Source organism: Pseudoxanthomonas fibrivorans (assembly GCF_041464125.1).
Taxonomy (GTDB): Bacteria; Pseudomonadota; Gammaproteobacteria; order Xanthomonadales; family Xanthomonadaceae; genus Pseudoxanthomonas.
Genome location: NZ_JBGNUG010000002.1, coordinates 168272 through 280248, shown reverse-complemented (window position 1 = coordinate 280248; position 111977 = coordinate 168272). Strand labels below are relative to the sequence as shown.

The window sequence follows — 111977 nt, the reverse complement described above, 5'->3', positions numbered from 1 at the left end:
CACGCGATGGGCATCCGCACCGTCGCCGTGCACTCGACCGTGGACCGCAACCTCAAGCACGTGGCCATGGCCGACGAGTCGGTCTGCATCGGCCCGGCCGCCTCGGCCGACAGCTACCTCAACATGGCCTCGATCATCGCGGCCGCCGAGGTCACCGACGCGCAGGCCATCCACCCCGGCTACGGCTTCCTGTCGGAAAACGCCGATTTCGCCGAGCGCGTGGAGCAGTCCGGCTTCATCTTCATCGGGCCCAAGGCCGATACGATCCGCCTGATGGGCGACAAGGTCGAGGCGATCCGCGCGATGAAGTCGGCCGGCGTGCCCTGCGTGCCCGGCTCCGGTGGCCCGCTCGGCGAGGACATCGTCGCCAACACCAAGATCGCCCGCGAGATCGGCTACCCGGTGATCATCAAGGCGGCCGGCGGCGGCGGCGGGCGCGGCATGCGCGTGGTCCACGCCGAGGGCGCGCTGAAGGCGGCGATCGAGACCACCAAGACCGAGGCCAAGGCCGCGTTCGGCAATGGCGAGGTCTACATGGAGAAGTTCCTGGAGAACCCGCGCCACGTGGAGATCCAGGTGCTGGCCGACGGCCAGGGCAACGCCATCCACCTCGGCGAGCGCGATTGCTCGATGCAGCGCCGCCACCAGAAGGTGGTCGAGGAGGCGCCGGCGCCGGGGATCACGCCCGAGCAGCGCGCGCAGATCGGCAAGGTCTGCGTCGAGGCCTGCATCCGCATCGGCTACCGCGGCGCCGGCACGTTCGAGTTCCTGTACGAGGACGGGCGCTTCTACTTCATCGAGATGAACACCCGCATCCAGGTCGAACACCCGGTCACCGAGATGGTCACCGGCATCGACCTGGTCGCCGAGCAGCTGAAGATCGCCTCCGGCCAGAAACTGTCGATCCGGCAGGAGGACGTGGTCCTCGAAGGCCACGCGATCGAGTGCCGGATCAACGCCGAGGACCCGGAGAGCTTCATCCCCAGCCCCGGCCTGATCCAGCACTTCCATGCCCCGGGCGGCCCGGGCGTGCGCGTGGACACCCACATCTACGAGGGCTATCGCGTGCCGCCGAACTACGACTCGATGGTCGGCAAGCTGATCGTGCACGCGCCGGACCGCGCCACCGCGATCGCGCGCATGCGCGTGGCGCTGAGCGAGATGGTGGTGGACGGGATCAAGACCAACATCCCGCTGCAGCAGCGGATCATGCGCGACCAGGGGTTCCAGGCCGGCGGCCAGAACATCCACTACCTGGAGAAGCGCCTGGCCGAGCGCAAGAACAAGTCCATCGCGCTGGGCTGACGCGCCGCCCCCCCCCGCTCCGCCGCCGTGCGCGGAGCGGGAGCGGCCACGTGAGACAATCGGCGCCCGCCACACTGCACCGCCGCCGACATGCCCTACCTGGAACTGAGCCTGCGCAGCACCGAGGCCGACCAGCCGCGCTACGAGCGTGCGCTGGAAGACGTGGGCGCGCTCGCGGTCACCCTGCTCGACGCCGATGCCGACACGCCCAACGAGCGGGCGATCCTGGAACCGGGCGTGGGCGAAACCCCGATCTGGAAGTCGCTGGTGCTGACCGCGCTGTTCGACGCCGACACCGACGCGCTGGCGCTGCTGGCCGCGCTCGAGGCGTTCGACCCGGGGCTGGAATGGAGCGGTGCGTCCTTCCGCAAGGTCGAGGACGAGGACTGGGAACGTGCCTGGCTGGACATGTTCCAGCCGATGCGGTTCGGCGCCAGCACCTGGATCGTGCCCTGGGACCACGAACTGCCCGAAGACGCCGCGACGGCAGGCGCGGCGGTCGTGCGCCTGGACCCGGGCCTGGCCTTCGGCTCGGGCACCCACCCGACCACCGCGCTGTGCCTGCGCTGGCTGGACGCGCTGGCCGCCGACGGCCGCCTGCGCGGCGCGCACGTGCTGGATTTCGGTTGCGGCTCGGGCATCCTCGCCCTGGCCGCGCTCAAGCTCGGCGCCGCGCAGGCGGTCGGCGTGGACAACGACCCGCAGGCGATCCAGGCGACCCTGGACAACGCGCAACGCAATGCCGTCGATGCGCGCATGGCGGTGTACCTGCCACAGGACGAACCGGCCGCGACCTACCCGGTGGTCGTCGCCAACATCCTCGCCACCGCGCTGGACGCGCTGGCCGAGGTGCTGGCCGCGCGGGTCGCCCCCGGCGGCCGCATCGCCCTGTCCGGCATCCTCCGCGGCCAGGAAGCGGAATTGCTGCAGCGCTACGCCGCCTGGTTCGACGAGCTGCAGGTGGCCACCGACGAGGACTGGGTGCGGATCGACGGCGTGCGCCGCTGATCCGTCGCGCGCGGCATGGGCGGCATGCTTGAATAGGCCATGTTCGTTCCCTGCCCGCACTGCCAGTTCCTGGTCGCGCACCCTCCGCAGCTGCGGCCGTTGCCGGCGGCCTGTCCCCGTTGCGGCAAACCGCTGGATGACGGACAGGACGCCGCCGCGGCGTCCGTCGAAGAGTCCGGCACCGGACTCGCGCAGGACAGCACCGGACATGCGGCGGTACCGGTGGCCGACCCGGAGGAAGGCGCGACCGCGCCGGCCCAGGTGGACGAGGTCGACCCGGCCCGGACCGCCTCCCCCGACGCAGCCGCTGCGTCGGCGACGGCACCGGCGGCGTTCGCCGCGCGGCCGTCCCGCTGGATGCGCTGGCGCTGGGCGCTGATCGCGCTGCTGGGCCTGCTGCTCGCCCTGCAGATCGCGCTCGCCGACCGCGCGCGGCTGGCAGCCGATGCACGCTTCCGGCCGCTGGTGGAGGTCCTCTGCGGCGCGCTCGGCTGCACGCTGCCGCCATGGACCGAGCCTTCGGCGTTCACCATGCTCGACCGCAAGGTGCGTCCGGAGCCACGCCAGCCCGGCGCGTTGCGCGTGGACGCCACCTTCCGCAACGACGCCCGCTGGGCGCAGTCCTGGCCGGCCCTGCAGCTGGCCCTGTCCGACGCGGACGGACGCGTCCTCGGCAGCCACGTGTTCGCGCCCGCCCAGTATCTGGGGCGGACGCCGGCCGCGCCGCTGGCCCCGGGCCAGAGCGCACAGGTGAGCTTCCTCGTGCAGGAACCCGCCCCGGGGACGGCCGCGTTCTCGTTCGAGTTCCGCTGAACACGCATCGGTGCCGCCGGCCAATGGCAGCGGCCCGGCTCCCGCGCTAGACTCCCCTGCCCGCTTCGACGCGGCCGCGTTCGCGCGCCGCTTCCCACTGGAACTCCCGTGCAGCAGACCGCCACTTCCCGCGCCGACGCCGGCCGCACCGCTTCCCGTCCGCCGTTGCGCGAGCACGTGGCCCAGTCGGTCCGGCGCTACCTGCGCGACCTTGACGGCGTCGATGCCAACGACGTCTACGAGATCGTGCTGCGCGAGATGGAAATCCCGCTGTTCGTGGAAGTGCTCAACCACTGCGAAGGCAACCAGAGCCGCGCCGCGGCGCTGCTGGGCATCCACCGCGCGACCCTGCGCAAGAAGCTGAAGGACTACGGCCTCACCTGAGGTCGCGCCGGGCCGGATCCGGACGGGCGGCTATAATTCCGCTCCTCCTCCGCATCGCCCCTCCCGATGACCGCCGACCTCCTGCCCGTCCGCCGGGCACTGCTGTCCGTTTCCGACAAGACGAACCTGCTCGAACTCGCCCGTGCGCTGGCCGCGCGTGGCGTCGAACTGCTCTCCACGGGCGGCACCGCCAGGGCGATCCGCGACGCGGGGCTCCCGGTCAGGGACGTGTCCGAGGTCACCGGCTTCCCGGAAATGATGGACGGGCGGGTCAAGACCCTGCACCCGCTGGTCCACGGCGGCCTGCTCGGCCGCGCCGGCGTCGATGATGCGGTGATGGCCGAGCACGGCATCGGCGCGATCGACCTGCTGGTGCTGAACCTGTATCCGTTCGAGTCGGTGACGGCCAAGGCCGGCTGCACGCTCGACGAAGCGGTGGAGAACATCGACATCGGCGGCCCGGCGATGCTGCGCTCGGCGGCCAAGAACTTCGCCCGCGTCGCGGTGGCGACCGATCCGTCGCAGTACGCCGGCCTGCTGGCCGGGCTGGAAGCCAACGACGGCCGCCTGTCGGCCGCGCAGCGCTTCGCCCTGTCGGTGGCGGCGTTCAACCGCGTCGCCCAGTACGACGCGGCGATCAGCAACTACCTGTCCGCGGTGGCCGAGGCGACCGCCGGGGTGCCGGCGCGCACCGAGTATCCGGCGCAGATGAACTCGACCTTCGTCAAGGTGATGGACCTGCGCTACGGCGAGAACCCGCACCAGTCCGGCGCGTTCTACCGCGACCTGTACCCGGTGCCGGGCACGCTGGCGACCTTCACCCAGCTGCAGGGCAAGGAACTGAGCTACAACAACCTGGCCGACAGCGACGCGGCCTGGGAATGCGTACGCCAGTTCGACGTGCCGGCCTGCGTGATCGTCAAGCACGCCAACCCCTGCGGCGTGTCCGTCGCCGGCGACGTGGGCCAGGCCTACGAGCGCGCTTACGCCACCGACCCGACCTCCGCGTTCGGCGGCATCATCGCCTTCAACCGCACGCTCGACGCGGCCACCGCGAAGACCATCCTCGACCGCCAGTTCGTCGAAGTACTGATCGCCCCGGACTACGAGGATGGCGCGCTGGACTACGCGAAGAAGAAGGCCAACGTGCGCGTGCTGCGCATCCCGCACGGCGCCGGCCTGAACAACTACGACTCCAAGCGGGTGGGTTCGGGCCTGCTGCTGCAGTCCTCGGACAACCGCGGCATGAGCGCGGGCGAGCTGAAGGTGGTCACGAAGATCGCCCCGGACCAGGCGCAGCTCGGCGACCTGCTGTTCGCCTGGCGGGTGGCCAAGTTCGTCAAGTCCAACGCCATCGTCTATGCGAAGGGCCTGCAGACCGTCGGCGTGGGCGCCGGGCAGATGAGCCGGGTCTATTCGGCCCGCATCGCCGGGATCAAGGCCGCCGACGCCGACCTGGTGGTGGAAGGGTCGGTGATGGCCTCCGACGCGTTCTTCCCGTTCCGCGACGGCATCGACGCCGCGGCGGCGGCGGGGATCAAGGCGGTGATCCAGCCGGGTGGCTCGATGCGCGACGCCGAGGTCATCGCCGCGGCCGACGAGCACGGCATCGCCATGGTGTTCACCGGCGTGCGCCACTTCCGGCACTGAACACGGCCGCCACGGCAGGGTCGCCGGCACGCCGGTGACCGCCCTGCCCGGCTGGCGACGGATCGCGCGCATAACGCGCCTTGACGCCCGAGCCGCTAGGCTGGACACCCCAGTCCATGCAGCGAGACGGCCGCCATGTGGATCCGCGAGGAAGGCCCCGACGACATCGACGCGATCCACGACCTGGTGCGCCGCGCCTTCGCCGGCGCGCCCGGCGAGGGCCGCCTGGAAAGCCGCACCGTCGACACCCTGCGCGCCGATCATGCGCTGGCGGTCTCGCTGGTGGCCGACATCGACGGTCGCGTCGCCGGGCACGTGGCGTTCTCGCCCGCCCGGCCGTCGCGCGACGGCGACCGCTGGTACGTGCTGGGGCCGGTGGCCGTGGATCCGGCCGACCAGGGCCATGGCGTCGGCGGCGCGCTGATCCGTGCCGGCCTGCGCATGCTCGAGGAGCGCGAGGCCAATGGTTGCGTGGTGCTCGGCGACCCGGCGTACTACCGTCGCTTCGGTTTCCGGCCAGACCCGCTGCTGACGCTGCCGGCCACCCCGGAAGGCGCGTTCCAGGCGTTGCGGTTCACCGACGCCGCATCCGCCGGCGAAGTCGTGCTGCATCCGGCCTTCGGCCACCACGAATACGACTGAAACCGTCGCGCGGCCAGGCCCGGGAGGCCGGAGGGCGTGCCCGGCACGCTAGAATCGCGCTCCCCTTCGCGATCGAGCCGCCCGCATGTCCAAAGTCCTCGTGATCGGTTCCGGTGGCCGCGAGCACGCCCTGGCATGGAAGCTGGCCCAGTCGCCGCGCGTTTCGGAAGTGGTCGTCGCTCCGGGCAACGCCGGCACGGCCAGCGAAGCGCGCTGCCGCAACGCGGCGGTCAAGGTCACCGACATCGACGGGTTGCTGCAGCTGGCGCAGGCCGAAGGCGTGGCGCTCACCGTGGTCGGTCCCGAGGTCCCGCTGGTGGCCGGCGTGGTCGACCGTTTCCGCGCCGCGGGCCTGCGCATCTTCGGTCCCACCGCGGCGGCCGCGCAGCTGGAAGGCAGCAAGGCGTTCGCCAAGGACTTCCTGGCCCGCCACGGCATCCCGACCGCGTACTACGCGGTCCACACCGATGTCGATGCGGCACTGGCCTACCTCCGGGAGAAGGGCGCGCCGATCGTGGTCAAGGCCGACGGCCTGGCCGCGGGCAAGGGCGTGATCGTGGCCATGACCCTGGACGAAGCCGAAGCGGCGGTGCGCGACATGCTGTCGGGCAACGCGTTCGGCGATGCCGGCGCCCGCGTGGTCATCGAGGAATTCCTCGAGGGCGAGGAAGCCAGCTTCATTTCCATGGTGGACGGCCGCACCGCGCTGCCGATGGCCACCAGCCAGGACCACAAGCGCGTGGGCGACGGCGACACCGGGCCGAACACCGGCGGCATGGGCGCCTACTCGCCCGCGCCGGTGGTCACCCCGGACGTGCATGCCCGCGTGATGCGCGAAGTGGTGAACCCGACCGTGCAGGGCATGATCGCGGACGGGGTCCCGTTCACCGGCTTCCTGTATGCGGGCCTGATGATCGACGCGTCCGGCGCGCCGAAGGTGATCGAATTCAACGTGCGCTTCGGCGACCCGGAAACCCAGCCGGTGATGCTGCGCCTGCAGTCGGACCTGGTCGACCTGGTCGAGGCGGCGATCGACGGGCGCCTGCATGAGGTGGACGCGCAGTGGGATCCGCGGCCATCGCTGGGCGTGGTGCTTGCCGCGCGTCCCTATCCGGAAAGTCCGGTGACCGGCGACGTGATCAGCGGCCTGAACGCGGTGCCGGCCGGCGCCAAGGTGTTCCACGCCGGCACGGCCCTGGATGCGGCCGGCAACGTGGTCAGCGCCGGCGGACGCGTGCTGTGCGTGGCCGCGCTGGGAGACTCGGTGTCCGATGCGCAGCGCCGCGCCTATGCCGGCGTCGACGCCATCCGCTGGGCCAACGAATTCCACCGCAGCGACATCGGCTGGCGCGCGATCGAACGCGAACGCGGCTGAGCCTGCGACCGGGCGTCGCGCCCGGTTCGCGGACGCCTGAAGCGGGTCGACCGCGCTCAGCGCACGCCTGGACCGCCGCTGCCGAGGTAATCCAGCGCCACCTGCAGCATCGCCCGCGCACCGACTTCCAGCGCTGCTTCGTCCGGCGCGTAACGCGGGGAGTGGTTGATCGGCATCGAGGCCGGATCCTGCCCGGCCGGCGTCGTGCCGACCATGAAGTAGGCGCCGGGCACCTCGTTGGCGAACTGCGAGAAGTCCTCGGCGATGGTCTGCAGCGGCATCTCCACGACACGTTCGGCGCCGACCGCCGCCTGCAGCGACGGCAGCACACGCCGCGCCAGGGTCGGGTCATTGATCGTGGCCGGTGCGTTGTTGACCACCTTGAGCTCGGCGCTGCCCCCGGCGGCATGCGCATAATCCTGCGCGATGCGGTCAAAGCGCGCGATCACGTCCTCGCGCACGGCCGGATCGAACGTCCGCAGCGTGCCGACCAGCTGGGCCTGGTCGGGAATGATGTTGAAGCGCACGCCCGCATTGAACTGGCCCGCGGTCAGCACCACCGGCGTGCTGGCGATGTTGACCTGGCGGGCCACCAGGCTCTGCGTGCCCAGCAGGATCTGCGCGCCGATCGTGATCGGATCCACGCCGTCCCATGGCCGCGAGCCGTGGGTCTGGCGGCCCCTGACCGTCAGGCTCCACTCGTCCGCGCTGGCCAGCAGCGGACCGCTGCGGAAGCCGACCTGCCCGACCGGCAGGCCGGCCCAGACATGCAGGCCGAACACCGCGTCCGGCCTGAAGCCGTCGAACACGCCCTGGTCCAGCATCAGCCGGGCGCCGAACGGGGCGCCCGGTTCGTCCGGGCCCTCCTCCGACGGCTGGAACACGAACATCACCTCGCCACGCAGCGTGTCGCGGCGCGCGGCCAGGGCGCGGGCCACGCCGAGCAGGATCGCCACGTGCATGTCATGGCCGCAGGCGTGCATCACGCCTACCGGCTGGCCACGGTAGGTGGAGGTCGCCACCGACGCGAACGGCAGGCCGGTGTCCTCCTTGACCGGCAGCGCATCCATGTCCGCGCGCAGCGCGATGCGCGGCCCGGGCAACGCGCCCCTGAGCACGGCGGTCACCCCGGTGCGGGCGATGCCCGTGCGCGGTTCCAGGCCCAGTGCGCGCAGCTCGTCGGCCACCACCCCGGCGGTGCGGACCTCGTGCCCGCCCAGTTCCGGATGGCGATGGAGATCGCGGCGCCATTCCACCATGGCCGCCTGCTGCGCCCGCGCCGCCTCCGCGGGCGATGGCGCGGCGGTCGCCCCGGGTATAGCGCCCAGCAGCAGGCAGGAACACAGCAACGCATGCATCCGGCTCATGGAAGGTCCGAGTCGACGTGGGCCGGCATGGTAGTACGGGCGAGGCTCAGACGTTGGCCTCGTCCGGTGGCAGCACCGTCGCCAGCGCCGCCGCGCCCGGCTGCGCGCCCGTGTCCGGGCAGTGCACATCCAGCGCATACGCGGTCATCGACAGCGATCCGTAGGCGTAGCCGTCGACCAGCACCTCGGCCTTGCGGCCGCCGGCGCTGGCCAGGCCCGCGATGTACAGCAGCGGCAGGAAGTGGTCCGGGGTCGGCACCGCCATGCGGAAATCCGGATGCGACGCGAGCGCGGAAATGTCATGCGGCCGCTCGAGCATAAGTTCGCGGGCGCGGTCGTCGAAGCGGCGCGCCCAGTCGAACGCGCCATCGGGTTGCTGCCAGTCGATCGCGCGCAGGTTGTGGACGACATTGCCGCTGCCGACCACCAGCACGCCGTGTTCGCGCAGCGCGGCCAGCTTCGCGCCCAGCGCCAGGTGCCACTCCGGCGGCTTGCGCGCGTCGATCGACAGCTGCACCACCGGGATGTCGGCGTCCGGGAAGGCATGCACCAGCACCGACCAGGTGCCATGGTCGATGCCCCAGCCGTCGACATCCGCGCCCACGTGGTCGGGCCTGACCAGGTCGGCGACCTCCTCGACCAGCCGCGGCAGGCCCGGCGCCGGGTACTGCACGTCGAACAGGGCCTGCGGGAATCCGTAGAAATCGTGGATGGTGCGGGGCCGCTCCATCGCCGTCACCGCGGTCGCGTTGACGTACCAGTGCGCGGACACGGCCAGGATCGCGCGCGGCCGCGGCACCGCCTCGCCGAAGGCCCGCCAGGCGTCGGTGAAGCGGTTGCGCTCGAGCGCGTTCATCGGGCTGCCGTGGCCGAGGAACGCGGCGGGCATCGGCGTGCTGGCCATGGAGAACTCCTGCAATGGCGACCCGGGCACTCTAGCAATGCCCGCCGGCGCGGGCGCCGCCACCGGTGCAACGGACCGTCGCCGTGCGCGACCGTGCCTGCCGCCGGACAACCGGCGGCCATCGCGCTCTGCTAGGCTCCGCGCAGTTCCGCGGAGACCCGCATGTCCGGCCACAGCCAGTTCTCGCTGCTGACCCAGCGCCGCTTCCTGCCCTACTTCATCGTCCAGGCGCTCGGCGCGTTCAACGACAACGTCTACCGCCAGGCGATCATCGGCCTGCTCGGCGCCATGGTCCTGTCGGGCGCGCTGAGCGAGGACGCGCAGGCGCTCTACACCCAGCTGGCGCCGGCGATCTTCATCCTGCCTTACTTCCTGTTCTCGGCCACCGCCGGGCAGGTCGCCGAGCGGCTGGAGAAGCAGAAGCTGATCGTGGCCACCACCGCGATGGAGATCGCGATCATGTCGCTGGCGGCCGTCGGCTTCCTGCTGCACAGCATGCCCGTGCTGCTGGTCGCGCTGTTCTGCACGGGGCTGCAGTCGACCCTGTTCGGGCCGGTGAAGTACTCGATCCTGCCCGCGGTGCTCAAGCCGGAGGAACTGACCGGCGGCAACGGCCTGGTCGAAATGGGGACGTCGATCTCGATCCTGGCCGGCATGATCTTCGGCGGCCTGATCTTCGTCCTCGCCGGCGAGAGCGGCCCCGTGGTGGCGGCGGTATCGATCGTGCTGCTCGCGCTGGCCGGCAACATGGTCGCGCGCCGCATCCCGCGGGTCGACGCGGGCGCGCCGGACCTGCCGATCGACTGGAACATCGCCCGCGAGTCCTGGCGGATCTGGAAGCTGACCCGGCGCCAGCCGGCGGTGCGCAACGCGGTGCTGGGCGTGTCGTGGTTCTGGTTCATCGGCACGGTGCTCACCGCGCAGCTGCCGATGTATGCCAAGGCGAACCTGGGTGGCACCCAGGCACTGTACATCATGGCCCTGGCGCTGTTCTCGGTCGGCGTCGGCGTCGGTTCGCTGCTGTGCGAGCGGCTGTCCGGGCGCACGGTGGAGATCGGCCTGGTGCCGCTGGGCGCGTTCGGCGTCAGTGCGTTCCTGTTCGACCTCTATTTCGCCCGGCCGGGCCAGGCGCTCGCCGCCGGGCTGGACGTGGCCGGGTTCGTGGGCAGCGAAGGCAGCGTGCGGATCATGCTCGACCTCACCGGCATCGGCCTGTTCACCGGCTTCTTCGTGGTCCCGCTGTTCGCGCTGATCCAGAGCCGCACGCCGAAGGCGGAGATCGCCCGGGTCATCGCCGGCATGAACATCCAGAACGCGATGTTCATCGTCGCCGCGGCGCTGGCCGGCATCGCCGTGCAGCGCCTGCTCGGCTGGACGATCCCGCAGGTGTTCCTCGCCCTGGCGATCGCCAACGCGCTGGTGGCGGTGTGGATCTTCACGATCGTGCCCGAATTCCTGATGCGCTTCCTCAGCTGGCTGCTGGTGCGCACGCTGTACCGGCTGCGCCTGCACGGGATCGAGAAGCACGTCCCCGACGAGGGCGCCGCGCTGATCGTGTGCAACCACGTCAGCTACATGGACGCGCTGATCCTGGCCGCGTGCATCCCGCGCCCGGTGCGCTTCGTCATGTACTACCGGATCTTCAACATCCCGCTGATGCGCTGGATCTTCCGCACCGCCAGGGCGATCCCGATCGCCGGCGCGCGCGAGGACCCGGAGCTGATGCGGCGCGCATTCGACGAGATCGACGCCACCCTGGCGGAGGGCGAGATGGTCTGCATCTTCCCGGAAGGGGCGCTGACCAGGGACGGCGCGATCGCACCTTTCAAGTCCGGCGTGGAGAAGATCCTCGAGCGGGCCGCGGCCGCCGGGCGCCCGGTGCCGGTGGTGCCGATGGCGCTGCGCGGGATGTGGGCCAGCATGTGGAGCCGGCGCGACTCGCGTCTGGGCCGGATGCGGGTGCCGCGCCGGTTCCGCGCGCGCATCGAGGTCGTGGCGGCCGCGCCGGTCGCCGGTCCCGTGCAGGCCGAGGAACTGGAGGCGCAGGTGCGTGCGTTGCGCGGAGACGCGGCCTGACGCCACGCCAGCGCTATGCCCGTCACCGCCTGTCGGTTAGTCTTTCCTCCGACCGCCCGCGGGGAGCGCAGGCCGCACCACCCGCCGTGTGTTCCGCCCCAGGCCCGTGACGGGGCGCTGGCGCCACGCTGTAACGCATGATTCCCAACCGATACCGCCAGGAGGCAGTGCCATGAGTTACGTCCCGCCCCCCACCCCGACCGCGCCGCCGGCGCACGAGCCGATCCCGAACCACCTGGCCTGGGCGATCATCTCGACCGTGCTCGCCACCTGCCTGTGCTGCCCGCTCGGCCTGATCGGCATCGTGGCCATCGTCTTTTCCGCGAAGGTCAACGGCCTGCTTCGCCAGGGCGACCTCGAGGGCGCCCGCCGCGCGTCGGCCAACGCCAAGACCTGGTGCTGGGTCGCCACCGCGCTGGCGATCATCGGCGTGCTGCTGAACATCTACATGTTCTCGACCGGTGGCATGGCCGAGTACCAGCAGATGCTGGAGCAGATCCAGGCCGCGCAGTAAGGCCCGATGGCAGCCACGCGCGCGCTCCGCGTCGTTGCGGTGGCGTCGGCCGCGGTCGCGGCCGGCGCCGGCGTGTGGCTGCTGCGCACGTTCGACCCCAACCTGGCGGGAAGCCCGTTCCCGCCCTGCATGTTCCACGCGTTCACCGGGTTGTACTGCGTGGGCTGCGGACTGACCCGCGGCCTGCACGCACTGGTCCACGGCGACCTGGCCGGCGCGTTCGCGATGAATCCGCTCGGCATGCTGATGCTGCCGCTGATGGCCTTGATGGTCGCCTGGTCGCAGGGGTTGCAGCCGCGCGCGTTGCGGCCGGTGATGGCCGTGGCGATGGAACCGAAGCTGTGGCTGTGGGTGCTGCCCGGATACTGGATCGCCCGCAACCTGCCCTGGTATCCCTTCACCCTGCTCGCGCCGGGCTGAGCGAGCGGCCCGGCGCGGCGCGCCAAGGCCCGCCGTGGCCTGCCATGCGGCGCGGATCACCCGCCAGCCGCGGTGGCCTTCGTGTGTTGCGCGCACGCCCCGAAAACTGCGAGCCGGCGCGGCGTGGCGCCTATTGCTTCACCGCGAAGGCCGCTCAGTTCACCCAGCCGGCGATCACGAGCAACGCCAGCAACGCCAGCCAGAGCAGCAGCATGCGCCAGACCAGGCTCATCGCGTCGCGCAGTTCGACCAGTTCCCCGGCCGCGGGCGGCAGCCGGCCCGCCTCGAGGTAGTCGGCGGCTTCCTCGGCCAGTTCGCCCCGCACGGCGGCCCGGCCGGCGGATTCGAGGAAGCCGCTGCCGGCTTGCCAGCGGTCGCCTCCGGCGGCACGCCATGCACGGAACACCAGGTCGAAATTGCCGGCCAGGGCGAGCGCCAGCACCATCAGCTGGGCGACCGGCCACTCCAGCACGCGCAGGGCGTCGCGTGCGCCAAGAACGTTCTCCGCCGGCAAGGCGACGGCATGGGCCAGCGCGGCCCGCTCCACCAGCCGGTACAGCACCGCGCCGACCGGGCCCAGCAGCAGGAACCACAGCAGCGGCGCGAACCAGCGGCGCAGCGCGCTGCGCATCAGCAGGCCCGGCAGTGCGGGACCCTCGGCCACCCCCACGCCCGGCTCCGGCGCCAGCTGGTCCAGTCGCGCCCGGCGGGTTTCCGGCTCGGTGGCATCGAGCGCCGACTCGACGTCGATGTCGAGGTCGCGCGGACCCCACGTGCAGACCAGCACGATCACGCCGAACAGCAGGCTGGCCAGGCCGAGCAGCCGGCCGGACAGCGCCACCTGCACCAGCAGCACCAGCAGGACCGGTGGCAGCAGCGCCAGCCAGATGCCATGGCGTCCGCGCCAGAATCCGCCCTCGTCCACGTGCGAGCCGAGCCATTCCAGCCACTGGCCGAACCAGTGGAACTGGCGCAGCGATGCACCCAGCGCGGGCGCGACGTGGCCCAGCACCAGCGCAGCGATGACGGCGACCAGCGTTGTGAACATTGAGGGACCTCCCTGCGGCGATTCTAGCCGCAGCCCGGCGCGGGGGACGCTAAGCGGGCGTGAGCGTGGTCCCGCGGCGGTGCCAGTGGGCGATCAGGGAGCGTGCGATCGATATCGGCGGGGCCAGCAGGATGCCTTCGCTCCCGGTCCCGTCGCGCAGCAGTGCCTGCCCGACTTCCTCGCGGGTGAACCAGCGCGCCGCTTCCAGTTCGCCGTCCACGCACGGCTCGTCGGCATCGGCGAGCGCTTCGAACCCCAGCATCAGTGCACCGGGAAACGGCCACGGCTGGGCGCCGAGGTAGCGGCAGGCGCGCACGCGCACGCGGGTCTCCTCGTGCACCTCGCGGACCACCGTCTGCTCCGGAGCCTCGCCCGGCTCGACGAACCCCGCCACCACCGACCAGCGCCGCGGCGGCCAGCCCGGCTGGCGTCCCAGCAGCAGTCGCTCGCCATCGCTCACCGCCACGATCACGGCCGGATCGACCCGCGGGTAATGGTCGGTCCCGCACTGCCCGCAGCGCCCGACGAAGCCGCCGCGCTCGAAGGCGATCGCGCCGCCACAGACGCCGCAATGGCGGTTGCGCCCCTGCCAGTGCAGCATGCCGCGTGCGTAGGCCATGGCGCTGGCGATCCCGGCCGGCCAGTCCGCCGCCGCGCGGCGCAGGTCGATCCATTGCGCGGCCTGCACCGTTGGCGCGCGGGAGGCCTCGCACGCGAACCAGGCCTGCGTGCCGGCCTGGCCCAGGAAGATCGCCGGGCCCGGATCGTCCCCAAGCTCGCCGCCGCGCAACGGCAGGAGCATGCCTTCCGCATCGGCGGCAGCCCGGCCGTCAGGATCGAGCACCAGCAGCCGCGCACCGGGCCACAGCCCGCGCAGCGCTTCCGCGTCGCCGCGCAGGGCGTCCGCGCGGTCGAGCGTGGCGGCCACGAAGGCGAAACCGTCGAGGATGGCCGGGGAGGGCATGGCGCCGGCCCGGCCGGGTCAGACCGTGAAACTGCTGCCGCAGCCGCAGGTGGTCTTGGCGTTCGGATTGCGGATCACGAACTGGGCGCCGCTCAGGCCTTCGCTGTAGTCGACCTCGGCGCCCATCAGGTATTGCAGGCTCAGCGGGTCGACCAGCAGGGTCACCCCGTCGGTGCTGACGGCCATGTCGTCGTCGGCCTGGTTCTCGTCGAACTCGAACCCGTACTGGAACCCGGAGCACCCGCCCCCCTGGATGTACACGCGCAGCTTCAGCTCCGCGTTGCCTTCCTCGGCGATCAGTTCGCGGACCTTGGATGCGGCGGAGGGGCTGAAGCGCAGGGGCTGCTCGAGTTGCTGGTAGCTGGGCAGGATGTCCATGGCGCCAAGATGGGGGCGATGCGCCCGCCGATCAAGCCTCGGCGGCGACCACGGTCAGCGTGACCGGGGGCGCGGCTTCCGGGGCGGGCAGCGCGCGGGCCTGCGCCTGCGCATGGACCAGCCGGCCGGTGAGCTGGGCGCCCGCGCTCATCTCCACGACGGTGTAATGGACGTTGCCTTCCACCCGCGCCTTCTGCGCCAGTTCCACGCGTTCGCCGGCATGCACGTCGCCGCTCAGGGTGCCGTTGATGATGACCACCGGTGCGTGGACCTCGCCCTCGATCACGCCCTGTTCGGCCAGCAGCAGGCTGGCCGGCTTGCCCTCGGCAGCGGTGACCTTGCCGACGATCCGGCCTTCGACATACAGCCCGCCGCTGAATTCCAGGTCCCCGCGGATCACCACGTCGGCACCGATCAGGGTGTCGATGGCGAACCCGTCGCGCTGGGTGGACTTGTTCTTGAACACGTTCATTTAGCTCCCCCGCTACCCGCGAGTTTCCATTCGAAATTCTGGTCCGCGCCCCCCGCGCCGCCGCGCAGGGAGACTCGCACACGCTGCGGGGTGAAATCCTTGGGCAGCATCACGTTGCCGGTCAGCTCCTGGAAATAGCGGAACGAATAGTCCTGCCCCGGGCTGCCCGGCTTCTGGTGCAGGTCGTCCCAGCTCACGGTCGCCAGCTTGCCGGCACGCACGCCCTCCACCGAGAAACGCAGCTGTCCCTGGCTGATCGCGCCGCGGTTCAGGTTCTGGGTCAGCACCGCGCGGTAGTTCCAGGTGCCCGCCTCGGTCGGTGCGAATTCGATGGAATGGACGTTCAGCCCCTTGCGCTGGGCCGTGGCGCCGACCAGGCGTTCGTAGAAGGCCACGTCGGCCCGGAGCGCCGCGATCTCCTCGTCGCGCTCCGCCAGCGAGGACTGCAGTTCGCTGTTGGCGGCCCGGCTGATCTGGTCGGAGCGCGAGAGGGTCACCATGCGCTGGTTGAGCTCGTCCAGCTCGCGCTGGCGCTGGGCGGCACTGCGTTCGGCCGCACGCAGCTGCCCGCGCGCATCGCCCAGGCCGGGCGCCGCGAACCAGGTCGCCAGTGCCCACACCACGACCAGCGAGAGCAGCCAGCCGACGACGATGGCGATCACGGCCCCCCTCGCGGGAAAGCCTGACTGGCGGGGGACGACGCGGAAACGGGGAACGGGTTCTGTCATCTCGGAAGGGCGGGCGCGTACACGGCCGGGACCGTGCCGATCCGCCTATACTGCGGAGGAGACGGACCAGTCTAGCCCAGCGCCCGCCCCTTCCGGGACTTCGTCCGCCGCGGTGGCGACCACGGCAGGAGTGCACCATGACCGACGCCCACCTCTATGTGATCGGGATCCTGCTGGCCTGGATGGCCGGGATCCGGGCCTACCTGACCGTGTTCGGCGTCGGCCTGGCCGGCCTGCTGGGGTGGGTCGACCTGCCGCCCGCGCTGGAAGCGACGCAGTCCTGGTGGGTGCTCGGCACCTCGGGCGCGCTCGCGCTGGCCGAGTTCTTCGCCGACAAGATCCCGGGCGTGGATTCGGCCTGGGACCTGGTCCAGACCCTGGCCCGCGTTCCGGCCGGCGCGTTCCTCGCCGCCGCCACGCTCTCGCCGGACGGCCAGCTCGGCGCGGGTGCCCTGGCCGCGGGGGCCGGGGTGGCCCTGGCCAGCCATGGGCTGAAGGCCGGCTCGCGCGCGCTGCTCAACACCTCGCCCGAGCCGGCCAGCAACTGGATCGCCTCGGCGGCCGAAGACACGGTCGTCGTCGGCGGACTGGCCCTGGCGATGGCACACCCGTGGATCGCCCTGGTGCTGGTGGTCGGCGCCAGCCTGGCCGGCGCGCTGCTGGTGTGGTGGATCTGGCGCGTGATCACGCGGGGCGTGCGGCGCCTGTTCGCGCCCCCGGCCACGTGACCGGTCCATGCCCGGCGTACTTGTCCTCGTGAGCGCAGTTGGTCACATAATGCGGTCCCAGCAGGGGGAAGACTGATGGCCGCAAGAGAACCCGCTTCACTGCCGGAGGATTCGGCTGCGCGCCAGCGGCTGCGCGCCGAAACTCCGCCGTCCCGGTACTGGCGCCGCTGGGCCCAGGACGCGCAGGCCCAGGCCAGCGAACCGGAAGCGGCCCCGGGTGGCGAACCGCGTCCCGCCTCGCCGGCAACGCAGGCGGCGCCGGCGACGACCGCGGCCCGGGACGCCACGGCCGAATCCCCCTACCGGATCCTGATCGTCGAGGACGACCGCACCCAGGCCCTGTTCGCGCAGAGCGTGCTGCATGGCGCTGGCATGAAGGCCGACGTCCAGATGCAGCCCGAGGGCGTCATCGACGCCATCGGCCGTTTCGATCCGGACCTGATCCTGATGGACCTGCACATGCCCGGCCTGGACGGCATGCGCCTGACCACCCTGATCCGCCAGCAGCCGGGCTTCCAGCTGCTGCCGATCGTGTTCCTGACCGGCGATCCCGATCCGGAGCGCCAGTTCGAGGTGCTCGAGAGCGGCGCCGACGATTTCCTCACCAAACCGATCCGCCCGCGACACCTGATCGCCGCGGTCTCCAACCGGATCCAGCGCACGCGCGCCCAGCTGCGCCAACCGGCGGCGGCGGACAGCACGATGCTGCGCAGCCACCCGGAAACCGGCCTGGCCACCCGCGGCTGGCTGCTCCAGCAGATCGACCAGGCCCTGGCGGACGGCGCGCCGGGCGGCCTGTTCTTCATCGAGATCGCCAGTGCGCTCGGCCTGCGCGAGCGTTACGGCTATGCGGCCTTCGAACGGCTGATGGCCCAGGCGGGCGTATGCCTGGCGCGGATCAGCGCACCGGCCCCGGTGGCGCGGCTGAACGACAACAGCTTCCTCGCCCTGGTCCGCGACCTGGACGAAGCCGCGCTCGAGGAGCACGCACAGCGGCTGCGCAGCGGCCTGGCCGAACAGGGCTTCCCGATCCGCGACGAGGAACAGGTGCAGCTGCGCAGCGCGGTGGGCTACACCGCGCTGTCGATCGGCTTCGAGGGCGCGGGCCCGGCGCTGGAAGCGACCGAGCGCAGCGCGTTGCAGGCGCGGCTCCACAACGACGGCGTCGCCGCGTACGTGCCGCCGAGTGATACCGAAGCACAGGAACGCATGGCCCTGCTCGAGGGCCAGCTCGAACTGGCGTACCAGCCGATCGTGGCGGTGGCCGGCAACGAGCAGGCCCAGTACCAGGTCCTGCTGCGCCTGCGCCAGCCCGACGGCACCCTGCTGTCCGCCGGGCAGGTGGTGCCCGCGGCCGAGGCCAGTGGCCGCATCGCCGACCTCGACCAGCAGGTGATGGAGCACGCGCTGGACATGATCGCCGCGCGCGCCGCCGCCGGCAGCCCGCTGCGCCTGTTCGTGTCGCAGTCCCCGCGCACGCTGGCGCGCGAGGCGTTCGCCGAATGGCTGTTGCAGACCATCGCGGCGCGCAGCATCGACGGGACCTCGGTGGTCATCGACCTGCGCCTGGGCGATGCCCTCATCCACAGCGTGACCCTGGGCGAGTTCTGCAGGCGGCTGATGGCCGCGGGCGTCCAGTTCTGCCTGAGCCAGTTCGAACCCGGGCCCGAGGCCGACGCGCTGCTCAACCAGCTGCCGCTGGGCTACGTGCGCATGGCCGCGCGTTTCGCCGGCGCGCATGCGGATGCGCAGCTGCGCGACCAGCTCCGCGGCACCATCGACCTGGCCCACCGGCTCGGCCTGCAGGTGATCGGACAGCAGATCGAGGATCCGCAGGCGGCCGCCGCGATGTGGATGGGCGGCATCGACTACATCCAGGGCAACCTGGTGCATTCGGTCGGCACGGAGCTCGACTTCGACTTCCAGAACGCGGTGCTGTGATGGCCGCGCCGGCGCAGCGACGCGTCTGGCCGGTGCTCGCGGCGATGGCCGGCGCGTGCACCCTGCTGTCCATCGGCCTCGGGCTGAGCGGCAATGCGACCGCCTCCTGGTGGACAGTCGCCGCCGGGCTGGCCCTGGCCACGCTGGTATTCGCCTTCGGCGCCGTGGTGTCCAGCGGTGCGCAGGCCCGCGACCTCAACGAGGCCAATGCACGGGCGGCGGCGGCCGAGGACGAGTGCACGCTCCTGCAGCGTGACGTCAACCGCCACGACCAGCTCGAGCAGCAGCTCCTGCAGGCCAAGCGCGCCGCCGAATCCGCGGCGCTGGCCAAGGGCGAGTTCCTGGCGACGATGAGCCACGAGATCCGCACCCCGCTCAACGGCATCATCCCGATGCTGGACCTGGTCGCGCGTGGCAGCCTGGCGCCGGACCAGCGCGAAATGCTGCGCACCGCGCACGAGTCTTCCCTGCAGCTGCTGCGCATCGTCGACGACATCCTCGACTACTCCAAGCTCGAGGCCAATCGCCTGGAGCTGGAAATCACCAGCTTCAACCTGCGCGAACTGCTCGACGCGGTGCTGCAGCTGATGCAGCGGCCCGCCGAAGGCAAGGGCCTGCGGCTGGAACTGAACATCGACCCGAACGTGCGGCTGCCCGTGCGCGGCGACCCGGTCCGCCTGCGCCAGGTGCTCACCAACCTGATCGGCAACGCGGTCAAGTTCACCGAGCGTGGCAGCATCCAGCTCGGCGTGCGCCGGCTCGGCGAAACCGCCGCCCAGCACATGCTCCGCTTCGAGGTGCGCGACACCGGCATCGGCATCGGCCATGCGCAGCAGCAGCGGCTGTTCCGGGCCTTCACCCAGGCGGACGCCTCGACCACCCGCCTGTACGGCGGCACCGGCCTGGGCCTGGCCATCTGCAAGCGCATCGTGGACCTCATGGGCGGGCGGATCGGCGTGCAGTCCGAACCCGGGCAGGGGTCGACGTTCTGGTTCGAGGTGCCGTTGCTCAAGGTGATCGGCGACGTGCAGATCCGGCAGACCGCCCACGACGCACGCCGCGTGCTGGCGGTGACGCCCAACCTGCGGTTGCGCCAGCGCATGGCGCTGCTGCTGCCGAACTGGGGCATGACGGTCAGCATCGTCGAGACCACCCAGGAAGCACTGGACCGGCTGCGCCAGCAGACCGCGCCCGGGCAGGCCGCCAACTTCGTGGCCGTGGTCGCCGACTACGACGGGCTGCGCCACAGCGCGCGCGCGCTGCACCGTGCGCTCACCCGCACGCCGGCCTACGCGAACGTGCGCCTGCTGTGGCTGTACGGCGAAGAGGACATTCCGGCGGAACTGCGCGAGGGCACGGACCTGCTTCCGAGGCTGGCTCCGGACGCGGACCTGCGCAGCGCCCTGCTCGAGCCTGTCCCCGCCGAAGCACCCAGGGACCCGGTGCCGGACCTCGCCTCCGTCGCCCCCACGCCGGCACCGGCGCCCGAACCGGCGCAGCCGGCCCCGCCGGCGCGCCTGCTGCTGGTGGAGGACAATCCGGTCAACCTGCTGGTGGCGCAGAAGCTGCTATCGGTCCTGGGGTACGAATGCGATACCGCGCCCAACGGCGAGGTGGCGTTGTCGCACATGGCCAGCGGCGGCTACGACCTGGTGCTGATGGACTGCCAGATGCCGGTGCTCGACGGCTATTCGGCCACGCGCCGTTGGCGCGAGCACGAGGCCGGACAGGCACCGGGGCGGCGCCTTCCGATCGTCGCGATGACCGCCAATGCCATGGCGGGCGACCGGCAGCGCTGCCTGGACGCCGGGATGGACGACTACCTGTCCAAGCCGGTCGCCCGCGAACAGCTGGATGCGTGCCTGCGACGCTGGCTCCGTGCGGCCCCGGCACGGGCGGCAGCACGGCTCGCCGAGGCCGTCGCCCCAGTCCAGGCGCCAGCACCCGAACCGGCCGGCCCGGCGCCCGCGCCGCTGGTGAACGCACCCGCTCCCGCCGCGGTCCCCGCCCCGGCTCCGGCTCCGGCTCCGGTCGTATCGGCCGCGGCGGCCGCCGCTTCGCCCGCGGTCGCACCGGTCATGGCCGCGGAGACCCCGGCCGCGGGGCCCGCCCCCGGGGCCGCCCCTCCCGCCGCGGTCCCCGCCCCCGCTCCGGCTCCGGCTCCGGCGCCGGTCGTATCGGCCGCGGGGGCCGCCGCTTCGCCCGCTGTCGCACCGGTCTTGGCGGCGGAGACCCGGGCCGCGTATCCGGCGCCGGTGACGACGGCCCAGGTGTCGATCGAACCGGAAATGCCGATCTTCGTTCCCGCCCCCGGCGCCGCCTCTCCCGCCGCGGCCGAAGCGCCCGCGCTCGAAACGCCGACCGCCCAGCCGCCACCGCCCCCGGTGCTGGAGCCGGAAATGCTCGACGAACTGCGTGATATCGCCGGCGACGAGGCGCTGACCATCGTCAACCTGTTCCTCGAGGATGCGCCGCGCCTGGTCCGGCTGATGGAACAGGCCTCGGCGATCCCGGACATGGAGGTCATGCGCGAGGCGGCGCACGCGCTCAAGTCATCCAGCGCCAACGTCGGTGCGCTGGCGCTGTCGGCGGCCGCCAAGCGGATCGAACTCGGCGCGCGCGCGCATGCGCTCGAGCGGCCTGCCGTGGCCGTGGCGTTGCTGATCGCGGAGTTCGCGCGCGCGCGCGTGGCGTTGCAGGGATGGCTTTCGACCGCCGCCGCCGCTCAGTCCTCGAGCTTGCTGAGCAGGTAGTTCGGTTCGCCGATCCGGCCGATCAGGTCCAGCTGGGTTTCCAGCCAGTCCACGTGCTCCTCTTCGGAGTCGAGGATCTTCACGAACAGCTGCCGGCTGACGTAGTCGCCGATCGAATCGGCGTAGGCGATGGCTTCGCGCAGCACCGGTAGCGCTTCCATTTCCAGCGCGAGGTCGCACTCGAGCAGTTCGCGCGGGGTCTCGCCGATGCGCAGCTTGCCGAGGGCCTGGAAGTTCGGCAGGCCTTCGAGGAACAGGATGCGTTCGGACAGCCAGTCGGCATGCCGCATCTCGTCGATCGATTCCTTGTACTCGTGCTCGGCGAGTTCCTTCAGCCCCCAGTTCTTCAGCATCTTGGCGTGCAGGAAGTACTGGTTGATCGCCGTAAGCTCGTTGTACAGCGCCCTGTTGAGGTACTCGATGACCTTGGCGTCGCCTTTCATGGCCGCGCTCCTTGATGCGGGAAACGGGCGCACTCTATCGCGCCGCACGTGGCGGCGAAGTAACGCGAATCGTGTTCATTACCGGCGCACGCCGGCAGATGCGGTCAGGCCGCGCAGGCCAGCACGGGCAACGGCAACGTTGCCTGCATCTCGGCGATCATCGAGGCGGCCATGTCCAGGCAGGACCCGCAGTTGGCACCGCAGCCGGTGCGCATGGTGAGCTCGCCGACGCTGCCGCATCCGTTGTCCACGGCCTCGCGGATCTGGCGATCGGTGACACCGTTGCAGAGGCAGACGTACACGGGCGGAGGACCTGGAGAGCGACGAGCCCATTCCAGCAGGGATGAGAATCGTTGTCAATTGCGACGGGATCGCAGCGTCAGGCGACCCACCCGCTCGTTCAGGCGGATGAACGGCGCCCCCGGCTCCCGCGCGGACGCTTTCGCGGCCGTTCGTGGCCCGCGGTGTTCCCGGGAAGCCACGCCTCCTGGGCGGCCGAGGGCATCTGCCTCACCGACGCCCCGTGGCCTTCGGCCACGGGCGCGAGATGGCGCAGCGCGCGCGCGTAGACGCCGCGCTTGAAGCTCACCACGTGCTCGACCGGATACCAGAAGTCGACCCAGCGCCAATGGTCGAACTCGGGGGTTTCGGTGGCGTCGAAGCGCACCAGCGACTCGTCCCCGAGCAGGCGCAGCAGGAACCACACCTGCTTCTGGCCGATGCATACCGGCCCATCGCCGCCGCGCCTCACGGCGCGGCCAGGCAGGCGATAGCGCAGCCAGCCGGGGGTGGCGCCGAGCACTTCCACGTGCTCGGGCAGCAGCCCGGTTTCCTCATGCAGCTCGCGGAACATGGCTTCGGCCGGGGTCTCGTCGCTGCGCATGCCGCCCTGCGGAAACTGCCAGCCGTCCCGGCGCACGCGGCGCGCCCAGAACACCTGGCCATCCGGGCGCATCAGCACGATCCCGACGTTGGGCCTGTATCCGTCCGGATCGATCACGATGCGGACTCCAGAATGTTTTCAACTGGCCCGACTCTGCCACGGGCCCGCCGGGGCGACAAGCCGCGCATTTGACAGCGCGGCCGCGACCATGAAGAATTCGCGGTTCTCCGCGAGGCTATGTAGCTCAGCCGGTTAGAGCACAGCACTCATAATGCTGGGGTCGGTGGTTCGAGTCCACCCATAGCCACCACGCCTTGATCGCTACCAACCCCATGATTCCATGGGGTTTTGTTTTTCGGGCCGCCGAACAGTCTCGCGACGCGACGCTGTCCCCCTGGACCGTCCTGTTGATCCGGGCGCGCGCGCCCCGAGCGCCCGCGACAATGCAGGACGAGCGATCGCACACCCGCCCGGACGCGGCCGCCGGCCGCACCCCGAGCGCCTGCGGGCGCCGATGGCATCTCACCGTGCGCCTGCGCAGTGGACTTCCCCGTCCTATCATCGGCCGGGGCCGGGGGACGGCCGATTCCGGGAGATCCGATGACGTCGACCGCGCGCTGGGCCGCCGCCCTCTGCATGCTCGCCTGCAGTCCAGCCCATGCGGCTCCCGCCCTCGAGCTCAACGCGCAGGGCTACTTCGAAGCGCCGGGCCTGAATGTCACCGTCTTCGCCGACATCTACCCTGACGGCCACCAGACCGGCGTCACCATCATCCAGCATGGGGAGCGCGTCGCGGCGAATGGCGACCTGCGACTTGAACCGTCGCCGGGGCAGTGGTCGCCGATGCCGGCCGCGGTCGGCAAGCCGGTCGTGGATGCGGCGGGCGGTACCGTGAGCCAGACCCTGCGCTATCCCGACGAAAGCAAGGACCGCAAAGGCTTCAACCCCATCGAGTATCCCGACCTGCACTTCACCTACCACGTGCGGGTCACGCCGCTGGAAGGCCATGCGTTCCAGGTGGCGGTCGACCTCGACAAGCCGTTGCCGGCCGAATGGGAGGGCAAGGTCGGCTTCAACTTCGAGCTGTTTCCCACCGACCTGTTCGGCAAGTCCTGGCTCATGGACGGCGCCTCGGGAATATTCCCGCGCCAGGCCAACGGGCCGGTGCATCACCACCCGGGGCAGTTCGTCACCGCACCACTGGCCTCGGGCAGGACGCTGGTGGTCGCGCCCGAAAGCGAACTGCAGCGCCTGACGATCGAAAGCACGAGCGGCCGGCTGCAGCTGCTGGACGGCCGCGGCAACATGAACAACGGATGGTTCATCGTGCGCGAACCGACCCGGCGCGGCGCGACCCGCAACGCCGTGTCCTGGACCATCACGCCACACGTGGATCCGGACTGGCGCTACGCCCCGGTGGTGCAGGTCTCCCAGGTCGGTTACCGGCCGGGGCAGGCGAAAACCGTCGTGATCGAACAGGACAGCCGCGACCAGGGCATCGATCCTCTCCTCGTGTACCGCATGACCGCCGCCGGTCCCAGCGAAGTGGCCCGGCTCATGCCCGAAACGTGGGGCAGGTTCCTCCGCTACCAGTACCTCACCGCCGACCTGGACGCGGTGGCAGAACCCGGCATGTACGTGCTCGAGTACCGAGGCAAGCGCACGCACGCTTTCCGCATCGCCGAGGATGTGTACGACCGCGGCGTCTGGCAACCCACGCTCGAGTACTTCCTGCCCGCGCAGATGTGCCACATGCGGGTCACGGAGAACTACCGCACCTGGCATGGACTCGACCACCAGGATGACGCGCGCATGGCCATGCCCGGCGTCCATTTCGACGGCTACGACCAGGGTCCGGACACGCTCACGCGCTATCGTCCCGGCGATCGCGTACCCGGCCTGACCGCGGGTGGATGGCACGACGCCGGCGATTACGACCTGCGCGTGGAAAGCCAGATGGGCACGGTGTGGCTGCTGGCGAAGATGGTCGAGGAGTTCGGGCTGGACTACGACGCCACCGGGATCGACCAGGCGAAGAAGGAAGTCCGACTGCTCAGGCCCGACGGCGTCAACGACGCCCTGCAGCAGATCGAACACGGCCTGCTCAGCGTGCTCGGGGGTTATCGGGCGCTGGGCCGCACGTATCGCGGCATCATCGAGCCGACACTCGATCAGTACGTCCTGCTCGGCGACGTGGCCACGCAGACCGACGGGCTGCGGTACGACCCGTCGCTCGCGCCCGGCGCCCGCACGGCCACGACCTCCTCCATCGCCGATGACCGCTGGGTATTCACCGAGGACAACCCGGACCGCGAACTGGACACCGCGGCCGGCCTGGCCACGGCGGCGCGCGTGCTGCGGCAGACCCATCCGCGCATGGCCGCCGAGGCGCTGGCGGCCGCCCGCGACCTGCATGCGCGCGCGATCGACCGCGCCACCCGGGTGCGGCCGCGCGTCTTCGCCACCGCGGAACTGGCCCGAAGCACGGGCGAGCAGGCGTATCTGGACCGGCTGCTGGCGATGAAGGCCGACATCCTGGCGCATATCGACCAGGCGGGCCCACCCCTGGCCGAGGCCCTGTCGCTGATCGAAGACCCGGGTTTCCTGCGCGAGGTCGATGCAGCGGTGCGGGCGCACCAGGCCAAGCTCGCCGAGCAGGCGACCCAGACGCCGTATCGCGTGCCCTACGTACCGCACATCTGGGGCGCGGGCTGGGACATCCAGAAGTTCGGCGTGGACCAGTACTTCTTCCGCAAGGCCTGGCCGCAGCACACCCCGGTCACCTTGCAGCAGGACGCGCTGAACTTCGTCCTGGGAGTGCATCCGGGCAATCGCACCGAGTCGTTCGCCTCGGGCGTGGGCGCCCACTCGGCCACCGTCGCCTACGGCACCAACCGGGCCGACTGGAGCTACATTCCGGGTGGCGTCATTTCCGGCACCGCGCTGATCCGCCCGGACCTGCCTGAGCTGAAGGTCTGGCCCTATTTCTGGCAGCAACGCGAGTACGTGATCGGGGGCGGCGCGGAGAACTTCATGTTCCTCGCGCTGGCGGCCGCGCAGCGCGGGGACTGAAGATCCGCACCCTGGTCCGGGCCGGAGCGGCCCGGGTCACGCCCGCCGCCGCATGCGCGGTCCGGGCCGTGCGGACGCCGCGTGGCACGCGCGGCCCTCGCTGCGCGGCGCCCCAGGCGGGCTAGAGCGTGTCCTTGTAGATCACGCCGTCCTTCATGATCACCTTGAAGCTCTGCTCGGGCCGGGTGATCAGCGAGATGTCGGCGACCGGATCGCCATCCACCAGCAGCAGGTCGGCCAGCGCGCCCTCACGCACCACCCCGATCGTGCCCGGATAGGGATTGCGCTTGCCGGTCAGCTGCAGCAGTTCGCCGTTGGTGCCGGTGGCCATCACCAGCGCCTCGCCCGGGCTGTACCAGCGGGTGAGGCTGGCCAGGATCGCGCCCTGCTGGGTGGCCAGCGCGGCGGAGAACAGCACGTCGGTGCCCCAGGCGGTCTTGAGCCGGTACTTCTTCGCCAGGTCGTAGGCGTGGTTGTTGCCGGCGAACACCTCGTCGGCCTTCTTCCGCTCGAAAGAACCCGGCGGGAATGCGTCGGCCAAGGCATCCGGAAACGGCTGGATGCTCAGCCAGACGCCCTTCTGGGCGATCAGCCGCGCGGTCGCGTCGTCCATCAGGCTGCCATGCTCGATGACCTTGACCCCGGCCTCGATCGCCTCGCGGATCGCTTCGGGCGTATAGGCATGCACGGTGACATACGTGCCCCAGTTGCCGGCGGCTTCCGTCGCGGCGCGCAGTTCCGCCGGGGTGAAGGTGATCGCATCGAGCGGACTGTGCGGCGAGGACACGCCGCCGCCCGCGGTCAGCTTGATCTGCGAGGCACCGCGCATCAGCTGCTCGCGCACGCGCATGCGGACCTCGTCGGGACTGTCGGCGATGGCGGTGTCACCCTCCAGGTCGGTCGGGCCCGGCGCGCCCATCGTCCGGGGCAGGTCTCCCGCGTGGCGGAAGTCCCCGTGCCCACTGGTCACGCTGATCATCGCCCCGGACGGGTAGATGCGCGGGCCGGGGAGGATGCCCTCGTCCACCGCCTGCTTCAGCCCGAAGGAATTGCCGCCCACGTCACGCACGGTGGTGAAGCCGCGCATCAGCGTGCGCGTGGATTCGGCGGCGGCGATCGCCGTGAGGTAGCGATGGTCGCCGTTGAGGATCGCGCCCAGCGACGGGGCGGCCATCATGCTGTGCCAGTGCGCGTCGATCAGGCCGGGCATGAGCACGCGGCCGCCGCCCTCGATCACGCGCGTTGCCGGTTCGGGTACCGCCCCGGCACCGATCCGTTCGATCCGGTTGCCGCGGACCAGCACGTCGCTCGGGCCTGACACCCGGCCGGAGACGCCATCGAAGATCCGCACGTTGCGGAACAGGACCGACCCGGGCGCCTGCGCCGCCGGGGTCGCGGTGGACCCTGCCTGCGCGGCCGCCGCGGCGAGCGAGTGGTCATGGGCCCCGGCATGGCCGGCGCACACCGTGGAAGCGAGGACAGCCACCGCAACGAACAGCAGACGCGAACCGGATCCCATGTTCCCTCCACGGCCTCGATGGATGCATCGATCATGTCACAGCGCCGCCGGGCGCGTGCGACGCTACTTGATGAAGTCGTACTTGAGCGAGGTCTGCAGGCGGAACGCGTCGCCGTCCCCACCATCCTGCCGCTCAAGTTTCCCGTAAAGCAGCTCCAGTCCCCAGCTCCAGCTCGGCAGGGGGGAGTAGACCAGGTTGGCGGCGGCATAGTCGCTGCGCCGGAACGCGTCCGCAGCCAGGCCCTCGTTGTGCTCCAGGCCCAGGCGACCCCAGGTCACGGTCGATCGCCAGTGTGCGCTCCACGGATGGCCGTATCCGATCCAGACGCCCCACTCGTCCAGCACCTCCAGCGAACCGTCGTCGTCGACCACCGCGTCCAGCCCGATGCCGCCCAGGTCGCCGACGTAGGCGGCGATGCCGCGCCCACCCACGAGGCCCCAGGTCACGTAACTGCCCGCGTCGGCCGTCCATGCGCCGCTTATTGCGAGCCCGCCGGCCATGGCCTCGTCGCTGCCCGAATCGCCGCGGTAGGCCAGCTGGCGCAACAATGCGCCCGCCTGCACGTGCCCGCTGCCGCCCTCATGCCGGGCCGCGAGCACCAGGTTCGGCGCGGTGGTCCGGGCCGCGCCGTCGCCCGCGGTGATCTCCGGCGGGGCGTGTTCGGCGGCGACCACCAGCTGGTTGCCGCCCGCCAGCGGCACGTACTGGCGGATGCTGGCCAGCCGCGCGAACGGCATGGCGCCCGGGCCGGCGAAGTCGAGCGTGTCGGGCCCCGAATCCAGGTCGAGGAATGCGGAGAATCCGTAGCCGACGTAGGTGTTGCCCAGCTGGCCCCAGGCGTGGCGGAGGTTGTATCCGTAGGAACCACCCGGCCCGTAGAAGTCGTTCTGCAGGACGAAGCGCAGCCCGCCGTAGTCGGTCTGCCGGCGGGCCTCGATCGTGAACCGGGTCTGCCGCGCGTGCATGTTGAAGCTGCCGTCGCCTGACTGTTCGCCGGCGGGAAGGGTGGAGGTGATGAACTGGTCGCGGTCGCCGGCGTCATCGCTGTCGTACATCGCGTCCAGCTTGGCGTAGCCGCCCAGGCGCAGCCAGGTCGACGTGCCGCGCACCGGGAAGAAGCCCTCCTGGCCATCGTCGCCCGGGTCCAGCTCGCTGTCGGCGCGCGCACCACCCTGCTCGTCCTCGCTGAACGAGGGATGCGCGGGCAACGGCGATTCCTCCGGCACCGGCATCGCCACGGCCGCCGTCGCGGCCACGGGTGGGGCGGTGGACGGAGGCGTTCCGGGCGACACGACGGGCGCGGGCGGGGAAGCCGCGACCGGCGGCGCGCCCGGGGCGGCCCGCTCCGCTTCCAGGACTTCGATCCGCCTGACGAGCAGGTCCACAGTCTCGCGCAGGCGGGCGATTTCCGCATCGCGCTCGTCGTCGGTCACCTGCGCGCCGGCGGGCGACGCCGCCAGGGCGGCGATCACGCACATCGCCGGGACCATGTATCGCATGAGCCACCTCCTGCGACCGCCAGCCGCGCAAGCATCCCCGCAACCCGGGCCTGGCCCGCCCCGCACGCGCCTGGACTGCCGGCGGCGGTGCCTCGCCGCGATCAGCCCTGCGGCACGCCCGCCATGTTCGGCAGCTGGTGGGCGATGCCCTTGTGGCAGTCGATGCACGTGCGTTCGCCCGTACCCAGCCACAAGCGGTGGATCTGCGCGGCACGCGGGCTCTGCCGGGTCAGGTCCATCGAATCGAAGTCATGGCAGTTGCGGCACTCCAGCGAGTCGTTGGCCTTCAGCCGCTCCCACTCGTGGTTGGCCAGCACCAGGCGTTCGTCGAGGAACTTCTCGCGGGTATTGATGGTGCCGAAGATCTTGCCCCAGACCTCCTTGGAGGCCTGCATCTTGCGCGCGATCTTGTCGGTCCAGTTGTGCGGGACGTGGCAGTCCGGGCAGGTCGCGCGCACGCCGGAGCGGTTGGTGTAGTGGATCGTGCCCTTGAGCTCCTGGAACACGTTGTCGCGCATCTCGTGGCAGCTGGTGCAGAACTTCTCGGTATTGGTCGCCTCCAGCGCGGTGTTGAACCCGCCCCAGAACATCACCCCGGCGATGAACCCGGCCACGGTCAGGAACCCCAGGCTGTAGTACCGGCTGGGCGAGCGCAGGGTGCGCCAGAAGCCGAGCGCGTGCGGCTTGATCCGCCTCCACATGCTCAATGTCCTCCCGGCGGCGGGGCGGCCAGCAGGCTGTCGATGTCCTTGAAGCCGTTGGCGACCAGCGTCGGCGCGTCGGTCTGGACCACGTGGCACTGGTTGCAGAAGTAGCGGCGCGGCGAGATCGTGGCCAGGAACTGGTCGTCGCGGTCCATGTAGTGGGTGACGCTGACCGGCGGCGCCTGGAAGGTGGCGGCGTTGGCGCGCGCGTGGCAGAGCATGCAGCGGTTGCTGTTCTTGTCGACCTGGTAGCCGTCGATGGTGTGCGGGATCGTCGGCGGCTGCATCGGGTAGTTGCGGACGCGGCGGATGTCGGTGTTCTCCACCCGCGCCATCGGCGGGGGGTGGCCTTCCTTGTCGACCGGCACGCCGCGGCGGATCGCATCGATCTGGCCGTCGCCGGGCACGAAGATCGCGCGCGCGCCCACCGGCTGGGAGGCAGGCGCCGAGGCCTGTGCAGGCGGCGGCCGCTTGTGGCTGCCGAACATCCAGCCGGCGGCGAACACCAGCACCGACAGCAGCACGGTCAGGGCGACGGCGACGAGCAGGGGCTTGTTGCGCATGGGAACGCTCCTAGGCGACCACGACCTTGACCGCGCACTTCTTGTAGTCGGTCTGCTTGGAAATGGGATCGGTCGCGTCCAGCGTGACCTTGTTGATCAGCTGGCCGGCATCGAACCAGGGCACGAACACCATGCCGACCGGCATGCGGTTGCGCCCGCGCGTCTCCACCCGGGAACGCATCTCGCCCCGGCGCGACACCACCCGGACCTCGTCGCCGCGCTTGAGCCCGCGCGCGCGCGCGTCATCGGGATTCATGAACACCACCGCGGCCGGGAACGAGCGGTACAGCTCGGGGATGCGCATGGTCATCGAACCGGAGTGCCAGTGCTCGAGCACCCGCCCGGTGACCAGCCACATGTCGTACTCGGCGTCCGGCGATTCGGCCGGCGGCTCGTATGGCAGGGCCCAGACCACCGCGCGGTTGTCGGGGAAGCCGTAGAACTTGTGCCCCTCGCCCGCCTTCACGTACGGATCGGCGCCCTCGATGTAGCGGCGGCGGGTCTCCTTGCCGTCCACCACCGGCCAGCGCAGGCCGTGGGCCTCGTGGTACATGTCGAACGGCGCGAGGTCGTGGCCATGGCCGCGCCCGAACGCGGCGTACTCCTCGAACAGGCCCTTCTGCACGTAGAAGCCGAACGCCTCCGATTCCTGGTTGGCGTAGCCCTCGGCGATGTCGGACACCGGGTAGCGGTCGACGTTGCCGTTGCGGAACAGCACGTCGAACAGGGTCTTGCCCTTGAACGCCGGGTTGGCCGCCAGCAGTTCGGCCGGCCAGCACTCGTCGGTGGTGAAGCGCTTGGAGAACTCCATCAGCTGCCACAGGTCGGACTTGGCCTCGCCGGGCGCGTTGACCAGCTGGTGCCAGAACTGGGTGCGGCGTTCCGCATTCCCGTAGGCGCCTTCCTTCTCCACCCACATCGCCGCGGGCAGGATCAGGTCGGCGGCCTGGCAGGTGACGGTCGGGTAGGCGTCGGACACCACGATGAAGTTGTCCGGGTTGCGGTAGCCCGGCCAGGTCTCCTCGTAGAGGTTGGCCGCCGCCTGCATGTTGTTGTTGACCTGCACCCAGTAGGCGTTGAGCTTGCCGTCGCGCAGCATGCGGTTCTGCTGCACGGCGTGGTAGCCGGGCTTGGGATTGATCAGCCCGTGCGGGACCTTCCAGATCTCCTCGGCGTGCTTGCGGTGCTCGGGGTTGGCGACCAGCATGTCCGCCGGCAGGCGGTGGCTGAAGGTGCCGACCTCGCGCGCCGTGCCGCAGGCCGAGGGCTGCCCGGTCAGCGAGAACGGACTGTTGCCGGGCGTGGATATCTTCCCGGTCAGCAGGTGGATGTTGTAGACCATGTTGTTGGCCCACACGCCGCGCGTGTGCTGGTTGAAGCCCATGGTCCAGAACGAGGTGACCTTGATGTCCGGGTCGGCGTACAGCTCGGCCAGCTGCTGCAGCCAGCCGCGTTCCACGCCGCTCATCTCGACCGCCTTGTCGAGCGTGTACGGCTTCACGAACTCGGCGAACTGCTCGAAGGTGATCGCCTCGCCGCCGCCCGGGTCGTCCGCGTTCTCGGCCGCCTGCTCCAGCGGGTGGTCCGGACGCAGGCCATAGCCGATGTCCTGGTTGCCCTTCTTGAAGTTGAGCCGGTTGTCGACGAAGAACTTGTTGACCCGGCCGGTCTGGATGATGTGGTTGGCGATGTAGTTGAGGATGACCAGGTCGGTCTGCGGCTTGAACACGATCGGGATGTCGGCCAGTTCGAAGCTGCGGTGCTCGAACGTGGACATCACCGCGACCTTGACGTGCGGGTGCGACAGCCGGCGGTCGGTGACCCGGGTCCACAGGATCGGGTGCATCTCGGCCATGTTCGAGCCCCACAGCACGAACGCGTCGGCGGCCTCGATGTCGTCGTAGCAGCCCATCGGCTCGTCCATGCCGAAGGTGCGCATGAAGCCCATCACCGCCGAGGCCATGCAATGGCGCGCGTTCGGGTCGATGTGGTTGCTGCGGAAGCCGGCCTTCATCAGCTTGTTGGCCGCGTAGCCTTCCCAGATGGTCCACTGGCCGGAGCCGAACATGCCGATCGCGTCGCCGCCCTTGGCCTTGAGCACCTTCTTGAACTGCTCGGCCATCACGTCGAAGGCCTCGTCCCACTCCACCGGGGTGAAGTCGCCGTCCTTCGCGTAGACCCCGCCCTTCTTGCGCAGCAGCGGCTTGGTCAGCCGGTCCTCGCCGTACATCACCTTGGACAGGAAGTAGCCCTTGACGCAGTTGATGCCGCGGTTGACCTCCGAGTGGACGTCGCCGTGGGTGGCGACCACGCGGCCGTCGCGCACGGCCACGTTCACCCCGCAGCCGGTGCCGCAGTAGCGGCACGGCGCCTTGTCCCACTTGAGCGAGGTCAGGTCGCCCTCGGTGATGACGTTGCTGCTGCCGCCGGGCAGCGGCAGCCCGGCCGCGGCCGCGGCGGTGGCGATGGCGCTGTGGCGGATGAAATCGCGGCGTGTGCTGCTCATGCGGGTGTACTCGCGGTGGCATCGGGAATGGGTTCGTCGAGCGCGGCGTCCGGCTCGGCATGGTGGTAGACCAGCAGCACGTTGAGCACGCCGGGCACCTCCTTGAGCTGGTCCACGCGGTCCATCACCGCGTGGCGGTCGGCCGATTCGCACAGGACCACGCTGCGGGTATCGCCGGGCACCGCCAGCTCCAGGTCGGCATGGCCGTCGACCATCGCCGCCACGGCCGCCGCCCCGCCGGGGCGGTGCTGGACGACGAAGCTGGCGATGTGGACCTCGTCGGCGCGGCAGGCGCTCATGCGGGAACCTCCTGTGGCGCCCTGGCGAGCACGATCGCGCCCGTCGGGCAGATGCCGACGCAGGCACCGCAGCCGGTGCAGCGCCCGGGGTCGATCGCCGCCGGCCCGCGCGCCCCCGGGGCGACCCGGATCGCATGTTCGGGACAGGCTTCGCGGCAGCTCGCGCAGACGATGCCCTGAGCCGACAGGCATCCCGCCGCCACCTGGGCGCGGAGTTCCCAGGGCGGTGAAAGCGCGCCGTCCAGTGCGCCGCTGCCGCAGGCGCGGGTGCAGTCGCCGCAGAAGGTGCATTCGCCCTGCGCCGGGTCGAAGCGCGGCCGGCCGTCGCGGTCGCGGACGAGCACCTGCCCGGGACAGGCTTCGACGCAGGCGTCGCAGCGGGTGCAGCGGGCCGCGAACTGCGGCCCGTCCAGTGCCCATGGCGGACGCAGCGCGGGTGGATCGACCGCGTCGCGGCCGAACAGGAGGGCACGTCGGTTGAGCGTCGCCGTTGCCATCGGGGTCACGCGCTCGGCGGACCGGCGAACAGGAGCTGCCACATCCACACCAGGAAGCCGTAGCCGGCCACGATCAGGATCGCGATCAGCGGGAAGATCACCCCCACGACGAGCAGGAACGCGAGGCGCTCCTGGTTGCGGGTGGCCCTGACCTCCTGGCTTTCCTGCTCCATGTGCCTGGCCCTTTCAGGATGGGAACGCAGCAGTGCTGGCCCGAGGCTAACACAGGGAGGCGGGGCGGGCGCTACCTCGCGTGTGCGGCACGGCACGCTTCGGGATGCGGCGCGCGCTCACCACGCGCGCGTGCCAACAAGATGCGATGGCCACGCGGGCGTCGCCCCGTGGCGCCACGGACCGTGGCCCGGCGCCGAAGGTGGCGGTCCTGCTGCGTCGCGGAAAGCCGCGGTCCTAGCGGCGTTGCTGCGACCGCGCGCGCGGCGTGGCCGGCACCTCGCCGGCCGAAGCCGCGGCCAGCGCCGGTCCGACCAGGATCAGGCCCGGCAGGCCGGGTTCCAGTGCCAGCGCCGCCCGCACGAGTCCATGCAGCGGGGACACGACGCGGCGCTCGCCGGGCTGGCTGGCCGACTGCACGATCGCCGCCGGGGTGCCGGGTGGAAGGTGGCGGAGCAGGCCCTCGACGATCGACGCGAGCCGGCCCATGCCCATGTAGATCGCCAGGGTGGTGCCGCTGCGGGCCAGTGCTTCCCAGTCCGGCTCGCCGTGGTCGGCGGTATGCGCGGTGACGAAGGTGATGCCATGGCAGTGATCGCGGTGGGTCAGCGACACGCCCAGCGACGCGGCCGCGGCGAACGCGGCGCTGATGCCGTTGACCACCCGCACCGGCACGCCGGCCTCGCGCAGGAATGCGATCTCCTCGCCGGCGCGGCCGAACATCAGCGCATCGCCGCCCTTGACCCGGACCACGCGCAGGCCCTGCAGCGCGTAGCGCCGCATCAGACGGCAGATGAAGGCCTGCGGCGTGGAGCGGCAGCCGCCGCGCTTGCCGACCCGGACCACGCGGGCGTGGGGCGCGAGCTCGACGACCCCGGGATTGACCAGCTCGTCCAGCAGCAGCACCTCGGCCTGCGCCAGCGCGCGCACCGCCTTGAGCGTGAGCAGCTCGAGGTCGCCGGGACCGGCCGAGAGCAGCACGACCTCGGCAGGAACGCGGCGCGGCTCCGGCGCGGCGGGAATCGGCGGCGTCGCCATCGTGCCCTCCGGGGCGTCATGGAAGTTCATGCGCTGGCCACCTCGCGCGCGAGCCGGGTCAGCTGCGGCACGCAGGAGCCGCAGACCGTGCCGCAGCCCAGGCGCAGCTTGAGCGCGGGCACGTCGGCGCCGGCGCGCACTTCGGCGCGGATCGCCGATTCGCTGACCTGCCGGCAGACGCAGACCACCGGGTCGCGGGCGACCTCGGCCAGCGCCGAGAACGCGGCCAGGCGTGGCCCGCGCCAGGCCGCCCCGGCCAGCGCGGTGCGCAGCAGCGATTCGCCGCCCGGCTGCGCGTCGGTCCACAGCAGGCCGTCGACGAAGTTCGCGCCGGCGTCGTTGCGCCAGGCCACCCGCTTGAGCAGGCCGCGGCGGGCGTCGCGGTACTCGAGCGTGTCGGGGCCGGCACACAATGCAAGCGCGCCGTCCAGCGTGGCCAGCCACTCCGCCGGCATCGCCTGCTCGGCGGCGGCGCGCATCACCAGCCAGGCGACGCCATCCTCCTCGCCGGGTGCGGCCTGCAGCGTCAGGCTGGCGTACCCGCATTCCTTCAGCAGCGGCTGCACCGCCGCGCGCAGCGCCAGCGCATCGCCGCGGCGCGCGGCCAGCAGGTGCCAGCCGAACGCGGCCTTCTCCACCCGCACTGCCGCGTGCTTGAGTTCGGGTTGGCGCGAGCGTGCGTCGAACGCCGGCTGGCTGACCTCGTTGATGCCGCCGCTGGACAGGTGCTGCCCGCTCCAGTGCATGGCCGCGAACACGGTGCCGGACCCGACCTCGTCGGACAGCTCCAGCGGCAGCACCAGCTCGCCGCGCTTGCTGGCGATGCGCACCAGCTCGCCGGCCTTCAGGCCGCGGCGGACGGCGTCGTCCGGATGCATGCGCAGGCCCGGCTCGGGGCTGTGCGCGAACAGCTGCGGCACCCGGCCGGTGCGCGACATGCCATGCCACTGGTCGCGCAGGCGGCCCGTGAGCAGGCGCAGCGGATAGCGCGCGGAGGTCGGCTCGGCCACCGGCCTGTAGGCGGTGGCGTGGAAGCGTGCGCGGCCGTCGGCGGTGGCGAACACGCCATCGGCGTAGCGGCGCGCCTGTCCCTGCGATTGCCCGGCCGGGAACGGCCACTGCTGCGGGCCGTCGCCCTCGAGTCGCGCGTAGTCCAGGCCGCCGATGTCGAGGTCGCGACCGACGGTGAGCGCGCGGTGCTCCTCGAAGATCGCCGCCGGCGTGTCGGCCTGGAACAGCGGCTGCGCGCCCGGCGCGCCCAGTCGCGCCTCGATCCGGCGCGCGACTTCGCGTGCGATCCACCAGTCGGCCCGGGCCTGGCCCGGCGCGGCCGTGGCGGCGCGCACCCGCGAGATCCGGCGCTCGGAATTGGTGACGGTGCCTTCCTTCTCGCCCCACGTGCTGGCCGGCAGCAGTGCGTCCGCATAGGGCACGGTGTCGGTGTCGGCGAACGCCTCCTGCACGACCACATACTCGGCGCGCTGCAGCGCCTCGCGCACCTGGCCGATGTCGGGCATCGAGTGCACGGGGTTGGTGCAGGCGATCCACACCGCCTTGACCTTGCCCACCCGCACCGCCTCGAACAGCTCCACCGCGGCCAGGCCCGGCTTGCCGGACAGGCTGCCCGGCGGCAGCTTCCACAGCGCCTCGACCTCGGCGCGATGGTCCTCGTCGGCGATCTCGCGGTGCGCGGCCAGCATCGTCGCCATGCCGCCGACCTCCCGCCCGCCCATCGCGTTGGGCTGGCCGGTGAGCGAGAACGGACCGGCGCCCGGCCGGCCGATCTGGCGCGTGGCCAGGTGCAGGTGGATCAGGGCCAGGTTCTTGTCCGTGCCGTGCGCGGACTGGTTCAGGCCCATGCAGTACAGCGACAGCGCCGCCGGGCTGCGGCCGAACCATTCGGCGGCGGTGACCAGGTCCTGCGCCGGGATGCCGCAGATCTCGGCGGCCATGCGCGGCGTGTACTCGCGCAGCAGCGCCTTCAGCGCGGGAAAGCCGGCGGTGTGCGCGTCGATGAAGGCCTGGTCCAGCAGCCCCTCCCAGACCAGGTGGTGGAGCATGCCGTTGAACAGCGCCACGTCGGTGCCCGGCTGGATCGCCAGGTGCAGGTCGGCCATGGCGGCGGTGTCGGTGCGGCGCGGATCGACCACGATCCAGCGCACCGACGGGTCGGCCGCGCGCGCCGCCTCCAGGCGCCGGAACAGCACCGGATGCGCGTAGGCGGCATTGCTGCCGGCGAACAGCACCGTCTTCGCCAGCTCCAGGTCTTCGTAGCAGGTCGGCGGCCCGTCGGCACCGAGCGCCAGCTTGTAGCCGGTCACCGCGCTGGACATGCACAGGCGCGAGTTGGTGTCGATGTTGTTGGTGCCCAGCAGGCCCTTGGCCAGCTTGTTGAAGACGTAGTAGTCCTCGGTGAGCAGCTGGCCGGAGATGTAGAACGCCACCGCGTCGGGGCCGTGCCGTTCCACGATCCGGGCCAGGCGCTCGGCGACGGTGTCCAGCGCCAGCGCCCAGTCCACCGGCCGCCGCGGCTCGTGCCGCTGGCCACGCACTTCCGGCGCCAGCAGCCGGCCCTCCAGCCGGCGGGCGCTGTCGGCCAGGGCCAGGCCCTTGCTGCACAGCCGGCCGAAGTTGGCCGGATGACGCGGGTCGCCTTCCACCCCGGTGATGCGCTCGCCGGCGGCGGTGCGCTCGCTGTGGATCAGCACGCCGCAGCCGACGCCGCAGTAGCAGCAGGTGGAGCGCGTGGTCCGGCGCTCGCCGGGCAGCAGCGGGGCGCCGGCGCCGTCCATCAGGCGACCACCTCCGGCGTTGCGGCCGCCGGTGCGGCTTCGGCGAGCGGCGCCAGCGACAGCCATACTTCACCGTCGCGCACCTGCACCGGGTACCTGCGCGCGCAACCCACGTCCGGTGCGCAGGCCTGGCCGCTGTCGAGCTGGATGTTCCAGCCGTGCAACGGGCAGGTCACCGTATCGCCGGAGACGATCCCCTGCGACAGCGGGCCACCCTTGTGCGGGCAGCGGTCGACGAGCGCGAACACGCGCGCGGCGGCCGGCCGGAACAGGGCGATGTTGTCGCCGCCCGCGCATTCGAGCACGCGCGAACCCAGCAGCGGGATGTCGTCGACCGCGCAGACGCGGACCCAGGTTTCATCGGCTGCGTGCATCTCAGTCCTCCAGGGCCACGGCGATCTGCCGGCCGGGCCTGGCCGGTTCGAGCTTCAGCGGCAGGTACTCGCGCGCCTGGGTGCCGGCGATGCGCGCCGCCCACGGATCGGGCAGGCCCTCGAGCGCGAACAGCAGGCGTTCGTACAGCGCGCGGCGGCTTGCCGCGTCCTCCACCACCTTCTGCCTCGCGTATTCCAGGCCGACGCGCTCGAGGTAGTGCACGGTGCGGTCGAGGTAGTACGCCTCCTCGCGGTACAGCTGCAGGAACGCACCGGTGTATTCCTTGACCTCCTCGGCGGTCTTCACCTTGCACAGGAAGCGGGCGACCTCGGTCTTGATCCCCCCGTTGCCGCCGACGTGGATCTCCCAGCCGGAATCGACAGCGATGATCCCCACGTCCTTGATCCCCGACTCGGCGCAGTTGCGCGGGCAGCCGGACACGGCCAGCTTGACCTTGTGCGGGCTCCACATGTTGGCCAGCATCGTCTCCAGGTCGATGCCCATCTGCGTGCTGTTCTGGGTGCCGAAGCGGCAGAACTCGCTGCCCACGCAGGTCTTCACCGTGCGGATCGACTTGCCGTAGGCGTGGCCGGAGTTCATGCCCAGGTCCTTCCACACCCCGACCAGGTCCTCCTTCTTCACCCCGAGCAGGTCGATGCGCTGGCCGCCGGTGACCTTGACCATCGGCACCGCGTACTTGTCGGCCACATCGGCGATGCGGCGCAGCTCGTCCGCGCTGGTCACCCCGCCCTTCATCTGCGGGATCACCGAGAAGGTGCCGTCCTTCTGGATGTTGGCGTGCGCGCGCTCGTTGATGAAGCGGCTCTGCGGATCGTCCACCGCCTCGCGCGGCCAGGTCGAGAGCATGTAGTAGTTCACCGCCGGCCTGCAGGTCGCGCAACCGTTGGGCGTGCGCCACTCCATGAAGGCGTAGGCCTGGGCATGGCTGACCAGGTGGTGCTCGCGGATCGCCTGCCGCACCTCGCCGTGGGTCAGGCTGGTGCAGCCGCACACCGCCTTGGTCTTGGGCGTCTCCTGGAAGTTGGAGCCGAGGCAGTTCATCAGGATCTGCTCGACCAGGCCGGTGCACGAACCGCACGAGCTCGCCGCCTTGGTGTGCTTCTTGACCTCGTCCACGGTGAACAGGCCCTGCTCGCGCACCGCCTTGACGATCGTGCCCTTGCACACGCCATTGCAGCCGCAGACCTCGTCGCCGTCGGCCATGCTCGCGGCACGGTCCTGGCCGGCGGTGCCGGCGTCGCCGAGCGCGGTCTCGCCGAAGGCGAGCGTGTCGCGGCGCTCACCGATCGCGCTGCCGTCCTTGATCTGCTTGAAGTACCAGGCGCCGTCGCCGGTGTCGCCGTACAGGCAGGCGCCGACCAGCTTGTCGTCGCGGATCACCAGCTTCTTGTACAGGCCGCCGGCCGGGTCGGAGAGCACGATCTCCTCGGTGCCCTCCCCGCCCATGAAGTCGCCGGCCGAGAACAGGTCGATCCCGGTGACCTTGAGCTTGGTCGAGGACACCGAGCCCTTGTAGATGCCGATGCCGTAGGTGGCCAGGTGGTTGGCGCAGATCTTGGCCTGCTCGAACAGCGGCGCGACCAGGCCGTAGGCGATGCCGCGATGGCTGGCGCATTCGCCGACCGCATACACCCGCGGGTCGTAGGTCTGCAGGGTATCGTTGACCACGATGCCGCGGTTGCAGTGGATGCCCGCGGCCTGGGCCAGGGCGGTGTTGGGTCGGATGCCGGCGGCCATCACCACCAGGTCGGCCGGGATCTCCTCGCCGTCGGAGAAGCGCACCGCGGCCACTTCGCCGTCGGCATTGCCGACGATCTCGGTGGTGGAGGTGTTGAGGCGGAAATCCAGGCCGCGCCCGGCCAGCGACTTCTCCAGCAGCGCACCGGCGACCGGATCGAGCTGGCGCTCCAGCAGCCAGCCGGCGAGGTGGACCACGGTCACCTCCATGCCGCGCAGCTTCAGGCCATTGGCGGCCTCCAGCCCGAGCAGGCCGCCGCCGATCACCACCGCGTGCTTCTTCACCTTGGCGGTGTCGATCATGGTCCGGGTGTCGTGGATGTCGCGGTAGCCGATCACGCCCTTCAGGTCCTTGCCCGGCACCGGCAGGATGAACGGCACCGACCCGGTAGCCAGCAGCAGGCGGTCGTACTCGGCCTCGGTCCCGTCGGCGGCGATGACCTTGCGCCGCACGCGGTCGATGGTGGTGACCTCCTTGCCCAGGTGCAGGGTGATGCCGTTGTCCGCATACCAGGACAGCGGGTTGAGCACGATCTCGTCGAACGCCTGTTCCCCGGCCAGCACCGGCGAGAGCAGGATCCGGTTGTAGTTGGGGTGCGGTTCCGCGCCGAACACGGTGATCTCGTACATGTCCGGCTGCAGCTTCAGCAGCTCCTCGAGCGTGCGGATGCCGGCCATGCCGTTGCCCACCACCACCAGTCTTGGCTTCTTCATCGTTCGTTCCGGTTGTGCGCGCCGGCCAGGGCGCGCGTCATGAAGGTGCTGCAGGGGTCCTCGGAATAACTGGCGAACGGACCGCAGGGGGCGAAACCGAAGCGGCGGTAGAGCGCGCGCGCCGGCGCGAACTCGGGCTGCGAGCCGGTCTCCAGGCTCAGCCGCCGGTAGCCGCGCTGCTCGGCCGCCTCGAAGATCCGCCGCATCAGCGCCGCGCCCACCCCGCGACCGCGGTGGGCGGTGGCGGTGCGCATCGACTTGACCTCGCCGTGCCAGCCGTCCAGTTCGCGCAACGCCGCGCAGCCGAGCAGTTCGCCGTCGGCCCACGCGCTCCAGAAGGTGACGTCGGCGCGGCGCAGCTTGGCCAGGTCCAGCGCGTGCACGCTCTCCGGGGGCGAGATCCGGTACATGTCGTCCAGGTGCTCGCGCAGCAGCGCGGCGATCTCCTGGCCGTCCAGCGGGTCGACGACGATCTGCAGGTCCATGGCTCAGACCCGCGCCGCGCCCGTGGCGGCCCAGTGCAGGCGCCAGCGCTGCTTGACCCCGACCAGGCACAGCGAGGCGGCCAGCGCGACCGCCGCGAACGCCCACAGTCCGGGCGAGTACGAACCGGCGTGCTGCTTGACCACGCCCAGCCCGGCCGCCAGCAGGAAGCCGCCGACGCCGCCAGCCATGCCGATCAACCCGGTCATCAGCCCGATCTCGGCGCCGAAGCGTTGCGGCACCAGCTGGAACACCGCGCCATTGCCCGCGCCCAGGCACAGCAGGGTCAGCACGAACAGCGCCACCGTCGCGCCCGCCCCGCCGATGCCCAGCGCGGCCGTGGACACCAGCACGGTGACGGCGACGTAGACCATCTGCAGCGAGCGGGTGCCGCCGATGCGGTCGGCGATGACCCCGCCGAGCGGGCGCATCAGCGACCCGGCCAGCACGCAGGCGGCGGTGGCCCAGCCGGCGATCTTCGGCGCGAAGCCGAACTCGTCGTGGAAGTAGCCGGGCAGCGCGCTGGCGAAACCGGCGAAGCCGCCGAAAGTGATCGCGTAGAAGAACATGAACCACCACGAGTCGCGGTTGCCCACCAGCACCCGGGCGTAGTCGCCCAGGGTCTTGCGCGCCACCGGCACCGGCGCGTCCTTCGCGCAGGCGGCGAACACCGCCAGCACCACCAGCAGCGGGAGGCAGGCCAGGCCGAACACGTTCTGGTAGCCGAAGGCGATGGCCAGCACCGGCGCGAACAGCGCCGCCAGCACCGTGCCGGAGTTGCCGGCCCCTGCAATCCCCATCGCCGTGCCCTGGTGCTCCGGCGGATACCAGCGCGAGGCCAGCGGCAGGGCCACCGCGAACGAAGCACCGGCCACGCCCAGCATCGCGCCCAGCAACAGCACCTGCGCCAGGCTGTCCACGCCCAGCCGCCATGCGGTGAACAGGGCGAGGATCACCACCACCTGGGCCAGCACGCCGGTGCGCTTGGCGCCGATGCGGTCGGCCAGCAGGCCCAGGAACAGGCGCAGCACCGCGCCGCACAGGATCGGCACGGCCACCATCAGCGCGCGCTGCTGGGTGTCCAGCTGCAGCGCCTGCGCGATCTGCACCTGCAGCGGACCGAGCAGGTACCAGACCATGAAGCTCACGTCGAAGTACAGGAACGCCGACAGCAGGGTCGGTGCGTGTCCGGCTTTCCAGAAGGATCGGTTCATGCCGCGCCATCTCCGGTGGGCCGCGCCGTGGGGACGCGGCATGTGGGGTGCTGGAACGAAAACGGCGTCCCCCGGTTCGCACCGGGAAGACGCCGTTGTCTGGGTGGCCGGGCCGCCGTTGGCCGGGCTACCTGATCAGGTTGTAGGCGGCCACGCCGTTGTGCCCGCCTCCATGCCTACGCAACCGCCATGCCAACTCGTGGCGCAGTGCAGCATCCGGCGGAAATTGCAAACACGATCAACGAGTTGCCCGGGACCGCGACGGGCACCGGAAGACACCTGACGCGGCGGCCCGGCCGGTCACTGCACCGGCGAGGTGCCGGGCGGCACTTTCGCGGTGCCGTTCGCACCATCGCGTGCCGCGGCTGGGTGCGCGGGCGTGCCGCAACCTATCCCGGTTCCTCCACGCCCACGCGCGCGGCCGCATCCCGCCACGTGGCATGCCGGTAGACGTCCGCCAGCCAGGCATCGTCGTCCGGCTCGCTGCCGGCCGGCGGCGGAAGCCATCGCCAGCGGCGGAACTGCGCGAGGAACCAGCGGCCGTTCGCGATGCGCGGCGCGTTCGCCGCGCCGCCGGCATGGAACTGCAGTGCCTGCCCGGGCGGCAACTCCGTACCCGGCAGCAGCGCCGCGGCGATGCGCGCGACCGGCAGGCCGATGACATCCGGCGCGGCCAGCCAGGCGGCCGCCTGTTTCCGGTTGGCCGGGTCCGCGTCCAGCCAGCGGCACGCCTCGAGGACCGCGGCGGCCAGCGCGGCGGCCAGCCCCGGCTGCAGGGCGGCGAAGTCACGGCGGCAGGCCAGCACCTTTTCCGGGTGGCCGGGCCGCAACTGGCCCGTGCGCACCACGCGGCGGCCGGCGCCGGTCGCTTCGGCCTGTTCGCCCCACGGCTCGCCGGCGCAGAAGCCGTCCAGTTCGCCATCGGCCAGCGCCTGCGGCATCTGCGGCGGCGGCAGGGTCACCGCCTCGATGTCGCGCATCGGGTCCACGCCCTGGGCCGCCAGCCAGTCGTACAGCCACAGCGCATGCGTGCCGGTCGGGAAGGTCTGCGCGAACACCGGGCGCCGCGGCAGCGTGCGCATCGCCTCGGCGAGCGGACGGCCAGCGGCCAGCGCATCGGCCAGCGCCGGGGCCACGGTGATCGCCTGCCCGTTGCGGTTGAGCCCGAGCAGGATCGCCAGGTCCGCGCGCGGGCCGCCGATGCCGGTCTGCACGGCCAGCACCATGGCCTCCATCGCGTGGGCCGCGTCCAGCTCGCCGGACAGCAGGCGGTCGCGCAGGCCGGCCCACGACGCCTGGCGGTGCAGCCGCAGCTCCAGGCCGTGGCGCCGGTCCAGGCCCAGGCGCACGGCCACGTGCAGCGGCGCGGCGTCGAGCAGCGGCATGAAGCCCACGTCCAGCGCGCGCGGCGCGGCAGGTACTGGGTCGGTCATCGCGGCGTGGTTCCCGTGGTTCATGGTCAGACACCCGGCCCGAGCAGTTCGGCCATCGACAGGATGCGCCGCGCCACCTCGGCCAGCTTCAGCCCCTGCTTCATCGCCTGCTGGCGCAGCGCGGCGTACGCCTGCTCTTCGCTCATGCCGCGGCGCTCCATCAGCAGGCCCTTGGCGCGGTCGATGTCCTTGCGGTCGCCCAGCCTCTGCTCGAGTTCGTCCAGGCGCTGGCGCACGTGCGCCTGCTGCTCGAAGCGGGCCATGGCCACGCTCAGCACCGGCGCCAGCCGCGCCGGCGACAGGCCGTCGACCACGTAGGCGGCCACCCCGGCACCGAGCGCATCGCGGATCAGGCCGTCGTTGCCGTCGGCCGAGAACATCACCACCGGTCGCGGCGCATGCCGGTGCAGCATCGCCAGCTGTTCGAGGGTGTCGCGGGACGGCGAGTCGACGTCGAGGATGACCACGTCCGGCTGACGGTCCTGCACCGCGCGCAGCAGACCGGCCGCGGCGGCGACATGGGGCAGCACGTCATAGCCCGCGTCCCGGAGCGCCTGCTCCAGGTCGGCGATGGGCTTGTCCGTGTCGTTGACCAGCAGGACGCGAAGCATGGGGCGACGTTGGGCGGGGGCGCCTCGATGTTGCCATGCAACATGGAGCCGCGGCGAGCCCTCCGGCGCCCGGGAGGCCGCCCCGCTAGAGGTGGAACATCGCCTTGGCCAGCACCGCGATCGCCAGTACGTGCAGCAGCACGCTCAGGTGCAGGCGGTGCGCGCGGCGGCCGTCCAGGCGGCCGCGGCGCTGCCAGGCCATGGCGGCCAGGAAATGGCCGAAGACGCTGGCCGCCAGCACGATCTTCAGCGAGAGCAGCAGTCCGAACGTGCTCGCCAGCGGCTGCGCCAGCGCGCCGCGGTGGTGCCAGGCCAGGCCTAGGCCGGCCAGGTACAGTGCCGCCAGGACCCACGGCATCACCTGGCGCGCCTGCGCGGCGAAGGCCACGTCCAGGCGCCGCCCACCCGCCGCGGGCAGCCGCCGGCGCACCCCGGGCAGGAACAGCACCTCCACCACCACGGTGCCGATGAACAGGATCGCGGCCAGCAGGTGGGCCAGCAGGAGCAGCAGGTAGGACATGGCGCCAGCGTGATCCGGCCCGCCCCGCGGCGCCTTGATCGGGATCAGGCCACGGCGTGGTCATCACCTGCCTGAAGGAATCGCCGGCAACCATTGCAGATTGACCTGCATCAAGGACACGCCCCCGTCCCGGTCCTAGCCTGTCGCCATGGCCACCCTGTCCTCCCTCTTCGACCCGCGGCTGCTCCAGCGCTACGACGTGCCGGGGCCGCGCTACACCTCCTACCCGACCGCGCCGCAGTTCACCCCCGGCTTCGGCGAAGCGGAACTGCGCCAGGTGGCGGCCGCCAGCAACGGCGACCCGATCCCGCGGCCGATCTCGCTGTACCTGCACATCCCGTTCTGCACCAGCCCGTGCTTCTACTGCGGCTGCAACCGGATCATCACCCGCGACAAGACCCGCGGCGAGGCCTACCTGACCCGGCTGTACCGCGAGATCGCGATGGCCTCCACCCTGTTCGACCGCGACCGCGACGTGGAGCAGGTGCACTTCGGCGGCGGCACGCCCAACTTCCTCGACCCGGCGCAGATCGCCGAGGTCGTGGACGTGCTGCGCCGGCACTTCTCCTTCGCCCGCGGGCCGCGGATGGACTGCTCGATCGAGCTGGACCCGCGCTTCGTCAGCCCGGACGAGATCGGCCAGCTGGCCGCGATCGGCTTCAACCGCGCCAGCCTGGGCGTGCAGGACTTCGACCCGGTGGTGCAGCAGGCGGTCAACCGCGTGCAGGGCGTCGAGCAGACGCTCGGGATCATCGAGGCCTGCCGCACGCATGGCTTCCGCTCGGTCAACGTCGACCTGATCTACGGGCTGCCTAAGCAGACGCTCGAGGGCTTCTCGCGCACCCTGGACCTCACCCTGCAGGCGCGACCGGACCGCCTGGCGATCTACGGCTACGCGCACATGCCGCAGCTGTTCCGCCCGCAGCAGCGCATCCATGCCGAGGACCTGCCCTCGCCCGAGGCCAAGCTGGACCTGCTGCGGCTGGCGATCGACAAGCTCGGCGCGGCGGGCTACGAGTACATCGGCATGGACCACTTCGCCCTGCCCGAGGACGAGCTGGCCCGGGCCCAGCGCGAAGGCGGCCTGCACCGCAACTTTATGGGCTACACCACCCACGCCGAGAGCGACCTGGTCGGCCTGGGCGTGAGCGCGATCAGCCACATCGGCGCCAGCTTCAGCCAGAACCCGCGCGACATCGGCAGCTGGGAGCAGGCGATCGACGCGGGCCGCCTGCCGGTCTGGCGCGGCATGCGCATGGACGAGGACGACGTGATCCGGGCCGACGTGATCCAGGCCCTGATGTGCCACGGCGAACTGGATTTCGACGCGCTCGGCAAGCGCCACGTGATCGATTTCCGCGACTATTTCCGCGGCGCGCTGGAGCGGATCGCACCGCTCCAGGACGACGGCCTGGTCGAGGTCGACGCCCACGGCCTGCACGCCACCTCGCGCGGCCGCCTGCTGCTGCGTATCATCGCCATGTGCTTCGACCGATACCTCGCCCCCGCCGCCGACGCGGCCACGCCCCGGTTCTCGCGTACCGTCTGACGGCGGGGGAGGCCCGCGCATGAGTCCTTCCGGGGTCGTCTTCCCCCGCACCGGCCCCGGGGTCATGGCCGATGACGGCGATGCGCTGACCTTCTGTTCCACCTGCGCCTTCTCCCAGGCCTGCCTGTCCGAAGGCATGGACAAGCACGCGCTGATGGACCTGCACGTGCTGGTCGAGCACGTCGGCCCGCTGCACCCGGGCGAGCACCTGTTCCGCGAAGGCGACCCGTTCACCGCGATCGCCGCGGTGCGCGCCGGCACGGTCAAGACCTACCAGATCGACCGCAACGGCCACGAGCAGGTGCTGGGCTTCCACCTGCCCGGCGAGGTGATCGGGCTCAACGGCATCCACGGCGACCGCTACCCGTGCAATGCGGTGGCGCTGGACACGGTGATGCTGTGCCGGTTCTCGTTCCCGAAGATCGCGCTGCTGGCCCAGCGGCTGCCCAACCTGCAGCAGCACCTGTTCCGGCTGATGAGCCGCGACATCGGCGTGGCCTCGCTGTTCGCCCGCGACAACACCGCCGACGAGCGCATGGCCGCCTTCCTGCTGGGCCTGTCGCGGCGGCTGGCCGCGCGCGGCTTCTCGCCGCGCCGCTTCCAGCTGACCATGTCGCGCACCGACATCGCCAACTACCTGCGGCAGGCGCCGGAGACGGTCAGCCGCGTGCTGCGCCGCTTCGAGACCGAGGGCCTGCTGCACATCAAGCAGCGCGACGTTGAGATCGTCGACATGGAGCGGCTGGAAGCGCTGGCGCTGGCGGTGCTGCGCGAGTAGCGCCGCGGCGCAGCGCCGGCGCGACGTCAGCGGACCGCCGCCGTCGCCGTGGCGCACGGCAACGTGCGTTCCTCGTGGAGGATGCCCAGGACCTGGGCGATGACGTCCGGATCGCGGTACAGGTCGTGGCCGTGGTCCACGACCCGGGTCGATCGCGCGCCCGGCAGGCGCGCGCTTTCCAGCGGCACCACCCCGTCGCCGCCCTGGCCGTGCAGGTCGCCGGCGATGGTGTGGTAGCGCACGCCCGCCACCGGCAGCAGCGCTTCGCCGGCACGCCGCACCGGCTGCATCGCCTGCAGCGTGGAAATGCTGTTGAGCCGTGCGAAGCGGTAGCTCTCGGCCACCTCCGGGCGCACCGCGTCGGGATGGTCGAGGGCCAGGCGGCGCAATGCCTGGATCTCCGGCGCGCGCCGGCCCACCAGCAGGCGTGCGAACCGGCCGATCGCGCCCGAGGCGGTCGGGCTGCCCTTGTGCGGCGCGGCGAGCATGACCAGCGCGCACGCGCCCGGGTACGGCTTGAGCAGGAAGGTCGCGCGGATGCCGGCCACGTCCGCCGGCGGACCCTTGATCGCGGCGGGCGGCACCGTGAACGCCGCATCCCACAGCACCGGCCCGCTGTCCACCGCCAGCAGGCGCGAGACCACGCCGCCCAGGCTGTGGCCGACCAGCACCATCTTCCGCCGCGCCGGGTCGTCGTTCTCCGGGTCCAGGATCGCCCACATCCGGTCCAGGTAGCCCTGCACCCGCAACCGCGACACCAGCAGCGGCGCATTGGTCTGGAAGACGATGTGGATGACCTGGTAGGCCTCGCGCAGCTGCGGGTCGGCCCAGATCGCGCCGGACAGCTCCGACCAGATGATCGGATGGCTGCCCAGGCCGTGGATCATCACCACCGGCACCTTGGCGGGATCGTAGTCGCGCAGCAGGTACACGCCGGCGCGCCGGCCGACGTCGTCGCCCCCCAGCAGGCCGTAGATGCCCTGCCGCGGCAGGCGCGAGGCGGCCGCGCCCAGCTGGTAGAACGACAGCGCATCGAACGCCAGCGGCACGCGCCGTCCGCCGATGGTGGCGTCGGGCATGGTGGCCGGATCGACGATGCGGACGCGCGGCCGCCCTTCGTGCCCCGGTTCGATCCACGCGGTCGCCCACTGGTGGATCCCTTCGGCCGGATACAGCACGCAGCGCGGATCGTCCTCGCAGCGGTCGGTGCGCAGCACGATCGCCAGGCCGAAGCCCGGCGTGCGGAAATTCCATCCGTCCGGCAGTTCCACGTCCCGCGACGGCACGATCCGGTAGGCGCCGCGGAACATCGCGCTCGCGCCCTCCACGCGCAGCTCCGCCTCGCGGCCGGCGATGTCGAGCGGGCCCGGGACCCAGCCGCGCGGCCGGCGGTGGAATTCGGACAGCAGCACCTGGTCCGAGCAGTGGCCGGCCAGGGCGATCGCCTCCGGCGACGCCGGCGCCCCGCCGTCGAGTGCGGCGTGCACCGCAAGCACGCAGTCCAGCAGCAGACGCGTGCGCGCCGGCGAGTCGTCCAGCCGCGCCGCCCGGCGGGCCAGTGCGTTCGCCTCCAGCAGCGCGGGCGAATCCGCCGCGCTCGGCGGCGTCCCGCCACGGGACGACGGAGGTGGGCCGGTCGACGCGCAGGCGCCCGCCAGCGCCACGCCCAGCAGGAGCAGCATCCTTGCTGCCGCGCCCGCGCGACCGTGCGATGGCGCCGCGCGCACCGGTGCGGAAGAAGCGTGCCGTCCGTGGCACACCCGTGCATCGTGCACGGCGACGTCCATGAGCGGGGTGGCCGGCAACGCGCGCATCGGCCGGACCGCAGCGCCGGTCGCCGCCGGATGGCCTCAGCGCGCGGGCGCCGGCTGCGGCGCGCGCGCGGTGCGATGCAGCCGCAGCGCCTGCCACGCCGCACCGGCCAGGTAGACCAGGAAGCCGAGGCCGACCAGCATCTTCAGCGTGGGGTCTTCCGGACCGCTGAAGGCGGGGTCGCCCAGCGGCAGCCGCGTGCCGCCTTCGGTCAGCCCCGGGATCAGGTGGAAGAACAGGGTCAGCGAATAGCCGAGCACCGCGACATACCGCCGCGCGCCGGTCGCGCCCGCGCGGCGCTCGGCCGCCCAGGCCACGGCCAGCACGACCAGGGTGAGGATCGCCAGCACGTGCGGCGGGCCGAACCCGCCGTGGCGGAAGATGAAGAGCCCGGTCACCGACGTGGCCACCGTCAGCAGCACGTAGCCCAGGCCCGCGGGGGTCGCGGTGCCGATGCGGCCGTGGCGGACCAGCGCGGCGATCCCGCAGGCCACCGCGACCAGCGCGACCAGGGTGTGGAAGGCACCGAACGAAGACAGGTTGAACGTGTCGAGCATGGCGGCGTTCTCCGGCAGGGATCGCCCCGGCCCGTCCGTGGGCCGGGGCGTGGCGGTCAGGCGCGGGCGAAGGCGAGCAGGTCGGCGTTGAGCTGTTCGCGGCTGGTGTCGCCCAGCGAATGCGAGCCGCCCGGATAGATCTTGAGCGTGGCCCCGGGCACCAGCTTGGCCGACAGCCGGGCCGAGGCGTCGATCGGCACGATCTGGTCGTCGTCGCCGTGGATGATCAGGGTGGGCACGTCGAACTTCTTCAGGTCCTCGGTGAAGTCGGTCTCCGAGAACGCCTTGATGCAGTCGTACGCGTTCTTGAACCCGGACTGCATGCCCTGGTTCCACCACGCACGGATGTTGCCCTCGGACACCTTCGCCCCGGGCCGGTTGTAGCCGAAGAACGGGCCGCTGGCCACGTCGAGGAAGAACTGCGCGCGGTCGGCCAGGTAGGCCTGGCGGAATCCGTCGAACACCGACAGCGGCAGGCCGCCGGGATTGGAGGGCTTCTGCACCATGACCGGCGGCACCGCACCCATCAGCACCGCCTTCTTCACCCGTTTCGTGCCGTGCCGGCCGATGTAGCGCGCCACTTCGCCACCGCCGGTGGAGTGGCCGATCATGGTCACGTCGCTGACGCCCAGGTGCGCGAACAGCTGCTCCAGGTCGTCGGCGTAGGTGTCCATCTCGTTGCCATGCCAGGGCTGGCTGGAACGGCCGTGGCCGCGGCGGTCGTGGGCGATGCAGCGGAAGCCGTGGCTGGCCAGGTGGAAGATCTGCGGGTCCCACGCATCGGCGCTCAGCGGCCAGCCATGGCTGAAGGAGACGACCGGGCCCTGGCCCCAGTCCTTGTACCAGATGGTCGTGCCGTCGCGGGTGGTGAAGGTGGCCATGCGTCGTTCCTCGTGGGGGATGGGGGAAGCGGGGGCGCCCGCGGCCGGCCACGGCATCGCGGGCAGTGCGGCCGCCGCCAGTACCGCCGCGCCGGCCACGACCACGCGGCGGCGCCCGGGGTCGGTGGCAAAGTCGTCGTTTCGGTTGCGCATGCGGGCGGCATCGGCGTGTGGCGATGCCGGCAGGGTGGCGCGGCGCCGGTCGCGCCGCTTGCACATCCGTGCGTTCCGCGCCCGGGCTAGAGCTGGATGATGCCGCGCTTGATCGCGATGGTGACCGCGTGGGTGCGGTCGTTGGCGCCGAGCTTGGACAGGATGCTCTTCATGTGCGCCTTGACCGTCTCCTCGGAAATGCCGAGGTTGCGCGCCACCCGCTTGTTGGCGTTGCCCTCGGCCACTTCGCGCAGGACCTCGACCTCGCGCACGCTGAGGCCGTCGTCGGTGGCGTGCGCGGCCAGGCTGTCGGCGATCTCCGGCGGGATCCGCCGGCCACCGGCATGGACCACGCGGATGGTGTCGACCAGTTCGCGCCGCAGCATGCTCTTGAGCAGGTAGCCGTGGGCGCCGGCGCGGAACGCCTGCAGCGCCTGCACGTCGCCGCGGTAGGTGGTGAGCACGACGATCCGCGCCGCCGGGTCGTGCGCGCGGATCCCGCGGATGGCGGTGATGCCATCCATGCCCGGCATCTGCAGGTCCATCAGCACCACGTCCGGGCGGTGCCGTGCGTACAGCTCCACCGCCTCCGCGCCCTCGGTGGCCTCGGCCTCCAGCTGCATGTCCGGCTGGGTGCCGAGCACGGCGGCGATGCCTTCGCGCAGCAGCGGATGGTCGTCGACGACCAGCACGCGGATCGGGACGGCGGGCGCGGGGCCGGCGGGGGCGGAAGGGGAATCCATGGACGGCGGGGTCAGTCCGGTCTGCGGCGGAAGATAGCGCGCAGCCACGCCCAGCGCGAGGCCCGCAGGCAGGGACGATAGGCGCTGCCCGCGGCGATCCGCAGGTCGACCTCGGTGCCGGCGCCCGGCCGCGACCAGACCCGCAGCCGCGCGCCGATCCGCCCGGCGCGCTCGCGCATGCCGTGCATGCCCCAGTGGCCGGCGCGGCCGCCGCGCTCCAAGGTCTGCGCGTCGATGCCGCGGCCATCGTCGACCACCCGCAGCCGCATCTCGCGCGCGCCGTAGTCGACCTCCACGCCGATCCGGCCGGCACGCGCATGGCGGCAGGCATTGACCATCGCCTCGCGGCCGATCCGGTAGAGCTCGTCGCGCACGATCGGGTCGAGGACCTCGGGATTGCCGCTGGAGGACACCTCGAAGCGCGCCTCGGTCAACGGCGCGAGCTCCTCGCCCACCGCCGACAGCAGGTCCTCCAGCGCGCCCGCGTCCGGCGCGGTGGCGCGCAGGTCGAGCACCCGGTCGCGGCCTTCGACCAGCACGTCGTCCGCGCGCTGCAGCGCCTGTTCCATCGCGCTGCGGGCCGGGTCCAGCGGCGGCAGCGTCTCCGACACCGCCTGGAAGCGCAGCACCAGCCCCTGGATCCCCTGCAGCAGGGTGTCGTGCAGTTCGCGCGCGATGCGCTCGCGCTCGGCATGGCGCTCCTGCAGGCGCCCGCGGATGTGGCGGCCGAGCTGGCGCAGCCGCATCAGGTACGCCAGCCACAGCCCGCCCACCCCCACCAGCAGGCACAGCAGCAGGAACCACCAGGTCTGGTGGAAGCGCGGCTGCACGCTGAAGGCCAGCGCATCGCCGGCCTCGTTCCAGACGCCATCCTCGTTGGCGGCGACGACGCGGAACACGTAGTCGCCCGGCCCGACGTCGGTGTAGAACGCCACCCGCCGCGTGCCCGCCTCGCGCCAGCCATCGTCGTGCCCTTCCAGCCGGTAGCGGAAGCGCACCCGCTCGGGGATCGACAGGCTGGTCGCGGTGTAGGCCAGCTGCAGGTTGGCCGAGCCGGGCGGCAGCGCCACCGGCGCGTCGGCCGGGCGGTAGGTCCGCCCGTCCACCTGCAGCGCCAGCACGTGCACCGGCGGCGGCAGCGGGTTGCGCCGGATCGCGCCCGGCGCCATCGACACCACGCCGTTGGTGGTGGCGAACCACAGCCGGCCGTCGCCGGCCCGCACCGCGGTGGGGATCGGCCGCAGCTGCGCGGCCACGCCCGGCAGTCCGTCGAGGTGGTCGTAGAGCACGTGCGGCGGCTCGCCCGCCGCCGGTTCGAACAGGCGGCCGACGTCGCCCGCCGCGACATGGACCACGCCGCGCGCGCCGTTGAGCCAGAGCGATCCGTCCGGCGCGCGCACGATGCCGGAGATCCCGCGCAGCGCGCTGCCGTCGCGGGCCGCGCGGTTCTGCAGGCGACCGCCGGCGAAGCGCGCGATCCCGCGCTCGCCGCCGATCCACACCGCGCCGCCGGCTTCGTGCAGCGCGGTCACGTTGCCCACCTGCAGGCCCTGCGCGTCGCCGATCGCGCGCGCCGTTCCCTGCCTGAGGAGCAGGATCTGGTTGCGTGCGAAGCCCATCCACAGCGTGCCGTCGGACGCCGGCAGCAGGACCAGCGGCGAGGCCTCGCCGGGGAAGTCCGGCAGGTCGGCCGGCCCCCAGTGCCGCCAGCGGCCGTCGAGCAGCTGGTACACGCCGGGCGTGTTGATCGATACCCACAGCGCGCCTGCGGCGTCCGTCGCGATGGCCTGCACGCCGGAATAGCGGTCCACCGGCAGCGGAGCCACCCGCGACGCGACGCCATGCTGCAGCCGCCACAGGCCGCCCGGCCCGCCGAGCCAGGCCACGCCGTCGCCGCCGCGATGGGCCGCGGTGATCGGCGGGCCCACCGCGTCCAGCCCCGGCAGCGGGGCGCCGCCGGGCGCGCCGAGCACGCTGAGCACCATGGGCGGCTGGTTGCGGCTGCCGGCGAGCACGCGGCCGCCATCGAGCGCGGCGAGCGCGAAATCCTGGGCGCCGGCGGGCAGCATCGCCGGCACCAGGTGGGACTGGCGGAAGCGGTCCAGGCCACGGCTGCCGCCGACCCAGATGTTGCCTTCGCGGTCTTCGATCACCGGCAGCAGGTTGTCCGAACTCAGGCCCATCGGCTGCTGGAAGCGTTCGATCCGGTCGGCGGCGCCCGCCATGCGCGCCGCGTCGGGACGGGCGAGCCGCAGCAGCCCCTCGCCGAGCGTGCTCGCCCACAGGCTGCCGTCGCGGTCGAACACCAGCCCGGCCGACGAGCGCCCCAGCACCGGCGGCGTCGCGCCGACGACCGGCCGCAGCGGGCGCACGCCGCCTTCGAGCGTGGCCACCCAGAGCGCGCCGCCGGGCGCCTGCGCGAACTGCACCACGCGCCCGGCGCCGGCCACCGCGGTCTCGAAGGCGGCCTGGCCGCGGCGCCTGAAATGCACGTCGGTGTCGCTGGCCACCCACAGCGTCCCCGCCGCATCGACGAACACCGTGCGCGCCACGCCGGCCGGCAGGCCGGCAGCAGGGGCGAGCGGATGCCAGCGTCCGTCGCGCAGGAAGAACAGCCCGCCGAACGTGGCCGCCCACAGGGTGCCGTCGCGGTCTTCGGCGATGCGGTAGACGCTGCTGGTCGGCAGCCCCTGGGCCTGGCCGTAGTGGACCAGCCCGCCGTCGCGCAGCAGGCTGATGGACCCGTAGCGATAGCCGATCCACAACCCCGCGGGCGAGGCATGCAGCGTGGAAATGCTCTCGGCCGGGAACGCCTGGCCGGCACCGGGTTCGAAACGCTCGAACGCCACGCCGTCGAAACGGAACAGGCCGACCTGGGTGGCCAGCCACAGGTAGCCGTCGCCGGTCTGGGCCAGCGCGGTGATGCCGCCGGGCGCGCCTTCCTTGACCGTCCACGCGGTGTGGTGGAACTGGGCGATGTGGCGCGCCGGATCCAGCGCGCGCGCACCGGCCGGCGCCAGCAGCAGCCCCAGCAGCAGGAAGGACGCGTGCACGATGGCGGGCAGGCCGCCGCGGGGCGGCCGGCGCGATGCGCGCGTCGACGACGCGGGCAGGGCCATGGGCTGGAGCGTCATCGTGGGGTTCCGCCAGGGAGGAGCCGCCCGGTCCCGGAACGCGGGATCCATGCAACGGGGCGCGGCTGGGAGCATAACCGTCCGCTGCCCGCGGGGAATGCCGGCCGCGCGGCACGATACGCGAAGCCGCCCGGCACCGACTCCCCCGAACGGGTCATCCCGCGGCTCCCCGGATTGGCGTTCCGGCGAGGCACGCGGCCAACCGATCCTGTCGGCACGCCATTCCTCCCCCCGGAACCGGTGCCATGCCCGCCTGCCCGCCCGCGTCCGCTCTTCCCACGTCCACCGGACGGACCCCGCCGATGCTCGGCGAGCGCGCGTTCGCCCGTGCCGTCGCCTTCGTCGCCGGCCGCTTGGGCGAGCCGCTCACCCTGGCCGACATCGCCGCGGCGGCGTGCATCAGCCGCTTCCACTTCGCGCGGCTGTTCCGCGCCCGCACCGGCTGCAGCCCGATGGAGTACGTGATGCGGCTGCGGCTTGAGCGCGCACGCGAGATGCTCGCGCGCGACGACGGCTGCATCGCCGACACCGCCGCCGCGCTGGGCTTCTACGACCAGAGCCACTTCACCCGCACGTTCCGCCGCGTCCACGGCATCCCCCCGCGCCAGTTCCGGCTCCGCTCGCGCGGCGCGGCGGCGCCCGCCCCGCTCGCCTGCGCCCCCGAAGCGCACCCCTGAAGGAGTCCACCGCGATGGCCAAGGTCCTGGTCCTGTACTACTCCGCCTACGGGCACGTCGAAACGATGGCCCGGGCCATCGCCGAGGGCGCCGCCGGCGCCGGCGCGCAGGTCGATATCAAGCGCGTGCCCGAACTGGTCCCCGACGAGGTCGCGCGCAACGCCCACTACAAGCTGGACCAGGCCGCGCCGGTGGCCACGGTGGCCGAACTGGCCGGGTACGACGCGATCGTGGTCGGCACCGGCACCCGCTTCGGCCGGATGAGCTCGCAGATGGCCAACTTCCTCGACCAGGCCGGCGGCCTGTGGGCGCGCGGCGCGCTGCACGGCAAGGTCGGCTCGGCGTTCACCTCCACCGCCACCCAGCATGGCGGCCAGGAAACCACGCTGTTCTCGATCATCACCAACCTGCTGCACTTCGGCATGGTGATCGTCGGCCTGGACTACGGCCATGCCGGGCAGATGACCCTGGACGAGGTGACCGGCGGCTCGCCGTACGGCTCGAGCACGATCGCTGGCGGCGACGGCTCGCGCCAGCCCACCGCCAACGAACTGCAGGGCGCCCGCTACCAGGGCCGCGTCGTCGCCGAGACCGCGATCCGCCTGCACGGCTGACCCCCCCAACCCGACCATCCCTCCAGGAGTTCCCCCCATGGCCAAGGCCATCACCGGCGCCGCCGCGAGCCTGCTGACCCCCGACGACCACGTGCTGGTCATGATCGACCACCAGTCGCAGATGGCCTTCCCGGTCCGCTCGATCGACGTCGCCCTGCTGCGCACCAACACCGGCCTGCTCAGCCGCACCGCGGTCGGCTTCTCGGTGCCGACCGTCCTGACCACGGTGGCCAAGGCCAGCTTCTCCGGTCCGCTGTTCCCGGAGATCAGCGAGGCCTTCGGCGATGCGCCGGTCATCGACCGCAGCACGATGAACTGCTGGGAGGACCCGGCCATCACCGCGCGGGTCAACGAGATCGGCAAGGGCAAGCTCGTCTTCGCCGGGCTGTGGACCAGCGTGTGCATCGTCGGCCCGGTGCTGTCGGCGCTGGAGCAGGGCTTCCCGGCCTACGTGATCACCGATGCCTGCGGCGACGTCAGCGACGAGGCGCACGAGCGCGCGGTGCAGCGCATGGTCCAGGCCGGCGCGCAGCCGATGACCAGCCTGCAGTACATGCTCGAGCTGCAGCGCGACTGGGCGCGCGGCGCCACCTACGACCTGGTCACCGGCATCGCCCGCAGCAACGCCGGCGGCTACGGCATCGGCATCCAGTACGCCAAGTCGATGTTCGGCGCGCAGGAAGGCCACTAGGTGCACCGCTCCCGGCCTGCCGGCCGCCGTCGCGCCCGTCGCTCCCTCCCCGACACGGGCCCCGGCGGCCGTGCAGGCCATCCCGCCCGCGTGCCGGCCCGCCGGCCTCGACGGGCGATGCCCGCCGCGATCCACGCCCATGCATGACCGCGCGCGCCGACGCCTGCTGCAGGGGCTGGCGGCAGGTGCCGCCGCCTCGCCCTTCGCCTCCACCGCGCACACCCGGAACCCGCCGATGGCCGACCTGATCATCCGCAACGCCCGCGTCTCCACGCTGGCCCCGCCGGGCTCGGGCACGCCCGCCGAGGCGCGCGCGCTGGCGGTGCGCGATGGCCGCGTGCTCGCGGTCGGCGACGAGGCCGCGGTCATGGCCCATGCCGGCGCAGGCGCGCGCGTGGTCGATGCTGGCGGTCGCCGCGTCGTGCCCGGGCTCGACGACAGCCACACCCACCTCATCCGCGGTGGCCTGAACTACAACCTCGAACTGCGCTGGGACGGCGTGCGCAGCCTGGCCGAGGCGATGGCGATGCTCAAGGCGCAGGTCGACCGCACCCCGGCGCCGCAGTGGGTGCGGGTGGTCGGCGGCTTCAGCGAGCACCAGTTCGCCGAGAAGCGCCTGCCGACGCTGGCCGAGCTCAACGCGATCGCGCCGGACACGCCCGTGTTCCTGCTGCACCTGTACGACCGCGCCCTGCTCAACCGCGCCGCGCTGCGCGCGGTCGGCTACGACCGCGACACGCCCGACCCGCCCGGCGGCCGCATCGAGCGCGACAAGGCCGGCAATCCCACCGGCCTGCTGCTGGCGCAGCCCAACGCGCTGATCCTGTACGCGACGCTGGCCAGGGGCCCGCGCCTGCCGGTGGAATACCAGGCCAACTCGACCCGGCACTTCATGCGCGAGCTCAACCGGCTCGGCATCACCTCGGTGATCGACGCCGGCGGCGGCTTCCAGAACTGGCCCGAGGACTACGAGGTCATCCAGGCGCTGCACGCCGCCGGCCAGCTCACCGTGCGCATCGCCTACAACCTCTTCACCCAGAACCGCGGCGGCGAGCGCGCCGACTTCGAGCGCTGGAGCGGCATGCTGCGCCCGCGGCAGGGCGATGCGATGCTGCGCCACAACGGCGCCGGCGAGATGCTGGTGTTCTCCGCGGCCGATTTCGAGGACTTCCGCGAGCCGCGCCCGGAGCTGGCGCCGTCGATGGAGGCCGAGTTGGAAAGCGTGGTCCGCCTGCTGCTGGAGAAACGCTGGCCGTTCCGCATCCACGCCACCTACGACCAGAGCATCGACCGGATCCTCGGCGTGTACGAGAAGGTCGCGCGCGAGGTGCCCTTCGACGGCCTGCGCTGGACCATCGACCACGCCGAGACGATCTCGCCGCGCAACATCGACCGCGTGCGCGCGCTCGGCGGCGGCATCGCGATCCAGCACCGGATGGCCTTCCAGGGCGAGTATTTCGCCGAACGCTACGGCATGCAGGCGCTGGCGCACACGCCGCCGGTGCGGCGCATGCTGGAGGCCGGCGTGCCGGTCGGCGCCGGCACCGATGCCACCCGCGTGGCCAGCTACAACCCGTGGGTGGCGCTGCACTGGCTGGTCAGCGGCCGCACGGTCGGCGGCCTTTACATGTACGGCGACGACAACGTGCTCGACCGCGAGCAGGCGCTGCGCCTGTGGACCGCCGGCAGCGCCTGGTTCTCCGGCGAGGAAGCCGAGAAGGGCAGCTTGGAGCCCGGGCGCTACGCCGACTTCGCGGTGCTGTCGGCCGACTACTTCAGCGTGGCCGAGGACGCCATCCCCGACCTCCACAGCGAGCTGACCGTGGTCGGCGGCCGCATCGTGCATGGCAGCGGCGGATTCGGCGGACTGGCGCCACCGCTGCCGCCGCCGATGCCGGACTGGTCGCCGGTCAACCTGCCGCGCGCGACCCTCCCGCCGGTCGCCGCGCATGCGCCCGTGCACGCGCATTCGCACCAGGGCGGCGCCTGCCGCGCCCACGGCCACGGCCACGCCCCGGCCACGCCGCCGGTCGGCGACGCGCACGCCTTCTGGGGCGCGCTGGGCTGCAGCTGCTTCGCCTTCTGATGGCCGTGCCGCATCCCGCCTCCGCGCAGGCCGGTCCCTGGTCGCCACTGCGCCAGCCGGTGTTCCGCGCCTTGTGGCTGGCGATCCTGCTCGGCAACGTCGGCACCTGGATGCACGACGTCGCGGCGGCCTGGCTGATGGCCGAGCGCACCGCCTCGCCGCTGTGGGTCTCGGCGGTGCAGGCCGCGACCACGCTGCCGGTGGTGCTGCTGGCGCTGGTGGCCGGCACCCTGGCCGACATCGTCGACCGGCGCCGCTACCTGCTGCTGGCGCAATGCTGGATGTTCGCCGTGGCCACCGTGCTGGCGCTGCTGGCCGGCGGCGACCGGCTGCAGCCGGCCTCGCTGCTGGCGCTGACCTTCGCCCTCGGCTGCGGCGCGGCGATGGCGATGCCGGCCCAGGCCGCGGTGGTCTCCGAACTGGTGCCGCGGCCGATGCTCGCGCCGGCGGTGGCACTCAACTCGCTCGGCATGAACATCGCCCGCTCGCTGGGCCCGGCGCTGGGCGGGGTGGTGGTCGCGCGCTGGGGCGCGGCCTGGGCGTTCGCGGTCAACGCCGCCACCTTCCTGGTCGTGGCCGTGGTGCTGCTGCGCTGGAGGCGCCAGGTGCCGGCGGCGGACCTGCCGCCCGAGCACTTCCTCGGCGGGTTGCGCGCCGGCCTGCGCTACGCCGCGCACGCCCCGGCGCTGCGCGCGGTGCTGGTGCGCGCGGCGGCGTTCTTCGTCTTCGCCGGCGCGCTGCCGGCGCTGCTGCCGGTGGTGGTCCGCAGCGGGGCCGGCGGCGGCGCCGGCACGTTCGGCCTGCTGCTGGGCTGCGTCGGCGTCGGCGCGATCGCCGGCGCGCTGCTGCTGCCGGCGCTGCGTGCGCGGCTGGGCACCGAAGCGCTGGTGCGCGCCGCCTCGCTGCTGTGCGCGGCCACCCTGCTGGGCCTGGCCTGGATCCGCGAGCTGGCCGCACTGGCGCCGGTGATGCTGGCCAACGGCCTGGCCTGGATCTGCGTGCTGTCCTCGCTGCAGGTCGGCGCGCAGACCTCGGTCCCGGCCTGGGTGCGGGCGCGCGCGCTGTCGCTGTACATCCTGGTGTTCGCCTCGGGCATGGCCGGCGGCAGCCTGCTGTGGGGCGCGGTTGCCCAGCAGGGCGGCACGCCGCTGGCGCTGTCGCTCGCGGCCGCCTGCCTGGTGCTGGCGACGCTGGCGGTGGCGCGGTTCCGGATCGGCGGCGGCGAGCAGCTGGACCTGGCGCCGTCGGCGCACTGGCCGCAGCCGGTGGTCGCCGCGCCCGACGCCGCCGGGCGTGGACCGGTACTGGTGACCGTCGAGTACCTGATCGACGCCTCCGACCGCGACGCCTTCGAGGAATGCGTGCAGCTGCTCGGCCGCAGCCGCCGCCGCGACGGCGCGATGCAGTGGGGCGTGATGGAGGACGCCGCGCGGCCCGGGGTGCACCTGGAGTATTTCTTCCTCGCCTCCTGGCACGACCACCTGCGCCAGCACGCGCACGTGACCGGCGAGGAGCGCGCGCTGCAGGACCGCCTGCACCGGCTGCACCGCGGCGAGGCGCTGCCCCAGGTGCGGCATTTCCTCGGCCCGGCGCCATGACGGAGACGGCACCATGAACTGGCGACTGGCGGCGGCGGTGGCGCTCGGGCTGGCGATCGGCTTCGCCTGCGGCGTGACCGGCATCCCCGTGCCGGCGCCGCCGGTGCTGGCCGGCGCGCTGCTCGTGCTCGGCATGACCCTGGGCTACCAGGGCGCCGATGCGTGGCTGGCCCGGCGGGCGGCGCGCCATCGCGCGCACTGCGGAGGGCCGACCGGCGAACGCCGCCGGGCGGCGCCATGATCCTGTTCCTCGCCGGCCTCGCCACCGCCCTGCTGATCGGGATCGGCTGCCGCCTGCTCGACCTGCCGCTGCCCGCGCCGCCGCGCTGGCAGGGCGCGCTGCTGGTGGTGGCGATGACCCTGGGCTTCCTCGTCGGCAGCGCGGCGCTGGGCGGCTGACCGCGGCGTGCGTGTCAGCGGATCGCGCGCGCGGGCCGGTCGACCAGGTCGGGTTTTCCGCCGGCCAGCGCCGGTGCCGAGGCGGCGACCACTTCGTGCGGGAAGCCGGGCGCGATCGCGCTGGCCCGGTCCAGCCGCTCCAGCTGCGCGGGCGACAGCGCCACCGCGGCGGCGGCCAGGTTGTCGGCGAGCTGATCGACGGTGCGCGGCCCGATGATCGGCAGCACGCCGCGCGCCAGCACCCAGGCGATGGCGACCTGGCCCGGCGACACGTCCAGCTCGCCGGCCACCTCCAGCACCGCGTCGAGCACCGCGGTCTTGCGCGCGTCGGATTCGGCGTGGATCACCGCGCCCAGTCCCTGCGCACGGCCGGTCTCGCCCTTGCGGTACTTGCCGGTGAGCAGGCCGCCGCCGAGCGGCGACCAGCCCACGCTGCCGAGGTTGAAGCCGGCGGCCATCGGCAGCAGCTCGCGCTCGGCGGACCGTTCGACCAGGCTGTATTCCAGCTGCACCGCCGCCACCGGCGCCCAGCCGCGCAGGTCCGCCAGGGTCGCGGCGGTGGCCACGCGCCAGGCCGGAAAGTCGGACAGGCCGGCATACAGGACCTTGCCGGCGCGGACGATGTCGTCGAGCCCGCGCGCGATCTCGTCGACCGGGGTCACGCCGTCGGGCATGTGCACCCAGAGCAGGTCGATGCGGTCGGTCTTCAGCCTCCGCAGGCTGGCCTCGACCGACTGCAGCATCGCCTTGCGGCTGTTGCCCGTGCGCTGCAGCCCGGCGCCGGGGGCGTCGCCGAGCGCGAACTTGGTCGCCAGCACGATGTCGTCCCGCGCCGCCGCGATGAAGCCGCCGAGCATCGCTTCGGCCTGGCCGAACTGGTACTGGTCGGCGGTGTCGACGAAGTTGCCGCCGGCCTCGCGGTAGCCGTCGAAGATCGCGCGCGCCGCGTCCGCGTCGGCACCGTAGCCCCAGCCCTTGCCGAAGTTGCCGGTGCCCAGCGCCAGCGCGGACACGCGCAGGCCGGTGTTGCCGAGGATCCTGTAGCGCATCTGCAGCGGCTCCGGCCGGGACGATGCCGCGAGCGTGGACCGTCGGCGAGGCCCGGGCTTGGACGGCCGTGCGCGGTGCGCGGGGCGCAGGCTCGCCCATCCGGGGGATCCGGCGCGCGCGCCCGGTGCCGATGATGGAACACCGGAATCCAGGAGCACCCATGGCCGCCGTCCTGCCGCTGGTGGAGGCGATCCTCGACCACCACGCCGATGCGATCGCCTCGGACCTGCCCGGCTACCGCAACCACGTCCTGCGCGTCATCGCGCTGATGGACGCCATCGCGCCGCTGGATCCGGACGACCATGCCGTGGTCGCCACGGCCGCGGCCTTCCACGACATCGGCCTGTGGACCGCCCGGCGCTGGGACTACATCCCGCCGTCCATCGCCGCGGCCGGGCACTGGCTGCGGGAACACGCCCGCGAAGCCGACCTGCCGCTGGTGCGCGAGATGATCGTCCACCACCACAAGCTCACGCCGTGCCCCCCGGGCACCCATCCGCTGGTCGAGCACTTCCGCCGCGCCGACTGGTGCGACGTCAGCGGCGGCCTGCACGCCGGGGGCGTGCCGGCCGCACGCTACCGCGAGGTCCGCCGCCGCTGGCCTTCGCTGGGTTTCCACCGCCGCCTCGCCGGCCTGGCCCTGCGACACGCCTGGCGCCAGCCCCTGCGCCCGTTCCCGATGCTTCGCCTCTAGCGGCCCAGGGACCTTGGCGATCCTCGCGGTCCTGGCGAGGGGGCCAGTGGCCCCCATGGCCGCACGCCGGCGATCCCGGCGCGCACGCGCGGGACCCGATCCTCCCCGGCTTGACCTGCGTCATGGAGGGCGCGGGCGGCGGCGCCGAACATGCGCCCATCCCACGAGGAGAGAGCCGCGTCATGAATTCCACCCGCAAGCTTTGGGCAGGCCTGGCGGTCCTGCTCATCGCCTCGTTCGCCGTCCTGCTGTGGGTCGGCAGCGAGATCCACCGCCAGGCGCCACCGATGCCCGAACAGGTGGTCACCACCGACGGCACCGTGGTCTACACCCGCAAGGACATCGAGACCGGTCGCCAGGTCTGGCAGTCCATCGGCGGGCAGCAGCTGGGCTCGATCTGGGGCCACGGCGGCTATGTCGCTCCCGACTGGGGTGCCGACTGGCTGCACCGCGAGGCCGAGGCGATCCTCGACCTGTGGGCGCAGCGCGAGCATGGCCTCGACAGCTACAAGAAACTGGACGCGCCCACCCAGGCCGCCTACGCACGGCGCGTGCAGGACCTGCTGCGGCCCAACACCTACGACGCGGCCACCGGCACGATCACCGTCGACGCCGACCGCGCCGCCGCGATCAAGACGGTCGCCGCGCACTACATCGACCTGTTCGGCACCGATCCGGCGACCGCGGAGCTGCGCGAGGCCTATGCCATGCGCAACGACACCGTGCCCGACGCCGAGCACCGCCGCCAGCTGGGCGGGTTCTACTTCTGGGCGGCCTGGTCCTCGGTGACCGAGCGCCCGGGCGCGGACATCACCTACACCGCCAACTGGCCGCACGACGAGCTGGTCGGCAACACGCCGCCGTCGAACCTGTTCATGTGGACGGTGTTCAGCGTGCTGTTCCTGGTCGCCGGCATCGGCCTGCTCGGCTGGCACTACGCGGCCAACCACGGCGAGGAGATGGCGCCGGTCCTGCCCAAGAGCGACCCGCTGGCCTCGATCAAGGTCACCCCGTCGATGCGCGCCACCGCCAAGTACTTCTGGGTGGTGATCGCGCTGTTCCTGGTGCAGATCCTGCTGGGCGCGACCACCGCGCACTACCAGGTCGAAGGCCAGGAGGCGTACGGCTTCGCCCTGTCGGAGATCCTGCCCTACGCGCTCACCCGCACCTGGCACACGCAGCTGGCGGTGCTGTGGATCGCGACCGCGTGGCTGGGCATGGGCCTGTACATCGGCCCGGCGATCTCCGGGCATGAACCGAAGTTCCAGCGCCTGGGCGTCAACGTGCTGTGGACCTGCCTGATCGTGATCGTGGTGGGCTCGTTCGCCGGGCAGTGGCTGGCGGTCATGCAGAAGCTGGGCCTGGACAAGAACTTCTGGTTCGGCCACCAGGGCTGGGAGTACGTCGACCTGGGCCGCTTCTGGCAGTGGTTCCTGTTCATCGGCCTGCTGCTGTGGCTGACCCTGGTCGGCCGCGCGCTGTGGCCGGCGATGCGCCACGGCAGCGAATCCAAGTCGATCGTCAGCCTGCTGTTCCTGTCGGTGGTGGCGATCGGCATCTTCTACGCGGCCGGGCTGATGTGGGGCGAGCACACCCACCTGTCGATGGTCGAGTACTGGCGCTGGTGGGTCGTGCACCTGTGGGTCGAGGGCTTCTTCGAGGTGTTCGCGGTGGCGGTGATCGCCTTCCTGTTCACCCGCCTGGGCCTGCTGCAGACCCGCACCGCGACCATCGCCGTGCTGTTCGCCACCATCGTGTTCATGGCCGGCGGCGTGCTGGGCACCCTGCACCACCTGTACTTCACCGGCACGCCGACGGCGGTCATCGCCCTGGGCGCGAGCTTCTCGGCGCTGGAAGTGGTGCCGCTGGCCTACGTCGGCTTCGAGGCCTACCACAACTACAAGCTGGGCAAGGCCACGCCGTGGATGGCCAAGTACAAGTGGCCGATCATGTTCTTCCTGGCGGTGTCGTTCTGGAACCTGGTGGGCGCCGGCCTGTTCGGCTTCCTGATCAACCCGCCGCTGCCGCTGTACTACATGCAGGGCCTGAACCTGACCGCCAACCACGGCCACACCGCGCTGTTCGGCGTGTACGGCATGCTCGGCATCGGCCTGATGCTGTTCTGCCTGCGCGGGCTCAAGCCGGACCTGAAGTGGAGCGACAAGCTGCTGGGCACCTCGTTCTGGGCGCTCAACATCGGCCTGGCCGGCATGTCCGCCTTCACCCTGCTGCCGCTGGGCATCATGCAGCTCAACGCCGCGATCAAGCACGGCTACTGGTACGCCCGCTCGGCCGAGTTCATGCAGCAGCCGATCGTGGACCTGCTGGTGTGGATGCGGGTGCCGGCCGACACGCTGTTCAGCGTCGGCGCCGTGGCCCTGGCCTGGTTCGTGTTCCGCCTCTGGGTCTCGCCCAGGCGCGAAGCACCGGTGCCGTCGGCGACGGCCGTGGCCGCCGCGGCGCTCACGCCGAAGCACTGACGCACCGCACGATCCTGCCGTACCCATCGGGGCCGCCATGCGGCCCCGATGCTTTTCGGGCCCGCGCCCTCAGGCCGAGGTCGGATCGGCGGTGACGCTGCCGTCCCTCAGCCGCTGCAGTGCCCGGATCAGGGTCCGCGTATCGAACGGCTTGGCGCACACCGACAGGCCCTTCATCGAGTCCGGCAGCGTGCCTTCGTCGAAACCGGTCATCAGCATGACCGCCGCGCCCTTCTCGCGGGCCGCCGCCGCCACCGCCTCGGAGGTGCCGTGTTCCAGGCGCACGTCCAGCACCGCCAGGTCGAACGGCCCGGCGTCGTGCAGGACCGCCAGGGCGCCGGTCGCGGTCGAACAGGGCCCGAGCACTTCGGCGCCGGCATCCTCTAGGCATTCGGCCAGGGCGCCGGCGAGGATGTCGTTGTCCTCGAGGACGAGGACCCGCACGCCTGCCAGTGGACGCTTCATCGTGGTCTCCATGTGGACACCACCGTAGTGGCGGCGCCTTCACGAAGGAACCACCGTGCGACACCCTGGATGAACTGTTCAGGACTGGGTGGTCCCCGCCGGTCCGCCGCCGCCGCGCTGCCGCCTACCCGCCGGAGCGGCGCTTCGCCGCGCGCTCGGCCAGCGCCTCGTAGGTGCGCCGCAGTTCCTCCAGCTCGCGCTCGTCCAGTTCTTCCATGTTGAGCAGCTTGTTGTCGGCCTTGCGGGTGACGCGGATCAGCTCGTCCAGCTTCAGGTGCAACGCGGTGGTGTCCGCGTTCTGGGTGTGCTGGATGAGGAAGACCATCAGGAAGGTGACGATGGTCGTGCCGGTGTTGATCGCGAGCTGCCAGGTGTCGTTAAAGCCGAACAGCGGGCCGCTGCATGCCCACAGGATCACGATGCCCAGCGCCAGGCAGAACACCCATGGCGTGCCCGCCGCGTGCGAGGCCTTCTTGGCGATGGTGTTGAAGATCGACCGTCTGCTCATGGCATGGACCGGATCGGGAGACGCTCCGGAGCGTCAGCGCTCCCCCGTGGCCACCCGGTGAAGGCCCCGCTCCGGCCGCGGCGCGGGGCGCGCCGGCCCATGCCGGCCGGCTAGCTGCCGAGCCTCCGGCGCACCGCCTCGGCGGACGGGCCGACCGCCTGCACCGCTTCACGCAGCTGTTCGGCGGTGACGCCGAGCGCCTGGGTCCAGTAGCGCACTTCGTAGTCTTCCTCGAGGTTGATCCGGTCGCGGTCGGGCATGCCGGTATGTCGCTTGTCGTCGGTCATGGCGCGGGCCTCCTTTGCGGACCACGCTGCGGCCCGCCGCGTCGCCCGTCCGTGAACCGCGCCCGCGCCGCCTGCACGGCGGCCTGCGTTTTCTTCAGCGCCTCGCCGGCGCCGCGACCCTGGCCCACGTCGGTGCATGGTCGCTGGCCTTCTCCTGCAGGCGGACCCAGCGATGGACGCCGGCATCCTTCAACGTGGCGGCGAGCACCGGATTGAGCAGCAGGTGGTCGATGCGCAGGCCGCGGTCGCGTTCGGCGTGCTGGCGGAAGTAGTCCCAGAAGGTGAACACGGGCGCATCGCCGTGGACCTGGTGCAGGGCATCGGTCCAGCCCTGGGCCAGCAGGTCGCGGTAGGCCTCGCGCGCTTCCGGCTGCAGCAGGGCGTCGCGCCGCCAGCCTTTCGGATCGTAGATGTCGGCGTCGGTGGGGACCACGTTGAAATCGCCCAGCAGCGCCACCGGCACCGGCTGCCCGGCCAGGGTCCGCGCATGCCGCGCCAGCCGCTGCATCCAGCGCAGCTTGTAGTCGAACTTCGGCCCGGGTTGCGGATTGCCGTTGGGCGCGTAGATCGCCGCCACCAGCACGCCGTGCACGGCCGCTTCCAGGTAGCGGCTCTGGGTGTCCTTCGCATCGCCCGGCAGGCCGCGCCGGCTCTCCACCGGCACCACGCCGCGGCCGAGCAGGGCGACGCCGTTCCACGAACGCTGGCCCTGCCACAGCGCACCGTAGCCGGCCGCCTCCAGTTCCGCGACCGGGAACGCGGCATCCAGCGCCTTCAGCTCCTGCAGCGCGACCACGTCCGGCTTCTCCCGCGCCAGCCACGCCAGCAGGTGCGGCAGGCGCGCGCCGATGCCGTTGACGTTGAAGGTGGCCAGCGTGAGCAGCCTGCGCGCCATCGGGCCTCCGGCTAGGTCGGGAACAGGCCGCGCACGCGCGCGCTGGCACGGGTCCGGGCATGCATCGACGAGGCCAGCAACGCGAGGCTGCCCTTCCTGCGCGCCTCGCTCTGCGCCGCCACGCAGTCGGCCGGCACCCATACGGCGTACTCGCGCATGTTCGCGTCCTGGGCGGTGGCCAGCACGCACGAATCGGCCGCCAGCCCGGTGACCACCAGCCGGCGCACGCCGAGCTTGGCCAGCAGCACCGGCAGCGGCGTGGCCAGGAACGCCGAATGCTTGGGCTTGAGGACGTAGTAGTGGGGCTCGGCCGGACGCAGCCGCGTGGCGATGTCCGCGGACACGCCACCGGCGGCGAGGCAGCGCTCGACCAGGTCGCGGAATTCGCCGCGCCAATGGGTGAAGTTGTCGTTGACGTAGACCACCGGCGCGCCGGCGCGGTCGAACCGCGCGCGCAACGCCGCGATCCGCGGCGCGGCGGCCGCGGCCTGGCGGGCCAGCGGGCGACCGCCCTCGAAATCGAACAGGTTGATCATGTCCAGGATCAACAGCGCGGTGCTCGAACGGCTCATGGGACGACCGGCGTGGGGGAAGGGCAAGGGTTGGGCGCGCGGCGTCGGCACGCGGTGAAGCCCGGGGTCCCCGCGCGGCCGTGGCGCGCCGGGCGGCTCCCCTCCTCGAATGAACGGCTCAGCGTCGCTGCAATCGCTGCCATCCGTCTGGATCGGTCCTTCACCGCACCATCGGCATGCTCGGCGCATCCCCCGGATTGCCCAACAGTTGCCGAAGCGATGGACGCCGCTCCCCGCACCACCCTGAACCTGCGCCTGGCCGATGCATGCCGGGTCGAACAGCACGGCCTGATCGTCCTCGATGCGATCGCCGCCAACCGCAAGCTGGCGCGCGTCCTGCGCGACCGCGCCGAACTGCACCTGGTCGAGACCCAGGCGCAGCTGAACCAGACCCGTGCCGCACTCGCCACGCTCGCCCCCTCGCTTGCACGGCGACTGGCCGAACCGGCGGGCCATGGCGTGGACGGGCAGCCGGGCGCGGAACAGTGGATGGCGCTGGAACGGCGCGAGATCAGCGCGTACCAGGGCGTTCTCGCCTACTGCCACCATGGCGCGGTCGAGGGCCTGGCGGAAATGTGCGCGGCGGCGATCGACCTGCAGCGCGGCGTCCTGATGTGGCTCGAAGCCGGCCATGGCGACGATCCCAGGGCCGGCTGGCTGATCGGCCCCCCCGGCACCCTGGGCCTCGCCGGCTGAGCCGCGACGCGGGCGCGCCAGCAGCCCGCATCCGCCCGGGGCGCGCTCAGGCCGGATCGGATTCCAGCAACGGCTCGACCTCGCGCCGCCGGCGCGCCAGCAGCGACGTACGCAGCCAGCCCCCCAGCAACGCGCGGTATTCGGCCCGGCTGGCGGCGTCGGTCAGGCCGTGGTCGGCGTCGCGAAGGCAGCGCACGGTCAGCGAACACGCCTTCGGAAACGCGACCTGGAAACTGTCGGCCAGCCCGCGCGGCAGCACCTCGTCGCGACCCGACCACGCCAGCAGGACTTCCCCCTCGAACGCCGCGCATGCCGCCAGCGCGCGGTCGGTCTCCGGACCGGGTCCCTGCCTGCGGTAGGCCGCGAGCGCGTCGGCGTCGAAGCCCTCCTTGGGCCGTTCCCACCACCGGTCGGGATACAGCGCGGGCACGCGCAGCACCAGCCAGCGCACCGGCCTGGCCGCGCTCACCAGGCACGCCAGCCAGCCGCCGAAGCTGGTCCCGACGACCGCGGTCTCGCCGGCGTCCACGCCGGGCATCGCCGCCAGCGCGTCCCAGGCGTGGACCGCGTCGTCCACGCTCCGTTGCAGCGTGACCGCCGCGCGTTGCTCCGCGGTCGCGCCGTGGCCGCGCAGGTCGTAGTCCAGGCAGGCGAAACCGGACGCGGCGGCCTCGGCCATCGGCCCGGCCATGTCGCTGCGGCCGCCGCTCCAGCCATGGATGAACAATGCCCCGGGCGCGCGCGCCTGAACCACGCGCGTGCCGGCCAGTGCCGAGCCTGCGATCGCGATGCCTTCAACCCGGAGTCCGTTCGGATCCATGCGTGCGTTCCCTGCGGATGAACCGCGTTGTTCGCATGCGTACCGCCAGCGGTGCGTGAAGCCGGATGCAACGCCGGCGCACGACCGGGCGATGACACCGTCGTGACGTGCAGGCGCGGAGGATGCGACGCATGGACCGCAAATCCGACATCGATGCCGAACTGGGCCGCCTGGAAACGCTGTTGCCGGGACTGGTCGCCGAACTGCCCGCGGAAGACGTGCTAAAGGCCTTCGCCCGCGAAGCCGAGAGGTTGAACGCACGGGTGCCGGCCGAGCACGAAGCCTATGTCGCCCGCCGGATCAACTGCCTGCTCGCATCGGCCGGGCTGGTTCCGGGCGAGACCGAGGGCGAGCCCTGCCCGGCCGGCGGGGAAGACTCGCCGCTGGCCGGTGCCCCCGCGGACGAGGAGCGCGAACGATGAAGAAGACGCCCGCCACCGCCGACAACGCGCACAGCGACCAGGGCAAGGCGCACACGCCGGACCGGCACCGCACCGAGTCCGCCCGCTGGAAGGACCACGACCAGCCCGACGAACCGCGCGACGGCCGCCCGGATCCGGAGCAGGACTACCCGGACGCGCGCGTCGGTTCGCCCGGCCGCCACCGCGGCTGAGCGCAGGGCGGTCTAGCGGACGACCCGCAGGTGGGCGCGGCGCGCCGGGGCCGGCGCGCGCGGTGCAAGCGCCGGCACCGGCACCACGGCCGCGGGCTCGCCATATATCTCGTTGCGTTGCCGGGCCGCTTCGGCCGCGTAGCGCAATGCGTCGTCGCGCCGCGCGTAGACCGCAAGCGGTTCATGGCGTCCTTCGGCGCATACATGCCAGGCCTTGCGTCGCCTGATCACCGAATAGAGGGTTCGCTCCATCTCCGGTCCTCGCGCAGGTCACGCCCCGACCGTGCGTGCGGAAGTGTTCATTCCGCGTCAATGGAATGGAACGATTCCGCGAAGTTGTGACGCACTGCGCATGCATCCGCCGCCCGGCGGCAGCGCTTCGCCGACATGCGGTGAGGGGTTCGCCTCAGCGACGCTGGCTGCTGCAGCCGCACCCGCAACTGCCGCCGCTGCGCCCCGGAACCTCGGGCTCCTCGCCGGAGAGCTCCACCGCTTCGCCGAGCTGGCGCATCACCCGCACGACCTCCTCGGGCGGCAGCACCGTGAGCACCTTCATCCGGCCGCCATCGGGATCCAGCGCCACCTGCGCATCCGGGTCCAGCGCGCGCAAGGCGGCGTTGATGGCGGCCAGGCGCGACAGCCCGGCGGTGGGATCGGGCAGCGGGACCGGGGCGATGGACATGGCGTTCTCTCGGTGTTCGGGGAGTGGCAGCGCCACGGGGCGCACCGCGGCGACTGTAGGCAGCCGCGCCGGCGCCGGCCTTGACCGTGGTCAAGCCGATGCGGGTGGCGGCGATCGCCACGGGCCTGACCTGGATCAAGGCGTGGTCGCGGCACCCGCCGCAGACTGCGGCCATGCACATCGAGGTCGCTCCCCTGCCCTCCCCGCGCCGCACCGGCGCCTCGCCGCGCTGGCTGGCGCACGCACCGCACCGGCTGATGTTCTTCATCGGCGCGGCCAACGTGCTGCTGGCGATGCTGTGGTGGGCGCTGTGGTTGCTGGCCGCGCGCTTCGGCCTGTGGACGCCGCCGGCGCTGTCGATCCCGCCGGGCTGGCTGCATGCCTTCCTGATGCAGTACCTGGTCCTGCCCAGCTTCGTGTTCGGCTTCCTGCTGACCGTGTTCCCGCGCTGGATGGGCCTGCCCGACCTGCAACGCTGGCATTACGTGCCGGTGGGACTGGGCGTGATGGGCGGCCAGCTGGCGATCCTGCTCGGCGCCGCCGGCTGGGACGTGGGCCTCACCGTGGGCCTGTGGATGGCGCTGGCCGGCTGGAGCGCCGCGCTGGCCATCCTCGGCCGGCTGCTGGCCGACGAGAAGGGCCGCACCTGGCACGCGCGTTCCTGCTACGCGGCCCTGGTGCTGGGCTGGCTCGGCGTGGCGATGTTCCTGGCGTTCGTGCTGGGCGCGCCCGCGGGCTGGGCCTACGCCAGCATCAAGCTGGGCGGCATCGGCCTGCTGCTGCCGGTGTACGTGACCGTCGCCCATCGCATGTTCCCGTTCTTCGCCGGCAATGCGGTGCCCGGCTACGCGGCCTGGCGGCCGCTGTGGTGGCTGGGCGCGGTGTGGGCACTGGCGGTGCTGCACCTGGGCCTGGAACTGGTGCACGGCCAGGCCTGGCTGTGGCTGGCCGACCTGCCGCTGCTGGCACTGGCCGGCTATGCGGTGTGGCGCTGGTGGCCGCGCCGCGCCCCGGGAAGCGCACGGATGCCCGGGCTGCTGGCGGTGCTGTTCATCGGCACCGCGTGGCTGCCGGTCACCTTCGCCCTGTACGCGGCGCAGAGCCTGGTCTACGCGACCACCGGCGAGTTCATCCTCGGCCGCGCGCCGATGCACGCGCTGTTCGTCGGCTTCTTCGGCAGCCTGCTGGTGGCGATGGTGACCCGCGTCACCCAGGGCCACTCGGGCCGGCCGCTGCGGATGTATCCGATCGCATGGTTCGCGTTCGTCGCGATCCAGCTGGTGGCCACGCTGCGGATCCTCGCCGACGTGCTGCCCGACCCGGGGCTGTGGCAGGCGCTGGCCGCGGCCGGCTGGCTGCTGGCCCTGGCCCCGTGGGTGGCGCGGATCGGCCACATCTACCTGACCCCGCGCCGCGACGGGCGCCCCGGCTGACGCGCCTGCGCCATGATCACCTTCTACCCCGACATCAAGCTGGTCCACCTCGCCGCCGCGCTGCTCAGCGGCGCGTTCTTCGCGCTGCGCGCGCTGGCCCTGCTGGCCGGCATGCGCTGGCCGCGGCTGGCGCCGGTGCGCTACCTCAGCTACACGATCGACACGGTGCTGCTGACCGCCGCGTTCATGCTGCTGACGATCCTGCCGCGCGAGCTGTACGCCAACGGCTGGCTGCTGGTGAAGCTGTGCTTCGTCGCCGCGTATGTCGTGCTCGGCATCCTCGCCTTCCGCCCGCAGCGGCGCACCCTCCCGCGCGCGGCGCTGGTCGCCGCCGCGGGGCTGTGCTTCCTGCAGGTCTACTGCATCGCCCGTGCCCACCACCCGCTGGGCGCGTTCTACCTGCTGTCGGGCTGAGGCCCGCGGAGCACCCGATGGACACCCGCGAACTGGAACTTCCCGATCCCTGCCTGGAGGCCTGCCACCTGCTACAGGAAAGCTGGCAGGCCGCGGGCCTGTCGACCGGCACCGACGCCCGTCACGCCCCGCCCGCCGACCCCCGCGCCTGAGCGCACGGCGGCATCAGGGCATCCCGGCGCCGACCGTGCGCCGCACCGGGATCCCCCGCGGGTCGAAGCCCTCCAGGCAGAACACGTTGACCCCGTAGTGGTCGGGCGTCACCCGCTTGCGGTGGAACGGATAGATGCCGCACACCTTGCAGAAGTAGTGCCGCGCGGTGCGGGTGTGGAACTGGTATTCGGACAGCGCCTGCGCGCCGGACAGCAACCGGAACGCACGCTCGTGCACCTTGACCATCAGCGCGTTCCTGCGCAGGCAGATCGAGCAGTCGCAGGTGGTCAGCTCCGGGAAGTCGGTGTCGATCTCGAACCGCACCGCGCCGCAGTGGCAGCTGCCCGTGCAGGTCTGCATCGTTCGGCCCATCGTGTTCCCCGCGAAGGCTGGCGCAGGCGCCGGACCGGTGCCTGCCTGCGGCCACCATACGACACGCGGGGGAGCGACGGCACCGCGGCCGGCGCGGCCGCCGGGCCGCGTGCTCCGGCCCGGGCAGTTCGACGCGGGCAGTTCGACGCAGGCGATTCGGCGGGCGCGATTGGACCCGGGCGGATCAGCCCGGGCAGCCCGGCCCGGGCATGTCAGCCGGCGCGTTTGCGCGGGCGCGACCGCGCGGGCTTGCGCGCGGCCGCCGCATCGCCGGCCGGCGCGGTGCCGGCCTCGCGCAGGCGCTGCATGGAAGCGAGCGTGTCGGCATAGGCGATGAAATGCTGCAGGTAGCCCGGCGACACCGCCTGCATCAGCTGCAGTGCGCGATGGACCAGCATGTCCGAATTGAGCGGGCCGGCATCCGGCGGCACCTGTTCCATCGACTGGCGCAACTGGCTGTCGGTGCGCAGCTGCGCCCAGACCGTGCGCAACTGGCCCAGCACCGGCAGCTCGGCTCCGGGCGCGCCGGCCAATGCCGTGTCCTGCCCGGCGCCTGGATCCGCGGAAGGCCGCGCCATGCGGGCGATCAGGCCGGACAGCGTGCCGTCGCTGCCGGGGACGGTTTCCTGCGGTTCGCCCGCGCCGGCCGCGGCGCGCTGCAGCGCGCGGGCGTAGGCGTCGAGCCCCAGCGCCAGGCGCTCGTCCAGCAGTTCCCGCGCACGCCCCGCATGGGCGGGCGCGCGCGCCAGCATCGCTTCGAGGAAGCCGAAGCGCAGCGGATCCAGGCGGTCGTCGCCGTTGGCCCGCCATGCCTGCAGGCGCGCGCGCGCGGCCTCAGCGTCCATCGGCGGCGGCGGTCCGTGGCCGCGGCATCGGCGCGATTTCCACGCGGCGGTTGCGCGCACGGCCTTCCTCGTCGGTGTTCGGGCTGACCGGCTGGCTGGCGCCGAACGCGGCGGCGAACACCGACGTCGCCGGCACGCCCTCGGCGACCAGGGTGCGGGTGACGGTGAGCGCGCGTTGCGCGGACAGCTCCCAGTTGTCGGCGAAGCGGGCGTTGCCGCCGCGCACCTGGCGGTCGTCGGTGAAGCCGCTGACCATCAGGATTTCCTCGCGCGAACGCAGGTAACCGGCCAGCGGCGCGGCCAGGCTCTCCAGCAGCTCGCGTCCTTCCGGCTGCAGCTGGTCGGAGTTGAGCGCGAACAGCACGTTGCCGCGGATGCCGATGCGCCCGTCCACCAGGGTCACCCGGCCCTCGGCCAGCGGCGCGGCCAGCGCCTGCTCCAGCGCCTGGCGCTGCTGCGCCTCGGCCTGCCGGCGGCGCACTTCCTCGTCAAGGCGCCCGGCCAGCTCGGCCTGCACCGCGATCACGCCGACCAGCACCAGCACGAATGCGCCCAGCAGCACCGACATCAGGTCGGCGAAGCTGGCCCAGACCGGCGTGCCCAGCCCGGTGTCGACCTCGCTGTCGAGGCTCATGCGGTTTCGGCCTCGATGGCGCGCGCGCCGCCGAGCTGCTGCAGGTCGGCCATGATCTGGCGCTGCGCGAGCATGCTCAGGTCGACCACCTCGCGCGCCTGCGCCACGTAGTAGGCCAGCTGTTCGTCGCTGCGAGCGAGCGAACGGTCCAGCGCGCCCTCGATCGCCTGCAGGCGGTCGATCAGCGCGGCGTTGCCCTCGCCGAACGTCTGCACCGCCGAGGCGAACGCCTCGCCCAGGCTGGCCACTTCGGTCGCGGCCACCGCCACCTGCGCCGACACGCCCTCGAGCTTGCCGGTCTCGCCGGCGACCTGCTCGCCGAAACGGGTCCCGACCCGGTCGAGCAGTTCGGCCGAGGTCGCCACCAGCGCGTCGATCGCCGCGCGCTGCTCGGTCGAGGCGTGGTTGACCGCGGCCAGCAGGGTGTCGAGCGTGGCCATCATCTGGTTGCGCTCCTCGAGCATCGCACCGTCGCGGACCATGCTGTCGGACAGCTTCTGGCGCAGCTCGGCGATGACCTCGGCGGCGGCCCTGGGCGCTTCGGACGCGGCCTGCACCAGGCGCCCGATCTCGGCGATGGTCTCGCGCGCGTGGGCCTGGGCCTGGGCCGTGATCGCATCCGCGCTGGCGGCCAGCGCGTCGCAGATCGACTGCTGGCGCGCGGCGGCGTCCGCGCCGGCGCGCTCCCAGTCCTCGCGCAGCGCCGCGCCGGTGGCGGCCAGCCGCGCCGACCACGCCTCCAGCCGCTGCGCGTCCTGGGTGGCCAGCTGCTGCTGCAGCTGCGCATGCGAACGGTCGGTAGCCTCGACCAGCGCGGCCGCCCGCTCCTGCAGGCCGGCGGTCACCGACGCCAGCGCCTGCGCGCTGCGTTCGGCCAGCGCGGCCCCGGCCGCTTCCTGCCGCGCCTGCGCCTGCTGCCAGGCTTCGGCCACGCGCGCCGCCTCGCCGTCCATGCGTGCGGCCACCCCGTCGAGCAGGGCCGAGGACCGCTGCTCGAAGGTGGCGGCGAAGCGCTCCAGCCCGGCGTGCAGGTCGGCCGCGAGCCGCGCGTTGGCCTCCTGCTGCGCGGCCAGCGCCGCGTCCCAGCTGGCCGCGGTGGCCGCGCTGGCGCCGGCGAAGCCACTCGCCAGGCCGTCGAGCTGGTCGCGCACCGCGCGGGCCATGCTGTCCTGCATCGCGGCGGCGCCGCGCGCCAGCCCGTCCAGGGTCGCCTGCACCGCCGGTTGCAGCGCTTCGCCGACGGCGCGCGCGCTCGCGCTGGCGCCGGCCTGCAGCGACTGCTCGAACGCACTGGCCAGCCGCGCGTGCGCGGCCTCGGTACTGGCGTGCAGGGCCGCCTGTCCGGCGAGCAGGCGCTCGCCGGTGGCGACATCGCGCCGCTCGAGCGCCGCCATCGTCGCCTCCAGCCGGTCGACCAGCGCCGGCATCAGGCCGGCCTGCGCCTGCAGCAGGCGGAAGGACTCCTCGCGCTGGTGCGCGCGCGAATGCACGCGCAGCGAGGTCGCGATCGCCGCATCGAGCCGCTGTACCACCTGCACGCGCTCGCGCCGGACCAGGGCCGACAGCAGCCCGAGCATCGCCGAGCTGGCCACACCCGCGATCGAGGTGCCGAACGCGAAGCCCAGCCCCTTCACCGGCGCGGCCAGCGAGCCGCGGATCGCGTCGAGGTCGGCGGCGCTTTCCAGCGCCAGGCCGGTGCCGCGCAGCGTGGCCATCATGCCCAGCAGCGTGCCGAGCATGCCCAGCAGCACCAGCAGGCCGACCAGGTACGGGGTCAGCGCCGGCGCCGGCAGCGCCACGCGCTCGCCTTCCACCCGCAGGCGCACCGCCTCGCGCAGGCCCGGATGCAGCCGCTCCAGCCAGTCGCCCAGCCCGGTGCCGGCGGACGCGGCGTGCTCGAGCGCGGCGGCCAGCGTGCCGGTGGCCTGCCGGTAGCGGTACAGCTCCAGGCCGCCGGCCAGGTAGCCGGCCCCGATCACCAGGATCACGGCCACGCCCAGCGCGTTGCTGCCGACGTAGCCGGCGCCGATCCAGGCGACCACGGCCAGGCCGGCGAGGCCGATCAGGAACAGCGGGGCGGAGCGCAGGGAATGTCGGGTCATGGGAATCCGGAATCAGGGGCGGAGGGCCGCGAGCAGCCCGTCGATCGGGTGGAAGCGCACGTCGAGCTCGGCGCGCAGCACGCGGTGCATGTCGTGGTGGAAGCGCGCCCGCCAGTCGCCGGGCGACGGGTCGGGCGCCGCGTCGGCGGCGGCGCGCAGGCGTTCGAAGTGCGCCCCGAGCAGCGCCGGCACGGTGGCCAGCAAGGCCTGCTCGCGCGGGCTGAGGGTCTGCTCCATCACCGCGTCGACCTCGGCCAGGCGCGCCGCGTCGCCGGGGCGGCTGGCGAGGGCGTCGCGCAGGCGGCCGCGGAGCTGGCCGGTGGTCGCCTGCATCGAACGCTGCAGGTCCAGGTAGTCGCGGCGGTACGGGGCGAAGTCGGGCGCGGCATCGCTGGCGGGTGCGCGGCTGCCCCCGGGACCCCGCGCGGCGATCGCGTCCTCGAGCGCGCGGCGTGCGCGGGCGCAGGCCCCGGCTTCGCCGTCCGGCTCGATGCCGGCGGTGTCCGGGACGCCGTCCGCGGCCGCGGGCAGGCGTCCGTCCAGCGCCGCCGACAGCGCGACGGCGCGGTTCCAGTCGACCCACTGGCCCAGGCGCGCGGCGACGGGCGGGCCGGGGGCGGGGATTTCCTCGCCGGTGATGCGGGCCAGCAGCCGGACGAATGCCGGCCCCGGGACCGGTGTCCGCTGGTGCTCTGTGGCCACGATGCCGCTCAAAAGGCGGCGATTTTACATGAAAGGCCCCGGCGGCCCGGCCATGTCCCCGGCTGGCCGGGGCCGGGACGGCCGCCGCGGGGACGGGGCGGGCGGGCCATCCCCGGTCCCCGCCCCTCAGTAGGTGTACTGCAGCTGCAGCCAGAGCTTGTCGGTGTCGACCGTGCGGGACGGGTCGTCGCTGCGGTAGCGGGCCAGCTTCACCAGCCCCGCCACGCCCTTCAGTCCGGGCACCGGGTGCGCGTAGGACAGGTCGACCTCGTCGCCGTAGCGGCCGCCGCCGCGCTCGGGCGAGAACTCGTGGTACCAGGCCTGCAGGCTGCCCCCGGCGAGCGGCACGGTCGCGCCGAGGTAGGCGTCGTCGATCCCCTGCGCCGGCGTGGTCAGGAACACGTCGGCCCAGCCCTGGAACAGGTGCTTGGTCGCCAGCGGCGTCTGGAAGGCCCGGTTGCCTGGGCCGTCGCCGCCGCCGAGCGACTCGACGCCGGCCTTCAGCGCCACGCCGCGCACCTTCCAGCCCAGTTCGGCCAGGCGGTAGCGGCTGTCCAGCGTCCACGGGTTGCTGTCCAGGTCGCGCTGGCGCGCGTATTCGGCGGCATAGCTCCATGCGCCCTGCGCACCTTCCAGCCGCAGGCCGGTGGTGCGGCTGTCCAGGGTGCCGTACGGGGCGGTCGCGCCGACCGCGATCCCGTCGAGCTTGAGCTCGTGGTGGTAGGCGCTGGCAGCCAGCGCCGGCGCGAGCTTCCAGCCGACCTGCAGCAGGTGGCTGTGGCCTTCGATGTCCGAGGGGTTGGCGCGGCTGGAGGCCGCGCTGTCGTCGGGCCCGAACACGGTGTTGATGCCGTCGACGTAGCTGTAGTCGATGGCCAGCGCGTCGAGCGGCGCCAGCTGCAGGCGCGCGCCATCGTAGGTCTGCTCGTTCTGGCGCCAGCCCACGCCACCGACGAAGCGCTGGTTGCCCAGGTTGATCCGTTGCCGGCCGAAGGTGGCCGAGTGCTTCCCGAGGGCACGGCGCAGCAGCGCCTGGTTGATCTCGGCGCCCGGCCGGTCGGCGATGACCGGGTACTGGCGCTGGCCGTTGCGGGTGTCGTTGTAGCGGCCGTCGCCCAGGCCGAGCACGCCGTCGGCCTCGGCCAGCACCGACCAGCCGTGCCAGGCGGAGGTCGCATAGCCGGCGCGCACGCGCAGCGTGTCGGCGTGGGCATTCCGCGCGAACCCGGCCTGGTCGACGGATTCGTGGCGGTAGCGCAGGTCGAGGATCGGCGTGCCGGTGCCGGCGGCGAGCGCATGCCCGGCGGCGAGCGGGAGGACGACGAGGAAAGGCAGGATCGAACGGACGGCAGGGCGAGGCATCGGCGCTTCTCTGTGGGGTTGGGTGTGGACCCTAGAGGCGCGCGGCGCGCGCCTCCATGACCACGGTCAAGCGGCGCCCATCGCGCTGCAGGCGCGTGCGCCTGATGCAGGTCAATGCGGATGCAGGCCGCGGATGCAAAGCTGGCCGCATCGAACCCGTCCGGAGCGACGCGCGATGCACGCCCTGCTCGACCTGCGCCACCTGCCGCCGCCCGAGCCGATGCAGCGGATCCTCGACGCACTGGACGGGCTGCCCCCGGGCGGCTGCCTGCATGCCTTCACCCCGCACCGTCCCGGCCCGTTGCTGCCGCTGCTGGAACGGCAGGGCTACGCCTGGCGCATGGACGACCTGCGCGACGGCGGCGCGCGCATCGCGGTGTGCTGGCTGGAGGATGCGGCGGTGCTGCCGGCCGATCCGCCGTGACCGCCGCGATGCGATGACCGGACTGGCCCTCACCCGCGCGCCGCCCGCGCCGCGGCCGCTGCGCTTCCTGCTGAGCGCGCCGCTGTGGGGCGTGGTCGCCGGGGCGATGCTGGCCGCCTGGCCCGACGCGTTCGCGGGCGGGCGCTGGTCGCCGGCCGCGGTCGCGCTGGTGCATGTGTTCACGCTGGGCGTGCTCGGCAACGCGATGCTCGGCAGCCTGCTGCAGTTCCTGCCGGTGGCCGCCGCCACCGCGGTCCCCGCCGCGCGCCTGGCGCCGCTGGCGCACGGCGCGCTCAACCTGGGGCTGGTGCTGTTCGTGGTCGCGCTGCATCGCGATCCCGCGCTGCTGTGGCCGGCGTCCCTGCTGCTCGCCGTCGCGCTGCTGTGCGTGGGGGTGCCGCCGCTGCCCGCGCTGCTGCGCGCGGGCGCGCAACGGCTGCTGCGCGGCGGCATCGGCCTGGCGATCGGGTCGCTGCTGGCGACGGTCGCGCTGGGCATGCTCGCGGCGGCGGTGCTGGGCGGGCACGCTCCACTGCCGCTGGATCGCCTCGTCGATGCGCATGCCACGCTCGGCCTCGGCGGCTGGATGCTGGGCCTGCTCGCCAGCGTCGGCAGCGTGACCGTGCCGATGTTCCAGGGCACGGCCGCCGTGCCGCCGCGCGCGCTGGCCGCCTGGCTGGCGGGCGCCCTGGCGCTGCCCGCCCTCGCCGCGGTCGCCCGGCTGTGCGGTGCGCCGGCGCTGGTCCCGGCGCTGGCGCTGGCGCTGCCTGCGCTGGCATTCGCCGGGACGCTGCTGTGGCTGCACGGGCATGCGCCGCACCGTCGCAACCCGTCGCTGGTGCGTGCCTGGCGCGCCGGCAGCATCGCCCTGGCCGGCGCCGGCATCGCCGCGGTCGCGGCCGCGGGCGGTGGGCCGGGCGCGATGCTCGCCGGGATCCTCGCGCTCGGCATCGGCCTGCCGCTGCTGGTCAATGCCATGCTGCTGGAGATCGTGGCCTTCATCACCTGGATCGCGCTGCGCGGCCGGTGCCCGCGCGGCGTGCGCATCCCGGCGGTGGGCCGGCTCGTCACCGACGCGGAAAAGCACGCGCTGCTGCGTGCTCACCTGGCGACCGCGGGCCTGCTGCTGGCGGCGCTCGCGTGGCCGCCGCTGGTGCGCGTGGCCGGCCTGGCGATGACGCTGGCCTATGCCGCCAGCACCGCCTGCCTGCTGCGCTGCCTGTGGCGCGCGCACCGCTTCGCCCTCGAACACGCACACGCGCGGGAAACCCCACCATGAGGCGCAGGCCACCGCTGGTCTACAGCTGTTCGGGATGTTCCAGCGCCGCGCAGATGGCCAACCAGCTGGCGCTGTGGCTCGATCGCGCCGGGACCGCGGAGATGTCCTGCATCGCCGGGGTCGGCGGCGGCGTGACCGGGCTGGTGCGCACCGCGCAGTCCGGCCGGCCGATCCTGGCCCTGGACGGCTGCGTGCTGCAGTGCGTGCGCGCCTGCCTCGGGCGCGCCGGCGTCGCGGCGGACGTGCACGTGACCCTGTCCGACCACGGCGTGCGCAAGCGCAGGCATGCCGGATTCGACGAGGACCAGGCGCGGGCGATCTACCGGGACGTCGTGCAGCCGGCCATCGAGGCCCTCGCGACCGGCACCGCGGACGCGGCGGCACCGTCCGCCGCAGCGCCGGACAGCGCGGCCGCGGACTGATGCCTGCGCCGCGCGGGCCACCGATCGCCGCCGGCTTGATCTGGATCAGGAGCGGCGCGGCGGGCGGTGGCTAGCATCGCCGTGCCCGCCACCTGCCTCCGACCTGCATGTCCCCGCCCGGACGCCAGCCGCCCTCTTCCTTCTCTCCGGATGGCGCGGCACGCCACCTCGCCGCCGGCACGCTCGCCGGCGCGCGCCACGCGATCGACCGCGTCGACGATGCGGTCGTGGCGCTGGCCGGAGTGCGGCGTCGGCTGGTGGGCACGGTCCGGCTGAGCAAGCGCCTGGGAGGGCTGCCGGTCCGCGACGGCGAGCGCGAAGCGGGGGTGCTGTCACGCGCGCGGCGGGTGGCCGCGCGCGTGGCAGTGCCCGCCGACACCGCCGATGCGCTGATGCACGTGCTGATGTCCGATGCCTGCCGGCAGCAGGCCCAGGCCGTCGACGCCGGCCCTCCATTCCCGATCGCCATGCCCGTGCTTCCCGCTTCCGCCATTCCGCCCGCCGCCACGCGCCGCCTGCTGCACCTGCTGCCACCGCCCCGGCGCTGGAAGCCGCTGCTGCGCCGGCTGCCGCGCGCCGCGCATGCACCGCTGGCCGAACGCGCGCTGGCCCGCGCGGTGCGGCGGCTCGACCCGGGCACGCTCGAGCTGGTGCGCGGACGCCGGCTGGGCATCGACGTGCAGGACCTCGGCCTGGCCTGGGTGTTCGCCTGGGACGGGCAACGGCTGCGCGCATGCGCGGCGGAGGCCGAGGCGACCGTGCACGGCAGCGCCACCGACCTGCTCGGCCTGGCCAGCCGCCAGGAGGACGCCGACACCCTGTTCTTCCAGCGGCGCCTGCGACTCACCGGCGACGTCGAGCTGGGCCTGACCGTGCGCAACCTGCTCGACCGGCTGCCCTGGGAAGACCTGCCGCTGGGACTGCGGATCGTGCTGCATCGTGGCGGCGCGCTGCTGCGCGCGGCGCGCGACGCGCATGCGGGCATCCATCCGTGAGCCCGACCGCGCACGGGCCGGCCAGGCGCCCCCGCTGGGACCCGGAGCTGGAAACGCGCTACGCCGGGCTCGGCGCCACGCTCGAGCCGCTGCTGCCGTGCCTGGAATGGCCGCTGCACCTGCCGTGGATCGACGCGATCCGCACGCTCAAGCGCGAGCGCGGCGCGGTGATCATGGCCCACAGCTACCAGTCGCCGGAGATCTTCCACGGCGTGGCCGACGTGACCGGCGACTCGCTGGCGCTGGCCCGCGCGGCGGCCGACTGCGAGGCCGACCTGATCGTGCTCGCCGGGGTCCACTTCATGGCCGAGAGCGCGAAGATCCTGGCCCCGCACAAGACCGTGCTGATTCCCGACCTGGAGGCGGGCTGCTCGCTGGCCGCCTCGATCACCGCCGCCGACGTGCGCGCGCTGCGTGCGCGCCACCCCGGCGTGCCGGTGGTCAGCTACGTCAACACCAGCGCCGAGGTGAAGGCCGAGTCCGACGCGTGCTGCACCTCGGCCAACGCGGTCCAGGTGGTGGAGGCGATGGCCGCCGAATTCGGCTCCGGCACCGTGATCTTCCTGCCCGACCGGTTCCTCGGCCACCACGTGGCCCGCCACACCGGCATCGGGCTGGTGCTGTGGGACGGACGCTGCGAGGTGCACGAGCAGTTCACCGCGCAACAGGCGCGGCATGCGCGCGAGCGCTTCGACGCGCGCCTGGTCGCCCATCCCGAGTGCCCGCCGGAGGTGCAGGAGGAGGCCGACTTCGTCGGCTCGACCACGGCGATGGGCGCGTGGCTGGAGCGGGAGAAGCCGGCGCGCGTGGCGCTGATCACCGAATGCTCGATGGCCGACAACCTGCGCGCGCGCTTCCCGCGGGTGGAGTTCATCAAGCCCTGCAACCTGTGCCCGCACATGCAGCGCATCACCCTGCCGAACATCCACGCCTGCCTGCAGGCGCTGCGCCACGAAGTGGTGGTCCCCGCGGACATCGCCGCGCGCGCGCGCACGGCCCTGGAGCGGATGCTGGCGGTGGGCCGCCACGATCGCGCGTGAGCGGCGGGCGCACGCCGCTGGTCGTGGTCGGAAGCGGCGTGGCCGGGCTGTCGGTGGCGCTGGCCGCCGCGCCACGCCCGGTGCTGCTGCTCGCGCGCGGCGCCGATGGCGCCGGCAGCGCCAGCGCGCTGGCGCAGGGCGGGATCGCCGCGGCGGTCGGCGCGGGCGATTCGGCCTCCGCGCATGCCCGCGACACGATGACCGCCGGCAGCGGCCACAACGACGCGGCCGCGGTGCGCTACCTGGCCACGCAGGCGCCGCGCGCGATCGCCCGGCTGCAGGCGATGGGCCTGGACTTCGACCTCGATGGCGGCCGCCTGCGCCTGGGCCGCGAGGGCGGCCACCGCGCCGACCGGATCGTGCATGCCGGCGGCGACGCCAGCGGCGCCCGGCTGGTCGACGCGCTGGCGCGTGCCGTGCGCCAGGCCGGGCATGTCGAGGTCCGCGGCGGTGCCTCGGTCGATGCCCTGCTGCTGCGCGGCTGCGGCGTCGCCGGCGTGCGCGTGCGCGATGCACGCGGCGAGGCCAGCCTGGTGGAAGCGGCCAACGTGGTCCTTGCGACCGGCGGCATCGGCGCGCTGTTCGCGGCGAGCACCAACCCGGCCGGCGCCGACGGCAGCGGCCTGGCCCTCGGGCTGGCGGCCGGCGCCGGTGGCCGCGACCTGGAATTCATGCAGTTCCATCCCACCGCGCTGGCGGTTCCGGCCGCGCCCGGTGGCGCGGCGCTGCCGCTGGTGACCGAAGCCCTGCGCGGCGCCGGCGCGCGCCTGCTCGACGACGACGGCCGGCCGCTGATGGCCGGCCTGCATCCGCTCGGCGACCTCGCCCCGCGCGACCTGGTCGCACGCCGGGTATGGCAGGTCATCCGGCAGGGCGGCCGCGCGTGGCTGGACGCCACCCACCTCGGCGATGCGTGGCCGCTGCGCTTCCCGACCGTGCACGGGGCCTGCCGCGCGCACGGCATCGACCCCGCCGTGCAGCCGATCCCGGTGACGCCGGCGGCGCACTTCCACATGGGCGGGCTGGCGACCGACCGCGACGGCTGCACCGGCGTGCGCGGCCTGCATGCGGTCGGCGAAGTAGCCTGCAATGGCGTGCACGGCGCCAACCGCCTGGCCAGCAATTCGCTGCTGGAAGGCCTGGTCTACGGCCACCGCCTCGGCCGGCGGATGGCCGTGTGCGCGCTGGGCCGCGCTGGCCGTGGCGCCTACGCCTGGGCCGGGCACGGCGAGCCGGCCGGCGCGCAGGCGCTGGCCCGGCTGGGCACCCTGCTGTGGACGGCGTTCGGTCCGGTGCGCGATGCCGGCGGGCTGCGCGCGGCGCGCGTGCGCCTGGACGAGGAGGCCGGTGCATACGGCTGGCAGGGGCGCCTGGCCACCCGCCTGGTCGAAGCCGCGCTCGCACGCGAGGCCAGCCTCGGCGCGCACTGGCGCGACGACGCCCCAGGCCGTGAGGCGGCCGGCCCGCGGCCGCGCGCGGCGTAGACCGGTAGCGCCGGCGCTTCCGGCGGGCGGCGCTCAGGCGTTCGCCGGCGCCGGCGCCGCGGCCAGCGCGGCCCTGCCCGGCTGGCCGTGCCAGTAACCGTTCAAGGCCGCGACCCGGGCCGGCGGCTCCGGCGCGTCGAGCATGGCCCGGAACCGGGCGACCACCTCGGCGGTGCCTTCGGCCTGCGGCGAGATGCGCAGCACGCCGATCCCGCAGGCCGCCAGCGCGTCGCGCTCGGGCGCCATGTCGACCACTTCGGTGCCCTGGACCTGGATCCCGTTGATGGTGAGGAACGGCTCGCCCTCGCGGGTGGCCAGCGGCAGCCCGTCGGGATGTTCGATGCAGCGGAAGCCGCACTGGTCCTTGGGCAGGTCCAGCGCGCGCGCGGTGAAGCAGCGCGCCGAGTACGCCAGCGGCAGGCGACCCCACGCCAGCATCTCCATCTCCGGCATGCAGCCGCCCCCGGCCTCGAGCGCGGCGCGCATTTCCTGCAGCAGCACCTGGCCCAGTTCGGCACCCGGCACCCAGCGCCGCAGGCCGTCCTCGACCAGCATCGCCAGCGCGCGGTGGTTGTAGACGTTCAGGCTCTGGCCGCCGACGAAGGGCACCCCGCGCTCGCGGCACAGCTGCACGGCGGACAGGTCGTTGGCCTCGACCATGAACGCGCCATGCTCGACCTGGCGCCGGACCACGCCGAGCTCGGACTCGGCCTCCACCAGCGCCAGGGTCGAGAGCACGACCTGCTTGCCCGCCGCGGACAGCGCCTCCGCCAGCGCCAGCCAGTCGCGGAAGTTGAGCTCCCGGCGCTTGCTGCACACCGTCTCGCCCAGGTAGACGATGTCGACCGGCCAGTCGGCGACCGCATGGTAGAAGGCCAGCGTCGTGGCCCGCGGCCAGAAGTACTGCAGCGGGCCCATGCTCAGTTTCATGGCGGCATGCATGCGCGGCTCCTCAATGCCAGGCGCGGTGGTAGGGACCCAGCGTGGTCTGCTGGCCTTCGGCGTGCGCGGACAGCGCGCGCTGCCACTCCGCCTCGGTGGTCCAGCGCTGCGGGTCGTCGCGGTAGCGGTCGATCGCCCGGCGCCAGGTCGACGCCACCGCGCGCACGTAGGCCACGCCGCGCTGGCGGCCCTCGATCTTGAGCGCGGCCACGCCGGCCTGCGCCAGGCGCGGCAGCAGCTCCAGCGTGTTGAGGCTGGTCGGTTCCTCGAGCGCGTGGAAGACCTCGCCGCCGACGGCGTAGCGGCCCTTGCACACGGTCGGGTAGCCGGCCGGCTCGCCGTCGGCGAAGCGGTCGATCAGCATGCCGTTCAGGCGCACGCTGCGGCTGTGGTCGTCGTGCTCGTCCCAGCGCACGAAGCTGGCCGGCGAGCACACGCCGTGCCGGTTCGGCGACTGCCCGGTGACATAGCTCGACAGCTGGCAGCGGCCCTCGACCATGATGCACAGGCTGCCGAAGGCGAATACCTCCAGCGGCACCGGCGAGGCCTCGCACAGGCGTTCGACCTGCTGCACCGACAGCACCCGCGGCAGCACCGCGCGGGCGATGCCGAAGCGTTCGTAGGCGTACCTCAGCGCCGGCGCGGTGGTCGCCGAACCCTGCACCGACAGGTGCCGGGCCAGCTGCGGGTGGGTCCGGCACGCGTAGTCGAGCACCGCCATCTCCGCGGCGATGATCGCATCCACGCCCAGCTCGGCGGCGTGGTCGACCGCGGCCTGCCAGTGCGGCAGGCGCACGCTGTCGGGATAGGTGTTGAGCGCCAGGTAGACCTGGCGGTCCATCGCGTGCGCGTAGGCGATGCCCTGGCGCAGTTCGCGACCGTCGAAGTTCAACCCTGGGAACGCGCGCGCGTTGGTCTGGTCGCGGAAGCCCGCATAGACCGCATCGGCGCCGGCGTCGACCGCGGCGCGCAGCGCCGGCAGGTTGCCGGCAGGGCAGACCAGTTGCATGGACGTGTCCTCGTCGAAGGGAGCGCCATGCTAGGGGCCGGCGCCATGCGGCTCATTGATCCATGTCAGGTCGCCGCGGTGCGGCCCGTCGATCCATGCAAGGCACCGCGGTGCGGATCGCGCGAGGAACCGGGTTCATTCCGGCTCCGGCGTGCGCAGCAGCGACGACCACAACGCGTCCATGCGCTTCTCGACCGCCGGATCCGGCGCGATCGGCCTGCCCCACTCGCGCGCCGATTCGCCGGGCCACTTGCGGGTCGCATCGAGGCCGAGCTTGGAGCCGAGGCCGGACACCGGCGTGGCGAAGTCGAGGTAGTCGATCGGCGTGTTCTCCACCAGCATGCTGTCGCGCGCCGGATCCACCCGGGTGGAGATCGCCCAGATCACCTGGCCCCAGTCGCGCACGTCCACGTCCTCGTCGGTGACGATCACGAACTTGGTGTAGGTGAACTGGCGCAGGTAGGACCAGACGGCCATCATCGTGCGCCGCGCGTGGCCGGGATACTGCTTGCGGATGCTGACCACGGCGATGCGGTACGAACACGCTTCCGGCGGCAGGTAGAAGTCGACGATCTCCGGGAACACCTTGCGCAGGATCGGCACGAAGATGTCGTTGAGCGCCATCGACAGCACCGACGGCTCGTCGTGCGGCGAACGGCCCATGTAGCTGCCGTGGTAGATCGCGCCGTGGCGCATGCGCATGCGCTCCACGGTCAGCACCGGGAACGTGCCCTGCGCGTTGTAGTAGCCGGTGTGGTCGCCGAACGGGCCTTCCAGCGCGGTGTCGCCCGGGTGGATGAAGCCCTCCAGCAGGATTTCCGCGCCGGCCGGCGCGTCCAGGCCGGTCAGTTCGCTGCGCCACACGCGGCTGCGCGAGCCGCGCAGCAGGCCGGCGAATTCGTATTCCGACAGCGTGTCGGGCACCGGCGCCACCGCCGCCAGCAGCGTGGCCGGGTCGGCGCCGATCGCCACCAGCACCGGGAAGGGCCTGTCGGGCCAGGCGTGCTGCCAGGACGCGTAGTCCTGCGCGCCGCCGCGGTGCGGCAGCCAGCGCATGATCACCCGGTTGCGGCCGATCAGCTGCTGGCGGTAGATCGCCACGTTCTGCCGCGGCTGGTGCACCCCGCGGGTCACGACCAGGCCGAAGGTGATCAGCCGGCCGGCGTCTTCCGGCCAGCAGCGCTGGATCGGCAGCGTGGACAGGTCGACACCGTCGCCCTCGACGACCTGTTCGTTGAAGGCGGCATCGTCGACCTGCTTCGGCGCGACATTGGCCAGCTGGGCCAGTTCCGGCCAGCTGTCGAGCGCGTCGCGCAGCGAGGCCGGCCAGCGCGGTTCCTTCAGCGAGGCCAGCAGCTCACCCAGTTCGCGCAGCGACGTGAGCGGGCGGTCGCCGAGGGCCAGCTCGATCCGCCGGCGGTGGCCGAACAGGTTGCCCAGCAGCGGATGCACCGAGCCGGTGGCGTTGTGCATCAGCAGCGCCGGTCCGCCCTCGCGCAGCGCGCGCAGGCTCAGGATGGTGCTTTCCAGCTCCGGATCGACCGGTGCGTCGATTTCCATCAGCTGCTGGTGTCGGGACAGGTGCTGGAGGAAGGCGCGCAGGTCGTGCATGGCGGTCGGCGGTCGCGGGACAGTCCTGCACGCTAGTGGCCGCCCGTCGCCGCGGCGATGACGCAGGTCAAGCGGGAGCATGCACGCGGCGGGAGGCCGGCTTGACCGGGATCAACGCCGGCCCGGCAGCGGCTGCCCAGAATGCCGCCATCCCACCAACGGAGGCGCGACATGCTTCCCCGGACTTCCACGGCGGCGCTGGCACTGGCCATCGCCGCTACCGCCCTGCCCGCATGCACGCCGGCGGCGTTGCCGGCGGCCACACCCGCGATGCAGGCCACGGCACCGGCCACCTCGGCGGCATCCGGCCTCCCGGCGGTGGAGGTGTTCAAGTCGCCGGCCTGCGGCTGCTGCGGCGCCTGGGTCGAGCATATGCGCCAGGCCGGCTTCACCGTGCGCGTGCACGAAACCGACGCCCTGGAGCCGGTCCGCAGGCAGCTCGGGGTGCCGTTCGGCAAGGGTTCGTGCCATACCGCCACGGTGGACGGCTACGTGATCGAAGGCCACGTACCGGCGGGCGACATCCGGCGCCTGCTCGCCGAACGTCCGGACGCGCGCGGCCTGGTGCTGCCCGGCATGCCGCTCGGCTCGCCCGGCATGGAAACACCGGACGGCCACGTGCAGCCCCACGTGGTCGAGCAGGTCGAACATGACGGCTCCACCCGCCCCTGGTCCACGCACGGCAACTAGACCCGCCGGCAGGCGCCAGGGAACCCCGCCTCACGCGGAAGAACCGCGCCGTGCTGCACCGCTGCTGGATTCCCCCGCGTCCGCGCGCCGTGTCGAGCGTGGTGGCGCCCTGGTCCGACCGTCCGGCGCGCGTCGACTCCGGCCCGTGGCGAATTCAGGGCCACGCCGACGCGCTGCGCCATCGCGCTCGGCGCGGACACGTTCATCGCCGGTAGGCCACGGGTGTGCGCGCCAGCAGGCGCGCCATGCCCGCTCTGCGTGCCGCCACAGGGCATCATCCCGGTCCGACGCGGACACACGGCCCGGCGCGACGGCCGGGCAGCCGCGGTTTGCCCCGCCGCTGCCGCAGGCGGCGCCCCCGGGGACGCCGCGGCACCCGGTCAGTACTTGACGTTGACCTTCACCCAGGCCGTGCGGCCGGGCTCGTTGATCCGCTGCGGATCGGCCGGATAGCCGAAGGCGCTGTTGCCGGCCAGGTTGAGGTGTTCGCTGTAGGCGCGGTCGAACAGGTTGTCGATGCCGGCGGTCAGCTGCACGTGCCCGCTGAAGCGGTAGCCGCCGTTGAGCGAGAACACCGCGAAGCCCGGGCTCGGGCCGAGGTCGCGGCCCACGACGTTGCCCTGGTCGGTGCTGACCCGGTCCTGCGACGCGGCGATCCGCAGCAGCGCGCCCCACGACCAGGCCTCGCGCTCGCCGCTGGCCGACAGCCTCGCCTCCAGCGGCGGCATCTGCGGCAGCGGGCCCTCGGCGGTCTCGCCCCAGGCGTAGGCCAGCGCGCCGGACAGCTTGAGCCCGTCCCGCGGCTTCCAGTCCACCCCGGCCTCGGCGCCGGCGATGTCGGCGTCGACGTTCCGCGCGCGCGTGGTCGAGCCCATCATCCCGCCGCTCAAGTAGTCGAACAGGATGTAGTCGTCGATGCGCCCGGCATAGGCCGAGGCCCACGCTTCCAGCGTGCCGCGGCGGAACTCAAGGCCGGCGTCGAGCTGGGTGGTGCGCTCGGGCCGGACGCCGGCGAACGCGTTCGCCGCGCCGGACGGGCCGCGCGTGGGCGAGAACAGCTCCCAGTAGTCGGGCATCCGCTCGGCATGGCCGAGGCCGGCGTACCAGCCCAGCGGTCCGCTCATGTCGTGCTCGTAGCGGACGAAGCCGCCGGGCAGGGTCTCGCTGCGGCGCTGGCCGGCGGTCGGGTTGGGCATTGCCATCATCCCGCTGCCGGTGGTGGCGCGCAGGTCGTCGACCTGGGCTCGGTCGATGCGCAGGCCGGACATGAGGTGGTGCACCTCGTCGATGTGCCAGTGCGATTCGGCGAACACGCCCAGCGTCCGGAAGCGCGCGTCCTCGGTCCACGGCTGCGCCTGGTAGGCGCCGCGACCCATCGCGCTGCGCTTGCGGTGCTCGCTCTGGCGGCCGTCGACCCCGGCGGTCACTTCCCAGCGGTCGTGCTGCCAGGTCAGGGCGACGCGGCCGCCCTGGGTGGTGTCGCCCACGTTGCTGGCCATCGGCATCGGCATGCTGCCGGCCGGGTCGGGGTCGCGCAGCGTGTAGTTGTCCATCACGTGGTCGACCTCGTTGCGGTAGACGTTCGCCGCCACCGCGTCGAGCACGCCGCCAATGTGCTTCTTCTCGAAGCGCAGGCCCAGGCCGTCGCGGCGGAAGCGCGCGCCGTCCATGCCGCGCCCGGCGTAGCGCGCCTGCGCGTCACCGGTGCCGGCGGACAGCTCGAGTACCGTGTCCGCGTCCGGGGTCCAGCCCAGCGCGCCGTCGACGTTCCACTTGCGCCACGCCGAGGGCACCTCGTCGCCGTCGCCGTCCTCGTAGTCGTCGGCCTCGGAGCGGTTGGCCGAGACGCGCGCGTAACCGGCCGGGGTGCCGGCGCTGATGTCGGCCACCTGGTCGTTCCGGTTGCGGCTGCCACCGAGCAGGCTGCCCTGCGCCTGCACGCCGGGCCGGTCGAAGTACGGGATCTCGCGCTCGAACCGCACCGTGCCGGCCGAGGCGCCGCCACCCCACAGCACCGTCTGCGGGCCCTTGATCACCGTCAGCCGGTCGTAGGTCTCCGGCGCGATGTAGGACATCGCATTGTCCATGCGCGAGGGGCAGGCGCCGCTGAGCGCGCCGTCGTTGGTCAGCAGCGCGATGCGCGAGCCGAACATGCCGCGCAGCACCGGGTCGCCGTTGGTGCCGCCGCTGCGCAGGGTGGAGAAGCCGGGGATGGTCTTGAGGTAGTCGGCGCCGTCGCTGGCCGGGACCGGCTGGCGTGGCAGCTTCGGATCGGTGACGAAGGTGGAGGCGGCGATCGGGGCGACCCCCAGCACCACCACGCCGTCCAGGTTGGTGACCGCCACCGACCCGGCGGCGCCGTGCACGTGCTCGGGTTCGGCAAGGGCCGGCGCCGAGATGGCGGCGCCGAGGACGGCGGCGGCCAGGGCGCGGGACAGCATAGTTCTCTTCATGGCGCGTTCTCTCTGTCTTCTCTCGTTTCGACGCCTCCATTGTTCCGGCCGGGCGGGACGCCCTGCCTTGATCCGGGTCAAACGTTTTCCGCCGTGCGCACCGCGCTTGACATGGGTCAAGCGGTGCACCGAAAGCGCCGACGTACCCCACCGGATTGATGCAGATCAAGGTGGCCGGGGCGGGCCGGTCGCAACCTTGCACCGTCAACCAACGACACACAGAGAGAGAGCCATGAAATCCCGTCACTCCCGCCTCATCGCCGGTGCCCTGGCCGTCGCGATCTCGTCGGTGTTCGCCGGCCAGGCGTTCGCCGCCAAGCCCGCCGCCGACGCCGCGCTGCCGGTCATCCAGGCCGTCCTGACCTCCCCGCCGGAAGTGCCGGCCCCGATCACGCGCAAGACCCCGGCCAAGGTCGTGGTGGACCTGGAGATGGTCGAGAAGGAAATGCCGCTGGCCGACGGCGTCACCTACAACTTCTGGACATTCGGCGGCACGGTCCCCGGCAGCTTCATCCGCGTGCGCGAAGGCGACACGGTCGAGTTCAAGCTGAAGAACCACCACAGCTCGCACATGTCGCACAACATCGACCTGCACGCCGTCACCGGCCAGGGCGGCGGCGCGGAAGCCACGTTCACCCTGCCGGGCAAGGAGACGCAGTTCACCTTCAAGGCGCTCAACCCGGGCCTGTACGTCTACCACTGCGCGATGGCGCCGGTCGCGATGCACGTGGCCAACGGCATGTACGGCCTGATCCTGGTCGAGCCGGAGGAGGGCCTGGAGCCGGTGGACAAGGAGTTCTACGTCATGCAGGGCGACTTCTACACCGAGGGCGCGCATGGCGAGAAGGGCCTGCAGCCCTTCAGCCTGGAGAAGGGCATCGCCGAGCACGCCGACTACGTGGTGTTCAACGGCTCGGTCGGCGCGCTGACCGGCGACAACGCCCTGACCGCGCATGCCGGCGAGAAGATCCGCATGTTCGTCGGCAACGGCGGCCCCAACCTGGTGTCGAGCTTCCACGTGATCGGCGAGATCTTCGACAAGGTCTACTTCGAGGGCGGCAGCAAGTACCAGGAGAACGTGCAGACCACGCTGATCCCGGCCGGCGGCTCGGCCGTCGTCGAGTTCAAGGCCGACGTCCCGGGCAACTTCGTGCTGGTCGACCACAGCATCTTCCGCGCCTTCCACAAGGGCGCGCTGGGCCTGCTCAAGGTCGATGGCGAGAAGAACCCGGAGATCTACACGGGCCAGCAGCACGACATCGAGTACCCCGAAGGCAAGCCGCAGGGCAGCAAGTGACCGAGTGATGCCCGGATGGAACGGATACGTCCCCTGATCCTCCTCCTCGCGCTGGCGCCGGCCCTGGCCGCCGCCGGCGACGGGGTCGAACCCGGCGGCTCCGCCTGGCAGGCGATCCCCGGCGGGGCGTTCCGTTCCTCGGTCCGGTTCGAGGAGGCCGCCGGCACGATGCCGGTGGCCCCGTATGCACTGATGGCGCGGCCAGTGAGCAACGCGCAGTTCGCCGCGTTCCTGGCACGCCAGCCGCAATGGCGGCGCGATCGCGTGCCGGCGGTGTTCGCCAGCCCCGGCTACCTCGGTCACTGGGCGGCCCCGGACGCGCCGGGTCCCGGCGTCGATCCCGACGCACCGGTCGCGCACGTGAACTGGTACGCCGCCGACGCCTACTGCCGCGATCAGCAGGCGCGCCTGCCCACTTTCCTGGAATGGGAGTACGCCGCGGCGGCCGACGCCACCCGCCGCGATGCCCGTTCCGATCCGCACTGGCGCATGCGCCAGGTCAACGACGGCACCCGCCAGGCGATCGATGCCGCGCCCGGCGCACCGGCCAACGCCTACGGCGTCCATGGCCTGCATGGCGCGCACTGGGAATGGAGCGCGGACTTCGCCTCCCTGCTCGGGGAAGGCGACCGCCGCGGCCAGGACGACGGCGAGCGCCTGCGCTTCTGCGGCGCCACCGCGCTGGCCTTCAACGACCCGGGCGACTACGGGGTGGTCAAGCGCTTCGTCCTGCTGTCCGCCCTCCAACCCGGGGCGACCCTGGGCAACCTCGGATTCCGCTGCGCAAGGAGCCAGCCATGAATACCGCCATCCGTCCCCTGCTGCTCGGCCTGGCGCTCGCGCTGGGCAGCGCTGCGGCGCACGCCGCCGATGCGCCCGCGACGCCGGCGCTGCCGGGCGAATCGCTCTACCACCTGCGGGCCGGCCTCACCGACCAGCAGGAGCGCACGCTCGCCTGGAGCGATCTCCAGGGCCGCCCGCAGCTGGTATCGATGTTCTACGCCAACTGCCACCTGATGTGCCCGCTCATCCTCGAGAACGCCAAGGCGGTGCAGAAGCAGCTGCCGGCGCCGCAACGCGACGGGCTGGGCGTGGCTATGATCACCCTGGACCCCGCGCGCGACACGCCCGCGGCCCTGGCCGAGGTGGCCACCCGCCACCGCACGCCGGACGGCTGGCGCTACCTGCGACCGGCGGCGGACGATGTCCGTGCGCTGGCCAGCGTGCTCGATGTCCGCTACCGCTTCCGCGAGGACGGCAGCATCAACCACACCAGCGTGCTGGTCTTGCTCGATCCGCAGGGCCGCGTGCTGGCCCGGTCGGAGGTCGTCGCCGCGGCGCCCGACCCGGCCTTCGTCGCCCAGGTCCGCGCCGCGATGGCGGCGGCGGACTGAACTTCCCGAACCATCCACCCGACGCAACACCCAAGGAGCACCCCATGAAACTCACCCGCACCCTCGTCGCCGTCGCCCTGCTCGGCGCCGCCGGCATGGCCCAGGCTGCCGGCAACTGCACCATCTCGCTCAAGGGCGACGATGCGATGAAGTTCGACCAGAAGGAAGTCACCGTCTCGGCCGGCTGCGCCACCATCACCGTCGAGCTGGCGCACACCGGCAAGCTGCCGGCCGCCGCGATGGGCCACAACGTGGTCATCTCCAAGACCGCCGACATGGCCGGCGTGGCCCGCGACGCGATCAAGGCCGGCGCCGCCAAGGACTACGTCCCCGCCGGCGACGCGCGCGTGGTCGCCCACACCAAGATCATCGGTGGCGGCGAGAAGACCAAGATCACCTTCCCCGGCAAGGCGCTGACCGCCGGCGGCGACTACAGCTTCTACTGCAGCTTCCCCGGCCACTCGACCATGATGAAGGGCAAGCTGGTCGTCACGAAGTAACCCACCCTCCCCGGTGGTTACCCCGTGCCGCTTCCCGGTCGGTGGCGGCACGGATCCTTTTCCCGGCGGGGCCGCACGGCACCGCCCGCATGTCCAGAGAGGAACACCCATGGAACTCGACATCCGCCTTCCGGCGCGGCAGGTCGACGTGGAACGGATCGAGCGCCAGCTGCTGGACTGCGATCCGGCCGGCGTCGTCGACCTGGCTCCGGCGACCGGCCACCTGCGCGTTTCCACCTGCGCCGCGCCGGACGAGGTCGCCCGGATCCTGTCGGACAGCGGGCATCCGGTCGCCGCGTCCGACATCAGCATCGTGCCGTCGGTCTGCTGCGGCGGCTGCAGCGGCTGAGCGCCGCGCTCAGTCCCACTCGATCCGGAACCAGGCCCGTGCCGCCTGGCCCGGGGCCAGCACGCGCGGATCGAGGTTGAACGCGTCGGCGGGGCCGCTCTGCGGCTCGATGCAGGTCGAATGCGCGGTCTCGTCGTACACGACCCAGTGGTCGCAGTCCGAGGACAGCGTCAGCCGCTGGGAACCCCGGTGCACGACGACCTCGCGGGTGTTGACGAAACAGTCGTCCCATGGGCCGGGCGTAGGCGCCACGGTCGGCAGGGTGGCGATGCCTTCGCCATCCCGCGGGTAGATGGCCGAAGGTTCGAACTCGATCCGGTCGGGTTTGCGGAACCACGGATGCCAGCCGAACGCGACCGGCATGGCCTCGCCGTCCGCGTGCACGGACAGCGTCATCGAGAGCGCGCGCGGGCCGGCCTCGATCCGCTGCCGCGCATGGCCGCCGAATGGCCAGCGCCGGTCGCGCGGCAGCCGCAGCGACAGCTCGATGGCGTGCGCATCGTGCGCGTCCACGGTCCACGGCAGCCACATCGACACGCCGTGGATCGCATGGCCGCCGAGGTTCTGCGGCAGCTGCCAGGCCTGTCCATCGAACTCGAAGCGGCCGTCGCGGATGCGCCCGGCCCAAGGCAGCATCGGGTAGCTGCCCCACGCGATCGCGCCGGGGAACCCGTCGCCGGGGCCCACGAGCTGTTCGATGCCCTGGTAGCGGACCTGCGCGATGCGCCCGCCGGCCTGCGCGGCGATGTCCACCTGCAGGTCGCCTTCGCCGATCCGCAGCAGCGGTCCGGGCTCCAGGGGCGCGTGCGGGTCGCCGGCTTGCGCTTCCGCCAGCGGCTCAGACGCCATACGGGTCGATCGGCACGATCCGGCCCTGCGCGTCGTGGTGCAGTTCTGCGACCTTGACCGAGCGCAGGTGGGTCACGCCGCCCGACAGCAGGGAGTCGTGGTAGAACAGGTACCAGCGGCCCTCGAACTCGCAGATCGAGTGGTGCGTGGTCCAGCCGACCACCGGTCGCAGCACCTGGCCCTGGTAGGTGAACGGGCCGTACGGGTTGTCGCCGGTGGCGTAGCACAGCAGGTGCGTGTTGCCGGTCGAGTACGACAGGTAGTAGCGGCCGTCGTACCGGTGCAGCCACGGGCCCTCGAAATAGCGGCGTTCGTGGTCGTCGGCGCGCAGCGGCTGGCCGTGCTCGTCGAGGATGACGATCTCGCGGGTCGGTTCGGCCAGCTCCTTCATGTCCGCGCGCAGGCGGCCGATGCGCGGCCCCAGGGCCGGCACCGCGCCGGCTGGTTCCTCGTGCGCGGCGTCATGGACATTGTCGCGGTACTTCTGCAGCTGGCCGCCCCAGATGCCGCCGAACAGCAGGTAGTGCTCGCCGTCGGTGTCGGCGAACACCGCCGGGTCGATCGAGTAGGTGCCGGCGATCGGCTCCGGCTCCGGCTTGAACGGGCCGGCCGGGTGGTCGCCGATCGCCACGCCGATGCGGAACAGGCCGTCGGCGGCCTTGGCCGGGAAGTACAGGTAGTAGCGCCCGTCCTTCACCGCCGCGTCCGGCGCCCACATCTGCCGCTCGGCCCACGGCACCTCGCTCACGTGCAGCGCCAGGCCGCAGTCGGTGGCCTGGCCACCGGGCGAGTCCATCGACAGGACGTGGTAGTCCTCCATGCAGAAGTGCGCGCCGTCGTCGTTGAACGCCACCCCGCCCTCGATGTCGTGCGAGCAGTAGATGTACAGCTTGCCGTCGAACACGTGCGCCGAGGGGTCGGCGGTGTAGATGTGGGTGACGACCGGCGCGGAGATCGCCTGCGCGGCGAGCTGCCGCAGGTCGTCGCTCAGCGCTGCCGGGATCTGGGGGGAGGTCTGCGCCATCGTCTCGTCTCCGTAAGTCACAGCCCGGCGCCGCCGCGGGCGCGGCGCTCGCCAAGCTCGCGCTCGATGCGCGATTCCATGGATTTGTTGATCTCGTAGAAGAACAGCAGCGCCACGCAGGCCAGGAACGGCAGCGAGGCGTAGATGCTCACCGCCATCCGGATGCCGTCCACCGCCTGCTGCGGCTGCGCGTCCGCGCCGGCCTGGTAGGCGTAGTGGGCCAGGATCGCGGCGACCAGCGCGCCGCCGATGCTCAGGCCGAGCTTGAGGCCGCACAGCATCGCCGAGAAGATGATCGCGGTGGCGCGGCGGTTGTTGCGCCACTCCGAGTAGTCGGCGACGTCGGCGATCATCGCCCACAGCAGCGGGATGGTGATGCCGTAGAAGAAGCCGTGCAGGATCTGGGAGAGGAACACCACGCCGATCGCGTCCGGCGGGTAGACGAAGAAGCCGAGCATGAACAGCGTGGACACGAACAGCGCCGCGCCGAACACGTCGCGCTTGCCGAAGCGGTCGGCCAGCTTCTTGGAGAAGCCGATGCCGACGATCATGAAGATGATGCCGCCGGCGTTGAACAGGCTGAACGCCGAGGTGGGTGCGTCCTCCGGCCACTGGAAGGAGGTCAGGCCGATGCCGGTGAGCACCGAGTTCAGCCCGGCGATGAAGCCGTTGAAGCCGATGCCCTGCAGGAACCGGGCCAGCGCCGCCTCGTCCAGGTAGTACTGGAAGTAGTAGACGTACATGCCGCCCTTCAGCGCCAGGGTGGTGAACACCAGCACCGTCAGCAGCAGCATCACCACCCACGGCCGGTTGCGCACCAGGTCGGACAGGTCCTGGACCACGCTGGACTTCTGCTCCGGCGCCGGGACGATCCGCTCGCGCGTGGTGAAGAAGGTGATCAGCAGGAACACGGTGCCGACCACCGCGAACAGCAGCATCGCGTTGTGGAAGCCCTGCACCTTGTCGCCGCCGCCGAGGATCAGCACCAGCGGCAGCAGCAGCGACTGCACGACCAGCTGGGCGATCATCACCGCCACGAAGCGGTAGGCCGACAGGCTGTTGCGCTGGGCCATGCTGCCGGTGAGCACGCCGCTCAGCGCCGCGTACGGCAGGTTGTTGGCGGCGTAGACCAGCACCAGCAGCGTATAGGTGGTGGCCGCGTAGAAGACCTTGCCCTGCGGGCCCAGGTCCGGGGTGCTGAAGGCCAGCAGCGACAGGACGCCGAACGGGACGGCCGTCCACAGGATCCATGGCCGGAACTTGCCCCAGCGGGTGCTGGTCCGGTCGGCCAGCAGCGCGATGAAGGGGGTGAACACGAAGGCGCCGAGCAGGCCGACCACGAAGATGATCGTGGCCGCGGTGCCGGCGGGGATGCCGAACACGTCGGTGTAGAAGAACGCCAGGAAGGTGACCAGCGTCTGGAAGATCAGGTTGGCCGCCAGGTCGCCGAGGCTGTACCCCACCTTTTCCCTGACGCTGAGGATTTCCGGATGGCTGCTCATGGTTTCCCGGGGTGTCGTGGACTGGATGGGCCGCCGGCGGACCGGCGCCCCGCATGGAAGCGGCCCGCCCCGGCATGACGCCGGAACGGGCCGCTGGTTACCGCCGCATCATGCGGCCGCTGGCTCAGAACGTGCCACGGATGCCGATGGTGTACGTGGTGCCCGGATCGTAGTAGTCGTTGACCGCGTTCGGGAAGGCGAAGTAGGAACGACGCTCCTCGCCGGTGATGTTGAGGATGTTGAACGTCAGCTGCGGCTTGCCGGCGACCCAGTCCAGCGTATAGGACGAGGAGAAGTCCAGCTGGCCCCGGTCCTCGCCGTAGATCTGCGCGAACGGGATGCCCTGCTGGTTCGGGCCGGTGCCGGTGGCGCCCTCGGACCAGGTGTACGACAGGCGCGCGGAGGCGACGTCGTTTTCCCAGTACGCCGTGGCGTTCCACATCGACGGCGCCACGCCGTAGACGTTGCCCGACAGCGCCTTGGCGTCCTTGCCCAGGGTCTTGATGTCGATCTCGGTGTAGTTGGCCATGAAGCCCAGGCCGTCGAGCACGAAACTCAGCGGCTGCACCCAGATCGCTTCCCAGCCGCGGATCTCGAGCTCGGCGTCCGCGTTGACCTGCTGGTTCACGTTGACGGTGGCCACGTTCGGGCCGCCGCGGTTGTTGATCGCCAGCTGCTGGGTGTCGGTCAGGTCCTCGAACGGGATGCCCAGGTCGGTGAACGGACGGGTGGTCACGCCCTGGAAGGTGTAACCCTCGATGCGCTTGTTGAACAGGGTCAGGCCGACGAAGCCTTCGTCGCCGGTGTACCACTCGCCACCGAGGTCGAAGTTGTTGGAGATGTACGGCGTCAGGTCGGGGTTGCCCTGGTTGGCCACCTGCGCCGACTGGTCGGTGAAGGTGGTGGCCGGCAGCATCGAGCTCGGGTTCGGGCGGGTCATGGTCCGCGAACCGGACATGCGCAGGACCACGTCGTCGGCCACGTCCCACGCGGCGCTGAACGACGGCAGCCACTCGCTGTAGTCGCCGTCCAGCGACTGCCACTGGCGCACGCCGCCGATGGTCACCGGGCCCGACACGTTCTGGTCGGTCTGGGCGTAGCGCACGCCGAAGTTGAAGCGCAGGTTGCGGTTCCAGATTTCCGATTCGCCGTTCACTTCCATGTAGGCCGCGATGGTGTCCTCGTCGAAGCCGCCGGTCGAGCCGCCGGTGTTCGGGCCGCCGGACTCCGGGGCGTTGTCGCGGTAGAACGCGTAGTTGGTGTCGTTCTTGAAGCGGTCGGCGTCGACCACGATGAAGCCGAACGGACCCGGGCGCAGGTAGCCGGCCAGTTCCGCGTTGGAGACCAGGGCCAGCGGGCCGCCGGCGCAGGCCGGGCGGGGGTTGGGCACGCTGCCGTCCGGGTTCAGGCCGCGGCAGACCAGGTCTTCCCAGGCGCCGCTGTTGTCGAAGCCCTGGATGCGGCGCTCGTTGCGGTCCCAGGCGACGCCGACCTTGACGTTCCGGCTGTCTTCGCCGAACTGCAGGTCCGCGCGCACGCCGCTGGTCTCGGTCACGCGCTTCTCGTTCTGCACGTTCAGGCGGCCGCCCGCCCAGGTCCAGCCCAGGTTCGGGTCGTTGAGGTCCAGGCCGCTGCTCCACGACGGGATGTCGCCGCCGTTGGTGTAGTCCAGCGTGGTGAACGGCGAGTTGACCAGGATCGTGGGCGATTCGCGGAACATCCAGCTGCGGCTGGTGTTGGCCTGCACGTCGAGCCTGATGTCCTGGTCGTCGCCGAACCAGAACCGCGCGCCCGGGGTCACCTGCCAGTACTGCACGTCCTCGATGTACTCGCGGTGCTCGAGGAAGAACTGCGCGTTGGTGAAGGTGGCGCTGGTGACGACGTTGTTCTCGTCCAGCTGCATGTCGAGCGGGATCATGCCGCCGTTGCGGCCGACCAGGTTCATGTCGACGCGGCTGTTGGTGCGGTGCGCCTTGGTGTACATCATGTCGACCCAGAAGTGCATGCTGTCGCTGGGCCGGTACTCGAACGAACCCAGGAAGCCGTCACGGTCGCGGTCGCCGGACATGTGCACCGGGCGGCCCAGGCGCGGGATCAGCGCTTCGCCGATCTGCGCGGTGGTCAGGCCCGGGTTGTTGGCCAGCAGCCAGTTCGCGTCGATGGCCTGGCCCGGGGTCAGGCCGGCGCCGATGGTCGCGGCGTTGTTCGGGACGACGTCCGGGATGCGCCAGCCGTTGCCGCCGGTCACGTTGCAGGGCTGGCCCAGCGCCGGGAAGCCACCGGCCGCGCCGCCGTTGCCGCACTGGGCGTTGGTGAGGTTGGGATTGGTCCAGCCGATGGTCTCGTAGCCTTCCACGCCGATCTTGCCGCGCGAGGAGGTCAGGCCCACGAGCGCACCGAAGGTGCCTTCCTCGTTGGTCCAGTTGCCGATCACCGAGCCGCGCGGGCTCACGCCGCCGGAATTGGTGTTGTGGTCGCCCTGCAGCGAGTAGGTGATCTGGTTGCGGGCGATGTCGAACGGACGCGAGTTGCGCATGTCGACCACGCCGGACGCGCCGCCCTCGACCAGGCTGGCGGTCGGCGACTTGTACACGGTGACCTGGTTGAAGAACTCGGTCGGGAACAGGTTCAGGTCGACTTCGCGGTTCTGGTTGGTGGCGTCCAGGCCGATCGAGGCGGTGGCCACCGACGCACCGTTGATGGTGGTCTTGGTGAAGCTGTTGGGCAGGCCGCGGATGGCGATGTTGAGGCCTTCGCCGTTCACGTCGCGGTTGAGCTGGATGCCCGGCACGCGCGCCAGCGATTCGGCGATGTTGGTGTCGGGGAACTTGCCGATGTCCTCGGCGAAGATCGAATCGGTGAAGCCGGTCGAGTCGCGCTTGGCTTCGGTCGAATACTGCAGGCTCTGGCGGAAGCCCTTCACCACCACGCTGTCCAGGTCGGTGACCTGTTCGGCGGGCGCCGGGTCCTGCGCCGGCGGCGCCGGTTGTTCCTGGGCCATGGCGGCCGAAGCGGCCATGCCGAAGATGGCCGCGCTCAGCGCGCGCGACAGCGTGGTCTTAGCGAGATGCATCTGCACCGTACTCCCCTCCCGTTTCTGGTGATGTGGCCCCTCCGGAATTGAAGGAAGCCTGGATCGTCCCTTTGGACGGGCCCGGCCGGATCGAGTCCTAAATCGGGTCCTGCGGACGACGGCAGATGGTAGCGCTACCATTTCCGGGGGCGCACGCTGCATAGCAGCATGACTGTCGGAAGGGTCCGCCGGCGCGGGTCTGATGATGCGTCGCACCACGTTTTTCCCGACGAATTCATCAATTCGTATGAGGCGGCGACGCATGCGGCCGCATCGGCGCGCGGTGTGATTATGATAGCGCTATCAGAAAATCGGCCTGCCTGGCCGTGCCCTGGGAGGGGCATTGCATGCATCCACTGCGAAACCGCCGGCTGGCCGGGGTTGTGGCATGAGCGCGCACGACGTGGCCGCGGCGCCGTCGTCGAATCCCGGTCGCTACCGCTGGCGCGTCTGCGCCATGCTGCTGGCGGCCACCACCATCAACTACATCGACCGCCAGGTGCTCGGCGTGCTCGCGCCGTTCCTGCAGGACGAGATCGGCTGGAACGAAATCCAGTACGGCTACATCGTCATGGCCTTCCAGGCCGCCTATGCGATCGGCCTGCTCTGCGCCGGCGCCCTGATCGACCGGTTCGGCACCCGCATCGGCTATGCGCTGGCGATCAGCGTGTGGTCGCTGGCGGCGATGGGCCATGCGCTGGCGGCAAGCGTGCTCGGCTTCATCGTCGCCCGCTTCGCGCTGGGCCTGGGCGAGGCCGGCAACTTCCCGGCCGCGATCAAGACGGTGGCCGAGTGGTTCCCGCGGCGCGAGCGCGCGTTCGCGGTCGGCATCTTCAACGCCGGCTCCAACATCGGCGCGATCGTGGCCCCGCTGATGGTGCCGGTCGTGGCCGCGGCCTGGGGCTGGCAGGCCGCGTTCCTGTGCACCGGCGTGCTCAGCGCCGCCTGGCTGGTGACCTGGCTGGTGTTCTACCGCACGCCCGAGCAGCACCCGAAGCTGTCGGCGGCGGAGCTGGCGCATATCCGCAGCGATCCCCCGGAACCATCGGTCAAGGTGCCGTGGGCGCAGCTGCTGCGCCACCGCCAGGCCTGGTCGTTCGTGGCGGCCAAGTTCATCACCGATCCGGTGTGGTGGCTGTTCCTGTTCTGGCTCGGCAAGTTCCTGGCGTCCGAGTACGAGCTGTCGCTGGCGCGCATCGGCCTGCCGATGATCGTGGTGTACCTGATGGCCGACGTCGGCTCGATCGCCGGCGGCTGGCTGGCCGGGCGGTTCATGCGCCTGGGCTGGGGCCCCAACCGCGCGCGCAAGAGCGCCATGCTGGTCTGCGCCCTGTGCGTGGCGCCGGTGGTGTTCGTCACCCAGGTCGACAACCTGTGGCTGGCGGTGGCGCTGATCGGCCTGGCGATGGCGGGCCACCAGGGATGGTCGGCCAACGTGCTGACCCTGCCGTCGGACATGTTTCCGCGGCAGACCGTGGCCTCGGTGGTGGGCATCGGCGGCTTCGCCGGCGCGGTCGGCGGCATGGCCATGTCGTACTTCACCGGCGCCCAGCTGCAGTCCACCGGCAGCTACGCCACGATCTTCATGATCGCCGGATCGGCCTACCTGTTCGCACTGCTGTGCGTGCACCTGCTGGCGCCGCGCCTGGAGCCGGCCCGCCTGGATGCCGCTGCGCCGCCACGACCGGCCGCTTGACGCCGCGTGCCCGCGGGCACGCGAAACCCCGGTTGCGGCGCCGCGTGGCGCCGTGGCCATGAAATGCCGAGGAAGCACACGATGACCCGATCCGTCCTTGCCCTCCTGCTCGTCGCCTTCGCCCTGCCGGGCCTGGCGTATGCCGGCGCGCGCGCCGGCTGCGGCGCCCCGGCGGCCGTGTGCGAAGCGCGCGGCGCGGGCAGCCTGGCCGTGATCGAACGCGGCACGCCGCTGCCGATCCTGGTGGACGAAGGCGACCACGCCGCCGTGCAGCGCGCCGCCGAGGCCGTGCGCGGCGACCTGGCCGCCGTCGCCGGCAAGGCGGCCGCGATCGCTCCCGCGCCCCGCCTGGCGATCATCGCCGGCACCCTCGGCCACAGCGCGCGCATCGACCGCATCGTGCGCGACAAGGCGATCGACACCACCGGCGTGGCCGGTACCTGGGAGGCCTACCTGCTGCAGGTGGTCGACAGGCCCGAACCCGGCATCGACCGCGCCCTGCTGGTGGTCGGCGCGGACCGCCGCGGCACCGCCTTCGGCCTCTACGAGCTGTCGCGCCGGATCGGCGTCTCGCCATGGACCTGGTGGGCGGACGTGCCGCCGCCCACGCGCACGGACCTGTACGTGGCGCCCGGCCGCTTCGTCGACGCGCCGAAGGTGAAGTACCGCGGCATCTTCATCAACGACGAAGACCCGGCCCTGGGCGGCTGGCTCAAGGCGCACTACGGCGGCGTCGCCGACCACCGCTTCTACGAGCGCGTGTTCCAGCTGCTGCTGCGGCACAAGGCCAACTACCTGTGGCCGGCGATGTGGATCCCGCGCGCGTTCTACGACGACGACGCGCGCAACGCGGAAATGGCCGACGAGTACGGCATCGTCATCGCCACCACCCACCACGAGCCGATGATGCGCGCCCACGACGAGTGGAGCCGCTACGGCAAGGGCCCGTGGGACTACACGAAGAACGCCGCGACCCTGCAGCAGTTCTGGCGCGGCGGCATGGAGCGGCTGCAGGGCCGCGAGGCGGTGGTCACCCTGGGCATGCGCGGCGACGGCGACGAGGCGATGACCGAGGGCACCGCGACCGCGCTGCTGGAGCGGATCGTCGCCGACCAGCGCAGGATCATCACCGAGGTGACCGGCAAGCCGGCCGAACAGACCCCGCAGGTGTGGGCGCTGTACAAGGAAGTGCAGGACTACTACGACGCCGGGATGAAGGTGCCCGACGACGTCACCCTGCTGTTCGCCGACGACAACTGGGGCAACATCAGGCGCCTGCCCGACCCGGCCAGCACGCGCCCGGGGGGTTACGGCGTCTACTACCACTTCGACTACGTCGGCGGCCCGCGCAACTACAAGTGGGTCAATTCCACCCAGGTCGAACGCGCGTGGGAACAGATGCGGCTGGCGTGGGCGCACGGCGTGGAGCGTCTGTGGATCGTCAACGTCGGCGACATCAAGCCGATGGAACTGCCGATCAGCGCGTTCCTCGACCAGGCCTGGGATCCGGACGCCGCCGACCTGGCGTGGATCAGCCGCTACCCGGCCGCCTGGGCCACCGAACAGTTCGGGCCGGAACACGCGCAGGAGATCGGCACGATCCTGAGCCTTTACACGCAGTACAACGCGCGCCGCAAGCCGGAACTGATCACGCCCGACACCTGGAGCCTGGTCCACGACGGCGAGGCCGACCGCGTGCTGGGCGAATGGGACGCGCTGGTCGAGCGCACGCTGCGGCTGGCTAAGCAGGTTCCCGCCAGCCACCGCGACGCCTGGTACCAGCTGGTCGAGTACCCGGTCCTGGCCAGCGCCAACCTCAACCACCTGCACGTGGCCGTGGGCCGCAACCGCCTGTACGCGGCGCAGGGGCGGGCCTCGGCCAACGCCTGGGCGGACAAGGCCAGGGCCCTGTTCGCGCGCGACGCCGAACTGCAGCGCGTCTACGAGCAGGACATCGCCGGCGGCAAGTGGACCAGCATGATGGCGCAGCCGCGCATCGGCTATACCCATTGGCAGTCGCCGGAGCGCAACGTCCTGCCCTACCTGGCCACGGTCGACGTGCCCGACCGGGGCGTGCTCGGCGTGGCGGTGGAGGGCGACGCGCGGCGCTGGCCCACGCCGCTGCAGAGCGCCACCCTGCCGGTGCTCGATCCGGTCGCCGCGCCGACCCGCGCCGTCACCCTGTTCAACGGCGGCCGGCAGAAGATCGGTTTCACCGCCAGCTCGAAAACGCCGTGGTTGAAGGTCTCGCCCGCGTCCGGCGAGATCGCCGACGCGCAGCCGCTCTCGATCGAGGTCGACTGGAACGCGTTGCCCGAGGGCGAACACGTGGGCCAGGTGTACGTGCGCGGCAAGGACTGGACCGAGGTCACGGTGGCCGTGCCGGTGCACAAGCCGCCGGCGCACCGCGGCGCGCGCGGCTTCGTCGAGGGCAACGGCGGAGTCGCCGTCGAGGCGCAGCACTACGGCCGCGCCGTGGCCCCGGCCGGCGGCCAGTGGCAGGTGGTGCCCAACCTCGGCCGCACCCTGTCCGGCGTCATCGCGTGGCCGGCCACGGGCGCGGCGGCCACGCCCGGCGGCGACGGCGCACGCCTGGAGTATCCGCTGGTGATGGACCACGACGGCGAAGTCGAGGTGCGGGTGGTGACCGCGCCGACCCTGGACATCCGCCACCGCGGCGGCCTGCGCTACGCCGCCTCCATCGGCGACCAAGCCCCGCAGGTGGTGAACATGCGCCTGGATCCCACCCCCGGCGACCGCGACTTCCGCGCCTGGGAGGCGGCGGTGATCGACAACTCGCATGCCTCGGTGTCGCGCCACCGCGTGCGTGCCGGCGCCAATACGCTCAAGCTGTGGCTGGTCGACCCGGGCCTGGTGTTCCAGCGCATCGAGGTCGTGCGCCGGCCGCGGCCGCCCACCACCCTCGGCCCGGTCGAAAGCGCGCGCCGCTGACCGCCCGCAGGCCCTCCCCGCACCCCCAGCCGATACCGACGCCATGACCACCCCCGGCCAGCCGCTGCACCTCCACGAAGACCGCCTGTTCGCGTCCGACCCGACCCAGCGCGCGATCGCGCGCCGCCTGTACGCGCAGGTGGCCGGGCGGGCGGGCGGCCGCCCCCCCCCGCCCCCCCCGCCGATACCGACGCCATGACCACCCCCGGCCAGCCGCTGCACCTCCACGAACCCCGCCGGTTCGCGGCCGACCCGACCCCGCGCGCGATCGCGCGCCGCCTGTACGCGCAGGTGGCCGGGCTGCCGATCGTCAGCCCGCACGGGCACACCGACCCGGCCTGGTTCGCCGGCAACGCCGCCTTCGCCAACGCCACCGAACTGCTGCTGGTACCCGACCACTACGTCTTCCGCATGCTCTACAGCCAGGGGATCCCGCTCGATGCGCTGGGCATCCCGCGCGCGGACGGGTCGCGCGCCGAGGTCGACCCGCGCGCGGCCTGGCGGGTGTTCGCCGGGAACTTCCACCTGTTCCGCGGCACGCCCTCCTCGATGTGGCTCAACCATGTCTTCCACGACGTGTTCGGCCTGCGCACGCGGCTGGATGCGGGGACCGCCGACGACTACTACGACACCATCACCGCCGCGCTGCAGACCGACGCCTTCCGCCCGCGCGCCCTGTTCGAGCGCTTCGGCATCGAGGTCATCGCCACCACCGAGTCTCCGCTGGACCCACTCGAGCACCACGCCGCGATCCGCGCCAGCGGCTGGCAGGGCCGGGTGGTCACCGCCTACCGGCCCGACGACGTGGTCGATCCCGAGCACGAGCAGTTCCCCGAGGCGCTGCGCCGCTTCGGCGAGCTGACCGGCGAGGACGTGCACAGCTGGCAGGGCTACCTGCGCGCGCACCGCCAGCGCCGCGCGTTCTTCGCCGCGATGGGCGCCACGTCGACCGACCACGGCCACCCCACCTGCGCCACCGCCGACCTGTCGCCGGACGAGGCGCGGCTGCTGTTCGCCAAGGTCGTCTCCGGCCGCTTCACCCCGGCCGAGGCCGAGCTGTTCCGCGCCCAGGTGCTGACCGAGATGGCCGCGATGAGCCTGGACGACGGCCTGGTGATGCAGATCCACCCGGGCTGCTTCCGCAACCACAACCCGCGGCTGTTCCAGCGCCACGGCCGCAACATGGGCGCCGACCTGCCGGTGGCGACCGAGTACGTGCACGCGCTCAAGCCGCTGCTGGACCGCTTCGGCAACGAGCCCGGCTTCACCCTGATCCTGTTCACCCTCGACGAGAGCACCTACTCGCGCGAACTGGGGCCGATGGCCGGCCACTATCCGAGCCTGTTCCTGGGCCCGGCCTGGTGGTTCCACGATGCGCCCGAAGGCATGTGGCGCTTCCGCGAGCAGACGCTGGCCACCGCGGGTTTCTACAACACGGTCGGCTTCAACGACGACACCCGCGCGTTCCTGTCGATCCCGGCGCGCCACGACGTCGCCCGCCGCATCGACTGCGCAGTGCTGGCGAAGCTGGTGGCCGAGCACCGCATCGACGAGGACGAGGCCGCCGACGTGGCCATCGACCTGGCCTACCACCTGCCCAAGCGCGCCTACCGGCTCTGATACGGAGGCGACGGCACGATGCAGAAGACCCCGGCGGCAGCGCCCGCGATTCCCCGCCCCGCAGGCACCGGCGCCGCCGCCCTCCTGCTGCTGTTCGCGCTCGCCGCGGCCGTCGTGCTTCCTGCGCGTGCGGCGTCCGCCGACGGCCCGCGCGAACGCATCCGCCTCGACGACGGCTGGCGCTTCCACCGCGGCGATCCGCCGGGCGTGGACGGCCGCCTGGACTACGACGTGCGCCCCGAGGTCGTGCAGAGCGCCGACGGCAAGGTCGCCGATGCGCGACCCGACGCGGCCGAAAAGGTCGAGCGCACGCGCCCCGTGCTCAAGCCGTGGATCCTGCCGACCGCCAATCCCTTCATCGCCGATCCGGCGCGCCGGCATGCGCGCCCCGACGGCCCGCCGCCCGGCGGCGACGTCGCCTTCCTGCAGCGCGACTTCGACGACCGCGCGTGGCAGACGGTGACCCTCCCGCACGACTGGGCGATCGCCGGCCCGTTCCTGGTCGAAGGCCCGTACGGCGGCATGGGCCGCCTGCCGAGCTGGGGCGTGGGCTGGTACCGGCGTGCGCTCGACCTTCCCGCCAGCGCCGCGGGCCGGCGCGTGTTCCTCGATGTGGGCGGCGCGATGTCCTATGCCACGGTCTGGCTCAACGGCCGGCTGGTCGGCGGCTGGCCCTACGGCTACAACTCCTGGCGCGTCGACCTCACCCCGTACATCGAGTTCGGCGGCGACAACCAGCTCGTCATCCGCCTGGACAATCCGCCCGAATCGGCGCGCTGGTACCCGGGCGGCGGCCTGTACCGCGACGTGTGGCTGACCATCGCCGACCCGGTGCACGTGGCGCAGTGGGGCACACACGTCACCACCCACGACGTGTCGGCGGACGCGGCGACGGTGGACCTGCGCGTGGATGTCGACAACGCCGGGCCACGCGCCGCGCGCGTGCTGGTCGCCAGCGAGATCTTCGCCCTGGACGAAGCGGGCCGCCCCGACGGCCCGCCCGTCGCACGCATCGCGCCGCAGGCCCTCGACCTCGGTGCCGGCGCAAGCGCGCGCGCGCAGGCCTCGGCACGCATCGCCCGCCCGCGCCTGTGGGGCCCGCCGCCGTCCCAGCAGCCCCACCGCCACGTCGCCATCACCACCGTCACCCGCGACGGCAGGGTCGTGGACCGCTACGAAACCCGCTTCGGCATCCGCGACGTCCGCTTCGATCCGGACCGCGGCGTGGTCGTCAACGGCGAACCGGTCCGCCTGCAGGGCGTCAACCAGCACCACGACCTCGGCGCGCTCGGCGCCGCGTTCAACCTGCGCGCGGCCGAGCGCCAGCTGGAGATCCTGCGCGGCATGGGCGTCAACGCGATCCGCCTGGCGCACAACCCGCCCGATCCGCAGCTGCTCGAGCTGACCGACCGGATGGGCCTGCTGGTGATCGACGAGGTGTTCGACTCCTGGGAACGGAAGAAGACGCCGCTGGATTTCCACCTGGTCTTCCCCGACTGGCACGAGGCCGACCTGCGCGCGATGGTCCGCCGCGACCGCAACCATCCCTCGGTCATCGCCTGGAGCGTGGGCAACGAGGTCGGCGAGCAGTACACCGGCGAGGAAGGCGCGGCGATCGGCCGCCGGCTCACCGCGATCGCCCACGAGGAGGATCCGACCCGGCCCACGGCCGCCTCGATGAACTGGGCCAAGCCGGACATGCCGTTCGCCACCGCGTTCGACACCATCAGCCTGAACTACCAGGGCGAGGGCATCCGCCAGGAGCCGGAGTTCGACGGCACCGACCGCATCCGCACGCCGCCACAGTACCCGGCGTTCCGCGCCGCGTTCCCCGGCAAGCTGATCATGGGCAGCGAGACCGCCTCGGCCGCCAGCAGCCGCGGCGTCTACCTGTTCCCGGTCACGCCGAAAACCAGCGCGCCGATCCGCGACGGCAGCGGCGGCGATTCCTCCATCAGCCAGGTCAGCGCCTACGAACTGCATGCGGTCGATTTCGGCTCCTCCGCCGACAAGGTGTTCGCCGCACTGGACCGCCATCCGTACGTGGCCGGCGAGTTCGTCTGGAACGGCTTCGACTACCTCGGCGAGCCGACGCCCTACTACGACGCGCGCAGCTCGTATACCGGCATCGTCGACCTGGCCGGCTTCCCCAAGGACCGCTACTGGCTGTACCAGTCGCGCTGGCGCCCGGACCTGCCGATGGCGCACCTGCTGCCGCACTGGACCTGGCCCGGCCGCGAAGGCCAGGTCACGCCGGTGCATGTGTTCACCTCCGGCGACGAGGCCGAGCTGTTCGTCAACGGCGTTTCGCAAGGCCGGAAGAAGAAGGGTCCGTACGAGTACCGCCTGCGCTGGGACGAGGTCGTCTACCAGCCCGGCGAGGTGCGGGTGCAGGCGTACCGCGACGGCAAGCCGTGGGCCAGCGAGACGGTGCGCACCGCCGGCGCGCCGGCGAGGCTGGAGCTGTCGCTGGACCGCGGCCACATCGCCGGCGACGGCCGCGACCTGGCCTTCGCCACGGTCGGCTTCGTCGACGCCGAAGGCAACCCGGTGCCCACCGCCAGCGACCACGTGCGCTTCCGCCTCGACGGTCCGGCGCGGATCGTGGCCACCGACAACGGCGATCCCACCGACATGACCCCGTTCCCCTCGCCCGCGCGCGATGCGTTCAGCGGCCAGGTGCTGGCGATCATCGCCGGCCAGCCCGGGCAGCAGGGCATGGTGACGGTGCACGCCGAGTCGGGCGACCTGCGTGGCGACAGCGCCACGCTCCAGGTCGGCGGCCAGCCCTTCGTCAAGACCCCACCCCACTGGCCGACGCCGGTGATGGACACGGTGCCACCGCCGCTGCCCGCGTTCGTGCGCGATCGCGCGGTGCTGGTGTTCTCCAAGACCAACGGCTTCCGCGACGACGCGCAGATCCAGGCCGCCAACCAGGCCCTGCGCCGGCTGGGCGAGGCCCGCGGCTGGGACGTGTACGTGAGCGAGAACGCCGCGCTGTTCAATCCGGAGGCGCTGGCGAAGTTCGACGTGGTCGTGCTCAACAGCACCAGCGGCGACACGTTCCTGCCCACCCAGCGCGATGCCTTCCGCCACTGGCTCGAGCAGGGCGGCGGCCTGGTCGCCCTGCACGGCGCCGGCGGCGACCCCCACTACGACTGGCGCTGGTACGCCGACACCGTGCTGGGCGCGCGGTTCATCGGCCATACCTATGCGCCGCAGTTCCAGCAGGGTGTCGTCGCGGTGGCCGAGCCTGGCCACCCGGCGATGCGCCCGCTGCCGGCGCGCTGGCAGCGCGAGGAAGAGTGGTACGCCTTCGACCGCGTGCCCAGCGGCCACGGCACCCGGATCCTGGCGCGCCTGGACGAAACCACCTACGAACCCGACCCGAAGCAGCGCATGGGCGACCACCCGGTCGTGTGGACCCGCTGCATCGGCACGGGCCGGGTGTTCTATTCCGCGCTCGGCCACCAGGCCGCGACCTATGCCGAGCCGCTGCACCTGGCGATGATCGACGGCGCGCTGGGCTGGGCGGCGCAGGCCCGCACGCGCGGCTGCGACTGAGCCCGCGATCGCGCGGCGATGCCGACGCACCACCGACGAGGAATGCGATGAGCAGGCCCTACTCCATGACCTTCGCACTGCTGGCGCTGATGGCCGGCGTCATTCCCGCCGGCCGCGGCGAATCGCAGGCCCGGCCCGCGGCGCAGACCTTGAAGCAGGCCTTCGCCGGCGACTTCCTGCTCGGCACCGCGGTCAACGACGACATCGTCTCCGGCCGCGACGCGCGCGCGCAGGCGCTGGTGCCGCTGCACTTCAACGCGATCACCCTGGAGAACGCGATGAAGGCCGAGGTGGTCAACCCGCAGCCGGGCACCTGGGATTTCGCCGCGGCCGACGCGTTCGTGGACTTCGGCGAGAAGCACGGCATGTTCATCGTCGGCCACACCCTGGTCTGGCACAACCAGACGCCGGACTGGTTCTTCCGCAGGCCCGACGGCACGCCGGTCGGCCGCGAGGCGCTGGTCGAGCGCATGCGCCAGTACATCGAACAGGTTGCCGGACGCTACCGCGGGCGCGTGGATGCCTGGGACGTGGTCAACGAAGTCATGGGCGAGGACGGCCGCTACCGTCCCACCAGGTGGGTCGAAGGCATCGGCGACGGCGACGAGCTGGTCCGCCTGGCGTTCACCTTCGCCCACCGGTACGCGCCCGATGCGGAGCTGTACTACAACGACTTCAACGCCTGGCGGCCGGAGAAGCGCGACGGCATCGTGCGCATGGTGAAGATGCTGCAGGCCGCCGGCATCCGCATCGACGGCATCGGCATCCAGGGCCACTGGGGCCTGAACTACCCGTCCACCGCCGACATCGAGGCGGCGATCGACGCCTACGCCGCGCTCGGGGTCAAGGTGATGATCACCGAGCTGGACGTGGACGTGCTGCCGCTGACCCGCGAGGGCCAGGTCATCGGCACGGTGATGGAGCACCCGCAGTTCCAGCTGCCCGAGTTCAAGCGCTACCTCGATCCCTACCAGGCCGGCCTGCCGGCGGAGGTGCAGCAGCGGCTGGCCGCGCGCTACGCCGAGCTGTTCGGCATCTTCCACCGCAGGCGCGAGGTGATCGACCGGGTCAGCGTGTGGGGCGTGCACGATCCGATGTCGTGGAAGAACGGCTATCCCATCCCCGACCGCACCAACTATCCGCTGCTGTTCGACCGCCAGTACCGGCCCAAGCCGGCGCTGGACGCGGTCCTGGCGGTGCCGCGGCGCCCACCGGCCGCGGCCGGCCCCTGAGCGCCGCGCCCGCATCCTCGGACGCGCGCGGCACGCCGCCGGTCAGCCCGCCGCGCCGAGCGAACGCTCGATCGCCTTGACCACCGCCGGCCGCGCCTTCGCGGTCAGGAAATCGCTGGGGATGCTGCCGAGCGGGCCGGAGGTCGACCGCGGCGGGCGGTCGCTGGCGCGGACGTAGGCCAGGATCTGCAGCGCGTGTTCGCGATCCCAGGCCCAGAGCAGCCTGCCGCGGATCGACCACTGCCACCAGGCATCGTCGGGCCACGCCAGCGTGTGCACGAATGGCGGACCACACCGTGCGCACTCGACCACCCCGCGATGCAGCAGCCGGTAGCCCTGGCCATCCGAAGGCCCGTCCGTGAGGAAGGTGTGCGTGCTGCCCTTCGGCGCCTGCCAGGGCAGCAGCGCCGGATAACGCTCGCGGATGTGCCAGCCGCCCCAGCGACGGATGCCCGCCTCGGCCACCGGCTTCGCGCTGAAGACGTAAGGCTCCACGAACAGCGCGCGTCCGCCGCAGCGCGGGCAGCGCGCATCGAGCCGGTCACGGATGGCCATCAGCG

General features: G+C 72.1%; 104 protein-coding genes, 1 tRNA gene and 1 pseudogene (1 of these 106 cut by a window edge). 50 read left to right on the top strand and 56 right to left on the bottom strand.

Translation table 11 applies throughout. The features are described 5' to 3' along the window. The 7 genes from accC to purD all read left to right on the top strand — a co-directional run. Positions 1-1305: the 3' portion of an acetyl-CoA carboxylase biotin carboxylase subunit gene (gene accC / locus ACA089_RS14775; protein ID WP_372018231.1), read on the top strand. Its footprint begins 63 nt before the window's first position; the window shows 1305 of its 1368 coding nt (coding positions 64-1368); the start codon falls outside the window, past its left edge; the stop codon is at positions 1303-1305. A gap of 90 nt (positions 1306-1395) precedes the next feature. Beyond that, complete coding sequence (prmA, locus tag ACA089_RS14770) at positions 1396-2313, top strand: 50S ribosomal protein L11 methyltransferase (RefSeq protein ID WP_372018229.1); 918 nt, start codon at positions 1396-1398, stop codon at positions 2311-2313. Between the two features lie 39 nt (positions 2314-2352). After that, positions 2353-3126, top strand: coding sequence for a DUF3426 domain-containing protein (locus tag ACA089_RS14765; RefSeq protein WP_372018227.1), 774 nt, complete (start codon positions 2353-2355; stop codon positions 3124-3126). Positions 3127-3234: 108 nt separating this feature from the next. Then, positions 3235-3510 carry a DNA-binding transcriptional regulator Fis gene (fis, locus tag ACA089_RS14760; RefSeq protein ID WP_372018224.1) on the top strand — a complete coding sequence of 92 codons (276 nt, stop codon included), beginning with the start codon at positions 3235-3237 and terminating at the stop codon, positions 3508-3510. A gap of 66 nt (positions 3511-3576) precedes the next feature. Next, entirely contained in the window at positions 3577-5160 is a 1584-nt protein-coding gene (gene purH / locus ACA089_RS14755; protein WP_372018222.1) for a bifunctional phosphoribosylaminoimidazolecarboxamide formyltransferase/IMP cyclohydrolase, read from the top strand. Between the two features lie 135 nt (positions 5161-5295). After that, positions 5296-5802 carry a GNAT family N-acetyltransferase gene (locus ACA089_RS14750; protein WP_372018219.1) on the top strand — a complete coding sequence of 169 codons (507 nt, stop codon included), beginning with the start codon at positions 5296-5298 and terminating at the stop codon, positions 5800-5802. Between the two features lie 85 nt (positions 5803-5887). After that, positions 5888-7177: a phosphoribosylamine--glycine ligase gene (purD, locus tag ACA089_RS14745; protein WP_372018218.1), complete on the top strand. Its 1290-nt coding sequence runs from the start codon at positions 5888-5890 to the stop codon at positions 7175-7177. Positions 7178-7233: 56 nt separating this feature from the next. Here the strand turns inward: purD and ACA089_RS14740 are convergent, their stop codons facing one another. Beyond that, on the bottom strand, positions 7234-8544 hold the full coding sequence (locus ACA089_RS14740; protein ID WP_372018215.1) for an amidohydrolase: 1311 nt from the start codon (positions 8542-8544) through the stop codon (positions 7234-7236). Positions 8545-8590: 46 nt separating this feature from the next. Continuing rightward, entirely contained in the window at positions 8591-9448 is an 858-nt protein-coding gene (gene ygiD / locus ACA089_RS14735) for a 4,5-DOPA-extradiol-dioxygenase (protein WP_372018214.1), read from the bottom strand. Positions 9449-9610: 162 nt separating this feature from the next. Between ygiD and ACA089_RS14730 the strand changes: the two genes are divergently transcribed. The 3 genes from ACA089_RS14730 to ACA089_RS14720 all read left to right on the top strand — a co-directional run bounded on the left by ACA089_RS14730 (position 9611) and on the right by ACA089_RS14720 (position 12458). Beyond that, the gene (locus ACA089_RS14730) at positions 9611-11524 is read left to right on the top strand and encodes an MFS transporter (protein ID WP_372018212.1); all 1914 of its coding nucleotides are present in this window, start codon (positions 9611-9613) and stop codon (positions 11522-11524) included. Between the two features lie 172 nt (positions 11525-11696). After that, positions 11697-12038, top strand: coding sequence for a CD225/dispanin family protein (locus ACA089_RS14725; RefSeq protein WP_372018210.1), 342 nt, complete (start codon positions 11697-11699; stop codon positions 12036-12038). Positions 12039-12044: 6 nt separating this feature from the next. Continuing rightward, positions 12045-12458, top strand: a complete 414-nt coding sequence (locus ACA089_RS14720) for a DUF2752 domain-containing protein (RefSeq protein ID WP_372018209.1) — start codon at positions 12045-12047, stop codon at positions 12456-12458. A 154-nt stretch (positions 12459-12612) separates the two neighbouring features. Here ACA089_RS14720 and ACA089_RS14715 read toward each other — a convergent pair whose 3' ends face one another. Genes ACA089_RS14715 through ACA089_RS14695 form a run of 5 tightly spaced genes read right to left on the bottom strand, consistent with a single transcriptional unit; the run spans position 12613 to position 16048 of the window. Beyond that, the gene (locus ACA089_RS14715) at positions 12613-13506 is read right to left on the bottom strand and encodes a hypothetical protein (protein WP_372018206.1); all 894 of its coding nucleotides are present in this window, start codon (positions 13504-13506) and stop codon (positions 12613-12615) included. A 49-nt stretch (positions 13507-13555) separates the two neighbouring features. Next, complete coding sequence (gene nudC / locus ACA089_RS14710; protein WP_372018204.1) at positions 13556-14470, bottom strand: NAD(+) diphosphatase; 915 nt, start codon at positions 14468-14470, stop codon at positions 13556-13558. An 18-nt stretch (positions 14471-14488) separates the two neighbouring features. Then, the gene (gene erpA, locus ACA089_RS14705) at positions 14489-14848 is read right to left on the bottom strand and encodes an iron-sulfur cluster insertion protein ErpA (RefSeq protein ID WP_372018202.1); all 360 of its coding nucleotides are present in this window, start codon (positions 14846-14848) and stop codon (positions 14489-14491) included. 31 nt (positions 14849-14879) lie between these two features. Next, positions 14880-15314, bottom strand: a complete 435-nt coding sequence (locus ACA089_RS14700) for a bactofilin family protein (RefSeq protein ID WP_372018972.1) — start codon at positions 15312-15314, stop codon at positions 14880-14882. A 2-nt stretch (positions 15315-15316) separates the two neighbouring features. Further along, positions 15317-16048, bottom strand: a complete 732-nt coding sequence (locus tag ACA089_RS14695) for a DUF6776 family protein (protein ID WP_372018200.1) — start codon at positions 16046-16048, stop codon at positions 15317-15319. A 137-nt stretch (positions 16049-16185) separates the two neighbouring features. On the opposite strand from ACA089_RS14695, the gene ACA089_RS14690 reads away from it, so the two are divergent. The 3 genes from ACA089_RS14690 to ACA089_RS14680 all read left to right on the top strand — a co-directional run bounded on the left by ACA089_RS14690 (position 16186) and on the right by ACA089_RS14680 (position 21470). Then, complete coding sequence (locus tag ACA089_RS14690; RefSeq protein WP_372018198.1) at positions 16186-16776, top strand: DUF4126 domain-containing protein; 591 nt, start codon at positions 16186-16188, stop codon at positions 16774-16776. Positions 16777-16851: 75 nt separating this feature from the next. Then, entirely contained in the window at positions 16852-18717 is a 1866-nt protein-coding gene (locus ACA089_RS14685; RefSeq protein ID WP_372018196.1) for an EAL domain-containing protein, read from the top strand. After that, positions 18717-21470: a hybrid sensor histidine kinase/response regulator gene (locus tag ACA089_RS14680; protein ID WP_372018193.1), complete on the top strand. Its 2754-nt coding sequence runs from the start codon at positions 18717-18719 to the stop codon at positions 21468-21470. The genes ACA089_RS14685 and ACA089_RS14680 overlap by 1 nt, the downstream gene beginning before the upstream one ends. Here ACA089_RS14680 and bfr read toward each other — a convergent pair. The 3 genes from bfr to ACA089_RS14665 all read right to left on the bottom strand — a co-directional run bounded on the left by bfr (position 21443) and on the right by ACA089_RS14665 (position 22913). Then, positions 21443-21913: a bacterioferritin gene (bfr, locus tag ACA089_RS14675; protein WP_372018192.1), complete on the bottom strand. Its 471-nt coding sequence runs from the start codon at positions 21911-21913 to the stop codon at positions 21443-21445. The genes ACA089_RS14680 and bfr overlap by 28 nt on opposite strands. A 104-nt stretch (positions 21914-22017) precedes the next feature. Continuing rightward, positions 22018-22215: a (2Fe-2S)-binding protein gene (locus tag ACA089_RS14670; protein ID WP_372018191.1), complete on the bottom strand. Its 198-nt coding sequence runs from the start codon at positions 22213-22215 to the stop codon at positions 22018-22020. Between the two features lie 98 nt (positions 22216-22313). After that, positions 22314-22913 carry an RNA pyrophosphohydrolase gene (locus tag ACA089_RS14665; protein ID WP_372018188.1) on the bottom strand — a complete coding sequence of 200 codons (600 nt, stop codon included), beginning with the start codon at positions 22911-22913 and terminating at the stop codon, positions 22314-22316. 116 nt (positions 22914-23029) lie between these two features. Here ACA089_RS14665 and ACA089_RS14660 point away from each other — a divergent pair. Then, positions 23030-23106: transfer RNA gene (locus ACA089_RS14660), tRNA-Met, on the top strand. Between the two features lie 290 nt (positions 23107-23396). Further along, positions 23397-25868, top strand: coding sequence for a glycoside hydrolase family 9 protein (locus tag ACA089_RS14655; protein WP_372018187.1), 2472 nt, complete (start codon positions 23397-23399; stop codon positions 25866-25868). A gap of 121 nt (positions 25869-25989) precedes the next feature. Here ACA089_RS14655 and ACA089_RS14650 read toward each other — a convergent pair whose 3' ends face one another. From ACA089_RS14650 to ACA089_RS14570, 17 genes are all read right to left on the bottom strand, one after another. Further along, the gene (locus tag ACA089_RS14650; RefSeq protein ID WP_372018185.1) at positions 25990-27387 is read right to left on the bottom strand and encodes a metal-dependent hydrolase family protein; all 1398 of its coding nucleotides are present in this window, start codon (positions 27385-27387) and stop codon (positions 25990-25992) included. Between the two features lie 63 nt (positions 27388-27450). Continuing rightward, on the bottom strand, positions 27451-28887 hold the full coding sequence (locus tag ACA089_RS14645; protein ID WP_372018183.1) for a DcaP family trimeric outer membrane transporter: 1437 nt from the start codon (positions 28885-28887) through the stop codon (positions 27451-27453). A gap of 101 nt (positions 28888-28988) precedes the next feature. After that, the gene (locus ACA089_RS14640; protein WP_372018181.1) at positions 28989-29588 is read right to left on the bottom strand and encodes a cytochrome c3 family protein; all 600 of its coding nucleotides are present in this window, start codon (positions 29586-29588) and stop codon (positions 28989-28991) included. A 2-nt stretch (positions 29589-29590) separates the two neighbouring features. Then, positions 29591-30154, bottom strand: a complete 564-nt coding sequence (locus ACA089_RS14635) for a nitrate reductase cytochrome c-type subunit (protein ID WP_372018178.1) — start codon at positions 30152-30154, stop codon at positions 29591-29593. Between the two features lie 10 nt (positions 30155-30164). Continuing rightward, positions 30165-32660: a periplasmic nitrate reductase subunit alpha gene (gene napA / locus ACA089_RS14630; RefSeq protein WP_372018175.1), complete on the bottom strand. Its 2496-nt coding sequence runs from the start codon at positions 32658-32660 to the stop codon at positions 30165-30167. Further along, positions 32657-32959, bottom strand: a complete 303-nt coding sequence (locus ACA089_RS14625) for a chaperone NapD (RefSeq protein ID WP_372018173.1) — start codon at positions 32957-32959, stop codon at positions 32657-32659. The genes napA and ACA089_RS14625 overlap by 4 nt, the downstream gene beginning before the upstream one ends. Continuing rightward, a complete protein-coding gene (gene napF, locus ACA089_RS14620) occupies positions 32956-33456 on the bottom strand; it encodes a ferredoxin-type protein NapF (protein ID WP_372018172.1) in 501 nt (166 codons plus the stop codon). Before napF ends, ACA089_RS14625 begins: the two co-directional genes overlap by 4 nt. 5 nt (positions 33457-33461) lie before the next feature. Further along, positions 33462-33629: a periplasmic nitrate reductase, NapE protein gene (locus ACA089_RS14615; protein ID WP_372018169.1), complete on the bottom strand. Its 168-nt coding sequence runs from the start codon at positions 33627-33629 to the stop codon at positions 33462-33464. Between the two features lie 235 nt (positions 33630-33864). Then, positions 33865-34665 carry a uroporphyrinogen-III C-methyltransferase gene (gene cobA / locus ACA089_RS14610; protein WP_372018969.1) on the bottom strand — a complete coding sequence of 267 codons (801 nt, stop codon included), beginning with the start codon at positions 34663-34665 and terminating at the stop codon, positions 33865-33867. 26 nt (positions 34666-34691) lie between these two features. Then, positions 34692-37457, bottom strand: a complete 2766-nt coding sequence (locus tag ACA089_RS14605; protein ID WP_372018166.1) for a nitrate reductase — start codon at positions 37455-37457, stop codon at positions 34692-34694. Then, positions 37457-37831, bottom strand: a complete 375-nt coding sequence (gene nirD / locus ACA089_RS14600; RefSeq protein WP_372018165.1) for a nitrite reductase small subunit NirD — start codon at positions 37829-37831, stop codon at positions 37457-37459. The genes ACA089_RS14605 and nirD overlap by 1 nt, the downstream gene beginning before the upstream one ends. A gap of 1 nt (position 37832) precedes the next feature. Then, positions 37833-40304, bottom strand: a complete 2472-nt coding sequence (gene nirB / locus ACA089_RS14595) for a nitrite reductase large subunit NirB (protein ID WP_372018164.1) — start codon at positions 40302-40304, stop codon at positions 37833-37835. Beyond that, on the bottom strand, positions 40301-40789 hold the full coding sequence (locus tag ACA089_RS14590) for a GNAT family N-acetyltransferase (protein WP_372018162.1): 489 nt from the start codon (positions 40787-40789) through the stop codon (positions 40301-40303). The genes nirB and ACA089_RS14590 overlap by 4 nt, the downstream gene beginning before the upstream one ends. Before the next feature lie 3 nt (positions 40790-40792). After that, the gene (locus ACA089_RS14585; protein ID WP_372018965.1) at positions 40793-41962 is read right to left on the bottom strand and encodes a nitrate/nitrite transporter; all 1170 of its coding nucleotides are present in this window, start codon (positions 41960-41962) and stop codon (positions 40793-40795) included. A gap of 428 nt (positions 41963-42390) precedes the next feature. Further along, a complete protein-coding gene (locus tag ACA089_RS14580) occupies positions 42391-43434 on the bottom strand; it encodes a CmpA/NrtA family ABC transporter substrate-binding protein (protein WP_372018962.1) in 1044 nt (347 codons plus the stop codon). Between the two features lie 26 nt (positions 43435-43460). Further along, on the bottom strand, positions 43461-44045 hold the full coding sequence (locus ACA089_RS14575; RefSeq protein WP_372018161.1) for an ANTAR domain-containing response regulator: 585 nt from the start codon (positions 44043-44045) through the stop codon (positions 43461-43463). An 85-nt stretch (positions 44046-44130) separates the two neighbouring features. Next, positions 44131-44565 (bottom strand): hypothetical protein, encoded by a 435-nt coding sequence (locus ACA089_RS14570; protein WP_372018159.1) that lies wholly within the window; start codon positions 44563-44565, stop codon positions 44131-44133. Between the two features lie 148 nt (positions 44566-44713). Here ACA089_RS14570 and hemN point away from each other — a divergent pair, with 148 nt between their 5' ends. Both hemN and ACA089_RS14560 read left to right on the top strand, forming a co-directional pair. Further along, a complete protein-coding gene (gene hemN, locus ACA089_RS14565; RefSeq protein ID WP_372018157.1) occupies positions 44714-46114 on the top strand; it encodes an oxygen-independent coproporphyrinogen III oxidase in 1401 nt (466 codons plus the stop codon). A 19-nt stretch (positions 46115-46133) separates the two neighbouring features. Then, positions 46134-46892, top strand: a complete 759-nt coding sequence (locus tag ACA089_RS14560) for a helix-turn-helix domain-containing protein (protein ID WP_372018155.1) — start codon at positions 46134-46136, stop codon at positions 46890-46892. 26 nt (positions 46893-46918) lie between these two features. Here the strand turns inward: ACA089_RS14560 and ACA089_RS14555 are convergent, their stop codons facing one another. The 5 genes from ACA089_RS14555 to ACA089_RS14535 form a co-directional block, all read right to left on the bottom strand. Further along, entirely contained in the window at positions 46919-48574 is a 1656-nt protein-coding gene (locus ACA089_RS14555) for an esterase/lipase family protein (RefSeq protein ID WP_372018153.1), read from the bottom strand. A gap of 168 nt (positions 48575-48742) precedes the next feature. After that, complete coding sequence (locus tag ACA089_RS14550; protein ID WP_372018151.1) at positions 48743-49261, bottom strand: hypothetical protein; 519 nt, start codon at positions 49259-49261, stop codon at positions 48743-48745. Positions 49262-49317: 56 nt separating this feature from the next. Further along, positions 49318-50295, bottom strand: a complete 978-nt coding sequence (locus ACA089_RS14545; protein ID WP_372018149.1) for an alpha/beta fold hydrolase — start codon at positions 50293-50295, stop codon at positions 49318-49320. Positions 50296-50381: 86 nt separating this feature from the next. After that, the gene (locus tag ACA089_RS14540; RefSeq protein ID WP_372018147.1) at positions 50382-51038 is read right to left on the bottom strand and encodes a response regulator; all 657 of its coding nucleotides are present in this window, start codon (positions 51036-51038) and stop codon (positions 50382-50384) included. Between the two features lie 11 nt (positions 51039-51049). After that, complete coding sequence (locus tag ACA089_RS14535) at positions 51050-54172, bottom strand: sensor histidine kinase (protein ID WP_372018145.1); 3123 nt, start codon at positions 54170-54172, stop codon at positions 51050-51052. A 302-nt stretch (positions 54173-54474) separates the two neighbouring features. Between ACA089_RS14535 and ACA089_RS14530 the strand changes: the two genes are divergently transcribed. The 7 genes from ACA089_RS14530 (at position 54475) to ACA089_RS14500 (ending at position 60237) form a co-directional block, all read left to right on the top strand. Further along, entirely contained in the window at positions 54475-54849 is a 375-nt protein-coding gene (locus ACA089_RS14530; protein WP_372018143.1) for a helix-turn-helix transcriptional regulator, read from the top strand. 14 nt (positions 54850-54863) lie between these two features. Beyond that, a complete protein-coding gene (wrbA, locus tag ACA089_RS14525) occupies positions 54864-55463 on the top strand; it encodes an NAD(P)H:quinone oxidoreductase (RefSeq protein WP_372018141.1) in 600 nt (199 codons plus the stop codon). 37 nt (positions 55464-55500) lie between these two features. Beyond that, positions 55501-56154, top strand: coding sequence for a hydrolase (locus tag ACA089_RS14520; protein WP_372018139.1), 654 nt, complete (start codon positions 55501-55503; stop codon positions 56152-56154). A gap of 235 nt (positions 56155-56389) precedes the next feature. Continuing rightward, positions 56390-58240 (top strand): amidohydrolase, encoded by a 1851-nt coding sequence (locus tag ACA089_RS14515; RefSeq protein WP_372018959.1) that lies wholly within the window; start codon positions 56390-56392, stop codon positions 58238-58240. Positions 58241-58245: 5 nt separating this feature from the next. Then, positions 58246-59838, top strand: coding sequence for an MFS transporter (locus tag ACA089_RS14510; RefSeq protein WP_372018137.1), 1593 nt, complete (start codon positions 58246-58248; stop codon positions 59836-59838). A gap of 13 nt (positions 59839-59851) precedes the next feature. After that, a complete protein-coding gene (locus ACA089_RS14505; protein WP_372018135.1) occupies positions 59852-60079 on the top strand; it encodes a DUF1427 family protein in 228 nt (75 codons plus the stop codon). Next, positions 60076-60237, top strand: a complete 162-nt coding sequence (locus ACA089_RS14500; protein WP_372018133.1) for a XapX domain-containing protein — start codon at positions 60076-60078, stop codon at positions 60235-60237. The genes ACA089_RS14505 and ACA089_RS14500 overlap by 4 nt, the downstream gene beginning before the upstream one ends. Positions 60238-60251: 14 nt before the next feature. Here the strand turns inward: ACA089_RS14500 and ACA089_RS14495 are convergent, their stop codons facing one another. Then, positions 60252-61286 (bottom strand): aldo/keto reductase, encoded by a 1035-nt coding sequence (locus ACA089_RS14495; protein ID WP_372018131.1) that lies wholly within the window; start codon positions 61284-61286, stop codon positions 60252-60254. A gap of 161 nt (positions 61287-61447) precedes the next feature. Between ACA089_RS14495 and ACA089_RS14490 the strand changes: the two genes are divergently transcribed. Together ACA089_RS14490 and ACA089_RS14485 are read left to right on the top strand one after the other, a co-directional pair. Continuing rightward, the gene (locus ACA089_RS14490) at positions 61448-61981 is read left to right on the top strand and encodes an HD domain-containing protein (protein WP_372018129.1); all 534 of its coding nucleotides are present in this window, start codon (positions 61448-61450) and stop codon (positions 61979-61981) included. A gap of 182 nt (positions 61982-62163) precedes the next feature. Then, positions 62164-64461: a nitric-oxide reductase large subunit gene (locus ACA089_RS14485; protein ID WP_372018127.1), complete on the top strand. Its 2298-nt coding sequence runs from the start codon at positions 62164-62166 to the stop codon at positions 64459-64461. Positions 64462-64530: 69 nt separating this feature from the next. Here the strand turns inward: ACA089_RS14485 and ACA089_RS14480 are convergent, their stop codons facing one another. The 5 genes from ACA089_RS14480 to ACA089_RS14460 form a co-directional block, all read right to left on the bottom strand. Next, on the bottom strand, positions 64531-64926 hold the full coding sequence (locus ACA089_RS14480; protein WP_372018125.1) for a response regulator: 396 nt from the start codon (positions 64924-64926) through the stop codon (positions 64531-64533). A gap of 124 nt (positions 64927-65050) precedes the next feature. Then, positions 65051-65434 carry a low affinity iron permease family protein gene (locus ACA089_RS14475; RefSeq protein ID WP_372018123.1) on the bottom strand — a complete coding sequence of 128 codons (384 nt, stop codon included), beginning with the start codon at positions 65432-65434 and terminating at the stop codon, positions 65051-65053. A gap of 110 nt (positions 65435-65544) precedes the next feature. After that, a complete protein-coding gene (locus ACA089_RS14470; RefSeq protein ID WP_372018121.1) occupies positions 65545-65721 on the bottom strand; it encodes a DUF3606 domain-containing protein in 177 nt (58 codons plus the stop codon). Between the two features lie 94 nt (positions 65722-65815). Next, on the bottom strand, positions 65816-66616 hold the full coding sequence (gene xth / locus ACA089_RS14465) for an exodeoxyribonuclease III (protein WP_372018120.1): 801 nt from the start codon (positions 66614-66616) through the stop codon (positions 65816-65818). 11 nt (positions 66617-66627) lie between these two features. Continuing rightward, positions 66628-67188: a cysteine hydrolase family protein gene (locus ACA089_RS14460; RefSeq protein ID WP_372018119.1), complete on the bottom strand. Its 561-nt coding sequence runs from the start codon at positions 67186-67188 to the stop codon at positions 66628-66630. A gap of 219 nt (positions 67189-67407) precedes the next feature. Between ACA089_RS14460 and ACA089_RS14455 the strand changes: the two genes are divergently transcribed. Next, complete coding sequence (locus tag ACA089_RS14455) at positions 67408-67884, top strand: hypothetical protein (RefSeq protein WP_372018117.1); 477 nt, start codon at positions 67408-67410, stop codon at positions 67882-67884. Between the two features lie 46 nt (positions 67885-67930). Here the strand turns inward: ACA089_RS14455 and ACA089_RS14450 are convergent, their stop codons facing one another. Beyond that, the gene (locus ACA089_RS14450; protein WP_372018115.1) at positions 67931-68704 is read right to left on the bottom strand and encodes an alpha/beta hydrolase family protein; all 774 of its coding nucleotides are present in this window, start codon (positions 68702-68704) and stop codon (positions 67931-67933) included. Between the two features lie 131 nt (positions 68705-68835). Here ACA089_RS14450 and ACA089_RS14445 point away from each other — a divergent pair, with 131 nt between their 5' ends. Then, positions 68836-69126, top strand: a complete 291-nt coding sequence (locus ACA089_RS14445) for a hypothetical protein (RefSeq protein WP_372018113.1) — start codon at positions 68836-68838, stop codon at positions 69124-69126. Then, complete coding sequence (locus tag ACA089_RS14440) at positions 69123-69317, top strand: hypothetical protein (protein WP_372018111.1); 195 nt, start codon at positions 69123-69125, stop codon at positions 69315-69317. Before ACA089_RS14445 ends, ACA089_RS14440 begins: the two co-directional genes overlap by 4 nt. Positions 69318-69329: 12 nt before the next feature. On the opposite strand, the gene ACA089_RS14435 is transcribed toward ACA089_RS14440, so the two are convergent. Both ACA089_RS14435 and ACA089_RS14430 read right to left on the bottom strand, forming a co-directional pair. Next, a complete protein-coding gene (locus ACA089_RS14435) occupies positions 69330-69569 on the bottom strand; it encodes a hypothetical protein (protein WP_372018109.1) in 240 nt (79 codons plus the stop codon). Between the two features lie 154 nt (positions 69570-69723). Beyond that, the gene (locus tag ACA089_RS14430; protein WP_372018107.1) at positions 69724-69999 is read right to left on the bottom strand and encodes a hypothetical protein; all 276 of its coding nucleotides are present in this window, start codon (positions 69997-69999) and stop codon (positions 69724-69726) included. 173 nt (positions 70000-70172) lie between these two features. Here ACA089_RS14430 and ACA089_RS14425 point away from each other — a divergent pair, with 173 nt between their 5' ends. Genes ACA089_RS14425 through ACA089_RS14415 form a run of 3 tightly spaced genes read left to right on the top strand, consistent with a single transcriptional unit; the run spans position 70173 to position 71998 of the window. Continuing rightward, complete coding sequence (locus ACA089_RS14425) at positions 70173-71432, top strand: NnrS family protein (RefSeq protein ID WP_372018956.1); 1260 nt, start codon at positions 70173-70175, stop codon at positions 71430-71432. 12 nt (positions 71433-71444) lie between these two features. Beyond that, positions 71445-71846, top strand: a complete 402-nt coding sequence (locus ACA089_RS14420; protein ID WP_372018106.1) for a SirB2 family protein — start codon at positions 71445-71447, stop codon at positions 71844-71846. Between the two features lie 17 nt (positions 71847-71863). Then, positions 71864-71998, top strand: a complete 135-nt coding sequence (locus ACA089_RS14415; protein ID WP_372018104.1) for a hypothetical protein — start codon at positions 71864-71866, stop codon at positions 71996-71998. A gap of 13 nt (positions 71999-72011) precedes the next feature. Here ACA089_RS14415 and ACA089_RS14410 read toward each other — a convergent pair whose 3' ends face one another. The 6 genes from ACA089_RS14410 to ACA089_RS14385 all read right to left on the bottom strand — a co-directional run bounded on the left by ACA089_RS14410 (position 72012) and on the right by ACA089_RS14385 (position 78016). Next, positions 72012-72359: a GFA family protein gene (locus ACA089_RS14410; RefSeq protein ID WP_372018102.1), complete on the bottom strand. Its 348-nt coding sequence runs from the start codon at positions 72357-72359 to the stop codon at positions 72012-72014. 224 nt (positions 72360-72583) lie between these two features. Beyond that, positions 72584-73216: a DUF2894 domain-containing protein gene (locus ACA089_RS14405; protein ID WP_372018100.1), complete on the bottom strand. Its 633-nt coding sequence runs from the start codon at positions 73214-73216 to the stop codon at positions 72584-72586. Beyond that, a complete protein-coding gene (locus ACA089_RS14400) occupies positions 73206-73850 on the bottom strand; it encodes an OmpA family protein (protein WP_372018099.1) in 645 nt (214 codons plus the stop codon). The genes ACA089_RS14405 and ACA089_RS14400 overlap by 11 nt, the downstream gene beginning before the upstream one ends. Beyond that, complete coding sequence (locus ACA089_RS14395; RefSeq protein WP_372018097.1) at positions 73847-75952, bottom strand: DUF802 domain-containing protein; 2106 nt, start codon at positions 75950-75952, stop codon at positions 73847-73849. Before ACA089_RS14395 ends, ACA089_RS14400 begins: the two co-directional genes overlap by 4 nt. Before the next feature lie 12 nt (positions 75953-75964). Beyond that, the gene (locus ACA089_RS14390) at positions 75965-76666 is read right to left on the bottom strand and encodes a DUF3348 domain-containing protein (protein WP_372018095.1); all 702 of its coding nucleotides are present in this window, start codon (positions 76664-76666) and stop codon (positions 75965-75967) included. Between the two features lie 114 nt (positions 76667-76780). Next, a complete protein-coding gene (locus ACA089_RS14385) occupies positions 76781-78016 on the bottom strand; it encodes an alginate export family protein (RefSeq protein WP_372018093.1) in 1236 nt (411 codons plus the stop codon). Positions 78017-78191: 175 nt separating this feature from the next. On the opposite strand from ACA089_RS14385, the gene ACA089_RS14380 reads away from it, so the two are divergent. The 6 genes from ACA089_RS14380 to ACA089_RS14355 all read left to right on the top strand — a co-directional run bounded on the left by ACA089_RS14380 (position 78192) and on the right by ACA089_RS14355 (position 83660). Then, positions 78192-78440, top strand: a complete 249-nt coding sequence (locus ACA089_RS14380; RefSeq protein WP_372018091.1) for a DUF2249 domain-containing protein — start codon at positions 78192-78194, stop codon at positions 78438-78440. A 13-nt stretch (positions 78441-78453) separates the two neighbouring features. Beyond that, positions 78454-79719, top strand: a complete 1266-nt coding sequence (locus ACA089_RS14375) for a hypothetical protein (RefSeq protein ID WP_372018089.1) — start codon at positions 78454-78456, stop codon at positions 79717-79719. Then, the gene (locus ACA089_RS14370; RefSeq protein ID WP_372018088.1) at positions 79716-80141 is read left to right on the top strand and encodes a putative zinc-binding protein; all 426 of its coding nucleotides are present in this window, start codon (positions 79716-79718) and stop codon (positions 80139-80141) included. Before ACA089_RS14375 ends, ACA089_RS14370 begins: the two co-directional genes overlap by 4 nt. 107 nt (positions 80142-80248) lie before the next feature. Continuing rightward, positions 80249-81136, top strand: coding sequence for a ubiquinone anaerobic biosynthesis accessory factor UbiT (gene ubiT, locus ACA089_RS14365; protein ID WP_372018086.1), 888 nt, complete (start codon positions 80249-80251; stop codon positions 81134-81136). Next, a complete protein-coding gene (gene nadA, locus ACA089_RS14360) occupies positions 81133-82176 on the top strand; it encodes a quinolinate synthase NadA (protein WP_372018084.1) in 1044 nt (347 codons plus the stop codon). The genes ubiT and nadA overlap by 4 nt, the downstream gene beginning before the upstream one ends. Continuing rightward, positions 82173-83660 carry an L-aspartate oxidase gene (locus tag ACA089_RS14355; RefSeq protein ID WP_372018082.1) on the top strand — a complete coding sequence of 496 codons (1488 nt, stop codon included), beginning with the start codon at positions 82173-82175 and terminating at the stop codon, positions 83658-83660. The genes nadA and ACA089_RS14355 overlap by 4 nt, the downstream gene beginning before the upstream one ends. Positions 83661-83693: 33 nt before the next feature. Here ACA089_RS14355 and ACA089_RS14350 read toward each other — a convergent pair whose 3' ends face one another. The 3 genes from ACA089_RS14350 to ACA089_RS14340 form a co-directional block, all read right to left on the bottom strand. Beyond that, the gene (locus ACA089_RS14350; RefSeq protein WP_372018080.1) at positions 83694-84602 is read right to left on the bottom strand and encodes a U32 family peptidase; all 909 of its coding nucleotides are present in this window, start codon (positions 84600-84602) and stop codon (positions 83694-83696) included. A gap of 10 nt (positions 84603-84612) precedes the next feature. Next, positions 84613-85611, bottom strand: a complete 999-nt coding sequence (gene ubiU / locus ACA089_RS14345; RefSeq protein ID WP_372018078.1) for a ubiquinone anaerobic biosynthesis protein UbiU — start codon at positions 85609-85611, stop codon at positions 84613-84615. Between the two features lie 135 nt (positions 85612-85746). Next, complete coding sequence (locus ACA089_RS14340; protein ID WP_372018077.1) at positions 85747-87222, bottom strand: UbiD family decarboxylase; 1476 nt, start codon at positions 87220-87222, stop codon at positions 85747-85749. Positions 87223-87393: 171 nt separating this feature from the next. Here ACA089_RS14340 and ACA089_RS14335 point away from each other — a divergent pair, with 171 nt between their 5' ends. Then, entirely contained in the window at positions 87394-87912 is a 519-nt protein-coding gene (locus tag ACA089_RS14335) for a DUF411 domain-containing protein (protein WP_372018075.1), read from the top strand. A 380-nt stretch (positions 87913-88292) separates the two neighbouring features. Here the strand turns inward: ACA089_RS14335 and ACA089_RS14330 are convergent, their stop codons facing one another. Continuing rightward, positions 88293-90365 (bottom strand): TonB-dependent copper receptor, encoded by a 2073-nt coding sequence (locus ACA089_RS14330; RefSeq protein ID WP_372018073.1) that lies wholly within the window; start codon positions 90363-90365, stop codon positions 88293-88295. 232 nt (positions 90366-90597) lie between these two features. On the opposite strand from ACA089_RS14330, the gene nirK reads away from it, so the two are divergent. The 5 genes from nirK to ACA089_RS14305 all read left to right on the top strand — a co-directional run bounded on the left by nirK (position 90598) and on the right by ACA089_RS14305 (position 93905). Next, positions 90598-91662 carry a copper-containing nitrite reductase gene (gene nirK, locus ACA089_RS14325; RefSeq protein ID WP_372018071.1) on the top strand — a complete coding sequence of 355 codons (1065 nt, stop codon included), beginning with the start codon at positions 90598-90600 and terminating at the stop codon, positions 91660-91662. A gap of 15 nt (positions 91663-91677) precedes the next feature. After that, complete coding sequence (locus ACA089_RS14320; protein ID WP_372018069.1) at positions 91678-92463, top strand: formylglycine-generating enzyme family protein; 786 nt, start codon at positions 91678-91680, stop codon at positions 92461-92463. Further along, a complete protein-coding gene (locus ACA089_RS14315) occupies positions 92460-93056 on the top strand; it encodes an SCO family protein (RefSeq protein ID WP_372018067.1) in 597 nt (198 codons plus the stop codon). The genes ACA089_RS14320 and ACA089_RS14315 overlap by 4 nt, the downstream gene beginning before the upstream one ends. A 44-nt stretch (positions 93057-93100) precedes the next feature. Beyond that, positions 93101-93556 (top strand): azurin, encoded by a 456-nt coding sequence (gene azu, locus ACA089_RS14310; protein WP_372018065.1) that lies wholly within the window; start codon positions 93101-93103, stop codon positions 93554-93556. Between the two features lie 109 nt (positions 93557-93665). After that, on the top strand, positions 93666-93905 hold the full coding sequence (locus ACA089_RS14305) for a hypothetical protein (RefSeq protein WP_372018063.1): 240 nt from the start codon (positions 93666-93668) through the stop codon (positions 93903-93905). A gap of 9 nt (positions 93906-93914) precedes the next feature. Here the strand turns inward: ACA089_RS14305 and ACA089_RS14300 are convergent, their stop codons facing one another. From ACA089_RS14300 to ACA089_RS14285, 4 genes are all read right to left on the bottom strand, one after another. Beyond that, the gene (locus ACA089_RS14300) at positions 93915-94754 is read right to left on the bottom strand and encodes an aldose 1-epimerase (protein ID WP_372018061.1); all 840 of its coding nucleotides are present in this window, start codon (positions 94752-94754) and stop codon (positions 93915-93917) included. Then, entirely contained in the window at positions 94744-95778 is a 1035-nt protein-coding gene (locus ACA089_RS14295; protein ID WP_372018060.1) for a glycoside hydrolase family 43 protein, read from the bottom strand. Before ACA089_RS14295 ends, ACA089_RS14300 begins: the two co-directional genes overlap by 11 nt. A 17-nt stretch (positions 95779-95795) precedes the next feature. Continuing rightward, the gene (locus ACA089_RS14290; protein WP_372018058.1) at positions 95796-97280 is read right to left on the bottom strand and encodes an MFS transporter; all 1485 of its coding nucleotides are present in this window, start codon (positions 97278-97280) and stop codon (positions 95796-95798) included. A gap of 124 nt (positions 97281-97404) precedes the next feature. Continuing rightward, a complete protein-coding gene (locus ACA089_RS14285; RefSeq protein ID WP_372018056.1) occupies positions 97405-100359 on the bottom strand; it encodes a TonB-dependent receptor in 2955 nt (984 codons plus the stop codon). Positions 100360-100741: 382 nt separating this feature from the next. Here ACA089_RS14285 and ACA089_RS14280 point away from each other — a divergent pair, with 382 nt between their 5' ends. The 6 genes and pseudogenes from ACA089_RS14280 (at position 100742) to ACA089_RS14255 (ending at position 111417) form a co-directional block, all read left to right on the top strand. Continuing rightward, positions 100742-102049 (top strand): MFS transporter, encoded by a 1308-nt coding sequence (locus ACA089_RS14280; RefSeq protein WP_372018054.1) that lies wholly within the window; start codon positions 100742-100744, stop codon positions 102047-102049. 81 nt (positions 102050-102130) lie between these two features. Then, on the top strand, positions 102131-105001 hold the full coding sequence (locus ACA089_RS14275; protein ID WP_372018053.1) for a glycosyl hydrolase 115 family protein: 2871 nt from the start codon (positions 102131-102133) through the stop codon (positions 104999-105001). 195 nt (positions 105002-105196) lie between these two features. Then, positions 105197-106621, top strand: coding sequence for a glucuronate isomerase (gene uxaC, locus ACA089_RS14270; protein WP_372018051.1), 1425 nt, complete (start codon positions 105197-105199; stop codon positions 106619-106621). A gap of 18 nt (positions 106622-106639) precedes the next feature. Continuing rightward, positions 106640-109399: pseudogene (gene galB, locus ACA089_RS14265) on the top strand (beta-galactosidase GalB); the annotation flags it as partial. 48 nt (positions 109400-109447) lie between these two features. Then, positions 109448-110185, top strand: coding sequence for a ThuA domain-containing protein (locus ACA089_RS14260; protein ID WP_372018953.1), 738 nt, complete (start codon positions 109448-109450; stop codon positions 110183-110185). Positions 110186-110274: 89 nt separating this feature from the next. Continuing rightward, on the top strand, positions 110275-111417 hold the full coding sequence (locus ACA089_RS14255; RefSeq protein ID WP_372018950.1) for an endo-1,4-beta-xylanase: 1143 nt from the start codon (positions 110275-110277) through the stop codon (positions 111415-111417). A 42-nt stretch (positions 111418-111459) separates the two neighbouring features. Here the strand turns inward: ACA089_RS14255 and ACA089_RS14250 are convergent, their stop codons facing one another. Then, positions 111460-111972, bottom strand: a complete 513-nt coding sequence (locus ACA089_RS14250) for a hypothetical protein (RefSeq protein ID WP_372018049.1) — start codon at positions 111970-111972, stop codon at positions 111460-111462. Between the last annotated feature and the right edge of the window lie 5 nt (positions 111973-111977).

Bases quoted from the DNA above. Each gene is read 5' to 3' on its own strand.
- prmA (WP_372018229.1), top strand. From the start codon at position 1,396: ATGCCCTACCTGGAACTGAGCCTGCGCAGCACCGAGGCCGACCAGCCG.
- ACA089_RS14765 (WP_372018227.1), top strand. From the start codon at position 2,353: ATGTTCGTTCCCTGCCCGCACTGCCAGTTCCTGGTCGCGCACCCTCCG.
- purH (WP_372018222.1), top strand. From the start codon at position 3,577: ATGACCGCCGACCTCCTGCCCGTCCGCCGGGCACTGCTGTCCGTTTCC.
- ACA089_RS14750 (WP_372018219.1), top strand. From the start codon at position 5,296: ATGTGGATCCGCGAGGAAGGCCCCGACGACATCGACGCGATCCACGAC.
- purD (WP_372018218.1), top strand. From the start codon at position 5,888: ATGTCCAAAGTCCTCGTGATCGGTTCCGGTGGCCGCGAGCACGCCCTG.
- ACA089_RS14740 (WP_372018215.1), bottom strand. From the start codon at position 8,544: ATGAGCCGGATGCATGCGTTGCTGTGTTCCTGCCTGCTGCTGGGCGCT.
- ygiD (WP_372018214.1), bottom strand. From the start codon at position 9,448: ATGGCCAGCACGCCGATGCCCGCCGCGTTCCTCGGCCACGGCAGCCCG.
- ACA089_RS14730 (WP_372018212.1), top strand. From the start codon at position 9,611: ATGTCCGGCCACAGCCAGTTCTCGCTGCTGACCCAGCGCCGCTTCCTG.
- ACA089_RS14725 (WP_372018210.1), top strand. From the start codon at position 11,697: ATGAGTTACGTCCCGCCCCCCACCCCGACCGCGCCGCCGGCGCACGAG.
- ACA089_RS14720 (WP_372018209.1), top strand. From the start codon at position 12,045: ATGGCAGCCACGCGCGCGCTCCGCGTCGTTGCGGTGGCGTCGGCCGCG.
- ACA089_RS14715 (WP_372018206.1), bottom strand. From the start codon at position 13,506: ATGTTCACAACGCTGGTCGCCGTCATCGCTGCGCTGGTGCTGGGCCAC.
- nudC (WP_372018204.1), bottom strand. From the start codon at position 14,470: ATGCCCTCCCCGGCCATCCTCGACGGTTTCGCCTTCGTGGCCGCCACG.
- erpA (WP_372018202.1), bottom strand. From the start codon at position 14,848: ATGGACATCCTGCCCAGCTACCAGCAACTCGAGCAGCCCCTGCGCTTC.
- ACA089_RS14695 (WP_372018200.1), bottom strand. From the start codon at position 16,048: ATGACAGAACCCGTTCCCCGTTTCCGCGTCGTCCCCCGCCAGTCAGGC.
- ACA089_RS14690 (WP_372018198.1), top strand. From the start codon at position 16,186: ATGACCGACGCCCACCTCTATGTGATCGGGATCCTGCTGGCCTGGATG.
- ACA089_RS14685 (WP_372018196.1), top strand. From the start codon at position 16,852: ATGGCCGCAAGAGAACCCGCTTCACTGCCGGAGGATTCGGCTGCGCGC.
- ACA089_RS14680 (WP_372018193.1), top strand. From the start codon at position 18,717: ATGGCCGCGCCGGCGCAGCGACGCGTCTGGCCGGTGCTCGCGGCGATG.
- bfr (WP_372018192.1), bottom strand. From the start codon at position 21,913: ATGAAAGGCGACGCCAAGGTCATCGAGTACCTCAACAGGGCGCTGTAC.
- ACA089_RS14655 (WP_372018187.1), top strand. From the start codon at position 23,397: ATGACGTCGACCGCGCGCTGGGCCGCCGCCCTCTGCATGCTCGCCTGC.
- ACA089_RS14650 (WP_372018185.1), bottom strand. From the start codon at position 27,387: ATGGGATCCGGTTCGCGTCTGCTGTTCGTTGCGGTGGCTGTCCTCGCT.
- ACA089_RS14645 (WP_372018183.1), bottom strand. From the start codon at position 28,887: ATGCGATACATGGTCCCGGCGATGTGCGTGATCGCCGCCCTGGCGGCG.
- ACA089_RS14640 (WP_372018181.1), bottom strand. From the start codon at position 29,588: ATGTGGAGGCGGATCAAGCCGCACGCGCTCGGCTTCTGGCGCACCCTG.
- ACA089_RS14635 (WP_372018178.1), bottom strand. From the start codon at position 30,154: ATGCGCAACAAGCCCCTGCTCGTCGCCGTCGCCCTGACCGTGCTGCTG.
- napA (WP_372018175.1), bottom strand. From the start codon at position 32,660: ATGAGCAGCACACGCCGCGATTTCATCCGCCACAGCGCCATCGCCACC.
- ACA089_RS14625 (WP_372018173.1), bottom strand. From the start codon at position 32,959: ATGAGCGCCTGCCGCGCCGACGAGGTCCACATCGCCAGCTTCGTCGTC.
- napF (WP_372018172.1), bottom strand. From the start codon at position 33,456: ATGGCAACGGCGACGCTCAACCGACGTGCCCTCCTGTTCGGCCGCGAC.
- ACA089_RS14615 (WP_372018169.1), bottom strand. From the start codon at position 33,629: ATGGAGCAGGAAAGCCAGGAGGTCAGGGCCACCCGCAACCAGGAGCGC.
- cobA (WP_372018969.1), bottom strand. From the start codon at position 34,665: ATGGCGACGCCGCCGATTCCCGCCGCGCCGGAGCCGCGCCGCGTTCCT.
- ACA089_RS14605 (WP_372018166.1), bottom strand. From the start codon at position 37,457: ATGGACGGCGCCGGCGCCCCGCTGCTGCCCGGCGAGCGCCGGACCACG.
- nirD (WP_372018165.1), bottom strand. From the start codon at position 37,831: ATGCACGCAGCCGATGAAACCTGGGTCCGCGTCTGCGCGGTCGACGAC.
- nirB (WP_372018164.1), bottom strand. From the start codon at position 40,304: ATGAAGAAGCCAAGACTGGTGGTGGTGGGCAACGGCATGGCCGGCATC.
- ACA089_RS14590 (WP_372018162.1), bottom strand. From the start codon at position 40,789: ATGGACCTGCAGATCGTCGTCGACCCGCTGGACGGCCAGGAGATCGCC.
- ACA089_RS14580 (WP_372018962.1), bottom strand. From the start codon at position 43,434: ATGACCGACCCAGTACCTGCCGCGCCGCGCGCGCTGGACGTGGGCTTC.
- ACA089_RS14575 (WP_372018161.1), bottom strand. From the start codon at position 44,045: ATGCTTCGCGTCCTGCTGGTCAACGACACGGACAAGCCCATCGCCGAC.
- ACA089_RS14570 (WP_372018159.1), bottom strand. From the start codon at position 44,565: ATGTCCTACCTGCTGCTCCTGCTGGCCCACCTGCTGGCCGCGATCCTG.
- hemN (WP_372018157.1), top strand. From the start codon at position 44,714: ATGGCCACCCTGTCCTCCCTCTTCGACCCGCGGCTGCTCCAGCGCTAC.
- ACA089_RS14560 (WP_372018155.1), top strand. From the start codon at position 46,134: ATGAGTCCTTCCGGGGTCGTCTTCCCCCGCACCGGCCCCGGGGTCATG.
- ACA089_RS14555 (WP_372018153.1), bottom strand. From the start codon at position 48,574: ATGCTGCTCCTGCTGGGCGTGGCGCTGGCGGGCGCCTGCGCGTCGACC.
- ACA089_RS14550 (WP_372018151.1), bottom strand. From the start codon at position 49,261: ATGCTCGACACGTTCAACCTGTCTTCGTTCGGTGCCTTCCACACCCTG.
- ACA089_RS14545 (WP_372018149.1), bottom strand. From the start codon at position 50,295: ATGCGCAACCGAAACGACGACTTTGCCACCGACCCCGGGCGCCGCCGC.
- ACA089_RS14540 (WP_372018147.1), bottom strand. From the start codon at position 51,038: ATGGATTCCCCTTCCGCCCCCGCCGGCCCCGCGCCCGCCGTCCCGATC.
- ACA089_RS14535 (WP_372018145.1), bottom strand. From the start codon at position 54,172: ATGACGCTCCAGCCCATGGCCCTGCCCGCGTCGTCGACGCGCGCATCG.
- ACA089_RS14530 (WP_372018143.1), top strand. From the start codon at position 54,475: ATGCTCGGCGAGCGCGCGTTCGCCCGTGCCGTCGCCTTCGTCGCCGGC.
- wrbA (WP_372018141.1), top strand. From the start codon at position 54,864: ATGGCCAAGGTCCTGGTCCTGTACTACTCCGCCTACGGGCACGTCGAA.
- ACA089_RS14520 (WP_372018139.1), top strand. From the start codon at position 55,501: ATGGCCAAGGCCATCACCGGCGCCGCCGCGAGCCTGCTGACCCCCGAC.
- ACA089_RS14515 (WP_372018959.1), top strand. From the start codon at position 56,390: ATGGCCGACCTGATCATCCGCAACGCCCGCGTCTCCACGCTGGCCCCG.
- ACA089_RS14505 (WP_372018135.1), top strand. From the start codon at position 59,852: ATGAACTGGCGACTGGCGGCGGCGGTGGCGCTCGGGCTGGCGATCGGC.
- ACA089_RS14500 (WP_372018133.1), top strand. From the start codon at position 60,076: ATGATCCTGTTCCTCGCCGGCCTCGCCACCGCCCTGCTGATCGGGATC.
- ACA089_RS14495 (WP_372018131.1), bottom strand. From the start codon at position 61,286: ATGCGCTACAGGATCCTCGGCAACACCGGCCTGCGCGTGTCCGCGCTG.
- ACA089_RS14490 (WP_372018129.1), top strand. From the start codon at position 61,448: ATGGCCGCCGTCCTGCCGCTGGTGGAGGCGATCCTCGACCACCACGCC.
- ACA089_RS14485 (WP_372018127.1), top strand. From the start codon at position 62,164: ATGAATTCCACCCGCAAGCTTTGGGCAGGCCTGGCGGTCCTGCTCATC.
- ACA089_RS14480 (WP_372018125.1), bottom strand. From the start codon at position 64,926: ATGAAGCGTCCACTGGCAGGCGTGCGGGTCCTCGTCCTCGAGGACAAC.
- ACA089_RS14475 (WP_372018123.1), bottom strand. From the start codon at position 65,434: ATGAGCAGACGGTCGATCTTCAACACCATCGCCAAGAAGGCCTCGCAC.
- ACA089_RS14470 (WP_372018121.1), bottom strand. From the start codon at position 65,721: ATGACCGACGACAAGCGACATACCGGCATGCCCGACCGCGACCGGATC.
- xth (WP_372018120.1), bottom strand. From the start codon at position 66,616: ATGGCGCGCAGGCTGCTCACGCTGGCCACCTTCAACGTCAACGGCATC.
- ACA089_RS14460 (WP_372018119.1), bottom strand. From the start codon at position 67,188: ATGAGCCGTTCGAGCACCGCGCTGTTGATCCTGGACATGATCAACCTG.
- ACA089_RS14455 (WP_372018117.1), top strand. From the start codon at position 67,408: ATGGACGCCGCTCCCCGCACCACCCTGAACCTGCGCCTGGCCGATGCA.
- ACA089_RS14450 (WP_372018115.1), bottom strand. From the start codon at position 68,704: ATGGATCCGAACGGACTCCGGGTTGAAGGCATCGCGATCGCAGGCTCG.
- ACA089_RS14445 (WP_372018113.1), top strand. From the start codon at position 68,836: ATGGACCGCAAATCCGACATCGATGCCGAACTGGGCCGCCTGGAAACG.
- ACA089_RS14440 (WP_372018111.1), top strand. From the start codon at position 69,123: ATGAAGAAGACGCCCGCCACCGCCGACAACGCGCACAGCGACCAGGGC.
- ACA089_RS14435 (WP_372018109.1), bottom strand. From the start codon at position 69,569: ATGGAGCGAACCCTCTATTCGGTGATCAGGCGACGCAAGGCCTGGCAT.
- ACA089_RS14430 (WP_372018107.1), bottom strand. From the start codon at position 69,999: ATGTCCATCGCCCCGGTCCCGCTGCCCGATCCCACCGCCGGGCTGTCG.
- ACA089_RS14425 (WP_372018956.1), top strand. From the start codon at position 70,173: ATGCACATCGAGGTCGCTCCCCTGCCCTCCCCGCGCCGCACCGGCGCC.
- ACA089_RS14420 (WP_372018106.1), top strand. From the start codon at position 71,445: ATGATCACCTTCTACCCCGACATCAAGCTGGTCCACCTCGCCGCCGCG.
- ACA089_RS14415 (WP_372018104.1), top strand. From the start codon at position 71,864: ATGGACACCCGCGAACTGGAACTTCCCGATCCCTGCCTGGAGGCCTGC.
- ACA089_RS14410 (WP_372018102.1), bottom strand. From the start codon at position 72,359: ATGCAGACCTGCACGGGCAGCTGCCACTGCGGCGCGGTGCGGTTCGAG.
- ACA089_RS14405 (WP_372018100.1), bottom strand. From the start codon at position 73,216: ATGGACGCTGAGGCCGCGCGCGCGCGCCTGCAGGCATGGCGGGCCAAC.
- ACA089_RS14400 (WP_372018099.1), bottom strand. From the start codon at position 73,850: ATGAGCCTCGACAGCGAGGTCGACACCGGGCTGGGCACGCCGGTCTGG.
- ACA089_RS14395 (WP_372018097.1), bottom strand. From the start codon at position 75,952: ATGACCCGACATTCCCTGCGCTCCGCCCCGCTGTTCCTGATCGGCCTC.
- ACA089_RS14385 (WP_372018093.1), bottom strand. From the start codon at position 78,016: ATGCCTCGCCCTGCCGTCCGTTCGATCCTGCCTTTCCTCGTCGTCCTC.
- ACA089_RS14380 (WP_372018091.1), top strand. From the start codon at position 78,192: ATGCACGCCCTGCTCGACCTGCGCCACCTGCCGCCGCCCGAGCCGATG.
- ACA089_RS14375 (WP_372018089.1), top strand. From the start codon at position 78,454: ATGACCGGACTGGCCCTCACCCGCGCGCCGCCCGCGCCGCGGCCGCTG.
- ACA089_RS14370 (WP_372018088.1), top strand. From the start codon at position 79,716: ATGAGGCGCAGGCCACCGCTGGTCTACAGCTGTTCGGGATGTTCCAGC.
- ubiT (WP_372018086.1), top strand. From the start codon at position 80,249: ATGTCCCCGCCCGGACGCCAGCCGCCCTCTTCCTTCTCTCCGGATGGC.
- ACA089_RS14350 (WP_372018080.1), bottom strand. From the start codon at position 84,602: ATGCATGCCGCCATGAAACTGAGCATGGGCCCGCTGCAGTACTTCTGG.
- ubiU (WP_372018078.1), bottom strand. From the start codon at position 85,611: ATGCAACTGGTCTGCCCTGCCGGCAACCTGCCGGCGCTGCGCGCCGCG.
- ACA089_RS14340 (WP_372018077.1), bottom strand. From the start codon at position 87,222: ATGCACGACCTGCGCGCCTTCCTCCAGCACCTGTCCCGACACCAGCAG.
- ACA089_RS14335 (WP_372018075.1), top strand. From the start codon at position 87,394: ATGCTTCCCCGGACTTCCACGGCGGCGCTGGCACTGGCCATCGCCGCT.
- ACA089_RS14330 (WP_372018073.1), bottom strand. From the start codon at position 90,365: ATGAAGAGAACTATGCTGTCCCGCGCCCTGGCCGCCGCCGTCCTCGGC.
- nirK (WP_372018071.1), top strand. From the start codon at position 90,598: ATGAAATCCCGTCACTCCCGCCTCATCGCCGGTGCCCTGGCCGTCGCG.
- ACA089_RS14320 (WP_372018069.1), top strand. From the start codon at position 91,678: ATGGAACGGATACGTCCCCTGATCCTCCTCCTCGCGCTGGCGCCGGCC.
- ACA089_RS14315 (WP_372018067.1), top strand. From the start codon at position 92,460: ATGAATACCGCCATCCGTCCCCTGCTGCTCGGCCTGGCGCTCGCGCTG.
- azu (WP_372018065.1), top strand. From the start codon at position 93,101: ATGAAACTCACCCGCACCCTCGTCGCCGTCGCCCTGCTCGGCGCCGCC.
- ACA089_RS14305 (WP_372018063.1), top strand. From the start codon at position 93,666: ATGGAACTCGACATCCGCCTTCCGGCGCGGCAGGTCGACGTGGAACGG.
- ACA089_RS14300 (WP_372018061.1), bottom strand. From the start codon at position 94,754: ATGGCGTCTGAGCCGCTGGCGGAAGCGCAAGCCGGCGACCCGCACGCG.
- ACA089_RS14295 (WP_372018060.1), bottom strand. From the start codon at position 95,778: ATGGCGCAGACCTCCCCCCAGATCCCGGCAGCGCTGAGCGACGACCTG.
- ACA089_RS14290 (WP_372018058.1), bottom strand. From the start codon at position 97,280: ATGAGCAGCCATCCGGAAATCCTCAGCGTCAGGGAAAAGGTGGGGTAC.
- ACA089_RS14280 (WP_372018054.1), top strand. From the start codon at position 100,742: ATGAGCGCGCACGACGTGGCCGCGGCGCCGTCGTCGAATCCCGGTCGC.
- ACA089_RS14275 (WP_372018053.1), top strand. From the start codon at position 102,131: ATGACCCGATCCGTCCTTGCCCTCCTGCTCGTCGCCTTCGCCCTGCCG.
- uxaC (WP_372018051.1), top strand. From the start codon at position 105,197: ATGACCACCCCCGGCCAGCCGCTGCACCTCCACGAACCCCGCCGGTTC.
- ACA089_RS14260 (WP_372018953.1), top strand. From the start codon at position 109,448: ATGGACACGGTGCCACCGCCGCTGCCCGCGTTCGTGCGCGATCGCGCG.
- ACA089_RS14255 (WP_372018950.1), top strand. From the start codon at position 110,275: ATGGCCGGCGTCATTCCCGCCGGCCGCGGCGAATCGCAGGCCCGGCCC.
- ACA089_RS14250 (WP_372018049.1), bottom strand. From the start codon at position 111,972: ATGGCCATCCGTGACCGGCTCGATGCGCGCTGCCCGCGCTGCGGCGGA.